The 112,413-nt window shown below is 42.3% G+C and carries 112 protein-coding genes, 1 tRNA gene, 2 pseudogenes and 1 other annotated feature (1 of these 116 running past the window's edge); of the genes and pseudogenes, 104 read left to right on the top strand and 11 right to left on the bottom strand.

Features of this window, described 5'->3' with window-relative positions:
- The first annotated feature begins 139 nt into the window (after window positions 1-139).
- Window positions 140-1,570 carry an APC family permease gene (locus G541_RS0100970; RefSeq protein ID WP_027826186.1) on the top strand — a complete coding sequence of 477 codons (1,431 nt, stop codon included), beginning with the start codon at window positions 140-142 and terminating at the stop codon, window positions 1,568-1,570.
- A 544-nt stretch (window positions 1,571-2,114) separates the two neighbouring features.
- Window positions 2,115-3,425, top strand: a complete 1,311-nt coding sequence (gene lysA / locus G541_RS0100960) for a diaminopimelate decarboxylase (RefSeq protein WP_009554917.1) — start codon at window positions 2,115-2,117, stop codon at window positions 3,423-3,425.
- 180 nt (window positions 3,426-3,605) lie between these two features.
- On the opposite strand, the gene G541_RS09075 is transcribed toward lysA, so the two are convergent.
- Entirely contained in the window at window positions 3,606-4,160 is a 555-nt protein-coding gene (locus G541_RS09075; RefSeq protein ID WP_035162575.1) for a nucleotidyltransferase family protein, read from the bottom strand.
- A 165-nt stretch (window positions 4,161-4,325) separates the two neighbouring features.
- On the opposite strand from G541_RS09075, the gene G541_RS0100950 reads away from it, so the two are divergent.
- Together G541_RS0100950 and G541_RS0100945 are read left to right on the top strand one after the other, a co-directional pair.
- Window positions 4,326-5,516, top strand: coding sequence for an acetate/propionate family kinase (locus G541_RS0100950; protein ID WP_027826185.1), 1,191 nt, complete (start codon window positions 4,326-4,328; stop codon window positions 5,514-5,516).
- A 115-nt stretch (window positions 5,517-5,631) separates the two neighbouring features.
- Window positions 5,632-5,826 carry a hypothetical protein gene (locus tag G541_RS0100945; RefSeq protein WP_009554911.1) on the top strand — a complete coding sequence of 65 codons (195 nt, stop codon included), beginning with the start codon at window positions 5,632-5,634 and terminating at the stop codon, window positions 5,824-5,826.
- A gap of 69 nt (window positions 5,827-5,895) precedes the next feature.
- Here G541_RS0100945 and G541_RS0100940 read toward each other — a convergent pair whose 3' ends face one another.
- The gene (locus tag G541_RS0100940) at window positions 5,896-6,633 is read right to left on the bottom strand and encodes a deoxynucleoside kinase (protein WP_027826184.1); all 738 of its coding nucleotides are present in this window, start codon (window positions 6,631-6,633) and stop codon (window positions 5,896-5,898) included.
- A 169-nt stretch (window positions 6,634-6,802) separates the two neighbouring features.
- On the opposite strand from G541_RS0100940, the gene purB reads away from it, so the two are divergent.
- The 20 genes and pseudogenes from purB to G541_RS0100840 all read left to right on the top strand — a co-directional run bounded on the left by purB (window position 6,803) and on the right by G541_RS0100840 (window position 25,421).
- A complete protein-coding gene (purB, locus tag G541_RS0100935) occupies window positions 6,803-8,098 on the top strand; it encodes an adenylosuccinate lyase (RefSeq protein WP_027826183.1) in 1,296 nt (431 codons plus the stop codon).
- 153 nt (window positions 8,099-8,251) lie between these two features.
- Complete coding sequence (locus G541_RS0100930; RefSeq protein WP_009554905.1) at window positions 8,252-8,461, top strand: DUF2187 domain-containing protein; 210 nt, start codon at window positions 8,252-8,254, stop codon at window positions 8,459-8,461.
- A gap of 45 nt (window positions 8,462-8,506) precedes the next feature.
- A tRNA-Gly gene (locus G541_RS0100925) sits at window positions 8,507-8,577 on the top strand.
- Between the two features lie 223 nt (window positions 8,578-8,800).
- Window positions 8,801-10,492, top strand: coding sequence for an arginine--tRNA ligase (gene argS, locus G541_RS0100920; RefSeq protein WP_027826182.1), 1,692 nt, complete (start codon window positions 8,801-8,803; stop codon window positions 10,490-10,492).
- A gap of 232 nt (window positions 10,493-10,724) precedes the next feature.
- Complete coding sequence (locus G541_RS0100915; RefSeq protein ID WP_027826181.1) at window positions 10,725-12,050, top strand: MATE family efflux transporter; 1,326 nt, start codon at window positions 10,725-10,727, stop codon at window positions 12,048-12,050.
- 151 nt (window positions 12,051-12,201) lie between these two features.
- The gene (gene rimP, locus G541_RS0100910; protein WP_009554899.1) at window positions 12,202-12,681 is read left to right on the top strand and encodes a ribosome maturation factor RimP; all 480 of its coding nucleotides are present in this window, start codon (window positions 12,202-12,204) and stop codon (window positions 12,679-12,681) included.
- Window positions 12,682-12,701: 20 nt separating this feature from the next.
- Window positions 12,702-13,838: a transcription termination factor NusA gene (gene nusA, locus G541_RS09070; RefSeq protein WP_009554897.1), complete on the top strand. Its 1,137-nt coding sequence runs from the start codon at window positions 12,702-12,704 to the stop codon at window positions 13,836-13,838.
- Between the two features lie 21 nt (window positions 13,839-13,859).
- Entirely contained in the window at window positions 13,860-14,159 is a 300-nt protein-coding gene (rnpM, locus tag G541_RS0100900; RefSeq protein WP_027826180.1) for an RNase P modulator RnpM, read from the top strand.
- Window positions 14,149-14,457: a L7Ae/L30e/S12e/Gadd45 family ribosomal protein gene (locus tag G541_RS0100895; protein WP_009554893.1), complete on the top strand. Its 309-nt coding sequence runs from the start codon at window positions 14,149-14,151 to the stop codon at window positions 14,455-14,457. Before rnpM ends, G541_RS0100895 begins: the two co-directional genes overlap by 11 nt.
- 77 nt (window positions 14,458-14,534) lie before the next feature.
- The gene (gene infB, locus G541_RS0100890) at window positions 14,535-16,778 is read left to right on the top strand and encodes a translation initiation factor IF-2 (RefSeq protein ID WP_009554891.1); all 2,244 of its coding nucleotides are present in this window, start codon (window positions 14,535-14,537) and stop codon (window positions 16,776-16,778) included.
- A gap of 14 nt (window positions 16,779-16,792) precedes the next feature.
- Entirely contained in the window at window positions 16,793-17,152 is a 360-nt protein-coding gene (gene rbfA, locus G541_RS0100885; protein WP_009554889.1) for a 30S ribosome-binding factor RbfA, read from the top strand.
- Between the two features lie 121 nt (window positions 17,153-17,273).
- Entirely contained in the window at window positions 17,274-18,182 is a 909-nt protein-coding gene (gene truB, locus G541_RS0100880; RefSeq protein WP_027826179.1) for a tRNA pseudouridine(55) synthase TruB, read from the top strand.
- Window positions 18,183-18,194: 12 nt separating this feature from the next.
- On the top strand, window positions 18,195-19,142 hold the full coding sequence (ribF, locus tag G541_RS0100875; protein WP_027826178.1) for a riboflavin biosynthesis protein RibF: 948 nt from the start codon (window positions 18,195-18,197) through the stop codon (window positions 19,140-19,142).
- A 241-nt stretch (window positions 19,143-19,383) separates the two neighbouring features.
- Window positions 19,384-19,578, top strand: a pseudogene (locus tag G541_RS10775) (Wzz/FepE/Etk N-terminal domain-containing protein); the annotation flags it as partial.
- 14 nt (window positions 19,579-19,592) lie between these two features.
- Window positions 19,593-20,382 (top strand): annotated as a pseudogene (locus G541_RS09065) (UDP binding domain-containing protein); the annotation flags it as partial.
- A 186-nt stretch (window positions 20,383-20,568) separates the two neighbouring features.
- Window positions 20,569-21,237: a Crp/Fnr family transcriptional regulator gene (locus G541_RS0100860; protein ID WP_027826176.1), complete on the top strand. Its 669-nt coding sequence runs from the start codon at window positions 20,569-20,571 to the stop codon at window positions 21,235-21,237.
- A 52-nt stretch (window positions 21,238-21,289) separates the two neighbouring features.
- Entirely contained in the window at window positions 21,290-21,748 is a 459-nt protein-coding gene (locus G541_RS0100855; protein WP_027826175.1) for an arginine repressor, read from the top strand.
- 75 nt (window positions 21,749-21,823) lie between these two features.
- Complete coding sequence (locus tag G541_RS0100850; protein WP_027826174.1) at window positions 21,824-23,896, top strand: transglycosylase domain-containing protein; 2,073 nt, start codon at window positions 21,824-21,826, stop codon at window positions 23,894-23,896.
- Window positions 23,897-23,938: 42 nt separating this feature from the next.
- Complete coding sequence (locus G541_RS0100845) at window positions 23,939-24,286, top strand: YlbF family regulator (RefSeq protein ID WP_027826173.1); 348 nt, start codon at window positions 23,939-23,941, stop codon at window positions 24,284-24,286.
- Between the two features lie 157 nt (window positions 24,287-24,443).
- Window positions 24,444-25,421: a 3'-5' exoribonuclease YhaM family protein gene (locus tag G541_RS0100840; protein ID WP_009554871.1), complete on the top strand. Its 978-nt coding sequence runs from the start codon at window positions 24,444-24,446 to the stop codon at window positions 25,419-25,421.
- Window positions 25,422-25,529: 108 nt separating this feature from the next.
- Here G541_RS0100840 and G541_RS0100835 read toward each other — a convergent pair whose 3' ends face one another.
- The 3 genes from G541_RS0100835 to G541_RS0100825 form a co-directional block, all read right to left on the bottom strand.
- Window positions 25,530-26,420: a peptidylprolyl isomerase gene (locus tag G541_RS0100835; protein ID WP_027826172.1), complete on the bottom strand. Its 891-nt coding sequence runs from the start codon at window positions 26,418-26,420 to the stop codon at window positions 25,530-25,532.
- 145 nt (window positions 26,421-26,565) lie between these two features.
- Complete coding sequence (locus tag G541_RS0100830) at window positions 26,566-26,859, bottom strand: hypothetical protein (RefSeq protein WP_027826171.1); 294 nt, start codon at window positions 26,857-26,859, stop codon at window positions 26,566-26,568.
- 3 nt (window positions 26,860-26,862) lie between these two features.
- Window positions 26,863-27,291 (bottom strand): HIT family protein, encoded by a 429-nt coding sequence (locus G541_RS0100825; RefSeq protein WP_027826170.1) that lies wholly within the window; start codon window positions 27,289-27,291, stop codon window positions 26,863-26,865.
- A 96-nt stretch (window positions 27,292-27,387) separates the two neighbouring features.
- Here G541_RS0100825 and G541_RS0100820 point away from each other — a divergent pair, with 96 nt between their 5' ends.
- From G541_RS0100820 to G541_RS0100670, 31 genes are all read left to right on the top strand, one after another.
- Window positions 27,388-28,125, top strand: coding sequence for an ABC transporter ATP-binding protein (locus tag G541_RS0100820; RefSeq protein ID WP_027826169.1), 738 nt, complete (start codon window positions 27,388-27,390; stop codon window positions 28,123-28,125).
- Window positions 28,118-29,344 carry an ABC transporter permease gene (locus G541_RS0100815; protein WP_027826168.1) on the top strand — a complete coding sequence of 409 codons (1,227 nt, stop codon included), beginning with the start codon at window positions 28,118-28,120 and terminating at the stop codon, window positions 29,342-29,344. Before G541_RS0100820 ends, G541_RS0100815 begins: the two co-directional genes overlap by 8 nt.
- Window positions 29,345-29,394: 50 nt before the next feature.
- Window positions 29,395-30,186, top strand: coding sequence for a phosphotransferase family protein (locus G541_RS0100810; RefSeq protein WP_009554859.1), 792 nt, complete (start codon window positions 29,395-29,397; stop codon window positions 30,184-30,186).
- Between the two features lie 235 nt (window positions 30,187-30,421).
- Window positions 30,422-31,093, top strand: coding sequence for a tRNA (guanosine(46)-N7)-methyltransferase TrmB (trmB, locus tag G541_RS0100805; protein WP_027826167.1), 672 nt, complete (start codon window positions 30,422-30,424; stop codon window positions 31,091-31,093).
- Between the two features lie 45 nt (window positions 31,094-31,138).
- Window positions 31,139-31,459 (top strand): thioredoxin family protein, encoded by a 321-nt coding sequence (locus G541_RS0100800; RefSeq protein ID WP_027826166.1) that lies wholly within the window; start codon window positions 31,139-31,141, stop codon window positions 31,457-31,459.
- Window positions 31,460-31,616: 157 nt separating this feature from the next.
- Complete coding sequence (gene ytpR / locus G541_RS0100795; RefSeq protein WP_027826165.1) at window positions 31,617-32,261, top strand: YtpR family tRNA-binding protein; 645 nt, start codon at window positions 31,617-31,619, stop codon at window positions 32,259-32,261.
- A 175-nt stretch (window positions 32,262-32,436) separates the two neighbouring features.
- A complete protein-coding gene (locus G541_RS0100790) occupies window positions 32,437-34,749 on the top strand; it encodes a DNA translocase FtsK (protein ID WP_027826164.1) in 2,313 nt (770 codons plus the stop codon).
- A gap of 63 nt (window positions 34,750-34,812) precedes the next feature.
- The gene (gene murC / locus G541_RS0100785) at window positions 34,813-36,144 is read left to right on the top strand and encodes a UDP-N-acetylmuramate--L-alanine ligase (RefSeq protein ID WP_027826163.1); all 1,332 of its coding nucleotides are present in this window, start codon (window positions 34,813-34,815) and stop codon (window positions 36,142-36,144) included.
- Window positions 36,145-36,327: 183 nt separating this feature from the next.
- Window positions 36,328-37,026: a Bax inhibitor-1/YccA family protein gene (locus G541_RS0100780; RefSeq protein WP_035162568.1), complete on the top strand. Its 699-nt coding sequence runs from the start codon at window positions 36,328-36,330 to the stop codon at window positions 37,024-37,026.
- A 358-nt stretch (window positions 37,027-37,384) separates the two neighbouring features.
- Entirely contained in the window at window positions 37,385-40,048 is a 2,664-nt protein-coding gene (polA, locus tag G541_RS0100775) for a DNA polymerase I (protein WP_027826161.1), read from the top strand.
- 188 nt (window positions 40,049-40,236) lie between these two features.
- Window positions 40,237-41,064: a bifunctional DNA-formamidopyrimidine glycosylase/DNA-(apurinic or apyrimidinic site) lyase gene (gene mutM, locus G541_RS0100770; RefSeq protein ID WP_027826160.1), complete on the top strand. Its 828-nt coding sequence runs from the start codon at window positions 40,237-40,239 to the stop codon at window positions 41,062-41,064.
- The gene (gene coaE, locus G541_RS09060; protein ID WP_051174515.1) at window positions 41,064-41,681 is read left to right on the top strand and encodes a dephospho-CoA kinase; all 618 of its coding nucleotides are present in this window, start codon (window positions 41,064-41,066) and stop codon (window positions 41,679-41,681) included. The genes mutM and coaE overlap by 1 nt, the downstream gene beginning before the upstream one ends.
- A 9-nt stretch (window positions 41,682-41,690) precedes the next feature.
- The gene (gene nrdR / locus G541_RS0100760; protein ID WP_009554837.1) at window positions 41,691-42,161 is read left to right on the top strand and encodes a transcriptional regulator NrdR; all 471 of its coding nucleotides are present in this window, start codon (window positions 41,691-41,693) and stop codon (window positions 42,159-42,161) included.
- A gap of 14 nt (window positions 42,162-42,175) precedes the next feature.
- Complete coding sequence (locus tag G541_RS0100755) at window positions 42,176-43,525, top strand: DnaD domain protein (protein WP_027826159.1); 1,350 nt, start codon at window positions 42,176-42,178, stop codon at window positions 43,523-43,525.
- Between the two features lie 13 nt (window positions 43,526-43,538).
- Complete coding sequence (dnaI, locus tag G541_RS0100750) at window positions 43,539-44,459, top strand: primosomal protein DnaI (protein WP_027826158.1); 921 nt, start codon at window positions 43,539-43,541, stop codon at window positions 44,457-44,459.
- A 315-nt stretch (window positions 44,460-44,774) separates the two neighbouring features.
- Window positions 44,775-46,589 carry a threonine--tRNA ligase gene (thrS, locus tag G541_RS0100745; RefSeq protein WP_027826157.1) on the top strand — a complete coding sequence of 605 codons (1,815 nt, stop codon included), beginning with the start codon at window positions 44,775-44,777 and terminating at the stop codon, window positions 46,587-46,589.
- Window positions 46,590-46,637: 48 nt separating this feature from the next.
- Window positions 46,638-46,767: a sequence feature (ribosomal protein L20 leader region), on the top strand.
- Window positions 46,768-46,822: 55 nt separating this feature from the next.
- Entirely contained in the window at window positions 46,823-47,323 is a 501-nt protein-coding gene (gene infC, locus G541_RS0100740) for a translation initiation factor IF-3 (protein WP_009554828.1), read from the top strand.
- Between the two features lie 28 nt (window positions 47,324-47,351).
- Window positions 47,352-47,552: a 50S ribosomal protein L35 gene (gene rpmI / locus G541_RS0100735; protein WP_009554826.1), complete on the top strand. Its 201-nt coding sequence runs from the start codon at window positions 47,352-47,354 to the stop codon at window positions 47,550-47,552.
- Window positions 47,553-47,640: 88 nt separating this feature from the next.
- Complete coding sequence (rplT, locus tag G541_RS0100730) at window positions 47,641-48,000, top strand: 50S ribosomal protein L20 (RefSeq protein WP_009554824.1); 360 nt, start codon at window positions 47,641-47,643, stop codon at window positions 47,998-48,000.
- Between the two features lie 122 nt (window positions 48,001-48,122).
- Window positions 48,123-48,653 (top strand): YqeG family HAD IIIA-type phosphatase, encoded by a 531-nt coding sequence (locus tag G541_RS0100725; protein ID WP_027826156.1) that lies wholly within the window; start codon window positions 48,123-48,125, stop codon window positions 48,651-48,653.
- Window positions 48,646-49,755 carry a ribosome biogenesis GTPase YqeH gene (gene yqeH, locus G541_RS0100720; protein ID WP_027826155.1) on the top strand — a complete coding sequence of 370 codons (1,110 nt, stop codon included), beginning with the start codon at window positions 48,646-48,648 and terminating at the stop codon, window positions 49,753-49,755. Before G541_RS0100725 ends, yqeH begins: the two co-directional genes overlap by 8 nt.
- Window positions 49,756-49,779: 24 nt before the next feature.
- Entirely contained in the window at window positions 49,780-50,085 is a 306-nt protein-coding gene (gene yhbY / locus G541_RS0100715) for a ribosome assembly RNA-binding protein YhbY (RefSeq protein WP_027826154.1), read from the top strand.
- 21 nt (window positions 50,086-50,106) lie between these two features.
- Window positions 50,107-50,742, top strand: a complete 636-nt coding sequence (locus tag G541_RS0100710; protein ID WP_027826153.1) for a nicotinate-nucleotide adenylyltransferase — start codon at window positions 50,107-50,109, stop codon at window positions 50,740-50,742.
- The gene (yqeK, locus tag G541_RS0100705) at window positions 50,742-51,341 is read left to right on the top strand and encodes a bis(5'-nucleosyl)-tetraphosphatase (symmetrical) YqeK (RefSeq protein ID WP_027826152.1); all 600 of its coding nucleotides are present in this window, start codon (window positions 50,742-50,744) and stop codon (window positions 51,339-51,341) included. Before G541_RS0100710 ends, yqeK begins: the two co-directional genes overlap by 1 nt.
- An 8-nt stretch (window positions 51,342-51,349) precedes the next feature.
- Window positions 51,350-51,703 carry a ribosome silencing factor gene (gene rsfS / locus G541_RS0100700; protein WP_009554813.1) on the top strand — a complete coding sequence of 118 codons (354 nt, stop codon included), beginning with the start codon at window positions 51,350-51,352 and terminating at the stop codon, window positions 51,701-51,703.
- Window positions 51,704-52,438, top strand: coding sequence for a class I SAM-dependent DNA methyltransferase (locus tag G541_RS0100695; RefSeq protein WP_027826151.1), 735 nt, complete (start codon window positions 51,704-51,706; stop codon window positions 52,436-52,438). It abuts the gene before it with no gap.
- Window positions 52,439-52,446: 8 nt separating this feature from the next.
- Entirely contained in the window at window positions 52,447-53,592 is a 1,146-nt protein-coding gene (locus G541_RS0100690) for a nucleotidyltransferase (RefSeq protein ID WP_027826150.1), read from the top strand.
- A 76-nt stretch (window positions 53,593-53,668) separates the two neighbouring features.
- On the top strand, window positions 53,669-54,217 hold the full coding sequence (locus G541_RS0100685; protein WP_027826149.1) for a YceD family protein: 549 nt from the start codon (window positions 53,669-53,671) through the stop codon (window positions 54,215-54,217).
- Between the two features lie 68 nt (window positions 54,218-54,285).
- Window positions 54,286-54,462: a 50S ribosomal protein L32 gene (gene rpmF, locus G541_RS0100680; RefSeq protein WP_009554804.1), complete on the top strand. Its 177-nt coding sequence runs from the start codon at window positions 54,286-54,288 to the stop codon at window positions 54,460-54,462.
- Window positions 54,463-54,616: 154 nt separating this feature from the next.
- On the top strand, window positions 54,617-55,207 hold the full coding sequence (gene yihA / locus G541_RS0100675) for a ribosome biogenesis GTP-binding protein YihA/YsxC (protein ID WP_009554802.1): 591 nt from the start codon (window positions 54,617-54,619) through the stop codon (window positions 55,205-55,207).
- An 11-nt stretch (window positions 55,208-55,218) separates the two neighbouring features.
- A complete protein-coding gene (locus G541_RS0100670; RefSeq protein WP_009554800.1) occupies window positions 55,219-55,518 on the top strand; it encodes a nucleoside triphosphate pyrophosphohydrolase family protein in 300 nt (99 codons plus the stop codon).
- A gap of 72 nt (window positions 55,519-55,590) precedes the next feature.
- On the opposite strand, the gene G541_RS10510 is transcribed toward G541_RS0100670, so the two are convergent.
- Window positions 55,591-55,731, bottom strand: coding sequence for an SPJ_0845 family protein (locus tag G541_RS10510; RefSeq protein ID WP_169439831.1), 141 nt, complete (start codon window positions 55,729-55,731; stop codon window positions 55,591-55,593).
- 171 nt (window positions 55,732-55,902) lie between these two features.
- Here G541_RS10510 and G541_RS0100660 point away from each other — a divergent pair, with 171 nt between their 5' ends.
- From G541_RS0100660 to G541_RS0100640, 5 genes are all read left to right on the top strand, one after another.
- On the top strand, window positions 55,903-57,396 hold the full coding sequence (locus G541_RS0100660; RefSeq protein WP_027826148.1) for an ABC transporter substrate-binding protein/permease: 1,494 nt from the start codon (window positions 55,903-55,905) through the stop codon (window positions 57,394-57,396).
- Complete coding sequence (locus G541_RS0100655) at window positions 57,389-58,126, top strand: amino acid ABC transporter ATP-binding protein (RefSeq protein WP_027826147.1); 738 nt, start codon at window positions 57,389-57,391, stop codon at window positions 58,124-58,126. The genes G541_RS0100660 and G541_RS0100655 overlap by 8 nt, the downstream gene beginning before the upstream one ends.
- Window positions 58,127-58,338: 212 nt before the next feature.
- Window positions 58,339-60,126, top strand: coding sequence for an excinuclease ABC subunit UvrC (gene uvrC / locus G541_RS0100650; RefSeq protein WP_027826146.1), 1,788 nt, complete (start codon window positions 58,339-58,341; stop codon window positions 60,124-60,126).
- Window positions 60,127-60,288: 162 nt separating this feature from the next.
- On the top strand, window positions 60,289-61,599 hold the full coding sequence (gene obgE / locus G541_RS0100645) for a GTPase ObgE (protein WP_027826145.1): 1,311 nt from the start codon (window positions 60,289-60,291) through the stop codon (window positions 61,597-61,599).
- Between the two features lie 12 nt (window positions 61,600-61,611).
- Window positions 61,612-63,453 carry an acyltransferase family protein gene (locus tag G541_RS0100640; RefSeq protein ID WP_027826144.1) on the top strand — a complete coding sequence of 614 codons (1,842 nt, stop codon included), beginning with the start codon at window positions 61,612-61,614 and terminating at the stop codon, window positions 63,451-63,453.
- 180 nt (window positions 63,454-63,633) lie between these two features.
- Here G541_RS0100640 and G541_RS0100635 read toward each other — a convergent pair whose 3' ends face one another.
- Window positions 63,634-63,915 carry a hypothetical protein gene (locus tag G541_RS0100635; RefSeq protein ID WP_027826143.1) on the bottom strand — a complete coding sequence of 94 codons (282 nt, stop codon included), beginning with the start codon at window positions 63,913-63,915 and terminating at the stop codon, window positions 63,634-63,636.
- A 135-nt stretch (window positions 63,916-64,050) separates the two neighbouring features.
- Between G541_RS0100635 and rnz the strand changes: the two genes are divergently transcribed.
- The 10 genes from rnz (at window position 64,051) to dltD (ending at window position 73,613) form a co-directional block, all read left to right on the top strand.
- Window positions 64,051-64,983, top strand: coding sequence for a ribonuclease Z (gene rnz, locus G541_RS0100630; protein WP_027826142.1), 933 nt, complete (start codon window positions 64,051-64,053; stop codon window positions 64,981-64,983).
- A gap of 17 nt (window positions 64,984-65,000) precedes the next feature.
- Entirely contained in the window at window positions 65,001-65,810 is an 810-nt protein-coding gene (locus G541_RS0100625) for an SDR family NAD(P)-dependent oxidoreductase (RefSeq protein WP_027826141.1), read from the top strand.
- Window positions 65,811-65,819: 9 nt separating this feature from the next.
- On the top strand, window positions 65,820-66,116 hold the full coding sequence (locus tag G541_RS0100620) for a LapA family protein (RefSeq protein WP_027826140.1): 297 nt from the start codon (window positions 65,820-65,822) through the stop codon (window positions 66,114-66,116).
- A 3-nt stretch (window positions 66,117-66,119) separates the two neighbouring features.
- Window positions 66,120-68,453, top strand: a complete 2,334-nt coding sequence (gene recJ, locus G541_RS0100615; protein ID WP_027826139.1) for a single-stranded-DNA-specific exonuclease RecJ — start codon at window positions 66,120-66,122, stop codon at window positions 68,451-68,453.
- Between the two features lie 21 nt (window positions 68,454-68,474).
- Window positions 68,475-68,993 carry an adenine phosphoribosyltransferase gene (locus G541_RS0100610; RefSeq protein WP_009554776.1) on the top strand — a complete coding sequence of 173 codons (519 nt, stop codon included), beginning with the start codon at window positions 68,475-68,477 and terminating at the stop codon, window positions 68,991-68,993.
- 190 nt (window positions 68,994-69,183) lie between these two features.
- Window positions 69,184-69,333 (top strand): teichoic acid D-Ala incorporation-associated protein DltX, encoded by a 150-nt coding sequence (locus G541_RS0100605; RefSeq protein WP_009554774.1) that lies wholly within the window; start codon window positions 69,184-69,186, stop codon window positions 69,331-69,333.
- Window positions 69,334-69,348: 15 nt separating this feature from the next.
- Window positions 69,349-70,887, top strand: coding sequence for a D-alanine--poly(phosphoribitol) ligase subunit DltA (gene dltA, locus G541_RS0100600; RefSeq protein ID WP_027826138.1), 1,539 nt, complete (start codon window positions 69,349-69,351; stop codon window positions 70,885-70,887).
- The gene (gene dltB / locus G541_RS0100595) at window positions 70,884-72,083 is read left to right on the top strand and encodes a D-alanyl-lipoteichoic acid biosynthesis protein DltB (protein ID WP_027826137.1); all 1,200 of its coding nucleotides are present in this window, start codon (window positions 70,884-70,886) and stop codon (window positions 72,081-72,083) included. The genes dltA and dltB overlap by 4 nt, the downstream gene beginning before the upstream one ends.
- 19 nt (window positions 72,084-72,102) lie before the next feature.
- Window positions 72,103-72,333 (top strand): D-alanine--poly(phosphoribitol) ligase subunit 2, encoded by a 231-nt coding sequence (gene dltC / locus G541_RS0100590; protein WP_009554766.1) that lies wholly within the window; start codon window positions 72,103-72,105, stop codon window positions 72,331-72,333.
- Window positions 72,333-73,613, top strand: coding sequence for a D-alanyl-lipoteichoic acid biosynthesis protein DltD (dltD, locus tag G541_RS0100585; RefSeq protein WP_027826136.1), 1,281 nt, complete (start codon window positions 72,333-72,335; stop codon window positions 73,611-73,613). The genes dltC and dltD overlap by 1 nt, the downstream gene beginning before the upstream one ends.
- 347 nt (window positions 73,614-73,960) lie before the next feature.
- Here the strand turns inward: dltD and G541_RS0100580 are convergent, their stop codons facing one another.
- The gene (locus G541_RS0100580) at window positions 73,961-76,576 is read right to left on the bottom strand and encodes a YfhO family protein (RefSeq protein WP_051174514.1); all 2,616 of its coding nucleotides are present in this window, start codon (window positions 76,574-76,576) and stop codon (window positions 73,961-73,963) included.
- A gap of 271 nt (window positions 76,577-76,847) precedes the next feature.
- Between G541_RS0100580 and G541_RS0100575 the strand changes: the two genes are divergently transcribed.
- The 6 genes from G541_RS0100575 to G541_RS0100555 all read left to right on the top strand — a co-directional run bounded on the left by G541_RS0100575 (window position 76,848) and on the right by G541_RS0100555 (window position 81,707).
- Window positions 76,848-78,905, top strand: a complete 2,058-nt coding sequence (locus tag G541_RS0100575; RefSeq protein ID WP_027826134.1) for a peptidoglycan D,D-transpeptidase FtsI family protein — start codon at window positions 76,848-76,850, stop codon at window positions 78,903-78,905.
- Between the two features lie 249 nt (window positions 78,906-79,154).
- Window positions 79,155-79,304, top strand: coding sequence for a 50S ribosomal protein L33 (rpmG, locus tag G541_RS10100; protein WP_081581146.1), 150 nt, complete (start codon window positions 79,155-79,157; stop codon window positions 79,302-79,304).
- A gap of 77 nt (window positions 79,305-79,381) precedes the next feature.
- A complete protein-coding gene (locus G541_RS0100570; protein WP_027826133.1) occupies window positions 79,382-80,038 on the top strand; it encodes a rhomboid family intramembrane serine protease in 657 nt (218 codons plus the stop codon).
- Between the two features lie 42 nt (window positions 80,039-80,080).
- Window positions 80,081-80,314, top strand: coding sequence for a YqgQ family protein (locus G541_RS0100565; protein ID WP_027826132.1), 234 nt, complete (start codon window positions 80,081-80,083; stop codon window positions 80,312-80,314).
- Window positions 80,311-81,276, top strand: a complete 966-nt coding sequence (locus tag G541_RS0100560) for an ROK family glucokinase (protein WP_027826131.1) — start codon at window positions 80,311-80,313, stop codon at window positions 81,274-81,276. The genes G541_RS0100565 and G541_RS0100560 overlap by 4 nt, the downstream gene beginning before the upstream one ends.
- A 20-nt stretch (window positions 81,277-81,296) precedes the next feature.
- Window positions 81,297-81,707, top strand: coding sequence for a rhodanese-like domain-containing protein (locus tag G541_RS0100555; protein WP_027826130.1), 411 nt, complete (start codon window positions 81,297-81,299; stop codon window positions 81,705-81,707).
- A gap of 45 nt (window positions 81,708-81,752) precedes the next feature.
- On the opposite strand, the gene G541_RS10095 is transcribed toward G541_RS0100555, so the two are convergent.
- A complete protein-coding gene (locus G541_RS10095) occupies window positions 81,753-81,929 on the bottom strand; it encodes a DUF3042 family protein (RefSeq protein ID WP_009554752.1) in 177 nt (58 codons plus the stop codon).
- Window positions 81,930-82,056: 127 nt separating this feature from the next.
- Here G541_RS10095 and miaA point away from each other — a divergent pair, with 127 nt between their 5' ends.
- From miaA to glnA, 4 genes are all read left to right on the top strand, one after another.
- Entirely contained in the window at window positions 82,057-82,983 is a 927-nt protein-coding gene (miaA, locus tag G541_RS0100545; protein ID WP_027826129.1) for a tRNA (adenosine(37)-N6)-dimethylallyltransferase MiaA, read from the top strand.
- Between the two features lie 4 nt (window positions 82,984-82,987).
- Window positions 82,988-84,250, top strand: a complete 1,263-nt coding sequence (locus tag G541_RS0100540) for a methionine gamma-lyase family protein (RefSeq protein ID WP_009554748.1) — start codon at window positions 82,988-82,990, stop codon at window positions 84,248-84,250.
- 83 nt (window positions 84,251-84,333) lie between these two features.
- Window positions 84,334-84,702 carry a MerR family transcriptional regulator gene (locus G541_RS0100535; protein ID WP_009554747.1) on the top strand — a complete coding sequence of 123 codons (369 nt, stop codon included), beginning with the start codon at window positions 84,334-84,336 and terminating at the stop codon, window positions 84,700-84,702.
- Between the two features lie 17 nt (window positions 84,703-84,719).
- Entirely contained in the window at window positions 84,720-86,063 is a 1,344-nt protein-coding gene (gene glnA / locus G541_RS0100530; RefSeq protein ID WP_027826128.1) for a type I glutamate--ammonia ligase, read from the top strand.
- Window positions 86,064-86,171: 108 nt separating this feature from the next.
- On the opposite strand, the gene G541_RS0100525 is transcribed toward glnA, so the two are convergent.
- Entirely contained in the window at window positions 86,172-86,486 is a 315-nt protein-coding gene (locus G541_RS0100525) for a hypothetical protein (protein ID WP_027826127.1), read from the bottom strand.
- Between the two features lie 155 nt (window positions 86,487-86,641).
- Here G541_RS0100525 and gmk point away from each other — a divergent pair, with 155 nt between their 5' ends.
- The 11 genes from gmk to G541_RS0100470 all read left to right on the top strand — a co-directional run bounded on the left by gmk (window position 86,642) and on the right by G541_RS0100470 (window position 98,239).
- The gene (gene gmk / locus G541_RS0100520) at window positions 86,642-87,262 is read left to right on the top strand and encodes a guanylate kinase (RefSeq protein ID WP_009554742.1); all 621 of its coding nucleotides are present in this window, start codon (window positions 86,642-86,644) and stop codon (window positions 87,260-87,262) included.
- The gene (gene rpoZ / locus G541_RS0100515; RefSeq protein WP_009554740.1) at window positions 87,259-87,453 is read left to right on the top strand and encodes a DNA-directed RNA polymerase subunit omega; all 195 of its coding nucleotides are present in this window, start codon (window positions 87,259-87,261) and stop codon (window positions 87,451-87,453) included. Before gmk ends, rpoZ begins: the two co-directional genes overlap by 4 nt.
- An 85-nt stretch (window positions 87,454-87,538) precedes the next feature.
- A complete protein-coding gene (gene coaBC / locus G541_RS0100510; protein ID WP_027826126.1) occupies window positions 87,539-88,732 on the top strand; it encodes a bifunctional phosphopantothenoylcysteine decarboxylase/phosphopantothenate--cysteine ligase CoaBC in 1,194 nt (397 codons plus the stop codon).
- Window positions 88,707-91,133: a primosomal protein N' gene (gene priA, locus G541_RS0100505; protein WP_051174512.1), complete on the top strand. Its 2,427-nt coding sequence runs from the start codon at window positions 88,707-88,709 to the stop codon at window positions 91,131-91,133. The genes coaBC and priA overlap by 26 nt, the downstream gene beginning before the upstream one ends.
- A gap of 15 nt (window positions 91,134-91,148) precedes the next feature.
- Window positions 91,149-92,105, top strand: a complete 957-nt coding sequence (fmt, locus tag G541_RS0100500) for a methionyl-tRNA formyltransferase (protein WP_027826124.1) — start codon at window positions 91,149-91,151, stop codon at window positions 92,103-92,105.
- Window positions 92,095-93,453 (top strand): 16S rRNA (cytosine(967)-C(5))-methyltransferase RsmB, encoded by a 1,359-nt coding sequence (gene rsmB, locus G541_RS0100495; RefSeq protein ID WP_027826123.1) that lies wholly within the window; start codon window positions 92,095-92,097, stop codon window positions 93,451-93,453. Before fmt ends, rsmB begins: the two co-directional genes overlap by 11 nt.
- A gap of 7 nt (window positions 93,454-93,460) precedes the next feature.
- Entirely contained in the window at window positions 93,461-94,207 is a 747-nt protein-coding gene (locus G541_RS0100490; RefSeq protein ID WP_027826122.1) for a Stp1/IreP family PP2C-type Ser/Thr phosphatase, read from the top strand.
- Window positions 94,204-96,018, top strand: coding sequence for a Stk1 family PASTA domain-containing Ser/Thr kinase (gene pknB, locus G541_RS0100485; protein WP_027826121.1), 1,815 nt, complete (start codon window positions 94,204-94,206; stop codon window positions 96,016-96,018). The genes G541_RS0100490 and pknB overlap by 4 nt, the downstream gene beginning before the upstream one ends.
- A complete protein-coding gene (gene rsgA, locus G541_RS0100480; protein ID WP_027826120.1) occupies window positions 96,015-96,911 on the top strand; it encodes a ribosome small subunit-dependent GTPase A in 897 nt (298 codons plus the stop codon). Before pknB ends, rsgA begins: the two co-directional genes overlap by 4 nt.
- A gap of 17 nt (window positions 96,912-96,928) precedes the next feature.
- The gene (rpe, locus tag G541_RS0100475; protein WP_027826119.1) at window positions 96,929-97,588 is read left to right on the top strand and encodes a ribulose-phosphate 3-epimerase; all 660 of its coding nucleotides are present in this window, start codon (window positions 96,929-96,931) and stop codon (window positions 97,586-97,588) included.
- Window positions 97,589-98,239: a thiamine diphosphokinase gene (locus G541_RS0100470; RefSeq protein ID WP_027826118.1), complete on the top strand. Its 651-nt coding sequence runs from the start codon at window positions 97,589-97,591 to the stop codon at window positions 98,237-98,239.
- A gap of 115 nt (window positions 98,240-98,354) precedes the next feature.
- Here the strand turns inward: G541_RS0100470 and rpmB are convergent, their stop codons facing one another.
- Window positions 98,355-98,540, bottom strand: coding sequence for a 50S ribosomal protein L28 (rpmB, locus tag G541_RS0100465; RefSeq protein ID WP_009554714.1), 186 nt, complete (start codon window positions 98,538-98,540; stop codon window positions 98,355-98,357).
- Between the two features lie 250 nt (window positions 98,541-98,790).
- On the opposite strand from rpmB, the gene G541_RS0100460 reads away from it, so the two are divergent.
- The 13 genes from G541_RS0100460 to rimM form a co-directional block, all read left to right on the top strand.
- The gene (locus G541_RS0100460) at window positions 98,791-99,153 is read left to right on the top strand and encodes an Asp23/Gls24 family envelope stress response protein (RefSeq protein WP_009554712.1); all 363 of its coding nucleotides are present in this window, start codon (window positions 98,791-98,793) and stop codon (window positions 99,151-99,153) included.
- A gap of 31 nt (window positions 99,154-99,184) precedes the next feature.
- The gene (locus tag G541_RS0100455) at window positions 99,185-100,873 is read left to right on the top strand and encodes a DAK2 domain-containing protein (RefSeq protein WP_027826117.1); all 1,689 of its coding nucleotides are present in this window, start codon (window positions 99,185-99,187) and stop codon (window positions 100,871-100,873) included.
- A gap of 49 nt (window positions 100,874-100,922) precedes the next feature.
- Complete coding sequence (recG, locus tag G541_RS0100450; RefSeq protein ID WP_027826116.1) at window positions 100,923-102,971, top strand: ATP-dependent DNA helicase RecG; 2,049 nt, start codon at window positions 100,923-100,925, stop codon at window positions 102,969-102,971.
- A 20-nt stretch (window positions 102,972-102,991) separates the two neighbouring features.
- Window positions 102,992-104,005 carry a phosphate acyltransferase PlsX gene (gene plsX, locus G541_RS0100445; RefSeq protein WP_027826115.1) on the top strand — a complete coding sequence of 338 codons (1,014 nt, stop codon included), beginning with the start codon at window positions 102,992-102,994 and terminating at the stop codon, window positions 104,003-104,005.
- 61 nt (window positions 104,006-104,066) lie between these two features.
- Window positions 104,067-104,309 (top strand): acyl carrier protein, encoded by a 243-nt coding sequence (gene acpP, locus G541_RS0100440; protein WP_009554701.1) that lies wholly within the window; start codon window positions 104,067-104,069, stop codon window positions 104,307-104,309.
- 69 nt (window positions 104,310-104,378) lie between these two features.
- Window positions 104,379-105,071: a ribonuclease III gene (rnc, locus tag G541_RS0100435; RefSeq protein ID WP_009554699.1), complete on the top strand. Its 693-nt coding sequence runs from the start codon at window positions 104,379-104,381 to the stop codon at window positions 105,069-105,071.
- A 25-nt stretch (window positions 105,072-105,096) separates the two neighbouring features.
- Window positions 105,097-108,651 (top strand): chromosome segregation protein SMC, encoded by a 3,555-nt coding sequence (smc, locus tag G541_RS0100430; RefSeq protein ID WP_027826114.1) that lies wholly within the window; start codon window positions 105,097-105,099, stop codon window positions 108,649-108,651.
- Between the two features lie 48 nt (window positions 108,652-108,699).
- Window positions 108,700-109,728 carry a signal recognition particle-docking protein FtsY gene (gene ftsY / locus G541_RS0100425; RefSeq protein ID WP_027826113.1) on the top strand — a complete coding sequence of 343 codons (1,029 nt, stop codon included), beginning with the start codon at window positions 108,700-108,702 and terminating at the stop codon, window positions 109,726-109,728.
- Between the two features lie 9 nt (window positions 109,729-109,737).
- The gene (locus tag G541_RS10330; protein ID WP_009554692.1) at window positions 109,738-110,076 is read left to right on the top strand and encodes a putative DNA-binding protein; all 339 of its coding nucleotides are present in this window, start codon (window positions 109,738-109,740) and stop codon (window positions 110,074-110,076) included.
- Window positions 110,077-110,091: 15 nt separating this feature from the next.
- Window positions 110,092-111,531 carry a signal recognition particle protein gene (ffh, locus tag G541_RS0100415; protein WP_027826112.1) on the top strand — a complete coding sequence of 480 codons (1,440 nt, stop codon included), beginning with the start codon at window positions 110,092-110,094 and terminating at the stop codon, window positions 111,529-111,531.
- 93 nt (window positions 111,532-111,624) lie between these two features.
- Complete coding sequence (gene rpsP / locus G541_RS0100410) at window positions 111,625-111,900, top strand: 30S ribosomal protein S16 (RefSeq protein ID WP_009554686.1); 276 nt, start codon at window positions 111,625-111,627, stop codon at window positions 111,898-111,900.
- 11 nt (window positions 111,901-111,911) lie between these two features.
- Complete coding sequence (locus tag G541_RS0100405) at window positions 111,912-112,160, top strand: KH domain-containing protein (RefSeq protein WP_009554683.1); 249 nt, start codon at window positions 111,912-111,914, stop codon at window positions 112,158-112,160.
- Window positions 112,161-112,232: 72 nt separating this feature from the next.
- Window positions 112,233-112,413, top strand: the 5' portion of a protein-coding gene (rimM, locus tag G541_RS0100400; protein WP_027826111.1) for a ribosome maturation factor RimM. The gene runs 338 nt beyond the window's last position; the window shows 181 of its 519 coding nt (coding positions 1-181); the start codon lies at window positions 112,233-112,235; the stop codon falls past the right edge of the window.

Raw genomic sequence — 112,413 nt, 5'->3', positions numbered from 1 at the left:
ACTCAAATGTTTGAACTGGCGAACTCCAATTGAGATCTTTTTGCTTAATCTGCGTCATTAAATTTGTTCAAGTTATTTATTGCAATCTACCTTATAGAAATGTACGATAAAAAACGAAGATAACTATTAGGAGGAATATATGCATAAGATATGGAAGAGGTTTACCCTCAAAGAAGATCCGAGTGTATATCAAGACAAAGACTCCCACTTGATGCAAGTTCTTACGGTCAAAGATTTCTTGGCCTTAGGGGTAGGAACGATTGTTTCGACATCAATTTTTACTTTGCCAGGGGTGGTAGCAGCTCGCTATGCGGGACCAGCCGTAGCAATTTCAGAAATTTTGGCGGCGGTTGTTGCTGGTTTTGTTGCTCTAGCCTATGCTGAAATGGCGTCAGCGATGCCATTTGCCGGTTCAGCATATTCGTGGATCAGTGTGATTTTTGGCGAAGGTTTCGGGTGGATTGCTGGTTGGTCACTGTTGGCTGAGTATTTTATTGCGGTAGCCTTTGTGGCATCCGGCTTATCAGCCAACTTTCGGGGGTTGATTCAGCCGCTCTTTAGTCTTCCACCGCAACTATCCAATGCCTTTGGTGTTAAAGGCGGGATGTTTGACTTGGTGGCTGCATTGGTAATCATTATGATTGCTTATCTGTTATCACGGGGTGTTTCTGAAGCAGCCCGAATCCAAAATATCTTAGTGGTTTTAAAAGTAATTGCTATTTTTATTTTTATTCTCGTAGGGATCACAGCCTTACACCCAGAAAACTACTTACCGTTTATTCCTGCTGCCAAAGCTAACCCTGATGGGACAGTCTTTGGGGGATGGCGTGGTATTTATGCCGGGGTTTCATCTATTTTCCTGTCATATATTGGGTTTGACTCGATTGCAGCCAATTCAGCAGAAGCCAAAGACCCGGCTAAGACAATGCCCCGGGGGATCATCGGGTCACTGATTATCGCAGTTGCTTTGTTCGTATCGGTTTCCCTGGTTTTAGTGGGAATGTTCAAATATACCAACTATGCGAATAATGCTGAACCAGTAGGCTGGGCCCTACGGACTGCTGGTCACCCAATTGTTGCGACAGTTGTACAAACTATCGCTATTGTGGGGATGTTCACGGCGCTAATTGGGATGATGATGGCTGGTTCTCGTTTGTTATATTCATTTGGCCGTGACGGGATGTTGCCCCAGTGGTTAGGTAAATTGAGTAAAAATAAGCAACCCTTGAACGCTTTAACAGTCCTGACGATCATCGGCGTTGTCTTGGGGGCTGTTTCACCATTTGAATTCCTGTCACAGTTAGTTTCAGCAGGGACCTTGGTGGCCTTTATGTTTGTTTCAATTGGGATCTATGCTTTGCGGCCCCGTGAAGGTAAGGATATTCCAGAACCAGGCTTTAAGGTTCCGTTCTATCCGGTATTACCATTTGTAGGCTTTTTAGGAGCGTTGATCGTGTTCTTAGGTTTAGACATTGATGCAAAGATTTACATTGGTGTATGGTTTATTATCGGATTGGTCATGTATTTCACGTATGGGGCTAAGCACTCAGCGCTAAATGATAGAAAATAATTTAACTTAAATTGAGGCTAGGAGAAAATTCTGTTTTCTCGTTAGTCTCATTTTTTTAATTTGCAAAGAGCCCACAAATAGCATGGGAAATATCGCAAATTTGAGAGCAAAGGACGAACGACTTGCTGCGAATATGAATTCTTATTCACGTTTTTTATTGTAAGTAGTAAAGGCTAAAAAAGCTTGATATAGTAAGGGTTTGTACCCAAGAAATAAAACCAGGGCAATATTTTCTTGATATTTTATGAGATTTTGGGTTGATTTCTCATTTTATTTTAGTTATAGTATAAACATCTTAACGAGGAGGTTAGAACGATGCAAACAAGATTAGCTATGACAAACACACAAGCTAAACGTTTCGTAGGTAAATCAGCTAAACCAATGCAGCTGGATATATCTACGCTTTTTGTGTTGCATCGCCTAAACTTAAGTTAGGAACTGCTCAAAGATAAAATACAAAAATCATTAAAAGATATATTTAGCTGTATTCTTAGAATTTTCTTAGGATACAGCTTTTTTTATGCAAAAAGAGAGGGTGAAGATAATGACGAATAGACTTGATTTGGTAGACACAAACGCAGCTGGACATATTGCCATTGGTGGGGTGGATGCACTCAAATTGACACAACAGTATGGTACGCCACTGATCGCATATGATACTGGTGCTATCCGGCGGCAGATTCGAAGCTTCCAACGGGTCTTTGAAGATTTAAATATTGCTCACCGGGTTGTTTATGCCAGCAAGGCTTTTTCGTCATTGGCAATGTATCAACTTGCAGCTGAGAGCAATATTGGCTGTGATGTTGTATCAGGTGGTGAACTGTATGCTGCCCTAAAGGGTGGAATGCGTCCTGAGATGATTGAGTTCCACGGGAACAATAAGCTTCCTCATGAATTGGAATATGCAGTGGATGCACAAATTGGTTGTATTGTAGTTGATAACTTCCAGGAGTTACATACTCTACAAGCTATTTTGGCTGACCGCCAACAAACAATGCGGGTTATGTTACGGGTTGCCCCAGGAATCTTAGCTGAAACCCACGAATACATCTCAACTGGGCAAGAAAAGTCCAAGTTTGGTTTTGATATTCGCAGTGGGCAAGCTGCCCGCGCTCTCCAAGAGATGTTGGCTGATGACCATTTAGATGTAATCGGGGTTCATTGTCACATTGGTTCTCAAATTTTTGATGTACAAGGTTTTATTGGAGCAGCCAAGAAGATGGCCCTGTTATTACGTGATTGGAACCAGGAATTTGGCTTTGACGCCCAAGTGTTGAATTTGGGTGGCGGCTTTGGGATCAAGTACACTGGTGAAGATGATCCACTACCAGCCGAAGAGTTTGTAAAGACAATCATCGAAGTGGTGGAATACAAGGTTAACAAGTATCATCTGCAAATGCCGGCAATTTGGGTTGAACCAGGCCGAGCCCTAGTAGGGGATGCAGCTACTACCCTGTATACAATTGGTTCTAGCAAGCATGTAGCCGGGGTCTGCGACTATATTTCTGTTGATGGTGGGATGGGGGATAATATCCGTCCAGCCCTCTACCATGCAAAGTATGAAGCTTTACTGGCCGACCGGCCTCATGCAGAAAATACGCAGGTCGCAACCGTTGTGGGTAAGTACTGTGAATCAGGGGACATCCTAGTTGAAGATTGTCCTTTGCCTCCAACGCATCCAGGAGATGTGTTGGCAGTGCCAGCTACTGGTGCATATGGATATACGATGGCAAGCAACTATAACCGCAATCCTCGTCCAGCAGTCGTCTTTTGTGAAAATGGTGAGTCACGTTTGGTGATTAGACGGGAAACGTACGCGGATATGTTACGGTGCGAAGTAGGGATCGCTCAATAATTATATGGAAATATCTAGCTCGGAGTAACCATTGTTAGTGCCATTATGTAGTGTGACATACGGTAAATAGCGGACAAGTGTGGGCATCTTTCCTTATTTTTAGGCAAAGAAATTGTTCGTCAAAAAAGAGGCGGGAAAATTTCCCCGCCTCTTTTAAATTTACATATTTAAATAGTTATTTTATCCAATAGTCAAGTCAGGCCACCGTTCTTGCCAGTGGTTGAAATGTAACCGACGTTGGTATTTAGGATGTTGCTCCGTTCCCACAGCAAAAGCCGGGGTCGGGGCCACCCGTAAAGCAAAAGCATCGTCCAACCCGTAAGGAGCAATCACGGTGAGCTCACCGCCAGATAAAAGCTGAATTCCCACTGCACTGCATTTTTCTGGTTGGGCCGCTACTGCTTCAGAGATACTTAGTTGGCTGGGTGCTAGAGCGGCACGTTCCGGCAAACCGAGGTTAGTCAATTCCCAGAAATACTGGGAATGATTTTGGCTTAACTGGGCTTGGGTAGTCAGGAAATCTTCATAAGATTCACTGATGTTACGATAATAAACCGTGATTTTATCCCATAGCACAGATGATGGCTGCTTGGTTATGGCATTCCAGATTAAGTTCCGAATCGGATCGCCAACGATAGTTGCTTCCCGTAGGTGTTGCTGTCGGAGAATGGTAATGACATTCAGCAAGTGGTGGTCGTTTTTGACCAACGTGAGTAGGCGTTCTTCGAGATTCATGATCTTCTTCCTCTCCAAAATTACTGCTATTAATTGTAACTTTTTTATAGGAGAAATACCAGAATAGACAATAATCTAACTATGCTATTGATAATAGATGAAAATCACAGGGCAATTTGGTATAGTTGAAGGGTATCAATTTTAGGTTCAATGGAGGTTAGTGAATTGAGTAAAATTCTAGCTATTAATTCGGGTAGTTCAAGTTTAAAGTTCAAACTTTTTGAAATGCCAGCTGAACGAATTGTGGCATCAGGATTGATTGAAAGAATAGGTATCAGCGCGCCCCAGGTTACGATTAAGAATGCTGATGGTCAGGTGATGTTTCAACAGACTGAAGATATCCCAGATCACAAACGGGCAGTTGAGTTGCTCCTGGACCTACTCTTGCGGTTAAAAATCGTTACTAGTTATGATGAAATTGCTGGTGTTGGTCACCGGGTTGTAGCCGGCGGCGAATATTTCGATCATTCCGTAATTGTTACTGATGATGTAAAAAAGAAGATTGCAGAGTTAAAAGAATTTGCCCCGTTGCACAATCCTGCTAACTTGATGGGAATTGAGGCATTTGAGCGGGCATTGCCCCATGCAGTTGCGGTGGCATGTTTTGACACAGCTTTCCACCGGACGCTACCAGAAACTAACTATGTATATAGTGTCCCTTACGAATGGTATGAAAAGTATGGAGTGCGCCGGTTTGGGGCCCATGGTTTAAGCCACAAGTATGTTGTGGGAGAAGCTGCTAAGTTGATGAAGAAGCCATTGGCTGATCTTAAGTTGATTAGCTGTCACCTGGGGTCAGGCGCTTCGATCTGTGCTGTGAAAAATGGTAAGTCCTATGATACTTCAATGGGCTTTTCACCTCTGAGTGGGATTACGATGCAAACCCGGTCTGGGGACGTAGATGTGTCCTTGGTTGCCTATATGCGCGAAAAACTTGGGGTTAGCATGGATGAAATGATCTACCTGCTCAATAACAAGTCCGGCTTGCTAGGAATCTCTGGTTTCTCGCCAGATATGCGTGACTTGTTAGCCCAAATGGACACCAACCACCGGGCTAAATTGGCAGTGGATATCTTCGTCAAAAATGTTGTCAAGTTCATCGGACAGTATGTAGCTGAAGTTGGTGGGATCGACGGTCTGATTTTCACGGCGGGGATCGGCGAAGCATCTGGTCCAATCAAGCGGAGAATCATGAAGCGGTTAGCTTTTATGGGGATCACGATTGCTGAGGATAAACTGGATGTTACCGGTCAGGACGTGATTATTTCTGGACCTGATTCTAAGGTAACAGTTATGACTATTCCAACTAATGAAGAATTAGTCATTGCCCGCGATGTGATGGACTACTTAGCATAAAATTAAGGCAGGGACTAGGAAGTTTGCACTGATGTGAGCTACAATAGTTGCCTGCTTTTTTAGTGGAGAAATGCTATAATTATAATGTCAGGAATGCATAAAATGAGGTGTACCGATGAGTAATACAAAAGAGATCCAAGCCGATTATCAGGCGTATCGGAAGGAACTTGATAAGTACACTGAATTATGTGCCCAAACACCGGCCAATTCAACTGCTTATCAAGTTTACAAGCATAAGAAAGAAGAAGCATGGAAAAATTGTGACCGTCTGGAGGTTGTCCTGCAGGCGATCGCTGTGGCCGAGGATTGATTAAAGATAATGCTAAAACAAGAGTCCCCAACCAGGAGCTTAATGCTAGGTTGGGGACTCTTTTAATTATTACTTGGTGGTTAGGGATCGTTGCTGCTTTAATTGGGCGAAGCGGTCAGGTTTGAGCTTACCCAAGTTGACTAACTCTTGTTCAATCAGATTCAAAACGGTATTACGATCGTTAGGATTCTCCACAAAATCGTACCGGTCACCATCAATAATCAGTAGGGGCGAGAGGTCGTAGGCTTTTTCCCAAGCGTCATAGTAACGGAGAAGACGCTTGTAGTAAGCAACCAAGCCAGGATCAGTCGATAATTGTTCGTAGGTTCGGCCTCTTTTTTGAATTCGTTTAATCATTGTAGTATAGGAAACTTTGATCAGGATCATCAAGTCCGGTGACTTGTCTTGCTTGATATGCTTTAATTCATTGAGCATTTCTGCAAGCAATTCCTGGTAGATCTGATATTCCAATGCGGTGGCATTGCCAAGGTCGGTATTCATCTTCATAAACATTGCATCCTCGTAGATGGAACGATCGAGGATATTGTTTTCTCCTTGTGCAGCCTGTTTCATCATCTGAAAGCGCCGGTTCAAGAAGAATGTCTGCAACAGGTAAGTATAAGGGTTTGTGGCGTCTTTATCGCCAGCAGCCCGTTTTTTATTGGCAATCTCATTTCCTTTGTAAAAAAGCGGTAAGACTGGGTTATCAGCCACCGGTTCAAAGAATGGCTTTGTCCCTAGTTCAGTAGCAAGTAGGTTAGTGAGGGTCGACTTGCCTGACCCAATCACACCAGCAATGGTTATCAAACTTAACAACTCCTTTTTATAGCACTTGCTATTGTACCCGTTTCACGGTGGACATTCAACGGAGAAGACGGTAACCTGCGAGATGAGATAAACCTAACCAACTTTAGTATGATTTCATGATACAATAAAAATATTGAAAAATAATTCTTATTTAAAGAGGAGATTTGGAATGCTTTCAAGATATACTCGGCCAGAAATGGCGGCTATTTGGAGTGAACATAAGAAGTATGAATGTTGGTTAGCAGTAGAGTTGGCAGCCGATGAAGCATGGGCTGAACTCGGCCACATTCCTGCAGCTGATGTTGCCAAGCTCAAGCAAAATGCCAAGTTTGATGTCGACCGTATTGCTGAGATCGAAGCAGTTACGCACCATGATGTGATTGCTTTTACCCGGAACCTGTCTGAATCATTAGGACCAGAAAAAAAGTGGGTTCATTACGGTTTAACGAGTACAGACGTAGTGGATACGGCGCAGGGCTATCGCTTAAAGCAGGCAAATGATATCTTACGTCAAGACCTGCAACAATTGGCTGATGTGATCGGCCAACGTGCACAAGAATTTAAGTATACGGTTTGCATGGGGCGGACCCATGGTGTCCATGCCGAACCAACAACTTTTGGGTTGAAATTAGCCCGCTGGTATTCTGAAATGAAACGGAATATCGAACGCTTTGACCATGCAGCACGGGGAGTTGAAGCAGGTAAGATCTCTGGCGCAGTTGGTACGTTTGCTGAAGTGCCACCGTTTGTTGAAGAATATGTCTGCAACAAATTAGGGATCCGCCCCCAAGAAATTTCAACCCAAGTATTGCCACGGGACTTACATGCCGAATATATCGCTGCACTGGCTTTGATTGCAACGAGTTTGGAAGAATTTGCAACCGAGATTCGGAGCTTGCAACGGACAGAAATTCATGAAGTTGAAGAGCACTTTGCCAAAGGGCAAAAGGGTTCTTCAGCAATGCCACATAAGCGGAACCCGATTGGTTCGGAAAACATTTCAGGTTTGGCTCGCGTGTGCCGGGGACATATTGTTACTGCCTATGAAAATATTACTTTATGGCATGAACGTGACATCTCCCATTCATCGGCAGAGCGGATTATCTTGCCGGATACTACATCCTTACTAGATTATATGCTGCACCGGTTTACCCGCATTATCAAAAACCTTGACGTTTTCCCAGAAACAATGAAGAAAAATATGGATAAGACGCTGGGCTTGATTTATAGTGGCCGGGTGCTTTTGAAGCTAGTCGAATCTGGTTTGAGTCGTGAAGAGGCTTACGATTTGATCCAGCCGTATACGGCACAATGTTGGGCTGAACAAGTGCCGTTTAGACCACTTTTAGAAGCCGATCCAACGGTGCAAAAGCAATTATCAAAAGCAGACTTAGATGATGCCTTTGATTATCACTGGCATTTACGCCACGTCGATGATATTTTCCGGCGGGTTGGTTTAGATTAAATAGGACAATTTGATAATTTTGTATAAAGGAGGTTGGTTTTGCCAGCCTCCTTTGCTATTTTTATTGGAGTTGGTTGCTGAAGTGAAAATATTACTTGCAAGTTGTTTTTCAATCTGTTAGTATTCAATCACGGAATTAAAAGGAGCATAGACATGGAAAAGAAGTTTGCAATTGGTGATACAGTAAAGTGTCAGAAATTTGCCTCTTTAAATCATGACTTCGAGGGAAAGATTCAAAAGATTTACGAAAACTCTGCTATGGTGGAGATTACCAACTATCATCAAGAAGATACGATTGCAGTTGGTGACTTTCATAACCGAGCTGTAGTTAGCTTGAAGAAAATGAAAAAAATTAGTGCATAAAGTGCTGACATTTAAAAAACTGTGTGGTATACTAAACCACGTTATGCGGGTATAGTTTAGTGGTAAAACGATAGCTTCCCAAGCTACTGTCGCGAGTTCGATTCTCGTTACCCGCTTATAAGCCGTCAGGTATTGATTCGATGATAGAAACTAGTAGGATATGAAACTCTTTAGCGAGTCTGGGTTGATGGGAGCCAGGTGAGGGCAGTATCTGAATCGCACTTCTTATGAATCACATCATAAATAGTTGAGTGGACTTTTTATCAATTAGAGTGGTACCGCGGGAAATCTCGTCTCTTACATTTCAGATGTAAGAGATTTTTTATTTAGGAGGAAAAAATGGACTACAAACAAAAAATTGCTGATTTAATTGCTGTAGCTGTTGACAATCAATTAACTGCTGACCAAATTAGTGCCAAGATTGAAGTACCCAAGACTTTAGACTTAGGGGACTATGCCTTTCCAGCTTTCATGCTGGCTAAGATTTTGCGTAAGGCACCCCAAGCTATCGCCCAAGACTTAGTGGCTAAGTTACCGCAAGATGGTTTTGAAAAGATCGAAGCAGTGGGCCCATATATCAACTTCTTCTTAGATAAGCAAGCATACAGTCAAGAAATTTTACAGAACGTGTTGACTGCGGGCGCTCACTATGGGGATCAAAATCTCGGTGACCAGGGCAATGTTCCAATTGATATGTCATCACCTAACATTGCTAAACCAATGTCAATGGGACACTTGCGGTCAACTGTGATTGGAAATTCAATTGCTGAATTATTGAAAAAGACCAACTATAAGCCAATCAAGATTGACTACTTAGGTGACTGGGGAACTCAGTTTGGGAAACTGATCCAAGCCTACAAGATGTGGGGTAATGAGGCGGATGTCAAAAACGACCCAATCAATACGCTACTCAAGTATTATGTTCACTTCCACGAAGAAGCTGACAAGGATCCTGAACTAAATGATAAGGCACGGGCATGGTTCAAAAAACTACAAGATGGTGACCAAGAAGCAACTGAACTTTGGCAATGGTTCCGGTCTGAATCCTTAAATTACTTTATGAAGATTTACAAGGAGTTAGGGGTAGAGTTTGACTCCTTTAATGGGGAATCCTTCTTTAACGACAAGATGGATGAAATTATTGAAGTCTTACGAGAAAAGAACCTCTTAAAAGAAAGTCAAGGGGCACAAATTGTCGATTTAGATAAGTATGACCTCAACCCAGCTTTAATTTTACGGTCTGATGGGGGTACTTTGTACATCACGCGGGACCTAGCTGCTGCCTTGTACCGGTATCGGACATACAACTTCAAGCAATCATTATACGTAGTGGGGTCTGAACAAACGGGACACTTCCAACAGTTGAAAGCTGTTCTCAAGGAAATGGGCTACGACTGGAGCGATGACATCAAGCATATTCCATTCGGCTTGATCACTTCTGGTGGTAAGAAGTTATCCACCCGGAAGGGACGGGTAATCCTCCTTGAAAACGTCTTGAATGATGCGGTGGACTTGGCTTACAAGCAAATCGAAGCTAAGAACCCAGACTTGGCTAACAAGCAAGAAGTAGCGCATGACGTTGGGGTCGGAGCAGTAATCTTCCATGATTTGAAGAATGACCGGATGAACAACTTTGACTTTGACCTAGAAGAGGTTGTCCGTTTTGAAGGGGAAACAGGCCCATACGTTCAATACTCACACGCACGGGCAATGAGTATCCTGCGGAAAGCTAATATGGACATCCCAACGGATCAAGCATACGCCCTGGACGATCCAGAAGCATGGGAAACGCTACGGTTATTGGGTGACTTCCCAGCAACGGTTAAGCGGGCAGTTGAAGAATACGAACCATCTGTGATTGCGAAGTATGCTATTCACTTAGCCAAGGCTTTCAACAAGTACTATGCACATTCCCGGATCCTAACTGATGATGAACAAAAGGCATCCCGGTTGGCAATGGTTAAGAGTTTAACGATCGTTTTGAAGGAATCCTTGCGGCTATTAGGCGTCCAAGCACCAGACGAAATGTAATATTAGAAAATAAGAAAGAAACTGGAAAAACGCTGTGTTTTCCAGTTTTATTTTTTAGGGGAAGGAAGTTTTTCAAGTTGGCATATTATAAGATAAGTATGTGAAAATTACTTACGCACACAACTGAAATATGCTAGCGTAATAAGTGTTATACAAGAAACGATTAAAATACTTACCTCATGGACTACGGGTGGTAGGTTATTTTAATTCGTTTTTATTTTGGAGATGGAAAATGGAAGAATTATTTGGCAAAGCACCAGTCAAGAAAGTTTACTTTCAGTTAGCTCTCCCAGTGGTCTTGGGGATGTTGACAACGATGATTTATAGTTTGGCAGATACGATGTTTGTTGCTAAAACAGGTGATCCGAATCTAGTGGCAGGAATTACCATTGGGGCCCCGCTGTTTACCTTTTTATTAGCGGTTGCAGATATCTTTGGATTAGGTGGTAGTTCAGTTATCTCGCGCTTGTTTGGTGAGAAAAACTATACCTTAAGTCGGCGGGTAAGCAGTTTTAGCATTTATTGGGGAATACTCACTAGCATCGTGTTGACGGTGCTCCTTTTATGGTTTGAAAAACCAATCTTGTTGATCTTAGGGGCCAAAGCAACAACCTATCAGGATGCAGCCGCTTTTTATCGTGTTTTAGCTGTTGGAGCGTTTGCAGTTGTTTTTTCAGTCATTCCCCAAAATCTTATCCGAACTGAGGGGCTGGCTTTTCAAGCAATGCTAGCCAGCATGATAGGGACAATTTTGGCAATTATTTTAGATCCAATATTTCTCTTTGGTTTGAAGATGGGCGCTCTAGGAGTGGGGATTGCCAATGTTACCGGCTACCTGGTAACGGATCTTATCTTGGTCTATTTCATTTGGCAGCGGGCACAATATGTTAGCTTGGACCCCCGCTTAGCCTGCCTTGATGGACGAACGGTCAAAGAGGTTATTGCGATTGGGATTCCTAGTTCTATTACTAACTTTGCGCAGACCTTTGGGATGGCGCTTTTGAATTCATCGTTAGCTGTTTATGGAGCCCAGCAAGTGGCAGCAATGGGGATTACGCAAAAAATTTACGGAGTAGTTATCTTGGTGATTGTTGGCTTCACTTTTGGGGCGCAACCGCTGATTGGCTACAACTACGGGGCTAAGAATTGGTCACGTTTAAAAGAAATTTTACACTTTGATATGCTGGTTCAGATAGTTTATGCCATCCTTGTTGGTGGAGTCTTGATTATTGCTGCACGTCCGGTAACAGGACTGTTCATGAACCAACCAGAAATCGTAACAGCTGGGGCATACATGTTGCGGGCAACTCTGCTGACTACTCCTCTGGTAGGGTTGATCCTGGTTTATACAACAGTCTTTCAATCAATAGGGAATGCTTGGGCGGCTTTTGCAATGGCAGTTAGTCGACAAGGAATTATCTATTTCATTGCATTGGAAATATTGAAGATGACCAATGGATATCACGGAATTGTTTGGGCTCAGGCTGTGGCAGACTTGATTACTTGTCTTTGTGGATATCTTATCTACCGGTATGTATTTCAGAATAAGGAACAATGATAGGGATGACATTGGAGCTCGTCCTTGAACACTAGACGTAAATATGCTATACTTTGTCTGTTAATTGTATAGCTCGTAAAAGAGTGAGCAGTATGCTCACTTTTTTTATTGGGTTTTTCTTTAAAAGGATGTAAAGGAGGTCTGTTAGCAAGTGAGTAACGTAGTTGAAGTAGTCACTGAAATGGTCAACCCAATTTTAGCGGAACACCATTTTGACTTGTTTGACATTGAGTTTGTTAAGGAAGGCAAGAGTTGGTACTTACGGGTTTACATTGATAAGCCGGGAGGAATCAACATTGAAGAATGTGCCCTAGTCAGTGATCAACTGAGCGAAAAACTTGATAATTGTGACCCTGATCCGATCCCCCAGGCATACTACCTTGAGGTGTCATCACCCGGGGCAGAACGCCCATTAAAGCGGGAACAGGATTATCAACAGGCACTAGCAAATCAAGAATATATCAATGTTTCCTTGTACCAGCAGATTGCTGGTAAGAAGGTTTATGAAGGTAACCTCATCGCATTAGATGATGAACACTTAGTGCTGGAATATATGGATAAGACACGCAAGAAAACAGTCGATATTCCCCGCAAACAGGTTGCCAAGGCGCGTTTAGCAATTAAGTTTTAAGAATAAGGAGTCAAAGAAGCATGAGTAAGGAATTACTAAATGCATTAGATACGCTGGAAAAAGAAAAAGGCGTTAAGAAAGAGATCGTCATTGAAGCAATGGAAGCAGCGTTAGTTTCTGCTTACAAGCGCAACTATGACCAGGCCCAAAACGTGGAAGTTGAGTTTGACCAAAACAAAGGTGACATGCACGTTTATGCGGTTAAGACAGTGGTTGAAGAAGCACTGGATCCATTGTTGGAAGTTAGTTTGAAGGATGCTTTGCAAAAAAACAAAGCTTACGAAATTGGCGATACGATCAAGTTTGAAGTCACCCCTAAGAATTTCGGGCGGATTGCTGCGCAAACTGCTAAGCAAGTAATCTTGCAACGGATGCGGGAAGCAGAACGAAGTGTTATCTACGATAAGTACATTCGCTACGAAGATGAAATCGTTACGGGTGAAGTTGAACGGAGTGACAGTCGGGGCAATATCTACGTAAATATTGGGACGATCGAAGCTTTGATGTCTAAGCGGGACCAAATTCCAACGGAAGAATATGAGGCCCACCAACGGATCAAAGTGTATGTTTACAAAGTTGAAAACGTAACACGGGGACCACAGGTCTTCGTAAGTCGGTCACATCCAGACCTGTTGAAGCGATTATTTGAAAATGAAGTTCCAGAACTGTACGATGGAACTGTCGAAATCGTTTCGATTGCCCGGGAAGCTGGCGATCGGGCCAAGATCGCAGTTCGTTCTAATGATGACAATATCGATCCAGTTGGTACTTGTGTAGGACCACGAGGCCAACGGGTGCAAACGATTGTCAATGAACTCCATGGGGAAAACATGGACATTGTTGAATGGAAAGAAGATCCAGCTGAGTTCATCTCCAATGCACTGAATCCAGCTGATGTCTTAGAAGTACGGTTCAATCCAGAAAACGACCGTGAATGTACAGTGGCTGTTCCTGATGACCAATTATCATTGGCTATCGGTAAGAAGGGACAAAACGTCCGCTTAGCTGCCCGGTTGACTGGCTTCAAGATTGATATTAAGTCTGAAAGTGAGATGCCTTCATACGAAGATTATCTTGCAGAAATTGCTGCAGCCAAGGAAGCTGCACTGGAACCAATTATTTTTTATCCGCAAAACGATGCTACGGACCAAGAATAATTACTAGAGGAGAAGTCTATTATGGTACAACGTAAAATTCCAATGCGTAAAGACATTGTGACCGGCGAGATGAAACCGAAAAAAGAATTAGTGCGAGTTGTCAAAAATAAGCAAAATGAAGTTAGCATCGACCCTACGGGGAAGAAAGCCGGACGCGGTGCTTACATCTTTTTAGATGTTGCTATCGCAAAGTTAGCCAAGAAAAAGAGAATTTTTGATAAGGCTTTTGGACTGAAAATTGCTGATGAATTCTATGATGAGTTAATTGCATATGTTGACCACCAGGTAGAACGTGCAAAGTTATTTGGCAATGAAAAATAAGCAACAAGTTTTGAATATGCTTGGACTTGCCCGGCGTGCACAAAAGCTGACAACGGGTGAGGACCGGGTTTTAGCAGCTATTCGTGGGCGTCAAACCGGACTGGTCTTTTTTGCTAGTGATGGTGGGGCGAGTTCGCGTAAGAAATTTACGGATAAGTGTCAATCGTACAATGTCTATTTGTGCACAGAGTTTACGCGTGCAGAGCTGAGTTACGCGATTGGCAGTTCACGGTCATTACTGGCTGTTATGGATCAAGGCTTTAGTACCAAAATGAAACAATTATTAACAACCTCCTAGGTTCAGACAGGATTTTCCTGTCGACCGACTGGAGGACAGGCGAATCCGCGTAAGGTTACGATTAGGAGTGTGATCAGATGACTAAAAAACGCATCTATGAATTAGCCAAAGAGCTCAAGATGAGCAGTAAACAGGTAATTAAAATTGCTAAAGAGCAGGGGTTGACGGTGGGTAACCACATGTCAACTGTGAATGCTGGAGAGGAGCAAGTTATCAAGAAAGCAATGAAGGGTAATACTACTTCCCCAAAACAACAACCAAAATCAGAAAAGAAAGCACCGGCTAACAAGCACACTGAGCACAAGAAGCCAGTGCAATCTGCACCAAAATCACGGGATTTCCGCAAGAAGCATGAACAACCTGCAGGCCGCGACGAGCGCCGGGCTATGCGGGATGAAGATAGCAACCAACGGAACAACCGTGGTGGTAACGGCAAGTTCAACCGGAATAACAACTTCCAAAATGGGGGACGCAAGCGGTTCAACAAGAAAAATAAAAAGAACCGCCACAACAACCGGCAACAAAACAAGAAGCCAGTCCCACAAAGAAAGAACAAGCCATTACCAGAAACATTGGTTTACACAGTCGGCATGAATGTTGCTGAAATTGCCAAGAAAATCCACCGGGAACCAGCCGAAATTATCAAGAAGCTGTTCATGATGGGGGTTATGGTTAACCAAAACCAATCCTTAGACAAAGACACAATTGAATTATTGGCTGCTGATTATGGCATCAATGCCGAAGAGAAAGTTGAAGTCGATGTGGCTGATATTGATAAGTTCTTCCAAGATGAAGAAAAGAATACTGAACATTTAGCTCCACGCCCACCAGTAGTAACAATCATGGGTCACGTTGACCACGGTAAAACTACTTTGCTGGACAAGTTCCGTCATTCCCACATTACTGATAGTGAAGCTGGAGGAATCACGCAACACATCGGGGCTTATCAGATCAAGCATGATGATAAGACAATTACTTTCTTGGATACACCAGGGCACGCAGCCTTCACTAACATGCGGGCTCGGGGGGCGTTCATCACTGACATTACTGTTTTAGTGGTGGCTGCTGATGATGGGGTAATGCCACAGACAATCGAAGCGATCAACCACGCTAAAGCAGCTAACGTGCCAATTATTGTGGCGGTTAACAAGATTGACAAGCCTGGGGCTAATCCAAACCACGTAATGGAACAATTGATGGAATATGAATTAATTCCAGAAGACTGGGGTGGCGATACAATCTTCGTCCAAATTTCAGCTAAGTTCGGCAAGAACCTGGATGAATTATTAGATATGATTCTTTTACAAGCTGAAATTCTTGAACTCAAAGCTAACCCAGACCAAAATGGGGCTGGTTCTGTAATCGAAGCCCGGTTAGATAAAGGGAAAGGTTCCGTAGCTTCCCTCTTAGTTCAACAAGGAACACTCCGGGTAGGGGACCCAATCGTTGTCGGCAATACCTTCGGCCGTGTGCGGACGATGACCGATGCGTATGGACACAGTATCAAAGAAGCTACCCCATCAATGCCAGTGGAAATTACTGGTTTGAACGATGTGCCTGACTCAGGGGAACGGTTTGTTGTCTTTGATGATGAAAAGACAGCCCGGGCTGCTGGTGAAGAAAGAGCTAAACGGGCATTGATGAAGGAACGGTCTGAAACCCAACGGGTAACATTGGACAACCTCTTTGACACGATGAAACAAGAAGATATGAAACAGGTAAATGTGATCATCAAGGCTGACGTACAAGGCTCGGTTGAAGCTTTAGCTGGGTCCTTGAAGAAGATCGATGTTGAAGGTGTCCGCGTTAATATCATTCACCAGGCTGTTGGTGCAATCAATGAAAGTGACGTTACCTTGGCCGAAGCTTCAGGAGCAATCATCGTCGGCTTTAACGTGCGGCCAACTGTTGATGCCAAGAAGCAAGCAGAAATGGATAAGGTAGATATTCGTTTACACCGGGTGATCTACCAAGCTATTGATGAAATCGAAAGTGCCATGAAAGGGAAGCTGGAACCAGAGTTCAAAGAAAAGATCACTGGTCAGGTGGAAATTCGGCAGACTTACAAAGTTTCTCGGCTTGGAACGATCGGTGGGGGCTACGTAACTGACGGTTATATTCGTCGGGATAGTGGTGTCCGGATTATCAGAAACGGGATTGTTATCTATGAAGGCGAATTAGCTAGTTTGAAGCGTTTCAAAGATGACGTGAAGGAAGTCAAGCAAGGGTATGAATGTGGTTTAATGATTGAAAACTACAACGATATCAAGGTTGGCGACCAAATCGAAGCATATGTTATGGAAGAAGTTCCAGTAGAATAGTCTGAGGTGACAGTATGGTTAAAGAACATCGCGTTGGACGGTTAGCCAAGGAAATCGAACGTGAAGTGAGCGATATCTTGCTGAAACGGGTGCGTGATCCGCGGGTTCAAGACATTACCATCACAGGGGTAGATGTTTCCGGGGACTTGCAACATGCAACTATCTATTACAGTATTTTATCCGACAAGGCTTCTGATGCGCAAAAAGCGCAACAAGGTTTGGACAAGGCAACAGGTTTGATTCGTGGAGAACTGGGACGCCGGTTAACAATTTATGTGACGCCGGAAATCAAGTTTGAACGGGATGAATCTGTCCGCTATGGCGACCGAATCGACCAATTATTAAATGATTTAAAAAAGAACAACTCATTTTAAAGTTACTTTAAGATGAGGTTACTGAGGAGTGTTGGATCCTTGTGCAGATCCAGCACTCCTTTTCAGTATCGAGAATGGTATAATAACAAAGATTTACCACGTGATTGAGGAGTGATGGAGAGTGGACGGAATCGTACCTTTGTTTAAAGAGCGCGGAATGACTAGTGCAGCCTGTGTTGCTCGGTGTCGGGGAATTTTTCAAACTCGACGTGTCGGCCATAGTGGGACATTAGATCCTAATGTTGATGGAGTTTTACCGGTATGTATCGGCAAAGCAACTAAGCTAGTAAATTATTTGATGGCGTCAGGTAAAATCTATCAGGGAGAAATCACCCTGGGTTTTGCTACTGAAACCGAAGACCTGGATGGAGCTGAAATCGCGCGGCAACCATTGACACGTCCGTTTACCACTACTGAAATCGTGGCTGCGATGGAACAGTTGGTGGGTGATATTGTACAGATTCCCCCAATGTATTCGGCTGTTAAGGTCAAGGGGAAACGCCTCTACGAGTATGCTCGGGCTGGCGAAAAAGTGGATCGTCCCAAACGGTTAATCCATGTTGATTATTTCAAGCAGCGACAAGTAGCGACTTTTGATTCACAGACTGGCTTACAGAAAATTTATTTTGAAGTTGGTTGTGGTAAGGGGACATATGTCCGGACTCTAGCGGTTGACTTGGGAAAGATTCTCGGTGTTCCAGCAGTAATGTCAGATTTAACGCGGCTGAAAAGCGGGGGGATCACTGTTGGTCAAACTCTGACTTTAGACCAACTCCAGCAAGCTAAAGACCAAGACAAACTAGATCAAGTGCTCCTACCGGTGGCAACAGCTCTGCGGGACCTACCAGCAGTAGCTGTGACTTCAGATCAGTGGCGGATAGTTAAAAATGGGGGCTTTTTAGCTTTACCTGAATATCAAGATAAAACCAAAGTGACGCTGACTTACCATGGCAAAGTACGGTGTGTCTACCAATACGATACGCAACGCCAAGTCTTTCGACCAGAAACAATGATTGATTTGAGCGAATAAGAAGGTGATAGAGTGCGAATAATTCGATTAACTGAACCATATGACCAGACGCAGATTCCTAATTCAGATGTTGTCTTAGCAATGGGCTTCTTTGATGGCGTTCACCGGGGCCACCAACGGGTAATCAATGTAGCCCGCAAGAAAGCTCACAATACACACCTGCCCCTAGCTGTATTGACATTTGATATCTATCCCAAGATTTTCTTTACAGATGTTACCAAGGATACCATGCGCTATTTAACGCTTAATCAGGAAAAAATTGAGCGGATGGAAGCGTTAGGAGTAGATATTTTATACATTGTTACTTTTGATGAAAATTTAGTATATATGCCACCGCAGGAATTTATTGATAAATATGCCGTTGCTCTCCGGGCACGTTACTTAGTCGCAGGGGCGGACTTTACTTATGGCCCCCCAGCTATTGCTACTATGCCTCTTCTGCCTGAGTATGCCCAGGGACGGTTTAACATTATGTGTGTCAACCACCTTTGTGATGGCGGCCAAAAAGTTAGTTCAACCCGGATCAGACAGGCCCTAGCCACTGGACAGATGACGGAGGCCAACCGCCTATTGGGCTACCACTATCAGGTCCATGGCAAAGTTGTTCATGGTTTCCAGCGCGGTAGAGAGCTAGGTTTTCCTACCCTTAACGTTTTACCGTGGGCCCAGGAACGAATCCCTGGAGATGGGGTCTATGCTGTTCGCGTGCGTTTGGACGGTGAAAGTACTTGGTACCAGGGGATGGCGTCAATCGGCAATAACGAAACTTTCGGGAATGATCTTGCCCGAACTGTTGAGATCAATTTGTTCAATTTTAACCGTCAAGTTTATGGACGGCAGGTAACGGTTGAATGGATGTATTATTTGCGGCCAATGATTAAATTTGATGGCATTGATGAGTTGATCAGTCAATTGCAAGCAGACCGTGCCCAAAGTCGTAAGCTCTTAGCTAGTTTCTAGGTTATAGATATATTAACTGGTAAGCGGTATCAAAAACTGTATAATTATTTGTGAATATGATTAACAGTTGAGTAGGTGAGCAAGATGGCATGTTTAAGTTGGCACAGAGATTACACAACGAATAGTTTATTTGGCGTGCATTGCACCAAAATAGTTCACTATTGTTTATTTTAATAAGGGATAGTGAACTTTTTTATTAGTGCACCTAGATAAGAGGGAACGCAATGGTGGTGGAATAGGAATGAACACAAATGAATATAACGAAGTTGACTTATTAAATCTAATTAAAGCGTTACTCCACCGGTGGTGGGTCATCATGGCGGGGACAATAGTGTGTGCTGCAATTGGCTATGTTTGGAGCGCCTGGGTCGTAATTCCAACTTATGTTTTAACAACTAAGATCTATATTACTGGAAAGCAAACAACGCGGAATGGAAACTATAACGAGTCGACCACCCAAATGCTAACCGGATCATTGTTACAACAAAAAATGATCAACCAGCAACAATCACTAGGGCTAAAACCTTTGCAGACCTTTTACAGGCAGGAGCCTTGCGTAAGAATATCCCGGTTTTGTTCATGGGTTTAGCAGAAGCAGAGGCTACCAAACTTTTTGCTAGTACTTATCTAGCTTTACGCGTAGCTTATTTTAATGAACTGGATACATATGCGGAGGTTCATGACTTAAACACGCAGGAGATTATTAAAGCTGTTTGCTTGGATCCACGGATCGGTGATTACTACAATAATCCATCTTTTGGCTATGGTGGCTACTGTTTACCTAAAGATACAAAACAGTTATTGGCCAATTATCAGGATGTTCCAGAAGAATTAATTGAAGCAATTGTCACCGCTAATAGTACGCGGAAGGATTTTATTGCTGACCAGATCCTCAAACGGACCGGTTATTATGACTATACTAATGATTTAGTGTACAGTCCTCAAAAGGAACGAGCAGTGGTGATCGGTGTTTATCGGCTCACTATGAAAACAAACTCGGATAATTTCCGTGAGTCTGCGATTCAGGGTGTGATCAAGCGGGTTCGTGCTAAAGGAGCCAAAGTAATCATTTATGAACCATTGTTGGCACAGCCGGATACCTTTTTTTGGCAATCCAGTTATTAACAATTTGCAGCAGTTCAAAGAAATGAGTGAACTGATTATTACTAACCGGTATAGTGACGAATTGAGTGATGTGCAAGATAAACTTTATACACGGGATCTTTTTCATCAAAATTAGAAAAGTAACCAGCGGCTGGGAGAAACTTTTCACAGCCGCTTAGTTTATTTAGCACTAACTTTTTGCTCCCGATAAAAAGGATACGGGATGACGATGATATTTTCATAAAAAAAGAATGATATTTAAAGTATTTTATGTAAGCGCTATTTTTAATGTGATATAGTTACGCAAAAAGGAGGTGAAAACATGGATATTGCGGCTTCACTGCATGAAACTGGTCTCAGTCAAGCTGAGTGTGAATACTTGGTAGCCAACTGTCCTTTAACAGCATACAAGCAAGGAACAACGATTGCTGACGAAGAGCTGGAAGGAACCCTTTTTTATGTTCTGAAAGGGTTAGTTAAAGTTGACTTATTGGAACAAGATGGCAAACCATTTTCCCGCTTTATTGCTACCAAACACTTTTTTCCTTTTGGGCGTTGTTGTCAAAAGAAAAGTTTCATTAAGAATCAGTATTACTTTATGGCTTGGACAGATGTGGTAGCATTGAAGATCAATCCCCATGCGTTGCGTGCGTTAGAAGCAATGAACCTGAGATGGAAACATGTATTATTTGAGGACTGCTTTTATCAGGGAACGATTAGCGAGGACATGACCTTAGCGGTTTCGCAGCCTGCTGCTCCTGATCGCATATGGATGACGATTTTGGCACTAGCTCATTATTTTGGGGATACCAGGCAAGGTTTTGTCTATTTGCCTCGAACTTTTACTCGGGATATGATTGCTAATATTGCTAATTCCACTTTACCAACAATTAGTAAAACGCTACGGTCCCACGTTTGTGCCCAAGAGGCGTTGACCCGTCGAGGGGTGATTGCTGTTCATCAGACTGTTCTGAAAAAGAAGTATGGTTAATGATATAATGGATTTTGGATATTTATAAAGAATAATGAATAGGAGAAAAATGATGAAGAAAGAAGAGCGGCAAGCCATAATTGAACGTGTAATTGTCCAAAATCGCATTGGAACGCAAGAAGAACTAATCAAAATACTTAAAGACCGGGGAATTAAGGCAACTCAAGCCACGATTTCACGAGATATTAGAGAATTACATATTACCAAAAAGGCTGACAATACCGGACAGGTACGCTATGTGGTCTATAAGCACCAACCAGCGGACCAGAGCGAACGCCTCTATAAAAGTATTAGAGATAATGTCAGTCAAGTTGATCAGGTACAATTTATGTTGATCGTTCATACGATTGCGCGCAATGCCAACGGCCTGGGAGCAGTCATTGATGATTACCAGATCCCGCATGTCTTAGGGACATTGGCAGGGTACGACACACTAGTCTTGATCTGCGATAGTGCGGAAAGTGCCAATCAGGTGGGAACTATGATTAAGCAACATATGAAAAATGCTTAAGAATTTTCCTAAAATGCCCCTATCATTGAGAATGTGATAAAATAGGCAAAAACGAATAAAGGAATATTAAGGTTAATGAAGAATGTACCATGGTTAACAAATTTGTGGGAATTTATTAAGCGAAAATGGCATCGGTACCAGGTGACGCGGTGGTTGATAGTAGTTGGTCTAACGATCATCTTCCTCAGCTCGACTTACCTGGTTTTTGTTGCTAAAACAGCTGATGTTAAAAGTTTAAATTCTAAGCTTAAACAGACAACAACAATTTATGACCACAATAATAACAAAGCGGGGTATCTTTATTCCCAAAAGGGAACATGGGTCGATTTGGACCAGATTTCACCGCATGTTGAAGCAGCGGTGTTATCAACGGAAGACCGCAATTTTTATAAAGAATACGGTTTTTCAGTTAAAGGTATTGCCCGGGCTGGTTTGTTATATGTCAAAAACAAACTTCTCCACCGAGACTATATCAGTGGTGGGGGGAGCACCATTACCCAACAGCTGGCGAAAAATGCTTTCTTAACCCAACAACAGACTTTTTCGCGGAAAGCCAAAGAGATTTTTATTGCCATGCAGATTGAGAATACGTATTCCAAAAAGCAGATTTTGGCAATGTATCTAAACAATGCTTATTTTGGCAATGGGGTCTGGGGTGTCCAAGATGCCGCCCGCAAGTATTTCGGAGTTAATGCTAGTCAACTAAGTGTTCCCCAAGCGGCCACCTTGGCAGGGATGCTGACTAGCCCTAATGGTTTTAATCCCAAAGATCATCCGCAGGCTGCGACGCAGCGTCGGAATGTGGTTTTAAGCTTGATGCATGAAAATAACAAACTCAGTCAAGATGAAATGGTTCAATACCAGAAAACTGCGATGACTACAAATGATCGCTACCAGTACAAATCAGGTTACCGGTACCCATATTTCTTCGATGCAGTGATCAACGAAGCAATTAATGAGTATGACCTATCTGAAAAAGATGTGATGAACGGAGCATACAAGATTTATACTACTTTGGATCAAACATACCAACAAAAGATGCAAAATGCTTTTGCAAATGATGCTCTTTTTCCTTACAACGCAACTGATGGCGCCCAAGCACAGGGAGCTTCGATCGCAGTTGATCCTAAGACTGGTGGGGTAATGGCGGTTGTAGGTGGTCGCTCAGGAAGTCATGTTTTCCGTGGCTACAACCGGGCAACGCAGCTAGTACGGTCTCCAGGTTCAACGATCAAACCATTAGCGGTATACACACCTGCTTTGCAGGATGGCTATCATTACGATTCAATGATCAAAGATGAATATCGTGCTTATGGGACTAATCATTATCAACCGCATAATTGGGATAATCAATATAGTGGTGAATTGCCGATGTACAAAGCATTAGCACTGAGCAAGAATACCTCAGCTGTATGGCTCCTCAATAAAATTGGGGTTAATGCTGGTTACAATTCGGTCAAAAAGTTTGGCTTGCCGGTAAATAAAGATGATAAGAATCTAAGTTTGGCCCTCGGTGGTTTGGATAAAGGGGTCTCACCGCAACAAATGGCAGGGGCATATACGGCATTTGCTGATGATGGCACGCGCCAGACGCCACATTACATTACCAAGATTGTGGACGCAACGGGAAAGACTATTGTCGATGCAGAACCAAAGTCCAAGCGAGTCATGTCTACTAAGGTGGCCAACCAAATGACTAGCATGATGCTAGATGTTTATGCAGCTGGCGGGACTGGATATACAGCCAAGCCTGATGGATATACTATTGCTGGTAAAACAGGGACAACCGAAAATACTGGTAAAGGTAACCAAGCTGATAAGGACCACTGGTATGTTGGCTATACCAAGGATATAGTGGTTGCCACCTGGGTTGGCTTTGATTCAAGTAATCATTCATTGCAAGATGAGGGAGTACGGGGTGGATCACTACTCTTTAAGACCGAAATGGAGGGTATTCTGCCGAATACCGCGCAAACTCAATTTGATGTTCAGTCAGCTTCAACTATGGCCAAAGCTAAACAAGCCAATAGCTCAGAGGGTGAAGATGTTTGGAATGAAATTAAGAACACTGGCGATAACTTGAAGAGTAAAGCTAAAGAATGGTTCTCAAACAGCAAACAAATAATTAGTAACTGGTTTGGTGGTTAATCAATGTTATAATAAACGTAGTTACATTGAGGAGGAATAATCGTGGTTAATATTTACGATACGGCTAATCAGTTACAAGCTGACTTACGCCAAATTAAAGAATATAAAGAATTGCAAGCTGCTTTTGCGGCCTTGAAGGAAGACGAAGAAGCATATGCGGTTTTCCAAGAATTACGCAAAGCACAAGATGAATTACAAAAGCGGCAACAAGATGGCTCATTAGCAGATATCAAGCCGGAAGAGGCCAAGAAGATGCACGAAATTGGACAAAAGGCAGCTTCATTCGATGCAGTTAAGCGCCTGATGGAAAAAGAACGGGCCTTGAGCGTGGTTGTTGATGACATTGAACAAGCCTTGTTCAAGCCAATCACTGAATTATACGAATCATAATAACAGTTACTCATATGGACGAATGGCCAAAGAGAGGGAGTGGAGAACAATTATGTCCACTCCCTCTCTTCAAATAGCAAGAGAAGTAGGTGCTGCTCTTGTCAGATGATGGTATGAGGCAAGAGGGGGAACTTTCTTGCATAGAGATGGAGGAAAAATGGCTGAAAAAAGATTATTTGACTACGCAGTGGGTGAACAAATTCACCTGCATGTCCTCCTTAAAGGAGTGGAACGGCGTGTTTCAAAAAATGGTAAACAATACTTGATTTTAACTTTTGCTGACAAATCAGGTGAAGTAATTGCGATGTATTGGGATCCAAGTTCTGAAGACTTAACCCAGTTGGTTCCAGGGGCAGTGGTCTTGCTAACTGGAAGTTTGATTAATTACCAAGATAACCGGCAAGTGCGGATTACGCGGCTGGAACCAGTAACGACGGGGGCTTATGCCGATCCGGGATTATACATGCCGACGGCTCCAGAAGCCCCCAAGGAAATGGCAAATGAGTTTAAAGAATATATTGAAGACATCACTGATCCTGATTGGCAAAAGATTATTTATGCGTTACTGCACAAGTACCAAAAAGACTTTTTTACCTATCCAGCTGCCAAGAAGAATCACCATGCGTTTGTAGCTGGCTTGGCTTACCATACTTTATCGATTTTACGGTTGGCTAAAGCAGTTACCCAACAATATCAACACGTCAATGCCTCATTGTTGTATGCGGGTGCAATCCTTCATGATTTAGGTAAGACGCTCGAGTTGAGTGGACCCGTTGGCACAGAGTATACTTTAGCAGGCAATCTTTTAGGACATATTGTTTTGGTAGACGAAGAAATCATCAAGGTTTGTGATGAGACAGGAATTGACACCAAGAAAGAAAACATCGTGTTACTGCGCCATATGATCTTAGCTCACCACGGGTTGTTAGAGTATGGTTCACCAGTCCGACCTCACCTCTTAGAAGCCGATGTATTGCACCAATTGGATGAACTGGATGCTTCAATTCAGATGGTACGGTCGGCATTGGAAAAGACTGAACCAGGAGAATTTTCTGGACGGATTTTCGCTAAAGATAATTTGAAATTTTACCGGCCCCAAAACTGGTCCGACCAGTCTGAGCAACAAGATGAATAAATGTTAAAACAAAAACCAGACAACAGCTCCGCAGCGGAGATTGTTGTCTGGTTTTTGTTTGGTCATGAGAGTATCCCTCATGCTTATTTGTGGCTAAGAGTAACGAATTTAATTACTGCTTGATGAACTTGAAGTATAGTCTGATAAGACATTCTTCAGGTCGTTATCTTTAATGGAGACGTTCCCCTTCTTCAGGACCTTGGAAATAACTGATTGCAAAGTAGTCGTATCGTTCATTTCACTAGCGATAATTTGCTTCTTCAGTTCAGCAGTGTGATCAGACATCTTACCCTTGCCTGGATTCTTGATGGAGTAGATGATGTGATAACCATAACTAGTCTTGACAGGAGTTGTGGTGAAGGTTCCTTGCTTGAGGGCAAAAGCGGCCTTCTTGAAGTCATCATCTAAGTTGGTATCCGTATTGTCGAAAGAATCGAGCTTACCACCATTCTTCTTGCTAGATGAATCAGTGGATTTTTCTTTAGCTAATTTACTGAAGTTTTTGTAACTACCATCTTTTTGTAGTTCTTTAATGATATCTTCAGCTGTACTCTTCTTAGAAACTAGAATATGTGCCACTGTAATCTTAGGTTCATAAGACTTCCATTGACTCTTGAGCATTGAAGGAGTGATCTTAACGTTATCCTTAACCGCTTCTTGTAAGAGAAGGTTGGACCGTAATTGCTTCTTGAAAGCTGATTTGGTCAAGTCATTTTGTTGCAAGACACTGTTAAAGCTAGAACCATACTGGTCCTTGTAATTGGCATATTCTTTGTCAACGTCCTTGTCAGTGACTTTTTTACCGTATTCCTTTTCCAAGACTTTATTTAAGATCATCTGTTGCAATACTTGCTTACCAGATGAAGTCTTTTTCAAACTACTGTAATATTCACTTTCGGTAATCTTACCACCGGAAGTTGTAGCAACCGTTTTGGAGCAGGCTGCCAGGCTGACTGAAGCCAGGATAGTAGCACAAGCAACTAACCATTTTTTCTGCATAAGCATAAACACATCCGTTTCTATCTAAATTGTGAAAAGTAAATTTAATAACATGTCCTACTATACCACAGGACCAGAAACAGGAAGGGGGTAAGTAGTAATTAATTTAAACATTTTTTAGAAAGTGTCCTGACCTACAAGCGTATTAATGGAGCTTTGTTTCCAATGCTGTATTCCATTTTTCTATGGCAGCGGTATAGGCTGCAATTTTATCTTTTAATGGAAGCAAATCTGCTTGGGCAGTCACGACAGTTGCTAATAGACGATTAGTCTTGCCGCTGATTTGTTCCCAAACAAAAGCCGCATGCTGGAGGTCATTTTTAACTTGGTCGAACCCCAAATCTGTTGATCGCTGCTGTTTGAAGTGCCGCCATTCTAAGTATCCCCAGGTACTAACACCACCGATAAACGTAAGGGCGATTTTGGTTCTTGTCCGCATGTGCTATTTTTCCAAGTGAGCTACAATCTTGGCAGCTAGTGCTTGGAGTTGTTCAGCGCTGTAATCAGCACTATTATCGCTGAAACGAATGGCAAAAGTATCTGCGCTAGAGTACCGGGGAATAATATGAATGTGGGAGTGGAAGACAGATTGGTAAGCCACTTCACCGTTATTATTAACGATGTTTAAACCTTTGATGGCTGGATCAGAATTTTTAACTGCTCGTGCGATCATAGGGAGCTTACTGAAAACTTTGCTTGCCAAATCAGCATCATATGCGAGAATATCAGCCACGTGCTGCTTAGGTACTAACAGGGTATGACCAGGGGTAGTTTGAGAAATATCCATGAAGGCATACACATCATCATCTTCATAGATTTTGACACTAGGGATTTCGCCAGCAATAATTTTACAAAAAATACAATCGTTCATAAATGCTTCCTCCATTAGTGAAAAGTGTTTATTCATGTTTAAAATAATTATACACTAAGAATAAAGAACCGAGTAGATAAAGAGATGAGGGATCCTATGTTAACCGTTACCCATTTAACTGGGGGATATTCACGCCTACCAGTGATCAAAGATTTAAACTTTACTGTCAAAGCCGGTGAAATTGTGGGGTTGATCGGCTTGAACGGAGCAGGCAAATCGACCACAATCAATCATTTGATCGGCTTGCTAACGCCCCATACTGGAGAAATTGAGTTAAATGGCATTTCTTTGCAGGCCAATCCGCAAAAATATAAAGAGCAATTAGCGTATATTCCTGAGATGCCGGTTCTATATGAAGAACTTACCTTACGGGAACATATTGAAATGGTAATCATGGCTTATCATTTAGATCATGATCAGGCCTGGCAAGATGCCCAGCACTTGTTGCATTTATTCCGGTTGACCAATAAATTAGACTGGTTACCTGCTAACTTTTCCAAAGGGATGAAGCAAAAGGTAATGATCACTTGTGCGTTTATTACCCAGGCCCAACTGTTTATTATTGATGAACCGTTTTTAGGCTTGGACCCACTAGCAGTCAAAAACCTGTTAACAAGTATTAGAACAAAAGCAGATGCCGGTGCGGGTGTTTTGATGTCAACGCATGTTTTATCAACAGCGCAAACTTACTGTGACCGTTTTATTATGCTGGACCATGGACAAATTATTGCTCATGGAACATTAACCGATTTACAGACCCAAGCACACATGGCGGACGCTAATTTGACAGATATTTACTTAGCTTTAACACAGGAGGGTGGAAGTGATGAATGATTTATGGCGCCAGCGTCAACGGGCATATCGGCGTTTATTACTGAAATATAGTCGTTATGTGCTCAATGATCACTTTGTTATTGCACTATTATTTATCTTGGGGGGATTTAGTTTAGGCTACGCCCAGCTAGTGCAAAACCTAACTCCCGAGAACGCGGCTTGGTGGGTCTGGCCGGTAAGTGGAATCTGGCTGTGGGGGTGGCTGTATGTTGGTTCAATCACCACTTTGCTCAAACCACCCGACCCCATTTTTTGGTTACCGCAAGAAAAAGCTAGTGGTCAATATATACAACGGGCGTTTTGGTGGAGTTTATGGCGTAACTGCGGATTACAAATAATTGGACTGGGAATAATAAGCCCTTTAGTATTACGGGGACTAGGCATGAACAGTTGGGACTTACTGGCACTAGGGCTGACTCAATTATTATTAAAGGGTACGTTAACACTGCTAGAATACCGAATTTTGACTAAAAAACGTAACGTACAATTAGCAACTAAGCAAGAGTACCTGGTGTTATTTGGTACACAAATTAGTTGCTTGATCCTGGCCTTGAGGGTGACTTGCTGGGGTGGTTTGGCCCTGGCAGCGCTTTGTTTGGGAGTGGTCGGGATAACTACTTACCGGTTGGAAGATTATGGTATTGATTGGCAGCTTGCTTTAGCCAAAGAAAACAGTCGGATGGCGCGCTTGTACCGCTTTTTTAACCTATTTACTGATGTGCCGGCAGTTCAAGGGAGTATCAAGCGGCGTAAACTATGGGATAAACTTCTGCCCCAAGCTAAGGGCAATCCATATTTGTATTGTTACTACCGGACTTTAGTGCGCAATCCCAACTTGAGTGGAACCTACTTCCGGTTAGTTGGTGTAGGTGTGATGGTCGTGCTCCTCATTCCGGGGGTCTGGGTGCGTGGAGCAGTGGCAGTGCTATGGCTTTACCTGGTAATGAATCAAATGTTAGGACTAGCTAGTGTCCACCGCAATAATTTGTTTCAATATGTATGGCCACTACAACCACTTCAACAAAGAAAGGCACTCCAAAAAGTGATGCGCTATCTGCTTGGAGGAGTGACAATTTTGCTAGTAGTCGGGGTTGAAATTGTAACTAAGAATTGGCTCTTAAGTGGGGGGATGCTGGTAATTCTAAGTTGTGAAAACGCCGTCTTAACGGGCTTTTACCTCCCTCAGAAGATGGATAAATTGCTTGACACTCAGAAGTGAAATTTGTAAACTTTAAGAGGTTATCGAATTGAGTAGAGGAGCGAGCCAAGATGGATTTCAATTTGGAAACAAATAGCTGGCAAGTTCTCCCAGTCGGTGGCGACACAGGTATGGCTTATATGGGGGTTAGCAAGAACAAGAAGTTATTCTTGAAGCGAAATACATCTCCATTTTTAGCTGCCTTATCTCTTGAGGGGGTTACCCCACGGTTGATGTGGACGAAACGGATGTCATCTGGTGACACTTTGACGGCCCAAGAATGGTTAAACGGACGAAGCTTACATAAAAGTGAGATGGCTTCAAAGCAGGTTTCTGACCTCTTGTACAAAGTACATCATTCTAAGCTGTTAAAGAAAATGCTAAGACAGGTTGGCGGAACTGTTGTGACCCCAACAAGCCTATTAGACAGTTATTTTGATGGGCTGAGTTCAGACCTGCGGAAGCATCCGTTGTTAGCGCGTGTTGCTACCCAACTGAAGCGGACTATGCCTCAGTTAGACCCAGCAAATTTCGAAGTATGTCACGGCGATTTAAATCATAAAAATTGGTTGTTATCAGATGCTAAACGTTTATATTTAGTAGATTGGGAATCAGCAGTAGTTGGCGACCCAGCATTGGATTTAAGCATGTTAATGTGCCTATATGTCCCACGTGATCAATGGCATGAGTGGCTTGAACGCTATTATGGAAGAGAGATTGATTCCGCTTTTCAAGCGCGAGTTGATTGGTATACAATGATGAACTTATTGTTTTTTATCAAGCATAGTCATGGGCGTGGTCGTTTCCATGAAATGAACCAAGACATATGTAAATTAGCCGATTTTGTCGATACGAAAAACTAAGTAAAATTAATTTAAAAATACTTTTATTGAGAGGCTGGGAGAAAATTCTGTTTTCGCACCAGCCTCGTTGTTTATTCACTAATAGCACATAAATTACGTGGCAAATAGCCCCAAGTCTAGAACCTAAGTATGAACGAAGGTCATCACACTTTATATCACCCTCGTCTTAGCTTAGCCCAACGACTTGGCATGAAGGCTATTTTCCGCGCACTTTTTCTAAAGGAGCGATGCACGAGTGCGTTTAAGAAATAAGAAGTGGGCGCGCCCACTAATTGAAAGTAATCCCCAATACATTGTGACAGAACCTGAAAAATACCGAGGAAAATGGCAAGAGCGCTTCGCCCAAAAGGCACCTCTATACATTGAGGTCGGGATGGGGAAGGGGCGGTTTATCACTGACATGGCCGCAGCGCACCCCGATAAGAATTTCATTGGGATTGAAATTCAAACTGCAGCTGCAGGAATTGCTCTTAAGAAACAGGTGGCCCAAAAGCTGCCAAACTTGCAATTGATTCTGGCAAACGGGGCAGGATTGACGACATTTTTTGCTGATAATGAAGTGGCGGGAATTTACCTGAATTTTTCTGATCCTTGGCCGAAGAAAAAGCAGGCTAAACGGCGATTAACCTACAAGAGTTTCCTGGCGCAGTATGAGCAGGTAATGGCACCGACCGGGCATTTAGAATTCAAGACGGATAATATGGGGCTATTTGAGTTTTCGTTACAGAGCCTCAACAATTACGGAATGAAATTCGATGGTATCTGGCTTGACCTGCATAACAGTCCTGAAGCAGAAGGTAACATAATGACAGAATATGAAGAAAAGTTTAGCCAGTTAGGTCAACCGATTTACAAGTTGACTGCTCATTTTCCCAAAGCAGATCAGTTGTCAGCCCAAGTGGATTAATGTATAATTACTTACAATTAATAAGTCAACTGGAGTGTGATTGACATGGAAATGTTAGAAAAAATGAATCAAGCAACCCTAGAAGAAAAATTAGCAACAGGAAAGTATGTCCTCTTCTTTACTGCTGATTGGTGCCCAGATTGCACATTCATCAAGCCATACATGCCAGAAATTGAAGCACAATTTGCAGATTACAAGTTCTTACAAGTTGACCGGGACGAAAACATTGACCTCTGCCAAGAATTGATGGTTATGGGGATTCCAAGTTTCATCGTTTACGAAGATGGCAAGGAAGTTGATCGGTTTGTAAACGGCGATCGTAAGACCAAGGCTGAAGTTGTTGACTTCTTAGCACAAGTGAATTAATTAGAGTTGGAGCTGGGAGAAAATGCTATTTTCTTACCAGCTTTGTTATTTTCCAATCACTTTTAAATAATTGCCGACTGATTATGTTAGAATAGAGCATGATTATTAACGTTGAGTTAATTTTATAATTACTAATTGAATAAGGGAGTTTAAAAAGATGCTAATTGCTAGCTATAATAAAGCCCACTTGGGAGATGTTTTGCTGACGATGGTTCGCCCAGATGAACCAACTCAAGCAAGTGAACGTAAACAAAATATTGTTCGGATTTTTTCACCGGCCACTAACGAAACGTTGGGGTATAACTTCTTTGCTGTTAGCGAGATTGTGCCTGATTTAGCTGGTTCTGGACAGGTGGTTTTACGTCCTGAACAAGTGGATCAATTAAACCAAGCATTGACGGCAGCCGGTTTTCCTGCGGAATTAGTTTATGATAATGATCCTAAATTTGTTGTCGGCCATGTGGAAACAGTAGCAGCTCATCCAGATTCTGACCACCTGCACATCGTACAAGTTACTATTAATGATGGGCAACAATTAACGCTTGTTTGTGGGGCACCTAATATTGCTGTTGACCAACGGGTAGTTGTAGCTAAAGTTGGGGCAATGATGCCAAACGGGTTGATGATTTGGCCAGGCAAACTTCGGGGAGTGGACAGCCCAGGAATGGTTTGTTCAGCGCGTGAATTAGAATTGCCAAATGCACCACAAAAACGCGGAATTTTGGTACTGCCTGAAGACGACAGTCGCTTTGCAGTTGGCGCTGCTTTTGATTTTGCGGCTGGGGCTGAACTGTTCGCATAAAAATATTTCCTAGCAGGACAAAATGCTTTGTTAGGAAACATAACCAGATATTATCCTTACGGGGAGGACAACGAACTAACAGGCTGTCCTCCTCTCTTTTTTGGTAATAAAATTATGCTAGAATAGTTGTGCAACGAATATGAATGAATTAAGTGATAGATAAGGGTGGAAGTGAATGCAACATTATGATGGACCAGCCTTTTTTAGGCAACAAGGAAAAAATGTCCTGCGGGTTAGCCCGCGGCAAAACACCCGTGAGAATTATCATTCTTTGACTGGGGATGATTATCGCGGACCGGTTTATCAGGGACGAAATACTAAAAAAGCACAATCAGGTACATTACACCGCGAATATACAACGAGGACATTTAAGCCTAAATATGTCCCGCCTTCCACAGCACAGTTTACGCCCAATGAAAGTCGCAAGAAATATACGCAGTTAGTCAAAGAACTGGCTAAGACGGCAGATTCATACTTATTGTGGGATGAAAAACCTAGTGATGAATTGATTATTGATTTGACTGTTCCCGCTGATCAGGGACCAGTTCGGCCGGTTGTCACGACTGAAACAGCATCGGATGAAAAAGCGCAACCAGAAGCGGAGGATACCAAGGTTGGTATGATCGATGGTGCGAAGACAGTGGCTGAGAACCAAGCTGCGGGACATGCTGTACTAGATGTAGAAGCTGGTACAACGCGTCCAACTCCAACCCCAGTGTCACCTACTGTAGATGCAACAGGTGAACCACGGGCGTTAGACCGGTCATTGACTGATATCATGAATGCTGAACAAAATGACCAGCGACATCTGGCTTTGTTTGATGAGCATCGACGCCAAGAGCAGATTAATCAAGGAAAGACGGCACAAACTAGCCAGCCAAAGTCAAGTCAGAATGCCATGGTCAAGGATATGGTAGATACGCCAACTCCAAGTGGGCAACCGCTAGTGGCCCCACCAGTATCTGAGCAAGTAAGCAAGAAAGTAGCAATTGCAGATCCTAAAGACATTACGAACGTCCAACCAGCTGCGTCAGAACCGACGGGGGATAAACAGCAGTTTGTTTACCAATTTCCACCATTGAGTTTGCTGCCAGAGCCAGTAGCGGTTGAAAGTAGCACCATGGATGAATGGGTATTGAACCAGATTGATGTTCTCAACGAAACGCTGCAATCGTTCCATGTTGATGCCACGGTTAAAGACTGGACGGTTGGCCCGACAGTCACTCAGTTTGAAGTTAAATTAGGGCGTGGGGTCAAGGTTAGCAAGATCACTAACCTAACTGATGATCTCAAACTTGCATTAGCAGCCAAAGACATCAGAATTGAGGCCCCAATTCCAGGCAAAAGCAGTGTGGGGATTGAAATTCCTAACCTTAAATCACGCCCGGTTATGTTGGCGGAAGTTCTCGAAGCACCGCAATTTAAACAAGCCCAATCACCACTGACAGTCGCATTGGGAGTCGACTTGTTTGGCCGTCCTCAAGTGACCGACCTGCAGAAGATGCCACACGGATTGATTGCTGGAGCGACGGGATCAGGAAAGTCAGTTTTCATCAATAGTTTGTTAGTTTCGCTCCTGTATAAGGCCCAACCGGAAGAAGTCAAACTACTGCTAATTGACCCGAAGGCGGTAGAAATGGCGCCTTACCACGATATTCCTCACTTGTTGGCACCAGTTATTTCTGATCCGCAGGCAGCCGCCGCTGCTCTTAAATGGGTAGTTAACGAAATGGAAGAACGCTACCAACGATTGGCTGCTGCTGGGGCTCGTAATATTGAGGGATTCAATGAGAAAGCACAAGCGCAAGGGGAATATGGTTTGAAGATGCCATATATTGTGATTGTGATCGATGAGTTGGCTGATTTGATGATGGTTGCATCCTCAGAGGTTCAAGATTATATTGCCCGAATTACCCAGAAGGCACGGGCAGCGGGAATTCACCTTTTGATTGCTACGCAACGACCAAGTGTTGACGTTATTACCGGGACAATTAAGAACAACATTCCAACGCGGATTGCTTTTATGGTTGCCAGTCAAGTTGACTCTCGGACGATTATTGATACTGCTGGTGCTGAAAGGTTGCTTGGACGTGGCGATATGCTTTATTTGGGGAACGGAGCTAGCCAACCAGTCCGGTTACAAGGAACATATATTAATGATGAGGTTGACGCTGTAACCGATTATGTTCGGCGCCAAGCCCGGCCCCACTATGCTTTTGATCCGACCGATTTGAAAAAAGAAATTTCTCGGACTAATAGTGAAGACGACCTCTTGCCAGAAGTGTTAGACTATATTGTTAACGAAGACAATATATCAACTTCTAAATTACAGCGGGTGTTTTCGATCGGTTACAACCGGGCAGCCAATATCATTGATGACTTGGAACAACAAGGCCTGGTTTCAGCCGCTAAGGGATCTAAACCTCGGGATGTTTTCTTAACACCAGAAAAGTTGGCACAATTTGAAGACAATTCAGATTTAATCTGAATCTGGTAAGCTTTATATGGTAAACTTATTTTTGATTGTGAAGAAGAAAAGAGGATAACGACTATGGATATGAATACCACATATTTTTTTGTGGGGATTAAAGGAACTGGAATGAGTTCACTAGCCCTGATTTTGCATGATAAGGGGTGCAAAGTTATCGGGTCAGATATCGATAAGTACACTTTTACACAACGGGGACTAGAACAAGCAGGCATTGAGATTTTGTCATTTGATGCCGCTAATATCAAAGCTGGCATGACGATCATTGCTGGTAATGCTTTTGGTGATGACCAAGTTGAAATTCAACGGGCGCACGAACTAGGTTTGCCAGTTTTGACTTATCCTGAAACAGTTGAAATGATTATTGAAGAAACAACAAGTATTGGTGTGGCTGGTGCCCACGGTAAAACCAGTACAACCGGGCTATTGGCTCACGTGCTGGGGGGCGTTTCTCCAACTAGTTACTTGGTAGGGGATGGCTCTGGTAAAGGTCTGCCAGATGCTCGGTTCTTTGTGTTTGAAGCTGATGAATATCGGCGTCATTTTGGGGCATATCATCCTGATTACGCAATCATGACAAATATTGACTTCGATCACCCAGACTACTTCAAGAGCATTGATGATGTGCGCGATGCCTTTGAAACCTTTGCTAAGCAAACTAAGAAGGGCATTTTTGTGTGGGGCGAAGACAAAAACCTACGTAAGCTCCAGGCTCACGCCCCAATTTACTTCTATGGAACTAGTGAAGATGATGATTTCCGGGCTACTAACATTAAGCGGACTACTAAAGGGTCTAGTTTTGATGTGTACCATCATGATGATTTCCTTGGTTCATACGAAATTCCGATGTTTGGTCAACATAATGTTCTCAACAGCCTGGCTGTTATTGCAGTTTCACACATGGAAAAGATCGACCAAGATGAAATTCGGCGGGAACTGTTAACTTTTAAGGGGGTTAAGCGGCGCTTTAGTGAAAAGAAAGTTGCTGATATGGTAATCATCGATGACTATGCGCACCACCCAGCTGAAATTCGGGCAACGTTGGATGCAGCCCGCCAACAGTACCCAGATAAGCAATTAATTGCAGTTTTCCAACCTCATACATTTAGTCGGACAATTGCACTGATGGATGAATTTGCTGCTAGCTTGAGTTTGGCTGATAAAGTTTATCTGACGCCAATCTTTAGTTCGATCCGGGAACATGATGGGAAGGTATCCTCTGATGATTTAGGACGCAAGATTGCCAAGGGTGGCAGTGTCTTGAGTCTGGACAACATGTCACCATTGTTGGAATACCATGATGCAGTAGCAATCTTCATGGGTGCCGGCGACATTCAAAAGTATGAATTTGAGTATGAAAAGTTGTTGAGTAATTTGAGCTTGCGCAACAACTGAAAATGACTATTAAACCAGTTTGTGTATCTTTGAACGAAGTGCCAGACTGGTTTATTTGTATACTACGAATTTAACGATTATTTAATATTAGCAAATACAAGTTTAAAGGCAGGATGTGGTATCCTATAAATAGAATAAGTAGGTAGTTTACACACAAACTGTAAACCATAAGGAAGGAGAATTATCGTGAACGAAGAAAGAAGACTTAGTCAAGCAGGTTTAAATACATTTTTAGCCAAAATGTATGCTTTCATGGGAGCAGCTGTTGGGGTTTCCGCAGTTGTCGCCTTCATTTTGAACAATTATTACCAGTATGAAATGCTGACTTTCTTTGCTACTCATCGCTGGGTTATGTGGGCTTTGTTTATCGCCCAACTTGCTATTGCTTGGACAACATCCCTGCGAATTGACCGAACACCAGCAATGACAGCGGTGGGGTTGTTTGGCTTTGCGGCTATTGAAGGGATCTTTTTTGCAAGTATCCTTACGTTATATACTGGCCAAGATATAACTATGGCCTTTGTTGCAGCAGCTGCTGATTTTATCGTTTTAGCTCTGTTTGGGTTAAACACTAAAAAGAGCTTAGCTGGAGTGGGCCGGCAAGCCATGGCAGCTTTAATTGCCTTGATCATTGTGTCAGTGATTAACCTGTTCTTGCAAAGTACAATGATTGTATTTGTCTTTTCAATCATTGGCGTGGTGATCTTCAGTTTGCTGACAGCTTGGGATTCACAACGGATGAAGGCTTTATATATGACTAATGCCGGCCAGGTTAATGTTACTAATTTAGCCTTGATCGGAGCCTTTCAGTTGTACCTGGATTTCATCAACTTGTTCTTACAGTTATTACAAATTTTTGGTATGGGCGGCGACCGGAAGTAATAAGATTAGCCGCATAGTACCGTGTGATCCTCATCCGAAAAGGGTGAGGATTTTTTTAGATTATGCCGTAGCAAACAGAGATTTTATTTTACCAAGCAACTGACAGAAAAACTTACTTGGGCGGGAGAACATACGGTATATAGTACAATATGTGCGGCTTTATTAGCATTAAACCGCGTTTTAAGGTAATTTTATTTGCGACACCTATTTTTTTATTGGTCGTGTCTGACCGAATTAATTTGTAAAATGAAATTGAACGAGAAAAAAGAACAAGAACTATTTGGTCCTACAACCGAGCTTGTTCTTAATGTATGATGAAATTAGGAAATTAAATTCAATTTAGATACGGGGCGAAATTATGACGGAAAAAAATACACGGTTGTTATTAGTAGATGGTAACAGCATTATCTTTCGAGCGTTCTATGCTATCCGAACACAATTAACTAACCATGATGGTTTGCATACCAATGCAATTTATGGCTTTAAATTGATGCTTGATAGCGTTTTGACAACTTATGATCCTTCGCATGTGTTGGTTGCATTTGATGCTGGCAAAAAGACCTTTCGGACAGAGAAATATGCGGCTTACAAAGGGCAACGGGACAAGACACCGAGTGAACTTACCGAACAGTTTGGTTTGGTTAAAGAACTGCTGCAGGCATACGGGATCACTAGTTATGATCTTCCCAATTATGAAGCCGATGATATTATTGGGACGATGGCGGCTCAGGCTGAAGCCGCTGGTTATGATGTCACTGTTGTGACTGGGGACCGTGACTTGACCCAGTTGGCGACGGACAAGGTGACAGTGGCGGTAACTAAGAGTGGGGTAACCCAGATGGAAAACTATACCCCAGCATACGTGCAGGAGAAGCTGGGGGTTACTCCGCGGCAAATTATCGACCTAAAGGCACTTCAAGGAGATTCATCAGATAATTATCCGGGAGTGACTGGGGTCGGTCCGAAGACAGCGGTAAAATTAATCAAGCAATACGAAAGTGTTGAAGCTTTATATGAAAACTTAGCCACAATGAAGAAATCTAAGCTGAAAGAACACCTGGAACAAGACCAGGCCAATGCTTTCTTGGCTAAGGACTTAGCGCGCATTCGGCAAGATGCCCCGGTAGCAGTAACACTCGCTGATACCCAACGGCAACCTGTCGATATTGATCAACTAGTGGACTTATACCAGCGCTTAGATTTCAAGCGCTTTTTGGCGGAAATTCATGCTGACCAGGCCGGACGAGCTGATAAAAAGTCACAATTAGCAGTTGATATTTTGACTAATGTGCAGGACTTAACAACAGTTGAGTATCATGATGGCGATAATTTGGCGTTTGTGATCGAAGTGGATGGTGATAATTATCACCGCGCTCCGTTAGCTGGTTTTGCCTTTAAGATCAACGATCATTATTATGCTAGTCGTGATGTTACTTTATTGCAGGAAAAACCGTTGCGCAACTTATTGGAAAATGCCACTATCCCAGTTGATGTTTTTGATAGCAAGCAGACCTATGTTGCTTTAAATAGGCTAGGAATCACATTGCGGCAAGTTAATTTTGACCTCTTACTGGTGTCATACCTCCTCAATAATGCTGATAATAGCAAGGATATGGGGAAATTAACGCAAGAGCATAATTATTTTGAATTAACAAGCGACGAAAAATTATACGGGAAAGGCGCTAAGCGGGCTTTGCCAGCAGATGATGCAGTCTTTTGTGGGCATCTGGCCCAGAAAACCAAGGCAATTCATGATCTAGAGCAACAGTTGTTAACTGAGCTCCAGCAAAATGAACAGGTACCACTCTACGTAGATATTGAGCGTCCGCTAGCAATAGTCTTAGCGCAAATGGAGATTACTGGGGTCCGGGTTGACACAGATAAACTGATGGAAATGCAGAGTAAGTTTGGGGAGCGCCTGGCTGAGATTCAAACAGCAATTTATGCCGAAGCGGGCGAAGAGTTCAACCTGAATTCGCCAAAGCAACTGGGAGTAATTTTGTTTGAAAAGCTTAAACTACCAGTAATCAAAAAGACGAAGCGGGGCTATTCAACAGCAGTCAGTGTTCTGGAAAAACTACGGGGGATGGCACCGATTATTGATAATATCCTGGCATACCGGCAATTGTCCAAGCTACAATCCACTTATATCGAAGGATTGCTCAAAGTAGTTGCTCCTGAAGATGGGAAGGTTCATACCCGGTATACCCAGACTTTGACGGCCACAGGACGGCTATCGTCGGTAGATCCAAATTTACAAAATATTCCGGTACGGTTAGAAGAAGGCCGCCAGATTCGCCAGGCTTTCATTCCTAGTCAACCTGGTTGGGAGATCTTTTCTTCTGATTATTCCCAAATTGAATTGCGGGTTTTAGCTCATGTTTCAGGAGATCACAACATGCAACAAGCTTTCCGGGATGATTTTGATATTCATACCAATACTGCAATGCGGATTTTCGGGATCGATGATCCTGAACAAGTGACAGCCAACCAACGGCGTCAGGCAAAAGCAGTTAACTTTGGGATTGTTTATGGGATTAGCGATTTTGGCTTGGCCCAAAATCTTGGGATTAGTCGCCAGCAGGCTAAACGTTTTATTACGACGTATTTAGAAAACTTCCCCGGAGTGGAGCGTTATATGCGTGAGATTGTTGAGTATGCACGCGAAAAAGGTTATGTTGAAACGATTCTGCACCGGCGACGCTACCTGCCAGATATTAAGAGTAAGAACTTTAATTTACGGTCATTTGCGGAACGAACAGCTCTCAATACACCGATCCAAGGAAGTGCAGCCGATATTATCAAGACCGCGATGATCCAGATGCAGGATGCTTTGCAAAGTCGGGGCTTACAAGCACGAATGCTGATGCAAGTTCACGATGAATTAATTTTTGAAGCTCCCCAAGAAGAAATTCCTCTGTTAGAAAAAGTGGTACCAGAGGTTATGGATTCAGCCGTGCAGCTGGATATTCCATTGAAGGTGGAAAGCAAACACGGGGCAACATGGTTTGCTGCTAAATAAGTAACGGTTAAGTGGGAAAGAGAAACGTTGAAGTATTCAATGTTTCTCTTTTTTAGTAATGAGAAACCCGCCCATATCAGAAGCTAGGAGCAACTGAATGTAAAGGATTGGCGGTGGTTTTGTTTTATTATTGTGATTTGTAAATTTGTGATAATATAAAAATTAATAAGGGACGAGGAGGAGCGAAGATGCCAGAATTACCTGAGGTAGAGACGGTACGACGTGGATTGATCAAGTTAGTGCAGGGCAGGACAGTAAAAAAGGTAACGGTCTTATATCCCAAAATGATCGAGAGTGACCTTACGGAGTTTGTGACGCAACTAACGGGTAAAAAGATCCTAACCGTTGACCGGCGGGGAAAATACTTATTATTACGGTTTTCGGGCGGTTTGACTGTTGTATCGCATTTACGGATGGAAGGAAAGTATTTTGTTCAACCCCAGACACAACCGTTGGAAAAGCATACCCATGTAGTGTTTGACCTCGATGACGGGCAACAGTTGCGCTACAACGATTCACGTAAATTTGGCAGAATGCGCTTAGTGCAGACAGGACAAGAAAATGACCTCAAGTCACTCCAAAAATTGGGACCAGAGCCATTCGCACCAGAATTTACCGTGGATTACTTTGCGCAAGCACTACACCGGCGCAAAAAAGCTATAAAAACCGCGCTACTTGACCAAACGATTGTGACCGGATTAGGAAACATTTATGTTGATGAGGTTTTATGGATGACCAAGATTCATCCGGAAACTCCCGCTAACCATGTGACACGGTCAGAGATTACTGCCCTGAGGCAAAATATCATTGCAGAGTTACAACGGGCGATTACCGCCGGAGGGACAACCATTCGTTCATATACCGATGCTTTCCGCAATATGGGGGAATTTCAATTTGCATTAAATGTTTATGGCAATGACGGTCATCCCTGTCCACGGTGTGGTACTATAATTGAAAAAATTAAAGTTGGGCAACGGGGGACACATTTTTGTCCGCAATGTCAAAAGGTAGAATGATGACATACGTTTTAGGAATTACTGGTGGAATAGCTAGTGGAAAATCAACTGTTAGTCAGTATTTAGCGCAAAAAGGGGCTAAAATTATTGATGCCGATGCAATCGCACGGATGATAGTTGCACCCGGAAGCCAGGGGTTGCAACAGGTGATAGCACATTTTGGTAAGGCATATCTTGCCCCAGACGGTAGCTTGTTGAGGTGTAAGTTGGGGCAGTTAGTCTTTTCTGATCCTAAACAATTAACAGAATTGAATGAGATTACGCACCCGTTAATTAGGGAAGAAATCCTGATGCAGTTGCAAAAGTACCGGCAAAAAGGTGTTGCAGTGGTCGTGTTAGATATCCCATTATTATTTGAAGGGCACTATGAACAATATTGTGATGCCGTATGGGTAACAGTAGTTGACGAAACTATCCAGTTAGCACGATTACAGCAGCGGAACCAGTTACCCAAAGTGGAAGCTCAAGCCCGGATTAAGGCCCAAAAAGACAATGCTTGGCGAATTGCCCAAGCAGATTGGACTCTTGATACTGGAAAGGGTCCTCTTGGGTGGAAACCACAAGTAGACCAGTGGTTTGAGCTCCGCCAGATTAGATTTTCTAAGAAAAAAGAGTAGGTGAACATAATGAAATGTCCAAAATGTCATGAAGAAGGATCACGGGTGGTTGATAGTCGTCCAGCAGATGAAGGGCATGCAATTCGGCGTCGCCGCGAATGTACAAATTGTGGTTTTCGCTTTACGACTTTTGAGCGGGTAGAAGCCACCCCATTACTGGTTATCAAAAAGAACGGGACGCGGGAAGAGTTTAACCGTGAGAAGATCCTGAAGGGGATCGTGCGGGCGACTGAAAAGCGTCCTGTTGGCATGGATCAAATCACCGCGATCGTCAATCAAGTTGAAAATAAGGTGCGGTCAGTGGGGGGGACCGAGGTTTCTAGCCAATTGATCGGTGAATATATCATGGGAATTTTGGCCGATGTTGATGAAGTGGCATATATTCGTTTTGCCAGTGTTTATCGCCAATTCAAGGACATGGCGGCTTTTCGGGATGAGCTAGAAGAATTAATGGCACGGGATAAAAAGGCTAGGAAGTAGAAAGGAAGATCGCGATGGAGCAACAGTGGCAACACTTGGCAGGAAACGATGGCTATGTTGTTATTGCTACCGATAATATTAGTGGGGCGGACTTAGCAACCATTACGCGCCTGTATCAGCCCATCGTTGGGCCAGGAGCCGTGGGCCTATATGCCACACTGCAAACCACGTTGACTCCCGAACCGCTAGTTAGTGAACGGCGTCCTCTAAAAGATCTTTTTGTACAGCTGAATTTTGGGATCGAGGATTTGGCAACTGCAGCCCAACAGTTAGTCCAGGTCAACTTGCTCCAGGTTGTCCGCCAGCACGATCAGCTGGGAAACTGGGTCTTGTTGGTGATGAATCCGCCGTTGTCACCAACTCGTTTTTTTGATGATCCACAATTAAGTGAACGATTGACAGCAAGTATTGGCACGGGGATGGCCGCTGCGTGGAAACGCGAATTATCTTTTAATACGCCTGCAATCCAGCAGCTACTGCGGCAAGCAGTGGGGGACCAAGTACGAGCTAAACAGTCACCTATTTGGGCTGATGTGGCAGTAACCCTGCCAGCCACCAACCCAATTGATTTTGAATTTGTTGACCAGCTTTTACATAAAAAAACTTATCTGGATACAAGTAATTTCAAGCAAAACATCCGGGTTGCTTATAGTGTAGGCGTTATGTACGGACTTAACGAGTTAGCGCTGGTAAATTTGATTGATTCAGTAGCGGATGAACAGGGTTACGTTGATTTTAACCAACTTAGCAACCAGGCAATGGCACGTTATAGTTCACAGGCTAAGGTAGGAAAAAAGAGAACAGCTGCGGACCAAACTTCAACTGAAGTAAAGCTAACAGCAGCTGAGCAAAATTTGGCAACTGCTGCCAAAGCATATCCACCAATGGCGTTTTTGCAGGCTATTTTTGAACAAAAAAATGCTGCGCGCAATACAGCTAGTTTTCCGACACGGGCGGATAAATATGTGGTGCAAAACTTGTTACAGCAAGGAATAGCTCCAGGAATTATTAATATTATGTTGCATTATTATCTGGTGGATCAAAATTTTGATAATTTACGGGCCAGTACGGTTGAACGTACCATTTCCAACTGGGGAGCTAATCGGGTGCGGACACCGGAACAAGCAATTGTTTATGTGCGCCAGTGGAAAGAAAAAAGAACCCAAGATCGCACTGCTCGTAGGCAGAAGCAACGTGTATTTAGTAAAGAAAAGTTACCCCAATGGGCCCAAACACAAGCACAGACACAAAAGCCAGAACAAGGGAAGCGGGCGAATGCGAAAGCTATGGGTCAGTCAGAATCACAGACAAAAAATGATATTGATCAAGGATTAGCTGATTTGGATCGTTTGCTGGGTAAATAAGGAGGAATATTAAATGGAAAACATGGGCAGAATTTTACGGAGTAAATTCCCCCGGGAAAACCTCCATGAATATCAAGAAATGCTACGCCAGTTGGCACAGGACAAGGAGATCCAACAGTTTATTATGCAGGCTGAAGTCCCAGACGCCCAGGCTTTTATTGCGACAAATGCAAGTAAATTATATGAGTACTATGATGTTAAGCAAAAAATTGCAGCGGGGCAAAAAACCTTCATGCCGGGCTATACGCCGGCCTTGAGCTTGGTGCGGGGTAAAGTCGAGGTAACTTATATTCCTACCGCTGAATTAGTGCGGAAACAGCAGGTACAGGCAGCTCAAAAGCGGTTTACTACGATCAATGTTCCGAAAAGTATGCGTAATGCAAACTTCAGGAACTATCAGCGGGAAGAAGGGCGCGATGCTGCCTTATTAGCAGCAGTTAATTTCGTTAAAGAGTATGTGTCAAACCCGGGTGAATTTCACCAGGGCTTATACCTAACCGGTCCATTTGGGGTGGGAAAAACGTACTTGATGGCTGCCATGGCTCATGAATTAGCCCGTAAAGATATTGCTTGTACTTTAGCCCATTTTCCATCATTAGCAGTTCGTTTCAAAGATAGTATTTCAGAAAATGTTGTCCTTAAAGAGATCAACGGTATCAAACAAGCGCCAATTTTAATTTTAGATGATATTGGAGCTGAAACGATGAGTGGCTGGTTGCGGGATGATGTTTTAGGGGTTATCTTGGAGTACCGGATGCAAGAAGAATTACCAACCTTCTTCACGTCCAACAAAACGCAAGCTGAACTGGAAGAACATTTAGCATACAGCACTAACTCCGTGGTGGAGCCCTTGAAGGCTAAGCGAATTATGGAGCGGGTACGGTATTTATCTAAAGAAATGGCAGTATCGGGCAAGAATTGGCGGCGCAATTAGTTACAAATTTTCCTTGCCTTCAATAATATGAAGTGGTTTAATAGATGTAAATCTAGTTAAGGACAAACGGTCAACCATAAACAGGGATGATTGAGGGACTGAGAACAATCAAAGGTTGACTTACCACCATAACCAATAGAGCTGGATGCAAAGTCGAGCCGGGTAGTTTCCGTTACCAACTATGAGAGGAGTAGACTAGGTCTACTTGAATGTGGGTGGAACCACGTTATTAAAGATGTTAATGACGTCCCTAGTGCCGTATTTAGACGGTGCTAGGGGCTTTTTTATTTAATTTATAAAAAGGAGATTGAGATTATGGCACAAGTTGCAGTAATGTTACCAGACGGTTCAGTTAACAAAATTGATCGTGATTCTCAGGAAGGCTTGCAAGCCCTGCGTGAATCAGTTGCTTTCTTCTTACGGGCAGCATTGACTGATAGTTTTGCTGGGATTCGCTTAGGGGAATATGTCGGCGCTAAAGACAGTGACGAAGGTTTTTACGTTGATTCAGACCGAGATGAGATGCAAGTTTCTGTCGATGAATTAGCAGCTTTAGAAGCAAAAATTAAGGAATTTGCGAAGGCAAACTTGAAGGTTGAACATGTTGTAGGTGATGTTGATGAATTAGCAGCCCAATATGCAGCAGATCCTTATACAGTTGAATTGCTCCAAGAAGCAGCTCAAGACGATAAGGTAAACCTCTACAAGGCAGGGGATTTTGTTGCTCCTGCCAATGCACCAATCCTGGTATACTCTAACTTAATCAAGAACTACAAGTTATTATCAGTAGCTGGGGCTTACTGGAAGGGAATGTCTTCCAACCCAATGCTGCAACGGATTTATGGGACGGCTTTCTATAAGAAAGATGACTTAGAAGCAGACCTGCAACGGCGTCAAGAAGCTAAGGAACGCGACCACCGGGTAATCGGGAGCCAATTGGACCTCTTCTTTGTTGATCCAAAAGTTGGTGCTGGTTTACCATACTGGATGCCAAAGGGGTCCACAATTCGGCGGACGATTGAACGTTACATCATCGACCGGGAAGTAGCCGATGGTTACCAACACGTTTATACTCCTGTCTTGATGAACCTTGATGCTTACAAGACATCAGGTCACTGGGAACACTACCGGGATGACATGTTCCCACCAATGGACATGGGTGATGGCGAAATGTTGGAATTGCGGCCAATGAACTGCCCAAGCCATATCCAAGTCTACAAGCACCACTTGCGGTCCTACCGTGACTTACCATTGCGGATTGCGGAATTAGGGATGATGCACCGTTATGAAAAGTCTGGGGCTTTATCAGGTTTACAACGGGTGCGTGAAATGACGCTCAACGATGGGCACACTTTTGTTACCTTGGATCAAATTCGGAGTGAATTTGCTAAGATCTTGAAGTTGATCATGAGTGTTTATGAAGACTTTGACATTACTGATTATACTTTCCGTCTTTCATATCGTGATCCTAAGAATACTGAGAAGTATTATGCTAATGACGAAATGTGGGAACAATCCCAATCCATGTTAAAGGCAGCCATGGATGACCTGAACTTAGATTATTATGAAGCTGAAGGGGAAGCCGCATTCTATGGTCCAAAGTTGGACATTCAAACTAAGACGGCTCTGGGAAATGAAGAAACAATGTCTACTATTCAGTTAGACTTCATGTTGCCAGAACGCTTCGGCCTCAAGTACACTGGTAAAGATGGTCAAGAACACCAACCAGTTATGATTCACCGTGGGGTTGTGGGAACAATGGAAAGATTCATTGCCTACTTAACGGAAATCTATAAGGGAGCTTTCCCAACATGGTTAGCACCAGAACAAGTGCACATCATTCCTGTTTCTGATGACAAGCATGGTGAGTACGCTGAAGACTTAGCAGCTAAGTTACGGGCAGCTAACGTGCGGGTTGTGGTTGACCACCGTAACGAAAAGATGGGTTACAAGATTCGGGAAACTCAAACCCAAAAAGTTCCATACACGTTGGTTGTCGGAAATGATGAAATGGCTAACCAATCTGTTTCTGTTCGGAAATACGGGGAAGACAAGGCTGCTACGCTTGCATTTGCTGACTTTGAAAGTGAACTGCTAGCAGATATTGCAAGTTACAGTCGGAAAAAATAATTGTAAGTCTTGACAGGAAGGATATTGCCTGCTAGACTACTAAGAGTTGAGAAAAAGCAGAAGCACCCGCTTCTCGCCTAAGGGACAGTGGTCCCGGGGCAGATATTAGTGAAATTAATTCCGCTAAAAACGGATTAGGGTGCTGGATATTATTGGATACCAGCACCTTTTTTACATCTGTCTGCACTTTCTCTGAATTTATTTGGAGGTGAAGCACCATAGCATTTGATAAGATGGTTAATGAAGGCATTCGGGCTCGCGAAGTTCGGTTGATTGCCAGCGATGGTTCACAGTTGGGCGTAAAGTCCAAGCAGGAAGCTTTAGCCATGGCTGAACAACAAAACTTAGACTTAGTTTTAGTTGCGCCAAAGGCTAAGCCACCGGTAGCACGAATCATGGATTATGGTAAATATCGCTTCGAGTTGCAAAAGAAGCAACGAGAAGCTCGGAAGCGTCAAAAGACTGCCAACGTTAAGGAAGTACGTTTAAGTCCAACAATTGACACTAATGACTTCAATACAAAAGTTAGAAATGCTCACAGATTTATTTCCAAGGGAGATAAGGTACGGGTTTCAATTAGATTTAAAGGCCGTGCAATTACTCACAAGGATATTGGTCGTGAAGTACTTCAAAGATTTGCTGAAGCAACTCAGGATGTTGCCTCCGTTGAATCTAGAGCTAAGATGGATGGGCGTAGCATGTTCTTAGTGTTAGCGCCTAAAACAGATAAGTAATTACTGTTATAACTAGGAGGATATTATTATGCCAAAACAAAAAACACACCGCGCATCAACAAAGCGTTTCAAGCGTACAGGAAATGGTGGTTTAAAGCGTCATCACGGTTTCACTTCACACCGTTTCCACGGCAAGACTAAGAAGCAACGTCGTCAGTTGCGGAAAGCTGCAATGGTATCTGGTTCAGATATGAAGCGGATCAAGCAAATGGTTTCTCAAATGAAGTAAACTTCATTTGCTACAATAGTTAATTTAACGAATTCTCATTATATGAGATGTCGGTTGAGGCCGGCAATTAACAAGGAGGAATTTTAATATGCCACGTGTTAAAGGTGGGGCTGTTACACGCCAACGTCGTAAGAAGATTTTAAAATTAGCAAAGGGTTACCGCGGTTCCAAGCATGCTTTATTCAAGACTGCTAAGGAACAAGTTCTGAAGTCATACTTATACGCTTTCCAAGATCGGCGTAAGACTAAGAACAACTTCCGTAAATTATGGATCGCTCGGATCAACGCAGCTGCTCGTCAAAACGGGATCAGCTACAGCAAGTTGATGCACGGTTTGAAGTTAGCTAATATCGAAGTTAACCGTAAGATGTTAGCTGACTTAGCTGTTAACGATGCAGAAGCATTTACTGCTGTTGTAGAACAAGCTAAGCAAGCTTTAGAAAAGTAATCTTCAATTAAAAAGGCTGAGGCGATATGTCTTAGCCTTTTTAATTTATTAACCAAATAATATGGTTTTGTCCTAAATGGTTGGTATAATTAACAAAGAAGAAAATTTTGAGGAGTAATTGGATGTTAGGCAAATTTAAACCAACATGGATGGTTGAATCAATTTATGATTTATCGCCAGCTGATTTGAAACGCCATGGAATTAAGGTAGTATTGACTGATCTGGATAATACCTTGATCGCTTGGAATAATCCAGATGGCACACCAGAACTAAAGCAGTGGCTTAAAGAAATGCAGCAAGCGCAAATTCCGGTAGTAGTCGTTTCGAATAATAGTCACAAGCGGATTGCGCGGGCCCTTGCCAAACTGGAGTTGCCGTTTATCGCCCGGGCCTTGAAGCCATTAACACGGGGGATTAATCTTGCTAAGAAGCGTTATCATTTGGCTGCTGAAGATGTGATCCTGGTCGGAGATCAGCTAATGACAGATATTTGGGCTGCTAATAACGCCCATATTCGCAGTGTTTTAGTGCGGCCTTTGGTAACCTCTGATGCATGGAATACTAAGTTTAACCGAATGCTTGAAGGGCAGGTTAAGCAGAAACTGACACAGCAAGGTTTTGAGTTTAAATGGAGGAAATCACTAGATGACTGAAGAACAATTACATTGTATAGGGTGTGGAGCTGCGATCCAATCTGAGGATCAAGCACAACCTGGTTATACTCCACAAGCAGCGATCAAAAAAGGCTTGGAGAGTGGTCAGTTGTATTGTCAACGTTGTTTTCGGTTACGTCACTACAATGAAGTAACAGATGTCAATATTACGGATAAGGATTTCTTGCGGTTATTGGATAATATCGGCAATACTGATTCACTGATCGTTAATGTGGTTGATATTTTTGATTTCAACGGGTCATTAATCCCAGGGTTACAGCGGTTTGTTGGGGACAACCCAATTATTCTGGTGGGGAATAAAGAAGACCTCTTGCCTAAGTCACTCAAACGCAGTAAGCTTCAAGATTGGATGCGTCAAGAAGCAAACAAGCAAGGCCTATATCCTGAAGCGGTTATTTTAACCAGTGCTAAAAAAGGTTTTGCGATCGAGCAATTGTTACGCTTGATTGATAAATATCGTCAGGGGCGCGATGTACAAGTAGTCGGGGTAACCAATGTCGGGAAGTCAACCTTGATTAACCGAATCATCAAACAACGAATTGGAATTCAAGATCTGATTACAACGTCTCGTTTTCCAGGAACAACCTTGGATCGGATCGAAATACCGTTTGGTGACGGCAAGAACATGATTGATACTCCCGGGATTATCCATAAAGGACAAATGGCGCACTATCTGACGGGGAAAGCGTTAAAACTGGCAACCCCGCAGAAAGAAATCAAGCCGAAAGTGTATCAGCTTAATGGGGAACAAACCCTATTTTTAGGGGCCCTAGCACGGTTTGACTTCATTAGTGGACCTAAAGGGGTCACTGTTTATGTAGACAACAATTTGATGATCCACCGGACCAAGATGGCAAATGCAGATAACTTCTATACTAAACATGCAGGGGAGTTACTCCAACCGCCTAACCAAGAAGATATGGCTGATTTCCCACCGCTCAAACGGTTTGAGTTTACAGTGAGTGAAAAAACAGATATTGTTTTCGCTGGTTTGGGGTGGATAACTGTCAAACCTGGGGCCAAAGTAGCAGCTTGGGCACCGGAAAACGTTGACGTGGTGGTCCGCAGAGCAATGATCTAATAGATAATATTCATGGAGGGAATTATGCGCGGAAAGCAAAAGAGATATTTACGTAGTCAAGCCCACAATATGCGGCCGGTTTTTCAAATTGGTAAAGACGGGTTGAGTACTGAGTGGCTCAAACAAGTTGAAGAAGCGGTTGAGAAACGGGAATTAATCAAAGTTAATATTTTACAAAATTCAATCATTGAACCTGAAGAAGTGGTAGCATTTCTGGCAGAACACAGTAAGATTGAAGTGGTTCAGGTTATTGGACATGTGCTCGTTTTGTACAAAAAGTCTAGTAAGCCCCAAAACCGCCATTACTCCTTAGAAGTTGAAGCACTGTAGGAAGCAGAGGGGAGTTGATTGGTGGTGGCTACCAAAACGATAACAGATACTGCGGTTGAAACCGTTGTAACCCCTGAATTGACTGGAAAAAAGAAACGAGTAGGAATTTTGGGTGGAACATTTAACCCACCACATATGGGACACTTAATGATTGCAGAGCAAGTGGGAACCCAGCTGGGGTTGGATAAGGTATTATTTATGCCCGACAATATTCCACCCCATGTGGATCATAAAGCTGCAATCAATGGTTACCGGCGGTTAAAAATGCTTCAATTAGCTATTGCTGATAATAGTTTATTTGCTACTGAAGATATTGAGTTACGCCGGGGTGGTATTAGTTATACGGTAGATACGATTAAAGAGTTACGCCGGCTTCATCCTGATACGGATTATTACTTTATCATTGGTGGCGATATGGTGGAGTACCTTCCAAAATGGCGGGAGCCTGAGCAACTAATGCGGATGGTGCAGCTGGTTGGGGTAAAGCGCCCTGGTTATGAGGTGACAACTCCTTACCCTGTGTTGTGGGTCGACACTCCGATGTTGGACATTAGTTCCTCAATAATTCGGGCTAAAGTCAAGCAAGGTCAGTCTATTCGTTACTTGGTTCCAAATGCAGTTGAAGAATATATTCGTGAGAAAGGTCTGTATCAATAATGAAAGAGATTGTTTATCAGGAAAATATTTATCCCGGAACACGGGCAGAGTTGGTTGCACGGTTGCGCGAAGTTCTTTCAGACCACCGTTTTCAGCATGTGCTGGGAGTTGAACAAGCAGCAATCAAATTAGCAGAACAGAATGGATGTTCAGTAGAAAAAGCTAGTGTGGCAGCCCTTCTGCATGACTATACTAAAGAACGATCAGCAGAGGACTTTATTGCAGCTATTAAAGCATACCATCTGGATCCGGATTTATTACGGTGGGGGAATTTCATCTGGCACGGTGTAGTTGGTGCTGAAATGGTGAAAACTGAATTACATGTTACCGATGAGGAAATTTTAAATGCTATTAGACGTCATACTGTTGGTGCTGTCACGATGACTACTTTGGACAAGATTGTCTATGTAGCTGATTATATCGAAGCAGGACGTTCTTTCCCTGGTGTTGAACAGGCGCGGAAGTTAGCAGCAACCGATTTGGACCAAGCAGTGAGTTTTGAAACTAAGCATACAATTCAATTTTTGATGGAACAGAATAAGCCAGTCTATCCGCAAGCTATTCTGACATATAATCGCTGGGTAGCAGGGAAAAAATAGGAGGATATATGAACAGTAAAGAGTTATTAGAAACAGTCGTTAAAGCAGCCGACAGTAAGCGAGCAGAGGATACAGTTGCTTTGGATGTTCAAAAAATTAGTATTTTAGCTGATTATTTTGTAATTACTCAGGCAACATCTGACCGACAGGTTAAGGCTATTGCTGAAGCTATTGATGAAGAAGTTAGTGCCCAAGGTGGAACAGTTCGTGATATCGAAGGTAAGAATGAAGCTAACTGGGTGCTGTTGGACTTGGGAGATGTGATTGTTCACGTCTTCAAAGAAGAAACGCGGAAATTCTATAATTTAGAAAAATTCTGGGCGGACGCTGATCGGGTAGATATCAGCGCATGGTTGAAATAATTGATATATACAACTTTTGCACAATTATACGATAACTTAATGGATCCAACTATGTATGAACACTGGTTGGATTTTGTTAAACGTTCTCAGATCCCAACCACAGCCAACTTACTGGACTTAGCCTGTGGGTCTGGACGACAAGCGGTTAAACTTAAACAAGCAGGGTACCAACACGTAACGGGGTTGGACTTATCGGAAGAAATGTTGGCATTAGCAGCGATGCATGCTCAAGAAGCCCAACTTGATTTGCCATTGATTGCTGGTAATATGCTGAATTTACAGGACCTACCGCTTTATGACTGTGTGGTCTGTTTTGCTGATTCACTTTGTTATTTGGCAGATGAAGCTGAGGTTCAACAAGCCATGTTAGAGGTTTGTCAGCATTTAAATGCTGGTGGTAAGTTTTTATTTGACGTAATCACCCCTTATCAAACTGATGTCGGTTACGCCGACTATATGTATAACTATCAAGATGAGAAGACAGCATTTATGTGGGAAAGTTACCATGGTGACGTGCCTGCGAGTGTTATTCACGAGTTGACTTTTTTTGTCAGAGATAACGATGGACGGTATGAAAAGTTAACTGAGACACATTATCAACGGACATATTCATTAGACAAGTACCGGGCGATGCTCAAACATGCGGGCTTTAAGCATGTGCATGTGAGCGCTGACTTCGGTAGGGCAGAGCCACAGGCTGATACTAACCGGTGGTTTTTTGTCTGTGAAAAATAGGAGGGGCAATGCACGCAACGGGAATAATTGCAGAATACAATCCATTTCATAATGGACACCAATATCAAATCAATTGGGTTAAGGAACATTTTCCCGCCACAACCCTGGTTATTGCTATGAGTGGCAACTATTTACAGCGGGGGGAACCAGCTTGCTTTGACAAGTGGGTACGGGCTCGCGAAGCCTTGCAGGCAGGTGCCGATTTAGTAGTCGAGATTCCCTTTGGTTTGTGTATGCAGCCAGCTGATCGGTTTGCCCAGAGTGGAGTGGCAGTATTGCAGCAATTGGGAGTTGAGAATCTGGTTTTTGGAGCGGAGCATAGTAACTATGATTTCAAAGATCTAGCTCAAAAGAGTCAAGATCTTACTTGGGATTATCAACGATATAATATCTCGTATGCTGCATTGTATCAGCAGGCAGTCAAGGAAGCCGTGGGTTTTGAAATCACCCAGCCCAATGACTTATTGGGGTTGGCGTATGCGCGGGCTGCTTTAGCACTTGCGCCTACTTTAAACCTGGTACCCATTCAGCGCCAAGCAGCTGGCTATCATGATCAAAAGCTTCCTACTGGGGGCCATATCGCCAGTGCGACGGCCATTCGCCAAAATATCCACGAACCTGATATGGTCAAAAAATTTGTGGGTGCACAAACATGGATGGATATTAAGCAGGAAACTAGTGTTACTTGGGCAAATCTGTGGCCCTTGCTTCGATACCGTTTGTTGACAGCGACGCCTAAGCAATTAGCCACGATTTATGGAATGGCTGAAGGTATTCAATACCGGATGCAAGAGCAGTTGCAACTAGCTCCGGTATCGCTTGATTTTGATGCCTGGCTTAAAAAAGTAAAAACTAAACGCTTCACTTATACGCGGTTATCACGGTTAGCACTGGCTACTGTTTTGAATATCAGTACGGCTGAAGTAGAACAAGCCTGGGCCCATCCCTTTGTGCGGATCCTAGGCTTTAACCGGACGGGACAAAATTACCTATCAATCCAGAAGAAAAAAATAGCGTGGCCCGTAGTGACTAATGTCAACAAGGAGCTGAAAAAGACCTTGTTATCCCTGGATTACCGTGTGGGCAAAGTTTATCAAATGTTCAACTATCAAGAACAAGATATGCGGCGAGCGCCCATCAGAATAGGCGTTTGAGGTGTCAAGGAAAAAGCATTGACAAAGGTTGCGTCGACAGGTATAATCAATCATGTTGCATTAGGAGGAAATAAGCATGAAGTGGTCGTTAAATGAGTTACGGCGAACGGGTGCTGAACCCTTATCTTTCAAAGAAACAATTGATTTAACTGAACAATTAAAGGCTAAGCGAGCAGATATTCAAGATGTCTCTGCCGTCACGGTAGATGGTTTCTTTACCAATGATCGTTTTGGGATTGTTGTTTATGCTAAAGTTGAAGTTTCTTTGGTTGTTCCATCAACTCGTTCCCTAACTCCTGTTACTCTCAACTTATCTTTTGATTTTACCGAACATTACTTGAGTAAGTTTGAAAAACAAAAGGTAGACGAGTTTGAAGGCGATGACGTAGTTATCGTATTAGATGATGATTATGTTGATCTCCAACCAGTTATTTGCGACAATATTTTATTGCAAATTCCGATGCAGGTTTTAACGGTTGCCGAGGCGGAAGGTGTTGCCCAGCTTGAACAAGGTGAGGGGTGGCAGGTTGAAGTTGAGGACCAAACCGACACACAAAAAAAGAAGGATCAAATTGATCCCCGTTTAGCAAAACTGAAAGATTTTTTTGCCACAACGGATGATTAGTTGCAAAATTGATTAAAGATCAGTAAAATTCTTCTTGTTGAAGATTTTAATTAAGGGAGGGAAACTCAATGGCTGTACCAGCACGTAGAACATCAAAGACACGTAAGAGATTACGTCGGACACACTACAAGTTGCAAGTTCCTGGCATGTCTGCATGCCCAAACTGTGGTGAATTACGTAAGTCACACCACGTTTGCGCAAACTGCGGTTACTATGGTGACAAGCAAGTTGTTGATGCAAAGTAATTTCTAAAGTTCACTAGGGACCATGGCCCTTGCGAGTTTTAGCATAGCATCCTGGACGGAAGGTTCAGGGTGCTATTTTATTTTTCTTACTTTAAGGCAAAATAAGTGTTTTTCCATGGTAAAATGATAAGGCGAATAAAAGGAGTGGAGTTATATGCAAGTCAATAATGTAAACCTCCGGATCAGTGCAGTGCGCCCGGATCAATACCCTAAAGATGGCTTTCCAGAAGTTGCGTTTGCAGGGCGTTCTAATGTTGGTAAATCATCACTTACCAACGTGCTCATCAACCGGCGTAATTATGCGCGGACATCAAGCCAACCGGGAAAGACGCAAACGTTGAATTTCTATGATATCGAGTCAAAATTATTCTTCGTTGATGTTCCAGGCTATGGTTATGCCAAAGTTTCTCAAAAAGAACGGGAAAAATGGGCGCGTATGATTGAAACATACTTTTCTGAACGGCAGCCGTTACGTGGGGTAGTAACACTTGTTGATGCACGCCATGAACCGACTAAGTTAGACAAGCAGATGGTAGATTTTTTGCATTACTATGATTTGCCGTTGCTGGTCGTTGGAACTAAGGTGGATAAAGTCCCTAAGAGTCGGCGTAATCGTTGTGTTAGCCAGATTAGAAAAGGCTTAGCTCTCCGTCAAGCTGATCAAGTTGTTTTGTTCTCAGCAGTTGACAAGACGGGAAAAGACGATGTATGGGCTTGGATTGAAAAACAAACAGGCGTTAAGTAGGAGGCAGCATGATGGAATTTAATGAGTATCAAAAGGCAGCAAACCGCACACTTTACGGGACAGAACAAGTGCTAACTAATTGTGCAATGGGATTATCAGCCGAAAGTGGCCAGTTGATCAATTTGATCAAGGATTACACTTTTAAAGGGAAGAAACTAGACCGAGCACAGATGGTTCACGAAATGGGCGATGTACTCTGGTACTTATCACAGATTGCAGAGTGGGCTGATATTCCTTTCGATGAAGTTGCGCAAAATAATATCGATACTTTAAACAAGCGTTATCCAAATGGTTTTGCGCCCGATAAATAATATTTAGCTAAAAAGGCAGCTACCACGAACTACTAGTGACCTAGTGTTTCGTGATAGCTGCCTTTCGCGTAGTTATTTTTTATCAGCTTTTTGTGCTGGTTGCTTTTTCTTATCCGAATCCTTTTCAGGAAGGTCGATCTTTTTGTCAGGATCGATAGCGAATTTATCAAAAAGCTTTTCTAAATTATTTTGCCGATTAATCTTGAGTCCCATAAGTTCACTTCCTTGCCCAATGTTGTTGTGCCTAGAATAACAGCTTTACTTAGGAAAAGCAACGTCCTTATTTGTATAAAAAGTGATAAAATGCAAATAAACGTTGCATAATTATTCGTTTGGTGTATAATTCATATCATAAATTATTTGTACAAGGAATGGGAGAATGCCATGAAAAGATTCGTAAAACTAATATTAGCATTGTTTATTACTCTGAGTTGTATTGTGGCGCCATTGGCTAGCACAGCCAAGGCAGCAACGAATGATCAGAGCTCAACTAAGGAAGCAACGGAGTCATTGGCTGCCGTTAAAAAGCGGGGGAAATTAGTCGTTGGTGTGAGTGCCGATTATCCACCGTATGAGTTTACTGCCAAGGTTGGGGGTAAAACTGAATACGTTGGGATGGATATTGAGATTGCTAAGCAAGTAGCCAAGGACATGGGGGTTAAATTAGAAATTAAAAATATGGACTTTGACTCCCTACTGGTGGCTTTAGAAACCCATAAAATCGACGCAACTATTTCGGGGATCAATCCTACTCCTGAAAGAAGAAAGAATGTTGACTTCACCGATTTGTATTACTCAGGTAAGCAAGTGATTCTAATCAACAAACGGACCGCAAGTGAATACAAGAATGCAGCTTCATTTGATGGTAAGAAAGTTGGAGCCCAAACGGGGTCATTACTTTATGACTTGGTGAAAAAACAAATGCCTAAAGCCCAAGTTAAAGGATTGGCTAAGTTAAATAATCTTGTTATCGCTCTTAAATCAAATAAGGTTGATGGCGTGGCAATGGACTACCCAACAGCCAAGGCATATGCAGAAAACAATCCTGATTTGACCACTATGGATCCACATTTCATCGTTGACAAGGATCAAACCGGGTATGCTATGGCTTTTGACAAGGGTGCAGATAGTTTGGTTGCTTCAGCGAACAAGACGATCGCTAAGATTAAGCAAAAAGATTTGATTACGAGTGAATACATTCCCCAGGCAAGTAAGTACATGACACAATCGACTAAAGAAAATAAGATGGTTGACTATTGGACTTATTTTGCCAAAGGGGTGGAATATACCTTAATCATTACAATCGTTTCAGTATTCTTTGGTGTGATTTTAGGGACATTATTAGCGATCATGCGGTTAGCCCACAACAAGGTTATTCATTATTTGGCAGTAGCATATATTGAGTTTGTCAGAGGAACACCGTTGATGGTGCAAGTGATGTTTGTTTACTTCGGAATCGGGGCGGTAATCCAAAGTATGCCAGCACTGGTAGCCGGGATCATTGCTACCTCGTTGAATTCTGCGGCCTATGTTGCCGAGATCATTCGTTCCGGGATCGATTCCATTCCTGTGGGACAAACTGAAGCGGCAAGAAGTTTAGGGATGTCACAAGCAAAGGCTTACCGGTATGTGATCTTGCCTCAAGCGTTGAAAAATATCTGGCCTGCCTTAGGGAATGAATTTATTACTTTAATCAAGGAAAGTTCGATTGTTTCAGTTATTGGGGTTGCTGACTTGATGTATCAAACACAACTAGTCCAATCAGCTACGTACAAGGGGGTTGCACCACTGTTCGTAACAATGTTGATTTACTTCGTCTTAACCTTCACTCTTTCCAAGATCTTAAATCACGTAGAAAGGAAAATGAACCATGCCTAACTTGATTGAAATTAAAAATTTAAAAAAAGTATATGGACAGACAGCTGTCCTCGATGGAATTAACCAAGAAGTCAAGCAGGGGGAAGTGGTTTGTATCATTGGTCCTTCTGGTGCGGGAAAGAGTACGCTGTTGCGGTGTTTTAACCAGTTAGAACAAGCAACTGCGGGGCAAATCCTCTTTGAAGGCCAAGATATTACGCAGGCTAAGGACCAAGACCTCAATCAATTACGGGAAAAAATGGGAATGGTGTTCCAAAGTTTTAATTTGTTTCCTAATATGAGTGTGCTTGATAATGTGAAAATTGCACAGATTAAAGTTAAAGGGACCACTGATGCAGCTGCTACAAAGAAAGCAGAAAAACTCTTGGCTAAGGTTGGTCTGTTAGATAAAAAAGATCAGTTCCCTCAAAGTTTATCCGGGGGACAACAACAACGGGTGGCGATTGCGCGGACTTTGGCTATGGATCCGGATGTGATTTTATTTGATGAGCCAACTAGTGCGCTGGATCCCGAAATGGTAGGTGAAGTTCTGAAAGTAATGAAGGACTTAGCCAATAGTGGGATGACGATGGTGATTGTTACCCATGAAATGGGATTTGCTAAAGAAGTGGCGGATAAAATTTGGTTTTTAGCAGACGGGAACATTCAAGAAGATGTTACGCCAGAAGAATTTTTTGCCGCTCCTAAGACAGCACGGGCCCAAGAATTTTTGAAGAAGGTTCTGTATTAGGGACAAAGCGTAGTACAGATAGTCGGCATCAATTAAGGTAAATGAAATAAGATGGAAAATCGTGGTGGACCATTATTTTCCATCTTTTTTGTTGTCTAAAATATTAGTTAACGGGTTACGCAATATGGAGCGGGATTAGCGTTTTAGGCGGTGTTTACGGGGGAATAAGTTATAATATCAATTGTAGAAAATAACAGAGAGGAGGAGTAGGTGTGGCTACTCGCCATATTGAAAATAAATTAAAATTATTACCGGACTTACCGGGATGCTACATTATGAAAGACATTAATGCGCATGTGATTTATGTCGGTAAAGCTAAAAATTTAAAAAACCGAGTCCGCTCTTATTTTAAGAGTTCCCATGAAGGTAAGTGGGCAGCCCTCGTTGCAGAAATACGTGACTTTGAAACTATTGTGACTTCGACCAATAAAGAAGCATTTTTACTTGAAATCACACTTATTCAGAAGTACAAACCGTATTACAACATCCGGTTGAAGGATGGAACAGGTTATCCCTATATTAAAATTACTAACGAAAAAGATCCGCAGCTCAAAATTGTGAGTCAAATTAGAAAAGATGGTGGCTATTATTTTGGTCCCTATCCCAATGTGTACGCAGCTACGGAGACAATGCACTTGTTGGAAAAAGTATATCCATTGCGTCGGTGCAATGGATATCAGAAACGTCCCTGTCTGTATTACCACATGGGTCAGTGTTTAGGTGCTTGTTTTCGGGAAGTGCCCGCAGCAGAGTATGAACGTCAAATTGCCAAGATAAAATCCTTTTTAAATGGTAACGTTGGGCGAATTAAACATGATTTGGAAAAGAAAATGACCCAGGCAGCAGCTAACCTTGAATACGAACGAGCAGCCGAACTGCGTGACCAAATCAACTATATTGAGCAAACTGTTGAAAAGCAAAAGATTATTTCACGAGATAATACCCCGCGGGATATTTTTGGCTACTACATGGATAAGGGATGGATCTCAATTCAGATTTTCTTTATTCGTCAGGCACGCTTGATGAAAAGAGAAAAACGCCTGTTTCCATGTATCGATGATCCTGAGTCAGAACTAGCAACGTTCATTTTGCAGTTTTATCAGCAAAAGAATCACGTATTGCCAAAGGAAATTTTGGTGGCTAAAGAGGTAGAGCGGCAGATCTTGACGGATATCCTTGCGGTGCCAGTCCGGACCCCCCAGCGGGGACAGAAGCGTTCGTTGCTTGAAATGGCAGAAAAGAATGCCCGGTTAACTTTAGAAGATAAGTTCCGTCTCATGGAGCTTGATGACCGTAAAACTGTGGGGGCAATGAACGAAGTAATGACAGCACTCGGGTTGCCGCATGGACATAGGATTGAAGCATTTGACCATTCGCATATTCAAGGTGTTGATCCGGTCTCAGCCATGGTGTGCTTTGTTGATGGGCGTCCGGAAAAAACAGAGTATCGTAAATATAAGTTACAAACTGTCCAAAACCATGCGGATGAAGCGCAAAGTACGCGGGAAGTGATTTACCGCCGGTACAGTCGCTTATTAAAAGAGAAGAAAAATCTCCCCGACCTGATTTTAATGGATGGAGGAATCGTCCAGGTCGAGGCAGCGGTGGATGTTTTGCATAACCAATTAGGAGTAGCAATTCCGGTTGCAGGGATGGTAAAAAATGACAAGCACAAAACAGCTGATTTAATGGATGCTACTGGCAAAAAGTTGGCTTTAGACCGTCAAAGCGAGGGTTTTTATCTTTTGCAACGAATTCAGGATGAAGTACACCGTTTTGCCATCACTTTCCACCGGCAAACCCATAGCAAGAATTCGTTGGCTTCACGTCTAGAGTTGATCCCAGGTGTTGGCCCCAAAACAAGGATTAAACTCTTGAAAGAATACGGGTCTCTCAATAAAATAGCCGAAGCACCACTAGCGGAGATTGAAGCTTTAGGGATATCACAAAAGGTAGCCCAAGTGATTAAAGCGAGCTTGATAAAGGAACGCAAAAAGTAATAAAGGTCAGGATAGGATAAAGCATAAACTGGCAACGGTGCGAAAGCGGAAACAGCGCGGTTTAAATGCCGAGATCATGTTCACATCGCTGATTTTTTATATTATAATTTAAAATATTGCAAAGAACTAGGACCTTTTAATTAAGGTAGAAAGGAGTCGACTATGTTTGTCGATCAGGTCAAAATTACAGTTAAAGCAGGGAAGGGTGGCGACGGCGCGGTTGCCTTTCGCCGAGAAAAATTTGTTCCTAATGGCGGTCCTGCTGGTGGTGATGGCGGTCGTGGTGGTAGCGTGATCCTTAGGGTCAACGAAGGTTTACGCACATTAATGGATTTTCGCTATCACCGCATTTTTAAGGCTCAGGCCGGTGAAAAGGGCATGAATAAAGGCATGTATGGGCGGAAAGCACCTGATCTGGTAATTGACGTTCCGGAAGGGACAACGGTAACTGATGTTGATACTGGGGAAGTCCTAGGTGACTTGGTTACTGCTGGTCAGGAACTAGTTGTTGCTCCTGGTGGTCGTGGTGGCCGTGGGAACATTCACTTTGCTAGTGCTAAAAATCCGGCTCCCGAAATTGCTGAAAATGGTGAACCGGGGGTTGAACGTAATATTCGCTTAGAACTGCAAGTATTAGCTGATGTGGGATTAGTTGGTTTCCCTTCGGTGGGGAAATCAACCCTGTTAGCGGCGGTAACCAGTGCTAAGCCGAAGATTGCTGATTATCACTTTACCACGTTAGTACCTAATTTAGGGATGGTTCAGCTAGATGATGGGCGTGATTTTGCCATGGCTGACTTGCCAGGATTGATCGAAGGTGCTTCACAAGGTGTCGGCTTGGGAATTCAGTTCTTGCGCCATGTTGAGCGTACGCGGGTGATTTTGCATCTGATCGATATGTCTGGACTTGAAGGCCGGGATCCGTATGCGGATTTTACTGCTATCAACCAGGAATTAGCCCAGTACGATCCAGAATTATTGCGACGCCCACAGATTGTAGTTGGTTCTAAGATGGACATGCCTGATGCAGCTGAAAACTTGCGCCAATTTCAAGCTCAGCTCCAGGCAGAGGATAGTTCAGTCAATGTTGTTAAAGTGATGGGGATCTCATCATTGACGCACCAGGGCTTACAAGACCTTATGCGGGAGACGGCTACATTATTAGCTGAAACACCACAGTTTGAAACACGTTCAGAGCGGAAACTTAGAGAACAAATGGAACAACAAACTTACCAGTTCGAAGAAGAGAAGCCACCATTTGAAATTCACCGCGATTCTGCTGGTGTTTGGATTTTATCTGGTGATGAACTAGAAAAACTCTTCAAGATGACGAATATTGACCATGATGAAAGCTTGATGCGGTTTGCTCGTCAATTGCGCCATATGGGGGTCGATGAAGCCCTACGGCAAAAGGGTGCCAAATCAGGAGACACGGTTCAAATTGGTAGTTTTATGTTTGACTTTGTTGAGTAAAGAGGATTAGTGATGAAAAAAAGGTATATTACAGGTTTTGATGGATTGAGAACCTTGGCAGTTGTCGGGGTAATTCTCTATCATATTATGCCATTTAAGTTCCAAGGGGGCTTTTTGGGAGTGCCGATTTTCTTAGTCTTGTCGGGGTATCTAATTACTGACCACCTCGTATTAGAGTATGAACAAACCGGTACGATCGACCTCAAAAATTTCTATATTAAGCGGGTCAAACGCCTTTATCCGGGTCTAATCACAATGCTGATGGCGACAACAGCGTACATCACTTTGTTCCAACGGCAATTGTTGGTAAATATTCGGGGTGTGATTGTTACCAACTTGCTTTATGTATATAACTGGTTCGAAATAGCGCATGGAGAATCCTATTTTGATAAGTTTGGTAACCAATCACCGTTCACTCATTTATGGACATTAGCAATCGAAGGGCAATTTTATCTTTTTTGGCCATTGATTATGTTGGCTTTACTAGTGTTCGTACGCAAAAAGCAACCGATTTTTGACGTTTTATTTATTGGTAGTTTTGTTTCCGCTCTGTTGATGGCTGTTATGTTTCATCCTAACCAAGACCCATCCCGGGTTTATTACGGGACTGATACGCGTTTGTTCTCAATTTTCTTGGGAGCATCTTTAGCCATTATCTGGCCAAGTGGACGTTTGCGCCAACGTCTGGATGGGCGCCTACGACTGATGCTAGATGGGATTGGAATTGTCTCTTTACTATTGATGCTGTGGATGTTTATGACTACATCGGGGCAAAGTGATTTAGTTTATCGGGGGGGTATGTATTTCTTCTCCTTGTTGGCAACGTTGCTGATCGCAGCCGTTGCTCATCCGGGGGCGGATCTGAACCGGATGCTTTCCAATCCCGTTTTCACATGGGTTGGCCGGCGAAGCTACGGAATTTATATTTACCAATATCCGGTTTTGATTTTCTATGAAAGTGCAGTTAAGAACATTGCTGCCCACCCATGGTTACATGCAATCATTGAAATCATTATCATTTGTTCGATTAGTGAGTTTTCATATCGGTGCATTGAAAAGAAATTGAGTAAGTTTGACTACTCACAAACATGGCAGGTCTTGCGGGATAGTTTCCGCAAAAACTCTCCTTTCAAATGGCGGCAAGTAGGAATTGTAACCGCAACGGCGGTGACAGTGATTGCATTATTTGGGATCATTAATCAGCCGGACGCCAGTGCTGTTCAAAAGGATAACCAATTGCAGCAAGTTATCCAAAAAAATGAACAGGCTACAGCTAAGCGCAAGAAGGGTAAGAAGCTAACTGCTAAGGAAAAGCAAGAACAAAAGGCAGCCCAGGCTTCAGCCCAAAAGGGATTGACCGCGGCTCAGAAGAAACGGGCTCAGACGTTGCAAGTCACAGCAGTAGGGGACTCGGTGATGGCCGACGGGATGGAAACTTTACAGAACATCTTCCCGCAAATGTATGTCGACGCTAAGGTTGGCCGGCAAGTAGCAGAAATTGTTCCCATTTTACAAGCGCTCAAGAATCAAGGTAAACTTGCTGATACTGTTCTGATCGGTGAAGGGACTAACGGTCCATTTACGCAGCAAACATTGGATCAAATTATGATGATTACCAAGGGGCATAAAGTTTATTGGATTAACGTTCATGTTCCGACTAAGAACTGGCAAAACCAAGTTAATAGTGACCTTGAGGCAGCGGCTAAGAAATACCATAATCTAACAATAATTGACTGGTATAGTAAGAGTAACAACCATCCAGACTGGTTCTACTCAGACGACGTTCACCCGAACTCGAATGGTTTGAAGTATTATGGTGATGTCGTTGCACGGGCAATTTTAAAAAAGAAATAAACGTTAATACAGATTTGCTGGGTACAGTGAGTTTGATTATTAAGAGACTAGTTTTTTGACTGGTCTCTTTTTTATTTGCCTAATGAAACAGAGCCAAAGATAGCCGTGATTTTCATCTGGCATTGGTCCAGTGCCTGCTAAAAGGCTATTTCTCATTTGCGTTATTTATAGGATAACAGCTCAACGGAGAAGTATTTTTTGGTCAGCGATTCGGAACCCAAATAGTGGTCTTTGCTCACCAAAGATAGCCAGATTAATTGGCCAGGAAGGAGGAAGTGGTTGGAGTGAGAAGAGAAATTCTCCCAGAGTGATGGTGGGATTGCCAGGAGTAGCTGCCGTCAGAACTACACTTTGCGAAGTTTTTGTAAATGAAAGTGGCAGGTGATTTTTATGTCCTTGATAATAAATAAAATGTGTTGGGGTAATATCAGTGGCTAAAATTTGAAATTCGTTGATTGTCATAAATAGTCCTCGCAGAATAGATATAATGAGTTATTGCTGAATTAATGCTACAATAGAATGTAAAAACTTTTTTTGTGTTTATTATAAACCAGTAGGTAAATACCGAAAAGATTATGAACAGTAAGGATTTTGATAATGGAAATTGAATTTTTAGGAACGGGGGCGGGTTCGCCTTCAAAAAGTCGCAATGTTACAGCTACGGCATTGAAATTACTCGATGAGTGCAATTCAATTTGGTTGTTTGATGCCGGTGAAGGAACACAGCATCAGATCTTAAGGACTAATATTCGTCCGCGGAAAATCAATAAAATTTTTATTACGCACTTACATGGTGATCATATTTTTGGGTTACCAGGCTTTTTAAGTAGTCGTTCTTTTCAAAGTGGGGACCATATCGAACCATTAACCATTTATGGACCCAAAGGGATTGAACAATTTGTCAAAACAAGTTTACAAGTATCCCAGTCTAAATTATCTTATCCCTTGAATTTTGTTGAGATTAAAAATGAGGGTTTACTTTTGGACGATGAACAATTCCAAGTGTACGGGCGCTTTTTAGACCATCGGATTCAATGCATTGGGTATCGTATTGTTGAAAAAGATCGTCCAGGTGAGCTCCTAGTAGATAAGTTGCAAGCCTTAGGTGTGCCTTCAGGACCTGTTTATGGCCAATTAAAGGCAGGGGCGACGGTAACTTTAGCAGATGGTCGAACCATCAACGGGCAGGACTTCATCGGCAAACCTAAACCAGGGCGGATCGTAACTATTTTAGGTGATACCCGCCAAGTACCGGCTATTTTTGACTTAGCAAAAGATGCCAATGTTTTGGTCCACGAAAGCACCTTTGGTAAAGGGGAAGCGCGTTTGGCGCACAACTATTACCACTCTACGTGCCAACAAGCAGCAACAATTGCAGCCAAGGCTGGGGTCCACCATTTATATTTGACCCATATTTCAGCTCGTTATGTAGGTAAAGCAGCTAGAAAGTTGGAAAATGATGCACGCAAGATTTTTCCAGCCACTAAAGTAGTCCATGATTTTGATTCCTATCCCATTGAATTAGATTAAGAAAGGATGCGTTTTAAATGCGTGGTTATCGGCAACTGAAAAATTTAAAGGGACGTGTTGTAGTTATTACTGGTGCTTCATCTGGTTTGGGTGAACAGTTTGCTTATCAAGCAGCTAGAGAAGGTGCAATTGTAGTGGGGTGTGCGCGTCGTCAAGATAAACTGGACCAAGTAGCACGCCAATGCCAACATTTGTCTGGACAACCAGCATATGGGCTAGCAGTAGATATGACTGATCCGGCTCAGATTCAAGCAGTTATTGCGCAGGTTGAACGTGAAATTGGACCGATTGCAGTTTTGATTAACAATGCTGGTTTCGGCTTGATGGAAGATTTCTTGAATTTTGATATGGCAACTGCTGAAAAGATGATGCGGGTCAATGTTTTAGGCTTGATGTATGCGACCCAGGAAGTAGCTTTAAAGATGGCAGAACGTCAATATGGCGCGATTATCAATGTTGCTTCTATGGCAGGCAAGATGGCGACGCCAAAATCAACGGTGTATTCAGCCACTAAATTTGCAGTTTTAGGCTTCTCCAACGCTCTACGACTGGAACTCAAGCCTCTGGGAATTTCTGTTTTGACGGTTAACCCAGGCCCAATTGCGACTAACTTCTTTAATATTGCCGATAAGTCGGGACAGTATTTAGCTAAACTCGGCAAGATTGTTTTGCAGCCAGAAGATGTTGCCGCTAAGGTTTTGGCTACCGTCGGCACAAGTCGGCGCGAAGTCAATCTGCCGGGGATAATGGAAGTTGGTGCGTGCTTGTATAGTCTTTTCCCAGGGCTAGGGGATGTCTTGGCAGGTGGATTGTTCAACAAGAAATAAGGTGAGAAGATGAAAAAGCAAATCAATCTAATTATTGGTGTTGTGTTGGTATTAATTATTGCTGTTTTTTCGTACTTGAATCGGCAACTAGTAACAATTAACTTTGGGTTGGTAGCGACCACGATGCCATTGATTGTGGTCCTAATTGCTTGTGTACTATTAGGGATCATCTTGGCAACGTTATTTACTGCTAATAGTATGCACAGAATGCGCAAAAAGATTGCTGACCAGGAAGAAAGATTACAGGCATTGCTCCGTGGCCGTCGCAGCTCGGAGCAACAAACCCCAAAAGAAACGGAGTCTTAGAATTTGTTTGAACGAAAGTATGATTGGGTGCAGTCAGAAGAACCAGCGGATGATCAGGTTGAGGCGTTACACCAAGCCACAGGGCTAAGCCCATTAGTGGTGCGGATCCTTATTGCGCGGGGTTATGATACTGCTGATAAGATCAAACGGTTTATGACAGTTGACGAGAAAAGCTTTTATGATCCTTTCTTGATGCATGATATGGAGCAGGCATGTCAACGGATTCAGGATGCCATAGTTGCAGATGAAAAGATTATGATCTATGGTGACTATGATGTTGATGGGATTACCAGTACAGCTATCATGTATGAAACGCTGACCAGCTACCTGGGTGCCCAAAACGTTGCATATTACATTCCGGACCGTTTTATTGATGGATATGGGCCGAACCGCCAAGTTTATGAACGGATGGTGGCGGATGGAGTGCAGTTACTCATTACGGTTGATAATGGGGTCAGTGGTAAGGATGAAGTGGCTTATGCCCAGGCCAATGGTGTAGATGTAATCATCACTGACCACCATGAACTTCCAAGTGAATTGCCAGAAGCAGTGGCTATTGTTCACCCCGCACACCCAGCAGGGAAATACCCATTTAAATCACTTTCTGGTGCTGGAGTGGCCTTGATGGTAGCAGCAGCTTTACTAGAGGAATTTCCCCAGGAAATGTTTGACCTGGCTACACTGGGCACAGTGGCAGATGTAATGCCATTAGTGGATGAAAACCGGGCTCTAGTTAAGGTGGGCTTACAAGTGTTACAAAATACTAGTCGACCTGGCTTGCAAGCACTATATAAAGAAGCTGAAGTTGATGCTGCTCATTTGAATGAAGAAACGATTCAATTTGCGCTAGCCCCCCGGCTTAATTCCCTGGGACGAATGGGCAGTGCAGCTATTGCAGTGCAACTGTTAACTAGTTTAGATGATGAACTTGTGGCTGATTTAGCGCAACAAGTAGAAGAAGTTAATGCTAAACGCAAGCAAACAGTTGATACTGAAAATGAACAGGCACAAGAGTTATTGGATCCAGAGCAGAAGGTAAACATCTTAGCACAAGTAGGTTGGCATGAAGGTGTTTCGGGGATTTTAGCGGGAAGAATATTAGAGCAGACCAATAAGCCGACGATCATTTTTAGTATCGATCAGACGACAGGCTTGGCCAAAGGTTCAGGGCGTTCGAATGACAATTTCGACTTATTTGCAGCGTTGAATCCCCACCGTGATTTGTTTGAAAATTTTGGTGGCCATAAAAAAGCCTGTGGATTAACGATCGAGAAAGAAAAATTACCTGAATTAACAACACTCTTGCAGACAGAAGCCCAAAAGCAAGGGATAAAAACTGTTTCTAAGCCCACTCAACACTTAGCAACAACGTTAAGAGTTGATGATATTACGGTTGACTTAATCAAAGAGCTATCTCAATTAGGACCGTTTGGTGAAGAAAATCCAGCTCCTGTGTTTGCTTTTAAAGACTACGAGCTGGTCCAGGCAAAAACCATCGGCAAAAATAATAATTATTTGCGCTTGTTGTTGAAACAAAAAGGTGGGACCATTGCTGCTTTGTCATTTGCACCCCTCTCGCAAGCCCAGTTAGCGGCGATTGTTGCTGATCCTAGTCCAGTGACTTTTATTGGAACTTTGACATTAAATTACTGGCGCAATACCGTTACACCGCAGATTATGATCACGGATTTAGAATATGCAGGAATAAGGATCCTTGATCAACGTACTACACGGTTAACAGCGCAACGGTTGACAACAACTGGGACTTATATTTGTTTTAATGAAAAACTTGCCCAAACTATCAAACCGCTCTTACCACAAGCAGCAACTTTACGTTTAGCAACAGAAGTCATGGAGCAGGCATCAGCTACCACCCCCCTACGAGTGGATGAACTAGTGTTAGTTGACATGCCCCAGAGCTTAACTGAGTTACAAGAATTATTGCAGGCGGTAGCACCCCAAACTATTCGGGCCATTCTGTACGTTAAAGATGAGGCGTACATGAACGGGATGCCAACCCGGGCTGACTTTGCTAATGTTTATCGGTTTGTTAGTCGACAACAGAATTTTGACATTCGGACTAATTTGCCTAAAATGGTAAAGTATTTTCATTTGCAAAGGGAGCAAATCATTTTCATTCTACAGGTGTTTTTTGAAGTAGGATTTGTTAAAATTAACGATGGTGTGTTATCTGGTCAACAGGTGACAGGTCATTTTAATCTCAAACAAACTAATACTTATCAAAGGCGTCTAGAAATGATGGCTATCCAAGAAAAACTCTTTTATAGTGATTTTGCGCAACTGAGAGAGTGGCTCCAAAAGCAGTTAAAGAGTTAGGAAAAAGGAGAAATAACAATAATGGCTTTAGATTTATACCAATACATTGCAAGCATTCCAGATTATCCTGAAAAAGGGATTATTTTTCGGGATATTTCCCCACTGATGGCAGATGGTGAAGCTTATCAGGAAGCTACTGACCGTATTGTTGCCTTTGCGCAAGACAAAGGTGTGGAAATGATCGTAGGACCAGAAGCACGGGGCTTTATCGTTGGTTGTCCAGTTGCATATAAACTGGGTGTCGGTTTTGCGCCTGCGCGGAAGAAAGGCAAGCTTCCTCGGGCAACAATTAAGGCAGAATATGATTTGGAATATGGAAAGTCAGCATTATATATGCACAAAGATGCTGTCAAGCCAGGACAAAAAGTATTGGTGTGTGATGATCTGCTGGCAACGGGGGGAACCATCCGGGCAACGATAGACCTGGTGGAACAACTCGGCGGTGAGGTTGTAGGCTGTGCCTTCCTAGTTGAATTAGCCGAACTTAATGGTCGCGAAAAACTGAAAGACTATGATACTTTGGCTTTAATGAAATATTAAACAATTCTTTAGAAATTGATTTGACACGAAAAACGTTGTCAAATCAACTTTTTTTGTCACTATAATAGTTAGTTATTCAACTAACTAGGATAAAATGCCAAAACTTCCTTGTAATTTTTTTGCAATAGTGTAACAATAGGGCAATGTTAGAAGTTGATACAAGATTTTAATACTTTATAGGGAGGTCAGAATGAAAGAATTATGGCTTAAATTACGTAATAACGAAGTAGCAATTTTTCTAGCTAAAACAGTTTTTTACTTCGTTGTAATTTTCTTCCTAGTTTACTTATATAGTTATAGTGGAATTAATCAACCTCATTTTATTTACAATGAGTTCTAGTTTGGAGATGAAGAAATGACAACTAATTTAATTACCCAGATTGATTCTTGGGCTGTTAATGATCCAGAACGGGTTGCCTACAATTTCCTTGGACAGAAAAATACTTATGGTGAGCTTAAGCAATATTCAGATGCTTTAGCTGCCCGAATTAAAAAATTAGGGCTTTCACGAGAACAACCGATTATTGTGTACGGCGGACAAACATTTGCCATGATTGCAACTTTTCTAGGGATTGTTAAGGCCGGACATGCTTATATTCCGGTTGATGCGCACTCGCCATTAAAGCGGCTGCAAGATATCAAGCAAATTGCTCAACCAGCAGCTTGTGTGGCTGTGAATGATCTACCCGTTAATGATTGGGACATTCCGGTAATCACAGCTGATGAATTAGACCACCTTTTTACTAATAGTGCAAACATTGTTGATCCGGTAACACCTGCTGATTATGTAGCAGGTGACGATACTTACTATATTATCTTTACTTCCGGGACAACAGGGATGCCAAAGGGGGTACAAATCAGTCACGATAACTTGCAGAGCTTTACAGACTGGATGGCAGAAGATTTTGGAATTAACCACCCAATGGTTACATTATCCCAGCCACCATATTCATTTGATTTGTCGGTAATGGATTTGTATCCAACATTACTTCATGGTGGGATGTTAGATGTTTTGCCTCAAGAAACAACTGCAAACTTCAAAGAATTATTTGCTGCTTTGCCCAAATATCAAATTGAAAACTGGGTTTCAACCCCTTCATTTATCGAAATGTGCTTGCTCTCACCGGATTTCAATGAACAGAGCAATCCAACTATCAAGAATATTTTGTTCTGTGGTGAGGAACTAACGCATGCCACTGCAGCTGCAGTTAAGCAACGGTTCCCTAAGGCACACGTTTATAATACCTATGGACCAACAGAAACAACAGTAGCGGTGACAGCAGTTGAGATTACTAATGAAGTTTTGGATAGTTATCAACGGTTACCAATTGGCTGGCCTAAAAATGGAACCCCAGTAGTGCTGCTAAATGAAGATAACCAGTTAGTGGACCAAGGCGAAGATGGCGAAATTGTTATCATGGGGCCGAGTGTTTCCAAGGGTTATCTCAATAACCCTGAAAAAACCAACCAAGCCTTCATCGAAGTCGATGGAAAGCGGGCATATAAGACTGGTGATTTAGGTCAATATGATGAGAATGGGCAGCTCTTATACAAAGGTCGGGTCGACTTCCAAGTCAAACTTCATGGCTTCAGAATTGAACTAGAAGAGGTTGATCAACACTTAACACATGTAGCTGAAGTAGCTCAGGCTATCACAGTTCCACGGTATGGAGCTAACCACAAAGTGCAGCAACTAGTGGCCTATATTGTGCCCCAAGACAAAGATTTTGCTGGTAAGGAACGTGAGTTGACCCAAAGTATCAAGGCACAACTACAAAAAAATATGATGTCGTATATGATGCCAGGGCGGTTTGTATTCGTTGATGCGATTCCATTAACCCCGAATGGCAAGTTAGATCGAAAACTATTGATGAGTGAGGTCAATGGCAAATGATTAGTATGCAACCTTACCAAAATCCAACCTACTTTCTCTATTTGACGGTTGCCTTGCTTCCAATCATGATTGGTTTGTTGCGGGGAAAACGGTATCGTTTATATGAAACAGTAATTTCGCTAGCTTTTCTAGTTTTGACCTTTGGGGGTAATGTTTGGATCCAAGGTGTTTCATTGATTGGCTATATCATTTATGAAGTTGCTTTGATCTTTGGATATTTTCATTATCGGCAGAAGAAAAACGCCAGTTGGGTCTTTTATTTGCTAGTGTTCTTGGCGATAGTTCCTCTGGCTATCGTCAAGTTGGAACCAGTGTTCCAGCTAGGGAAAATCTCACTCTTTAGTTTTTTGGGAATCTCATATTTAACATTTAAAGCAGTTCAGATGATTATGGAGATTCGGGACGGAGCAATTAAGGAAGTTAACCTAATGTTAACGTTACAATTCTTATTATTCTTTCCCACTATTTCTTCTGGACCAATCGATCGGTACCGGCGCTTTATCAAGGATTATACCCAGGTTCCTGATCAAGATAAGTATTTAACAATGTTAGGCAAGGCCGTGCATTACATTTTCCTAGGCTTCCTGTACAAGTTTGCGTTAGCATATTTCTTTGGAACAGTGATGTTACCTAAGATTCAAATGATTGCTTTAGCTCATCATGGTCTTTCCTGGTGGGTAGTGGCATATATGTATTGCTACTCAATGGACTTGTTCTTTGATTTTGCAGGCTATAGTTTGTTTGCCGTAGGGACAAGTTATATTATGGGGATCGAAACACCGGTTAACTTTAACAAACCGTTCATTTCCAAAAATATTAAAGAATTCTGGAATCGGTGGCATATGACTTTGTCACTTTGGTTCCGTGACTATATCTATATGCGACTAGTGTTCTTGATGATGAAGAAACGGTGGGTAAAAAGTCGGGTGGCAATGGCCAATATTGGCTATATCACACTTTTCCTCATCATGGGAATTTGGCATGGATTGACTTGGTACTATATTGTCTACGGGATTTTCCATGCTTGTGCAATCATCATCAACGATATGTGGTTACGCTTCAAGAAGAAACATCGGCAAGCAATCCCACATAATAAGTTCACGGAGATGTTTGCGATCTTCCTGACCTTTAACCTAGTGTGCTTTAGTTTCCTAATTTTCTCAGGCTTTTTTGATAAGTTATATTTCATGCATTAAGATAAAGGAGTAAATAACAATGAAAGATACAGTTTTAGATATTTTGGCTGATTTAACAGGTAGTGATGAAGTTAAGACTAACTTAGATACAGAATTATTTAACTCTGGTTTGCTTGACTCAATGGCAACAGTTCAATTATTGCTGGAACTCCAAACGCAATTAGGGGTTGATGTGCCAGTATCTGAATTTGAACGCTCTGAATGGGATACACCAAATAAGATCATTGCAAAGGTTGAAGAATTAGGATAATGAAAATTAGAAGAGCTTTATTCAAAATATTTGGCCCGGTAATTTTGGCTGCTCTTTTAGTTGTTGCTGTTTTGATTATTCCATTTGCATCTAGTGGTTTTAATCACCGGACGATTGAACGGGCTGCTGTCTCTCAATCTAAGAATGTATTCAAGGGTGTAGCGGTTAAGCAGCAAGCACTAACAGAAAATTATGTTCCATTTATGGGATCGTCAGAGTTATCCCGGATGGACAGTTTCCATCCGTCGGTGTTGGCCCAGCATTATCACCGCGACTATCGTCCATTTCTCTTGGGGGCAGCTGGTTCCCAATCGTTAGCCCATTATTGGGGAATGCAAGGAGTTAACCATGAGTTGCAAAACAAAAAAGCAGTGATGATTGTGTCACCTCAGTGGTTTGTTAAGCAAGGGCAGAATCCGATTGCATTTATGCAATATCATTCCAATTTGCAGACCGTTACATGGTTGTTACAGGCCACTAACAATAGGGATGACCGGTATGCAGCCCAACGTTTACTGGACATGCAAGTTGACAAGGCGGACTCACAGTTGGACTTGATGGTAAAAAAGATTGCCGATGGTAAACAACTATCTAAAGCAGACCGCACATACTTGCAGCTTGAGAAGAATTCCTTAGCTAATCAGGATCGGTGGTTCTCAACGTTATCGATGAAAAACCGGACAGATCGGATTAATAAGGCGGCCGGTCAGTTGCCATCGTCACCATATAACGTTAAGCGGTTGGATGCAATTGCTTATGAAATGGGAGATAAAGCAACTACCGGCAACCAGTTCCGGGTAAGCAATAAATTCTGGAATAAGCGCCTTAAGGGGAATTATCGTAAGTTGAAGGGTGAACAAAAGAACTTTAACTACGTTCAATCACCTGAGTTTGCCGATTTCCAATTGGTTTTGAACCAGTTCCATAAGGATAATATGGACGTTATGTTTGTCATTCCACCAGTTAATAAACGCTGGTCACAATATACCGGCTTGTCGATGGCGATGTTACGCCAGTTTGACCGTAAGATTAATTATCAATTGCGGTCCCAAGGGTTTACTAATATTGTCGACTTATCCAACGATGGTGGAGAAGACTTCTTCATGCAAGACACTATCCACTTGGGGTGGCGGGGATGGTTAAAGGTTGACCAACACGTGGCTCCATTCCTGGAAGGAAAATACCAACAGCCTCACTACCAAATGAATGACTATTTTTATAGTAAGCAATGGCAGGATATGGCTAATAGCCAACTGAACCATTACCTAGCTAAAAATTAAATAGATAGTTCGACGAAGATTCTCATCCCTAACGGGTGGGAATTTTTTAGTTGTAAAATTTCTTCACAAAAACGATCACAGGACTACACTTGCTTTTAGCAAACACAATATGACATGTAGAAAAAGCGATGCGAGGAAAATGTTGATTTTGCTTTGGTAGTTAGAAAAGAGACGCCTATTATTCGCTATGCCGTATCAGGTAGAAAAGGGGAGCCACAGAAAAAACATTCCCGAGGAAAAATTCTACGCTGAGCTTCAATGCCAAAAGTTAAAATTAAAAAATAATAACTAGACAGAAAAACCACCTAGGGAAAAAACACCCAGGTGGTTTTAGAGAATATTATGAGTTAATGTGTACGTCGCCAATATAGGTAGCTAGTGATCACTAGTGAAGTGATGGTTACTAATAAGCCAACTCCAAGCAAAGGCGGCCAGTAAGTCATGGTAATTTTATGCTTGCCAGGGGCAATATTGAAGGCTAAAAATGTATTTTGTACTTGGTATGGAGTAACTTTTTTACCATCAACCTTAATGTGCCACCCCTTGTCATAAGGGATAGTAGTAGTCAAAATTTTTCCGTTTGGCATTGTAATGGTTCCCGTAATTTGGTGGGCATTATACCGCTGGATATGGAGTGTGTGCTTTTGGACTTGCTGGATTTTTTGTTTAACTAAGCTGTCGTTCATTTGATATAAGACAAAGTCATTGAGCCAGAGGCTATTTTTCTTAAAGTGTGCGCTCAAGGTAAAGGTCTGACCCTTAGCATGACTTGCCAAAGGAACAATAACAGTATGGCGGAATGTACTGTAATACCGTAAAGGATGACCGTTAAGATATAAGTCGACATTATCCTTATCCAACCCACTGCCTAAAGTGATGTAGTAAGTATTATTTGTCTTGGCCTTGAAACGAAAGTTAACTTGCGCTGCCTTATCAGCGGTGATTTTAGTGAGATTAGCACCGGTGAGAGTAGTTTGTTCCTTGACGTTAGTAAAGGAAACTAAATCAAAGTTGGCAGCTGTGAAGTAAGTCGTTGAAGGCATTGAAGCGGACACAGCATTTAACCAGTTAGTCTGATAGGCCACGGGGTTGTTATACAGAGTTTGTATTTTCTTGATAAGGGGCGAGGCCGCATAGGCAATGCTTGTCGTCAAAGAATTTTTATAAATTAAAGTAGCCTTTGTTCCGTATAAAGGAAGCATGCTCTGAACACGGACGTTTTCGCCGGTGACATTAGCCACTGCTTTGCTAGTCACGTCCTGGGGGGTAAGGTAGTACTTGTAGTCCATCAAAGCATCAGTAATAGCTGTTCCCCCAGTGTAAGTGACATAGTTGTCACCATCAGGTTGACCAATTTGTCCGTAGAAATCAGGAATGCTTTTTTCTAACGCTGAGCTGAAATATGAACCAGTATTGAGATTATGGGCCAGACCGTCATTTTTGGTACGTTCATACGTTTGCGCTACACGGTACCACGAGGAATCGTGGTGGTGTAAGTAAGTGCTATCAGCTTTCAATGCGGTACTTGGGAGAGTGTAGTCTTGAACGGATAAGTATGAAATATTTTTCAATGAATTAGTGGCGTTAACAAATATTTCTACTACCATGACTAAAAACAATAAACCACACTTAATTTTGTCCAGTGGTTGGGAATGGCTGTCGAGCCAAAGGATCATCAAAGTGACCACACCCAACAGCCCCGTGATGATAATATTGCTAGCAGTCAAGTAATCAAATTTGGCTTTGTGCAACCAAGTATAGGCGATCATCCCACCATAGAGGATAATAATCAGGGCAGAAGCACTCCAGGTAAGATTGAGTTGCGTTTGTGAAAAAGCCCGGCAAGCAATGAAGATAATCCAGAAGCTAACAATATAAGAGAAGCGATAAGGGTACCAAACAGGAAACTGCATCCCATGCCAGAGCAGATCAAGGGGTTCAAAGCACAATGATAATATTAAAAATGTCGATACTAGACCAGTAGCCAATTTTTCGCGCCAACTGATATGCCGAAGGCAAAAATACAGAATAAAGCCAAATAGGGCGCAGCTTCCAACAAAAAGATTAGGTAAGCCCTTGGGCATCTGGTTGAAATTAAACGCACCAATGATGAACTTGGTAATCATTTTGAGGGGCTGATATTCCAGCGTCCAGTGGATAGTGGTTTCAGTATAAGTCCCTTTACTTGTTGTGAGGGAATAGAGGGTAGGCAGTAAGATCACTCCGGCAAGGCCAGCGCCTAAGAGAGAGCGGGATGTAAATAGCCAGAGATCACGAGCCAATTTTTGCCAGTGGTGAGTGTAGGTTAATTCGTACCAAGCAAAAAATAGGACTAAGAAGATGCATACCATATATCCCATGTAGTAATTGCTAATAATTAACAGCGCTAACCAAAGACTATAAGCTAGGTGCTGCTTTTCTTGCAAGAGGAGTATGAGGTAGGTAACCACTAAGGGAAGAAAGACCAAGACATCAAGCCATAAAAGGTTAAGTTGGTTGGCAATTCCCCACCCCATTAGGGCATAACAAGTTGCAAAAGCAGGGATCAGGGGGCGTTTTCCAAGCCGTAACTGGGTAAGAAGGTAGGCAAATGAAAGACCAGCACAGCCGTATTTAAGCAGAGTGACGAGCATGACCCCAGTTAGGAGCTGTTTGTCAGGGAAAAATAAGAAGATAAGGTTGAAGGGGCTTAAAAGATAGTATGCCCATTCGCCCAGCATGTTGCCCCCGATAGCTTTAGAAAAAGAGTAGAAAAAGCTAGTGGGTGAATGTAATAAAGCGTGCCGATAAAAAGCAAAGAAATCAATATATTGTTGACCCAGGTCTACGGTTAATAGACTGGAAGATCCAAATGGATACATCGAACGTGAAATGAAGTATGCAAGCATCAGCCCGACTGGTAAAAGAAAACTCAACCAGTAAGGATACGTATTGTGTAATTTTTTCTTGATGTCTGCAATCATAAAATGTCACCTCAAATGTAATGTCATCCTTAATGATAGTGGATTGTTCCCATCTTGGCTAGGTTAAGGACGAGACGATTGGTCCGAGAATAGAATATATTTTAAAGATAAATAGTATAGTAACAAAAGTAATAAACTTAGGTTAAACTTAACGAAAAATTGATATTTGTCGCCGGGTTGTGCCTGTTTTTGCTAGGGGGTTTATGGTATTATTATGTAGTTATTAAAGAGGATTATTGATACTTTCAAGTAACCGTAAGGAGTTATGAAATTGAAATTTATCAAAAGAAATAAACGCAATACAGCAGGGAGCAATTCAGACATCCCATTTCGTCTGAATTTTTTGTTTTTTATTGTCTTCTTGCTGTTCGCTGCTTTAATTGGTCGCTTAGCCCAGCTCCAAATTATCAACGGGGATAAGTATGAAGCTGAGGCCAACAGTGGCAATACCCGGACAGAGTTGCGGGATGTTGAAAGAGGGATGATTTACGACTCGACGGGCAAGCTGGTGGCTGCTAATAATACTTCACGGGCCATCACTTATACCAAGCCATTAACAGTAACCAACGGAGAGATGTATCATCTAGCTAATAAATTAGTTGGCTATATTAAAGTAAGCACATCCCAGTTAACCGCTACCAACGAAGCTGATTATTATTTAGCTGTTAACAAGCACCAGGTTGCTGTTGACAAGCACATTTCGGGGGCGACTAAGTTAGATAAATCAACTTTATATAAGGAAGAAATTGCTTATATTAAACGCCATAAGTTGACAGCTAATTACACTTCCCGTCAGAAGCAGGCAGCAGTGCTCTATTCCAAAATGAGTGGGGCTTACTCACTGTCAACGGTGTATTTGAAATCATCGGGCGTATCAGACCAAGAAATGGCTGATGTTGGATCGCATTTGTCATCGCTCCCTGGAATCAAGATTGGGACAGCATGGTCACGGAGTTATCCAGATGGGAGTTCAATCAAGTCTGTAATTGGGACGGTAACAACCGAAAAGCAAGGGTTACCTTCTGATAAGATTAACCAATTGCTGGCAGCAGGTTACTCACGCAACGACCGAGTTGGTTCAAGTTATATCGAATCCGAATATGAAAATGTCTTAAAGGGTTCGAAATCAATCGTTAAGGTTGAAACCCAGAATGGGAAAATCACTAAGGAAATTAAAGAGTACGGTGGTAAGCAAGGTGACAGTGTCGTTCTGACGATCAACGCTGCTTTCCAAAAGAAGGTTCAGGATATTGTTTACAGTGCTGCTAGATCCGCTGGTGCTGGCAATGCATATTCACCTGGTGCTTACGCAGTGGTCATGAACCCTAATACAGGGGCGATCTTGGCTATGGGTGGTGCTTCACGTAACCTTTCCACTGGAAAAGTTACCGAAAATGCCTTAGGTGCGATTAACCAGTCATTTGTTATGGGGTCCGTTGTTAAAGGGGCAACTGTTATGGGGGCCTTGCAACAAGGAGTTATTACTCCATCTAACAGTACTTTGGTCGATGAGCCAATTAAAATTGCAGGCACGCCAACCAAGTCATCGTGGTTCAACCGGTCTGGTGGAACTAACATGGCTTTGACGGCTTCAGATGCGCTGATGGTATCTTCTAACGCTTATATGATGAAATTGGCGATGTTAGAAGGACATTTCAACTACGCACCGGGCAAGAGTTTGACTATGTCACCGACGGTCTTCAATACCTTACGGGCTCATTTCCGGCAATTCGGTTTAGGGGTCAAGACAGGGGTCGATATTCCTGGTGAATCAGCTGGGTACGAAGGGCCATCAACCAAGTCAGATATTGGTAAGGCACTTGACTTGTCATTTGGACAGTATGATTCATATACAACAATTCAATTAGCCCAGTATATGTCAACGGTGGCCAATGGCGGTTATCGGTTACAACCGCATATTTTGCAGTCTATTCGCCAAACCAATCCAGATGGGACACTAGGGGCAATCGAATATGAGGCACAACCGAAAGTGTTAAACGTAGTTCCGGCAACATCAGCCCAATGGAATGTTGTAAAGACTGGTTTCTATAAAGTGGTTCACGGAACAAGTAATTACCGGACGGGGAGAAAATTGCAAGACTTGAAACCGGAAGTAGCTGCTAAAAGTGGTACTGCCGATACATTTCATGGCACAACGCCAACTACTACGTTAAGTGCAATTTCTTATGCACCTTATAATGATCCACAGGTGGTTGTTGCCGTAGCCTTCCCAGGTTTAAGTAGTGAATCTGCTATTAACATGAATGTAGTACACCAGATTTATGAAGAATACTGGAAGATGGTCCAATCAAGCGATGGTTACAAATAAGTGATGATCAGCAAAAAGTAAGTCAAATAATGAATATGGCTAACTTAGTGGCCATATGAAAAGGGGACTGCGAACTAGGAATAGGCGCAGTCCTATTTTTAATTGCTGGGTTATAATACCTGTCAAGGTGTTTTACTTAACATTTAAGTAAAAAAGACTGGAAATACAGTTTAAAACATGATATGATACTATTCGTTGATAATGCATATGCATTATATCGAAATTGAAACATGTTTGGAGGTTAAGAGCATGCGTGAAAATATTACATTAGAATGCACAGAATGCCATGAACAGACATATCTGACTAGCAAGAATAAGCGTAATAACCCTGATCGCCTTGAGTTAAAGAAATATTGCCCACGTGATCACAAAGTTACTTTACATCGCGAAACAAAATAACAACAGGGGTAAAAAAACACCTGTTGTTTTTTTATGCGTAGATTGCAAAGCGCTCACATATGAAGTTAGGTGACAAAGTGAACAGAACAAAAATGACTGTTAGCAATCTGGTTCAGCGTCCGTTGGTAACATATATCTTAATTGGAATTAACCTTGTGGTATTTATGGGGACGGTATTCGCTGGTGGTAGCACGGATATCCGTGTTTTATATATGTTTGGTGCCAAGTTTACCCCGGCACTCCTTCAAGGAGAGTGGTGGCGGTTAATTGCAGCAATGTTTTTACATGATGGGATCGGGCATTTATTTATTAACATGATAACGTTATACTTTATCGGACCCGAAATCGAGGATTATTATGGACATGCCCGTATGCTAGTAATTTATTTACTTAGCGGGCTATACGGAAACTTATTGAGTGCCTTTTGGGCGCCAACAACTTTAGCCGTGGGTGCTAGTGGAGCCTTGTTTGGTCTTTTTGGTGCTTACTTAATTTTAGGACACCAATCGACTGACGCTCAAATTCAAGCCCAGGCGCGGCAATTTCTTCTTTTTGTTATACTAAATGTAGTTTTAGGTTTTAGTGGTAACACTGACCTGGCAGGGCACGTAGGTGGTCTGATTGCCGGCTGTTTGGTAACGATTAGCCTGGATACTACTTTTGCCACTCGCAAGCAGCTACTAGCGGGTTTATTAACGGTGGGTAGTGCATGTTGGCTGATTTTTAATTTGTAAGTGCCAAGTAAAGGAGTAGTTGTGATGAAATTTGGACCAGAAATGCAAACGTTATATGATGTACAACAATTATTGAAACGTTTTGGAATCTTTGTTTATGTTGGTAAACGCAAGTGGGATATTGAATTGATGGCAATTGAGCTGGATAATTTATTCCGAGCGAATTTGATTACCAAAAAAGAGTTTACGAATGCTAAAATAGTCTTAACGCGTGAGCATCGTATCGAAGAAAAGAGAGATGGGAAAGCGGAGAAGTTTGGAGGAATAAGAATATGACAGACAAGAAACTTATTGGGGTTGACTTAGGTGGAACAACTATCAAATTTGCAATTTTGACCCCAGAAGGTGAAATCCAACAAAAATGGAGTGTTGAAACCAATGTTCTTGATGAAGGATCACACATTGTACCTGACATTATTGAGTCAATCAACCACCATTTAGACATCTACAACATGAAGCCAGAACAGTTTATCGGTATCGGAATGGGAACACCGGGGACAATCGACCGGGACAAAGGAACCGTTGTTGGTGCCTACAACTTGAACTGGAAGACAACCCAAAAGATCAAAGAACAGATCGAACAAGGAACTGGGATGAAGTTTGCCTTAGATAATGATGCCAATGTGGCGGCATTGGGTGAACAATGGAAGGGCGCTGGAAATAGTGCCAAGGATGTTACTTTTGTCACCTTAGGGACTGGTGTTGGTGGCGGTGTCATCGTCGATGGCAAGTTAGTTCACGGATTAGGTGCCGGTGGTGAATTAGGCCATATCAACGTTGAACCAGGTGGCTTAGCATGTACTTGTGGAAATAATGGTTGCTTAGAATCATATGCTTCTGCTACTGGTGTGGTTCGAGTAGCCCGGAAAATGGCAGAACAGTTTGCTGGTGACTCACAGCTAAAGCAGATGCTTGATGATGGAGATGACATTTCTTCTAAGATTGTATTTGACTTAGCTAAAGAAAACGATGTCCTGGCCTTAATGGTAGTAGATCGGGTATGTTACTACTTAGGTTTGGCATTAGCTAATATTGGTAGTATGTTAAACCCAACTTACATTGTAATCGGTGGTGGTGTTTCTGCTGCCGGGGACTTCCTGTTGACGCGGGTTGATAAGTACTTCAAGAACTTTGCTTTCCCAACCGTTAAGACATCAACGAAATTGAAGTTGGCAGAATTAGGTAATGAGGCAGGGGTCATTGGCGCTGCTTCACTAGCTTTGCAGTTTGCTGACTAGGAATTAAGGGGCGAACAATTATGTTATTAAAAATCAGCGTTTTAGGTTGGATCAATATTGTTTTGATCATCTTCTTAGCCTATATCGGTGGCTCTACACTGTATACTTACTTTCGGGGGCGGTCGGTTGCCAAGCTGATGACGAATGATGAATTTAAGGCAGGAATGCGTAAGGCACAAATTATTGATGTGCGGGAAAAGAATAGTTTTGACGCTAGTCATATTTTGGGTGCACGCAACATTCCTTATGGCCAATTCAAGTTTTATATGCAATCCTTGAGTAAAGATTTACCAGTATACTTGTATGATGATGGTAAAGCATTGAGTACAAGAGCAGCAGTTCAACTGCATAAGGCTGGTTATAAGCAAATCGGGATTCTCAAGGGTGGCTTCACCAACTGGGATGGCAAGAAAAAGAAAGCTGAATTATAAATAAAAAAGCGGGTCGGAATTTCTTCCAACCCGCTTTTTTAATGCTTAACCTTGGTGAGCAGACATGCTCTTTCGAAGAGCCCGCCGCTTATGTTCTTCTAAAATTGCTTCACGTTCTTCAATTGGATCAACAACAGTCTTCTTGAAAGCATAAACACTACCAGCTACCGCACCGATAGTTGTTAAAACGCCGATGAAAAAGCCTTTACCAAAATTTTTCATGTTAATTCCTCCAATCATTAACTAACTATTTTCATTATGAATGATTTTAGGAAAAAATACCAGGGAATAAGTATATCAGTTTTATAGATTCATAGGTATAATGTACAACTGGGAGGTAGGTAAAGCAGTGACACAAAAAGTTTTAGCGATTGTTGGTCCAACTGCTGTTGGAAAGTCGGCGTTAGCAGTTGCCTTGGCTCAAGAATTTGCAGGGCAAGTGATTTCTGGCGATTCAATGCAAGTTTACCAGGGGTTAGACATTGGAACAGCCAAGGTGACGCCACAAGAGATGCAGGGGGTCCCCCATTACCTTATCGATACTAACCAAGTAGATGAACGCTTTTCAGTGGCTGATTTTGTGCAGCAAAGTCGTAAGTATATTGGACAAATTGCTGCCCAAGCACAATTACCTATTATTGCTGGCGGAACAGGTTTTTATCTTCAGGCACTGTTTGATAATTTCCAATTAGGAACTGATGATTATGATGCCAGTGAAAAAGAACGAAAACAGTGGCAGCAATTTTTGCATATTCATGGTCCTAAAGCCCTGTGGGATCGGCTTGCTCAAGTTGATCCGCAGGCGGCTGCTAAGATTCCCGTTGGTAATTCCCGCCGGGTGATTCGGGCGTTAGAAGTATATCAAAAAACCGGGAAACTATTTTCTGCGCAACAAGACCAAGTTAGTGGTGAATTCGACCCACTGATTATTGGGTTGAACGCAGAACGTAGTCTGGTCTACGATCGGATTAACCAACGAGTAGATCAGATGGTGGCTGTAGGGCTGGTGGATGAAGCACGCTGGTTATATGAACGGGGCGGTTTGAGCTTGCCTGCTGGTAGGGGGATTGGGTATAAGGAATTATACCCATATTTTGCAGGAGAAATTAGCTTAGATGAAGCAGTGATGACAATCAAAAAGAATTCGCGGCACTATGCTAAGCGTCAATTAACCTGGTTCCGTAATAAAATGGATGTTAAGTGGTTTAATATCGTTGAACATCCAGCTGAGTTGGCTGAAATTCGTCAGCTGATTAATAAATGGTTAAAGGAGTAAACTAATGACTCAATGGTTACAAAAATTTCCGCAGGAATTGCAGGATAAAGTAGCAAAGGTTGAAAAAAAGATTCAACCACAGTTGGATAAGATTGATCAACAAGTTCTCAACAATCAGGCGCGGGTGTTAGATGCCTTTCGCAAGTTTCATGTGGCAGAAGAAGACTTGGTCGGATCGACAGGTTATGGGTATGACGATGTTGGTCGTGACAAATTAGAAAACATTTACGCTGACTACTTTAAAACAGAAGCAGCATTGGTTCGTCCCCAACTAGCATCGGGGACTCATGCCATCACGACTTCACTAATGGGACAACTTCGTCCTGGTGACCAGTTATTGTATTTGACAGGGATGCCGTATGATACCATCCAACAAGTTATTGGGATCGCGGGTAATAATACCAACACCATGAAAGAATGGGGAATTGATTTTGACTATGTCCCACTGACTGACCACGGAAAAGTCGATTACGAAGAAGCCCAAGCAAAGTTAGCGGCCAACGATAATATTAAAATTGTGGCGATTCAGCGTTCACGGGGATATGCTAGCCGCAATAGTTTTACGGTTGCAGAAATTAAAGACATGATTACATTCGTACGGAGAATTCGACCGGAAGTGATCATTTTTATTGATAATTGCTATGGCGAATTTTCTGAAGCAGAAGAGGCAACTTTCTATGGGGCAGACATCATGGCGGGTTCCCTCTTTAAGAATGCAGGTGCTGGCTTTGCTAAGACTGGGGCATATATTGTTGGTAAAAAACAGTTGGTAGAGAATGCTGCTAACCGCTTATTGATGCCAGGGGGACGTGATGAAGGTGCTACATATTATCACATGCGTGATTTCTTTGAAGGGTTCTTTATGGCACCGCATACGACTGGACAGGCGATCAAAGGAATGATTTTTACCAGTGCCTTGCTCGAAGAAATGGGAATGAATGTTTCGCCAAAATGGAACGAACCGCGGACTGATGTGGTTCAGGCAGTAACCTTTGGCAAAAGGGATCCCATGATTAAGTTCTGTCAGACGATTCAGCACTATTCACCGCTTAATTCTTTTGTTGCGCCAATCCCAAGTACTATGGATAACTATGCTGACGAAGTAATCATGGCTTCGGGGGCGTTTACCGAAGGCTCAACGATTGAATTATCTTCAGATGGACCATTACGGGAACCGTATAGCCTTTATATCCAAGGTGGATTATCAACAGAACATGTTAAGATTGCAATAACCAACGCGGTAAATGAGATCTTCTATCAAAAATAATTTCCGTGTTACATTTTATGACATGGATTGTTGACATGTATTAAGGGGCTTGCTATTATTATGAGCATAAAAGGGAGGTCATTATGAAGGAGAAAGAATTTCGTCGCTCCCTGGCTGTTTTGCCTATCGGAACGGCCATGTCCCTAACAGGATTGTCGGCACGCCAGATTCGCTACTATGAAAAGAATGAACTGGTTGTGCCTAAGCGCAATGATACCAACCGGCGGATGTATTCGTTGGATGATATCGATAAGCTACTTGAAATCAAGGACTATCTTGCAGAGGGAATGACCATTGCTGAAATCAAAAAAATCGGCCAAAAGAAGCCGGAAAAGATCAGTGATGATGATTTGCGACGGTTACTACGTGAAGAATTTATCTCTGCGAGTGGGATGGATAGTAATCACTCGGGATTTTCTTTCAAAGACAATAAGCGGCATTTCCAATTTTAAAAGCAAGGAGCAAAAAAATGGCTAAAGTAAACTATACTAAAGATGACATTCGGCGCATTGCCAAAGAAGAAAACGTTCAGTTTTTACGGTTAATGTTTACTGATTTATATGGAACAATCAAAAATGTTGAAGTTCCTATTAGTCAATTAGATAAGGTACTGGATAACAAGATGATGTTTGATGGTTCCTCTATTGATGGTTTCGTCAGAATTGAAGAAAGTGATATGTGGTTATATCCTGATTTATCAACATGGATGATCTTCCCTTGGGGAAGTGAACATGGGAAGGTAGCCCGGTTGATCTGTGAAGTGTATAACGCTGATCGGACACCATTCTTGGGCGACCCACGGAATAACCTTATCCGGATTTTGGATGAAATGCGGGAATTAGGCTTTACTGATTTCAATATCGGACCAGAACCAGAATTCTTCCTCTTCAAGTTAGATCCTGAAAAAGGAACGCCAACAGTTAACTTGAATGATAAGGGAAGTTACTTTGACTTAGCTCCAGTTGATTTGGGTGAAAATTGTCGGCGTGATATTGTTTTGGAACTTGAAAATATGGGCTTCGACATTGAGGCATCACACCATGAAGTGGCCCCTGGGCAACATGAAATTGACTTCAAATATGCTGACGCTCTACATGCCTGTGATAATATTCAAACCTTCAAGTTGGTAGTTAAGACCGTTGCACGGAAGCATGGCTTACACGCAACTTTCATGCCTAAGCCATTAAACGGAATCAACGGATCAGGAATGCACTTGAATATGTCCTTATTCAACAAGGATGGTAATGTATTCTTTGATGAAAAAGCTCCGGAACAACTTTCTGAACAGGCAATGTACTTCTTGGGCGGTTTGCTTAAGCATGCACGGAATTACACAGCGATTATGAACCCGATCGTTAACTCATACAAACGGTTAGTACCAGGATATGAAGCACCGGTTTATGTTGCATGGTCTGGTCATAACCGTTCACCATTAGTTCGTGTGCCAATTGCCCGGGGAGTATCCACACGGTTGGAATTACGGAGTGTCGATCCAGCTGCTAACCCATATTTAGCCGTAACAGCTGTTTTAGCCGCCGGTTTAGATGGTTTGAAGAACAAGATCATGCCACCAAAGGCAGTTGATCGTAACATCTATTCAATGGGTGAAGATGAGCGCAAAGCTAACCAAATCGAAGACCTTCCATCAACACTGCATAATGCACTGAAGGAACTAAGAAACGACCAAGTGATGAAAGATGCATTGGGTACGCACCTGTACAAGAACTTTATGACTGCTAAGGGTATCGAATGGGATGCTTATCGGGAACAGGTTTTTGAATGGGAACGCGACCACTATATGGAAATGTATTGATTTAGCTCTCTAACAACTGCAAATAAACAAAGCTAAATAGTAACAACAAAAATAAAGCGTTGGATGCCGGATGTGCATGCAACGCTTTTTTATTAATAATGATAGATTTTATGGGTGCTCCATTTGAATGTTAGTCACCTGATGCTTAAAGAGGAGTGTTGGCTGCTGATCTAAGACCAAAAAAGCATCATAGTTGGTAGGAATAAATTCGACTTGACCATGGCTAGTAAAGAAATCATTTTTATGTTTGATAGTGACTCTAATAGGGGCATCGTTGACGTACGCGGTCCGTAGATATTTTTCAATTAGGACGGGATCGAGATGATACGTTTCTGTATTGGATAAATCAGGTTTATTAATAAAATTACTATAATATTGTTTGATATTTTGGTAAAGTGGAGTTTCTTTGAGATGTGCGAACATATTGGACCCACCTTTCGAACGTTTGTTTGCAATAAGTATTATACGAACCTTTGTTCGTTATGTCAAATTATAATTTTGTGATAGAACTTGAAAAAAGAGGGGAGATAGTGACATAATATTTAAATAAAGACATTAAAATGAGAGGATTTTTGAGCATGGCAAAAAGAGGAATGTTAATTGTACTTTCCGGTCCGTCTGGTGTAGGTAAAGGTACAGTACGGAAAGAGATTTTTTCTCAGGAAGGTAATAAATTTGACTACTCTATTTCTATGACGACCCGGGAAAAGCGACCTGGTGAAGTGGACGGAAAAGACTATTATTTTGTAACCAAGGAAGAGTTTGAAAACGAAATTGCTAACGGCGGAATGCTGGAATATGCGCAATATGTTGACAACTATTATGGGACGCCATTAAAATATGTTAACGAGATGTTAGATAGTGGGAAAGACGTTTTCCTTGAGATCGAAGTTAAAGGCGCCATGCAAGTTCGCAAGAAGTGTCCTGATGGTTTGTTCATTTTCTTGACTCCACCAGATTTGATGGAACTGCGGCAACGTTTGATCAATCGGGGGACAGATGATATTGCTAAAATCAACAAGCGCATGAAGACAGCTGTTGAAGAAATTGAAATGATGCAAAACTATGACTATGCGGTCGTTAATGATGAAGTTCCTCGGGCTGCTGAAAAGATCAAGACGATCATTCGTGCAGAACGGTGGCGAGTAAAACGCTTCTTACCTGATTATAAGAAACAGTTAGGAGATGCTTTGAAATGATTTTATATCCTTCAGTAGATAAATTATTAGAACATGTTAACTCCCGGTACTCACTGTGTGCTTTGGCTTCCAAGCGGGCCCATGAGTTAGAAGCTGGCGAATTACCAATGTTAAATGAATATCAATCCGAAAAGAGTGTCGGAAAAGCGTTAGAAGAAATTGCGGCTGGCGATTTGAAAATTAAAGACTAACGAGTGAGTTAAAAAGACTGTGACAGAATTGCTTGTCACAGTCTTTTTACTAGAAAGCTGTTGAAATATATGGGAGGCGAATAAAATGAAAGTGGTTGTCTATGTTACCGGAGGAATTGCTGCTTACAAAGCAGTTAATGTTGTGCGTCTTCTCCAGAAAAATGGGCATGAAGTACGGGTTGCCATGACGGATGCAGCCCAAAAATTCGTTAGCACCACAACTTTTGCAGCATTACTGAAAGAAAAAGTAGTAACTGACCTTTTTATTCAAGGAGAAATTCCACATATTGAGTTGGCGGACTGGGCTGATGTGTCATTAGTAGTGCCGGCTACAGCCAATATCTTAGCTAAAATGGCTCAAGGAATAGCTGATGATTTAGTTTCAACTGCTTTGCTAGCGACGGCTACCATGAAATTGGTGGTTCCAGCAATGAACACTAAGATGTGGACTAATCCTGCTACCCAACGTAATATTGCTCTACTAAAAAAAGATGGGGTTAGAGTTCTTACTCCCGTAAGTGGGCCACTAGCTGAAGGATATGCTGGTAAAGGAAGAATGCCTGAACCTGAAGCAATATGGAAATGGTTCTACGAACAAGTAAACAAAGTTGATGGTAACTTACCATTAGCAGGGCGGAAAGTGGTAATTAGTGCTGGTGCGACCAGCGAGCCGATCGATCCGGTCCGTTATATTACCAATCGTTCCAGTGGGAAAATGGGTGCTGCTTTGGCACAAGTTGCGACCATGTTAGGGGCTGAAACAGTGGTTGTAGCTGGACAGATGCAGGTGGCGTTGCCAACTACTGTGCGTCGTGTCGATGTAACAACGGTTACTGAGATGAATCAGGCTTTGAACCAGGAATATATCACAGCTGATATTGTAATCATGGCTGCTGCAGTAGCTGATTATCGAGTAGCCGAGGTAGCACCGCAAAAGATCAAGAAGCAAGCAGAAATGGTATTGAAACTTCAAAAAAATATTGATATCTTGGCCAATCTAGGTGCACGGAAACAGCACCAATTTTTAGTTGGTTTTGCAGCAGAAACTGAAAATTTGGTGGCTAATGCACAACAGAAAATGGAACGGAAGAATACCGATCTAATTGTAGCTAATGATGTTTCGCGGCGGGATATTGGATTTAATAGTGAACAAAATGAGGTCCAAATTCTCAGACGGCAAAAACCTCCCCGTGTGGTAGCTAAAGCTGATAAAATTGAAGTAGCAAAAGAGATATTTAAGGTGATTATCGAAGATGGAAACTTTAACACCACCGATTAACTTTGTGGATGTAATTGTGGACGTTCCCACCATGCAAACCAATCAGCCATACACATACCGTGTTCCTGCGTTCTTTAGCAAGCGAATTCAAGTGGGAATGCGGGTGGTGGTACCCTTTGGCAAGGGTGACCGGTTGGTGCAAGGATTTGTTGTGGGAACAAAACAGGAAGCCAAGACAACATATGCTTTAAAAGCAGTTCACGATCTAATGGATCTGACACCGGTTTTGAATAAAGAAGCTTTACACCTGGCCCAGTGGATGGCAGGGTATACATTTTCATTTACGATTAGTTGTCTTCAAACGATGCTCCCGCGTGTCTTACGAGCAAAATATGGCAAACAAATTGTAATAACAGGCGACAAGTGTACTTTACCCGCGGAAATTAGGGCACTTTTTCAAACACAAACAGCTTTGGATTACTATGATGAGCGCATCACACCCAGTATGCGGGCTCAGCTAGCAACTTTGCAAAGACAGGGTGAGTTAGCGATAACTTATTTGGTGCAAGATCAGGCAAAGGTGAAAACAGCAATCTGGATTGAACCTGCGGTAGGGAAAGACAAATTGACAGAGATTGCCCAAAGACTACGAAAAAATGCCGTTAATCAGCGCCGCTTAATAACTGCGATGTTGGAATCTATGGCTGGTTTTTGGCAAAAAGATGTGCCAATTCCAGCAGCAACTTTTATTCAAGCAGAAAAACATGGGTGGTTGACACGGGTAGCTAAAGAAGTTTACCGCGATCCGTATCGGGAAACGAATATTTCTGCAAGCCAACCGCCCCAACTCACCCCGGATCAGTTACGGGCTGTGCAGATGATTACTCCCACAATTACCGATAATCAAAACCAAGTCTTTTTGTTACAAGGAGTTACTGGAAGCGGGAAAACGGAAGTTTATTTACAATGTATTGCGCAGTCCCTAATGCAAGGTAAAACTGCTTTGATGTTGGTTCCAGAAATAGCATTGACACCACAAATGGTCCAGCGGGTGCGGGCCCGTTTTGGTAAGCAAGTAGCCGTTTTACATAGTGGTTTGTCAGATGGTGAAAAATATGATGAATGGCGCCGCATTGAGCGGCACGAAGCGCAAGTTGTAGTGGGGGTCCGCTCAGCTATTTTTGCTCCGTTAGATAATATTGGCATCATTATAATTGATGAAGAACATGAAGCTAGTTACAAACAGGAGGAAATGCCTCGTTATCATACCCGTGATGTTGCCAAATGGCGGGCGGCTTGGCATCATTGCCCGTTAATTTTGGGAAGTGCTACTCCATCTCTTGAAACCCGGGCCCGGGCTCAAAAGGGGGTTTATCAGGGAATTGCGATGCCACGGCGAATTAATGGTAAAGGGTTACCCCGAGTGCAGCTTGTGGATATGCGTAAAGAGTATAAGCAGTCACAGGAGGCAGATTTTTCGCGCCCAATGGTACAGGCGATTGAGCAGCGCTTGTTGAAACATGAACAAGTAGTGTTGATGTTAAATCGCAGGGGATATTCATCTTTTTTGATGTGCCGAGAATGTGGTTTTGTTTTGAAATGTCCAAATTGTGATATTTCACTGACGCTTCATATGGACACCAATAATATGAAATGTCATTATTGTGGGCACATTGAGGATATCCCGCATTTCTGTCCCAATTGTCGGAGTACGAAAATTCGTTATTACGGAACGGGGACTGAGAAAGTTCAAGAAGAATTAGCGCGGTTGTTTCCCCAAGCTCGAGTATTGCGGATGGATGTGGATACGACGCGTAAAAAGGGCGCTCATGAGCGCTTGTTGCAAAAATTTGGTGACCAACAAGCAGATATTTTGTTAGGAACGCAGATGATTGCTAAGGGATTGGACTTTCCCAATGTTACTTTGGTGGGGGTACTTAATGCTGATACGGCATTGAGTTTACCCAATTTCAGGTCAAGTGAGCGGACTTTCCAGTTGTTAACCCAGGTAAGCGGACGGGCTGGACGAGCTGACAAGGAAGGGCTAGTTATAATTCAAACATACAATCCTGAACACTACGCAATTCAAGATGCAAGTCACCAAAATTATGAACTGTTTTACAGAACAGAAATGCAGATTAGACGTCAAATGGGGTATTCACCGTATTATTATAGTATTAAGATTACAGTGAGTGCAGCGACCGAGGGAGCTGCAGCGAAACGCATCTACCAACTTAATGACGAAGTTAAACAAATTTTGTCTCCACAAGCACGGTTAGTTGGACCTAGTCCGCAATCAATTTTGCGAATCAAGAAACGGTATTATTTCCAACTGATAATTAAATATAAAAAAGAACCAGCATTGGATGCTTTTTTGCAAACATTGCTGCAACAAAGTCAAAATGACGAAAGAAACGGGGTTCGCATTATTATTGATCGCGATCCAATCAACAATATATAGAAAAGAGTGAGAAATATGGCAAAAATGGTATTTATGGGTACACCACAGTTTGCGGCAACTATTCTTGAAGACTTAGTGACTACTGATTATGAATTAGTAGCAGTGGTTACTCAACCAGACAAGGCGGTAGGCCGGAAAAGAAAGTTAACTCCTTCTCCAGTGAAAGAAGTAGCGTTGAAGCATGATATTCCAGTATTACAGCCAGCTAAGCTAAGTGGGAGTCCAGAATTAGAGCAGTTATGTGCTTTGAAACCTGATTTTATTGTAACAGCTGCTTACGGACAATTTTTACCAACAAAGTTACTAGATTCAGCGCAAATTGCCGCGATCAATGTGCATGGCTCTTTGCTACCTAAATATCGTGGTGGGGCGCCGGTGCAGTATGCCATCATGAATGGGGAGCAAGAAACCGGAGTTACAATCATGTACATGGTTAAGCAGATGGATGCAGGGGACATGCTTGCGAAACGTGTGATTCCCATCACAGCGACGGATGACACTGCTAGCATCTTTGCTAAGATGAGCCAAGTGGGAATTGAACTACTCCATGAAGTGTTACCCCAGTTAGTTCAGGGGACGATCAGTGGTCAGGCTCAAGACGAGGCACAAGCCACTTTTGCCCCGATCATTAAGGCCGATCAAGAACCGTTGACACTAGCACTTACTGCCCAAGAAGTTGATTGGAAAGTCAGAGCTTTACGTCCTAACCCAGGTACGTATTTTAAAGCATTTAATGGTAAGCGGACTAAGATTTGGGATGTAACACCATTATCAGAAAAGACCACTTTGGCACCCGGAGAAGTTGTTGCAGTGGGAAAACACCAATTGAAAATTGCTGCAGCAGCGGGAACAGTCTACCAGGTGAACCGCCTCCAACCAGCGGGGAAAGCCCAGATGGACATCACTGCTTATCTCAATGGAATGGGTCAAGGAATCAAGGAAGGACAAAAGTTAATTACCGATGAGCAATAAGTTACGTGAAACTCCCCGTTATTTAGCTGTTGAGTTGTTGACCAGAATCAATCAACAGGGAACATACTCAAATTTAGGAATCAATCAAGTTATTAAAAAACACCAGTTAGATGAAAAAGACGCCCATTTTTTTACTAATTTAGTATATGGGACATTGCAGCACCGGTTGACCTTGGAGTATTGGTTGCAACCCTTTATTAACCAACCACAAAAGGTGGCTCCTTGGGTCCATGAGTTATTATTGCTGTCTTTGTATCAAATGCAGTATCTCACTGCTGTTCCGGAATGGGCGATTTTTAATGAAGCAATTGATATTGCTAAGGTTAAGGGCCATGCAGGTACACGTCGGTTTGTAACGGCTGTTTTACGTTCAATTCAAAGACAGGGTGTGCGTGCAGTCAAAGAAATAAAAGACACAACTAAACGCTTGAGTATAGAAACAAGTACACCACTTTGGTTGGTAAAAGAACTAACGGCTGAACTGGGGTTGAAGAAGACAGCAGCTATTTTAGCTACAACCAACGAACCCTCTAAAAATAGTATTCGTTTTAATATAAGCCAACCAACAGAAGACAAGCTGACACAAACGATCAAAGACCTTCGGGCAGAAGGATTAGAAGTGGAACGAAGTCAAGTTACTTTCCGTGCCGGAATAGTGACTGCGGGTTTTGCGCCAACTAGCCCTGCTTATCAGCGCGGAGAGCTATCGGTTCAAGATGAAAGTGCGATGTTAGCGGTTGAGTCTATGCAAATCAAACCGGGCGACCAAGTTTTAGATGCCTGTGCTGCTCCAGGAGGGAAGACCACCCAGATCGCTATTGAATTAAATGAAAGTGGTCGTGTTACCGCTTTAGATATTCATGCCCATAAAGTTAAACTAATTGAAGCAAATGCAAAGCGAATTGGAGTGGCTGACTATGTTCAGGCCCAGCAGTTAGATGCGCGTGAAGTTGCTAAGAAATTTGCAGTGGCTAGCTTTGATAAGATATTAGTGGATGCACCTTGTTCAGGATTGGGATTGTTACGGCGCAAGCCAGAAATCAAATACGACAAACGGTTAGCGGACTCACAAAAGCTCCAACAAATTCAATTGGCAATCTTAAATGCAGTTGCGCCTACATTGAAAGAGGGCGGACAATTGACATACAGCACGTGCACCATTTTGCAAGGGGAAAATCAAGATGTGGTCGACCGTTTCTTAGCCCAACATTCAGAGTTTGAACAAATTAAAACCAAAACACATTATGGAATCAAAGATGAACGGGAAGAATTAAGTTTGACAATTTATCCGGATGACTTTAAATCGGACGGGTTCTTTATTGCAACGTTGATCAAGAAAAGTAGGTGAGAAGAAGATGAACTATGCATATGTGACTGACAAGGGGAAAGTACGCTTAAATAATGAGGACCAAGTGGGCTTTTTTACTAGTAAGTCAGGTCTGCATTTAGCAATTGTGGCTGATGGTATTGGTGGTCATCAAGGAGGCGAAGTGGCTTCAGAAATGGTTGTTTCACATTTGGGACACTATTTTTCTGAGAGTAGCTTTACTACTGTTACCGAAGGGCAAGCATGGTTAGAGACAACCGTGGCCGCTGAAAACAGTTTGATCAACAAGCGTGCCCAACAATTTTCAGACTTAAACGGAATGGGAACTACGTTAGTATGCATACTCTTCTTTAATGATCAATACCTGGTGGCTCACCTTGGTGATAGTCGTGCTTATGTATTTCATGTCGGAAGCCTGTGTCAACTAACTGAAGACCATTCATTGGTCAATGAAATGGTGAAGCAGGGTAAGATTAGTGCATCTGAGGCACAAAATCACCCCCAAAAGAATATTATTACGCGCACATTAGGCATCGAAAAGGAAGTGGTTTTGGATATTAGTCGCGCCACATATCGGAACGATGATTTATTCATGTTGTGTTCAGACGGATTAACTAATATGGTGTCGACTGCACAAATCGTGCATATTCTTAACGATGTAACTACCTCTTTGAAAGAAAAATGTCAGTTATTGGTTGCCCAAGCCAATGCAGCTGGGGGACCAGATAATATTACTGCCCTCTTAGTTCAACAGGACATGGAGGGAGTACGATGAAAACAGGTTTTATCTTAAACGGACGGTATAAAATTGTCCGTCCCCTGGGAGAAGGTGGGATGGCCAATGTTTATGAAGCCTATGACCTTATCTTAAAGCGTCCGGTAACGTTGAAAATGTTGCGATTGGATTGGCGGGATGATCCAGCTGCTATCAGACGCTTTAAACGGGAAGCAATTTCATTAACAGAACTGCATAGTCCCAATATTGTTCAAATCTATGATGTGGACCAAAGCGATGGGATGCAGTATTTAGTAATGGAATATGTTGAAGGGATGGATTTGAAAAAATATTTAAAGCAAAACTATCCTTTGAGCTTTGAGCACATAGTAGCAATTATGACCCAGGTGCTCCAAGCAGTAAAAGAAGCTCACCTGCATGGCATTATTCATCGGGATCTTAAACCGCAAAATATTTTGATTGATCAAAATGGGCGTGTGAAGATTACTGATTTTGGGATCTCCGTTATGACAGCTGAAACAACTATGACCCGAACCAACACCTTACTGGGATCAGTCCACTATATTTCGCCAGAACAGGCACGGGGGAGCGTAGTCACCAAACAATCAGATATTTATTCACTGGGGATTATTTTATTTGAATTATTAACTGGTGAAGTGCCCTACCAAGGCGAAACGGCGGTTGTGATTGCACTAAAGCACTACTCCGAACATATTCCAGCATTAGAAAACTATAAACGAGATATTCCGCAGGCGCTGGCCAATGTAGTCTATCATGCAACGGCCAAGGATCCACATATGCGTTATCGCAACATTGATGAGATGATTGCAGATTTGACGACAGCTTTATCATCAGAACGGATGCAAGAACCAAAATGGGAGCCAGAAGCGGAACAAGAAAAAGAAGTAACTAAGGTTTTACCAGATATCCGACCAATTTTGGCTGAAAAAAATGAGCTGGAAAAGACCAAAGAACTGCCCGATTTGCGCCAGTTAGATGAACGGGATGTTGATCAGCACCAGGCGGCTCAACCAGCACCTGCATTGGGATTACGGACTGCTCAACGTGGTAGTTTACGCCGAAAAGAAATTATTATTGGATCAATTGTTTTTGTAGTAGTGGTGATTTGTGTGGCAATTTTTGCCGTGTTGCACACACCACGGGTAATCACGGTTCCAGATGTTAGAGGGATGTCGAAGGCGGATGCGGTCAGTTTATTGAAGCAAAACCACCTAGAAATCGGACAGATCAACAAAGAGCATAGTGATAAATACACGGCTGGCCAAGTAACCAAGTCAACCCCGAATGGGGGTGCTAAAACGCAGACTAGATCAACGATTAACATAACAGTTTCGCAAGGATTACCTAAGAAACGTTTTGGCAATTATGTTGGTCAGGATTTTCAAACGGTCAAAAGAAAGCTAGAAGCCCAAGGGGTGACAGTCTACCAGAAAAAGGGAATGTCTACGGAATATGCTCCAGGACTGATCATTGATCAAAGTATCATGCAGGATAAAAAAGTGGCCTTCAAACAAACGTCAGTGATGTTCACGGTGAGTCAAGGTCAGAATACAGATCCGTCAGAGCAATTGATAGAATTCAGTGTTCCAGTGACAGTCCCATACGATAATAGTAAAGCTAGTAATAAGGTAGAAGTTTATTTGGGAGATTCTAAGCATAGTTATAGTGAAGTGTATAAAACTTTGCATATCAAGCATGATACGACAGTAACTTTACCTTTTGTGTTACATCCTGATGATATTGGAAAATTCAAATTTGTTAGAGATGGAAAACTGTTATTTAAGAATGATAATGTGCGCAAGTATGCTCCAGAAAAGGATGGTGAATGATGCGCGGACAGATTAGACAATCTTTGAGTGGCTATTATGATGTGATGACAAGTGATGGCCAAGAGTATCGGACACGGGCGCGGGGAAATTTTCGTAAGAAAAAGCAGACACCTTTAGTAGGGGATTTTGTTGATTTTAAAGCTGAAAAAGCAGATGAAGGCTATATTTTAGGCATTCAATCGCGAAAGAACCAGTTGGTGCGCCCACCAGTTGCCAACGTTGATAAGGCTGTAGTTGTGACAGCCTGTGTTGAACCAGATTTTTCGGCCAACTTGTTAGATCGCCAGTTGGTAATGTTGGCATCCAATGGTATTGAACCGTTAATTTATTTTTCTAAATATGATTTAGTCAGCACAGCGGATCAGTGCCAAGTATTGGCGGAGATCGCTACATACTATCGTCAATATTATCCGACTTTTATTCCTCAGACACCGGCAGAGCAAAAGCAAGTGCAAGCGGAGCTTCTCTCTGAGCTTCAAGGGCAGGTATGCGTTGTCATGGGGCAAACTGGTGCGGGAAAATCAACTTTATTGAACCAACTTGACCCAGCTCTCCAACTTGAAACTGGGGAAGTTTCCAAAGCGTTGAGCCGAGGGAAACATACTACCAGAAAGGTAAGTCTATTGGATATCCATGGAGCTTTAATTGCTGATACACCAGGCTTTTCATCATTTGAACTTAGCAACTTAACTAAAGAAGACTTACCACGTTTATACCCAGATTTTCAAGAGTATGCCACCGCATGCAAGTTCCGCGGATGTTCTCACATTAAAGAACCACAATGTGCGGTTCGGGATGCAGTGGCAAGTAAAAAAATATGGTCCAGTCGCTATGAAAACTACCTACAATTCTATAAAATGGTAGTTGATGATGAGAAAAAGAAGTATCGCTAATATTTGAGGTGGAAATTATGAAGATAGCACCATCGATTTTAAGTGCTGATTTTGCAAATTTACAAACAGACGTTGAAAAAGTTGAACAAGCTCAGGTGGATATGCTCCACATTGATGTGATGGATGGACACTTTGTTCCTAATTTGACTTTTGGACCCAATGTCGTGGCAGCATTGCGCCCACATTCACAACTTGTTTTTGATTGCCATTTAATGATTGAAAACCCAGAAAACTATGTAGAAGCATTCGCTGACGCAGGGGCTGATTTAATTGGAGTCCAGTATGAATCAACATCTAATATTCATCGGGCTTTGGACATGATCAAGAAAAAGGGCAAGTTGGCTGAAATCGTTATTAATCCTGGAACACCAGTGAGTGCAATTAGCTCATTATTGGCAATGGTTGACCAAGTGTTGGTTATGACTGTTGATCCCGGTTTTGGCGGACAAAAATTCATGCCTGAGATGTTGGATAAAGTAGCCGAATTAGCTCAAATTAAGCAGGAAAAAGGTTACCATTATGAAATTCAAGTCGACGGTGGTGTAAATGACCAAACAATTAAGCAGTGTGCACAAGCAGGGGCTACAGTGGCAGTAGCAGGTTCCTTTGTTTTTAAGGGTGACCCAGCTGTCCAAGTTGAAAAGTTACGCCAAGCAACAGTTGAGGAAGCGCTATAAATGCTAATCAATTTATTGGTTGGAGGACCCGAGGCCGTTTTGCCATCAGGTTTCTATGAATGGGCACAAACCCAACCCAATTGGGTCGGAGCTGACCAAGGAGCAGTGCGCTTGCTGGCTCATGGTATTACACCATGCCTTGCTGTGGGAGATTTTGATTCATCGACAGCGCAAGAAATAGCCATGGTCCAACAACAGATTAAACGGACTGTTATTGATCCCCAAAAGGATGACATTACGGATACGGAAATGGCCTTGCGTTATATTCGTCACTATTTTCCTGGGGTGACTCAAGTTAATATATTTGGGGCAACTGGAGCACGGATGGATCAACTATTAGCTAATCTTCTATTCGTTTTAAAGCCAGAGTTTGAGTATTTTTTAGATAAGGTAAAACTCTATGATCGGAATAATACAGTTTCTTTTTACCGTCCTGGTCAGTACACCTTGGTAAAAGAACAAGGGATGAAATATTTGGCATTTGTTCCTTTAACACCAGTGCAAGGTTTAGAGTTGCCGGATGAGAAATATCGGTTACCCAAAACGGATTTTTTATTACCAATATCACTATCTAGCAATGAGTTCATTGGGGATAAGGGGCATTTTACTTTTAGCCGTGGCGTTGTTGCGGTGATTCAAAGTTGTGATTGATATACTAAAAAGAGGGAGAGTAAACCCACTGAAAGTCAGTGAAGGTTACTCTCCCTCTTTAATTTTTGTATAAAAAAACTCGTACCGTAATGGAACGAGTTGGTTTTAATGGTTATTAGACCCGAGTAACTTTACCAGATTTCAATGCTCTAGCAGAAACCCAAACCTTCTTTGGCTTACCATCGACCAGGATGCGAACTTTTTGCAAGTTTGGCTTCCAGCTACGGTTAGATGAGTTCAAAGCGTGAGAACGCTTCTTACCGAAGGATGTCTTACGGCCTGTAATATAATCTTTTGCCATCTCAATAAACCCTCCTTTAACAAAAAACTTCAAGCACTTACGCTAATTCACTATATTAAATTAGCATAGTTATTTAGAGAATGCAAGAATAATCTGTAAAGTAATTTTCCTTCACAGCTTAAATTGAACGAATTAAGCCAAACTAAATGGAACAGTAGAGAAAGAAATTGACAAGCGTATTTTGTTTTGCTAGCATTGTTTGCTATAATTACAATAAGATTGTCGTAATTACTCAAGGAGGCTGTATTAAATGGCTGTAAAAATGCAAAGCAAGTTCGGTAACATCGATATTAGTAATGAAGTTATTGCAACTGTTGTTGGTGGTGCCGCAACTGAAATTTTCGGAATCGTTGGTATGGCTAGCAAAAATCAAATTAAAGACAATTTAAATGAAATTTTAAAGCGTGACAATTATTCTAAGGGTGTTGTCGTACGTCAAGAAGATGAAGGCGTAGCGATTGATCTTTACATAATTGTTAGTTATGGGACAAAGATTTCTGAAGTTTGCCATAATGTACAGGATAAAGTTAAATATAATTTGAAATCCATGTTAGGAGTAACCGCACATTCCGTGAACGTTTATGTTCAAGGCGTTCGAGTGACAGCTGACTAAGCTGACTGCGGTCTAAGGAGGAAGTTTCAAGGTGAAAGTTACAACGATTACTGGAGCGGAATTTCAAAAGATGGTCCGCGTCAGTTCTCAACGCTTAAATGATAATGCGGATTTTATTAACAGACTGAATGTTTTCCCCGTGCCTGATGGTGATACGGGAACAAATATGAGTTTATCCTTCGCTAGTGGATATAAATATCTGAGTGATGTTAATTCGGAAAGCACTGGTGAATTAGCTTCAGCATTAGCCAAGGGGTTGTTAATGGGAGCACGGGGGAATTCTGGTGTTATTCTCTCACAGATTTTCCGTGGTTTTCATAAGTCAGTTGGGGATAAGCAACAGCTATCAGCTCAAGACCTGACTGATGCGATTTCTTCTGGGGTAAAAATGGCTTATAAGGCCGTGATGAAGCCACAAGAAGGGACAATCTTGACGGTTGCTCGGAAAGCAGCTGAAGCAGTGCGAAAAGAAGTCAAAAAAACGGACGATTGTGTAGCAATTATGAAGGTCGCTTATGAGGCGGCTGAAGAAGCCCTCAAAATGACACCGGAATTGCTGCCTGTTTTGAAAGAAGTAGGCGTTGTTGATTCGGGTGGTCAAGGGCTAGTCTTTGTTTACCAAGGATTCTATGATGCTCTTTCTGGTAATGTTCGGCCAGAAGATGAACAAAAACACACCCCATCACTAGGTGAGATGCCAGAAATGGTAGGGGCCGAACATGCACAATCTAAGTTGAACGTTGAAGATATTAAAAATGGTTACTGTACACAAATCATGGTGCGTATCGGACGCGGAAAGCAAGTAACCCAGAAATTTGACTATGATACTTTCTACAATTATTTGGCTGACCTAGGTGACAGCCTTTTGGTAATCAACGATGATGAAGTAGTTAAAGTTCACGTTCACACCGAATACCCAGGTAAAGTGTTGTCATGGGGGCAACAATTTGGTGACCTCCAAACTGTTAAAGTTGACAATATGCGTTGGCAACAAGAAGAAATTATCATCAATGATAAGAAGGAAGAAGCAGAAGCTGCGCAGCCGGTTACTAATGATATTGCTGGCGACTATGGCATCGTTGCGGTTGCTTCAGGTGCAGGGATCACTGATATTCTCAAGAGTCTTGGAGCGACTTACATTCTTAGTGGTGGGCAAACTATGAACCCATCTACTAAGGATATTGTTGATGCTATCAATAGTACTCAAGCTGAAAAAGTAATTGTCTTACCAAATAACAAGAACATCTTGTTAGCGGCTGACCAAGCAGCAACGGTTGTTGATGCTGAAGTAGCTGTGGTACCAACAGCTTCCATTTCAGAAGCAATGACAGCACTGTTAGCCTTTGAAAAGACCAAAACTCTGGCTGAGAACCGCCAGGATATGACCGATAGCTTGCAAGATGTTACTTTCGGTAAAGTAACAAATGCCGTGCGTGATACCACTATTGAAGGTCAAGAGATCAAAAATGGTCAGTTTATGGGCATAATTGGCAAGAAAATCGAGATTGTGGCTGAAAATGTCCAACAAGCAACTGTCAAAATGATTGAAAAGATGGTTGATGAAGATAGTGAAATAGTTACTATTCTCTTTGGTGCTGACGGCGGTCAACAAGAGGCTGAAGCAATCAAGGATGCAGTTTTAGCTATTGATGAAGATTTAGAAGTAGAAATATACGAAGGAGACCAACCGGTATACCAATACATGGTTTCTGTTGAATAATATTAAAGGCTGGTTATGAACCAGTCTTTTTTGTTAGGGAGGTAGCACAGTGGTAGACATTTTAACAACACCAGTGACAGAACTTAAGGGTGTGGGTCCAAGAAAAGCTAGTGCGCTCAATAAATTAGGGATTAATACGATTAATGATCTCCTAACATATTTCCCTTTTCGTTATGAGGATGTTGGCGTTAAGGATTTGACGGCAGTTCAGGATCATCAAAAAGTGGCTTTGAAAGGTATAGTGGCGACTGATCCAACGGTGATCAGATTTGGTCGCTACAAGAGCCGGCTCAATTTTAATTTATTGATTGATCATAATGTAGTACGGGTAACTTTTTTCAACCAACCGTATTTAAGTAAAAAATTACAACGGGGAGAAGAAGTGATTTTGTACGGCACGTATGATGTTGCTCGGCAAAGTCTCTCAGGGATCAAGATCATTGCTGAAGATACAAGCCAGCGGAATGATTTCACTGGTGTATATAATTCATCTAAAGAAATCAAGGCTGGGACAATTAAAAAATTGGTTCATCAAGCTTATGAAAATTACCACGGAAGCATTCGTGATATTATTCCGGGGTCTTTGCGCCGAAAATTCCGTTTACTTTCACGCGAGCAAATGATTAAAGGAATGCACTTTCCTGTGAATGCGGAAGAAGCAACTCAGGCACGGCGAACAGCTATTTTTGAGGAATTTTTCTTATTTCAAGCCGGACTACAAGAATTACGTAAACTGCGTCGCCAAGAGCAGCAAGGGGTAAAAATAGACTATGATAATAAAAAGCTGCGGGAATTTATCCAGCAAATCCCCTTTGAGCTAACAAAAGCTCAAAAGCGTGTAGTCAATGAAATCTGTTCCGATATGCATCGTCCAATACATATGAATCGGTTACTTCAGGGAGATGTTGGTTCCGGAAAAACCATTGTGGCTACAATTGCGATGTATGCAGCGGTAACAGCAGGGTGGCAAAGTGTCTTGATGGCGCCAACGGAAATTTTAGCAGAGCAGCATGCTGATAAGCTGGCTACATTGTTGAGTCCTATGGGAGTTAACGTTGCTTTGGTGACTGGAAACACCGTTCGTAATCCCCGGCTACGGCGCGAATTATTGACCCACATTGAACACGGAGATGTGGACATCATTATTGGAACTCAGGCATTGATCCAAGAACGGGTGCACTTTGCACAGCTGGGCTTGGTAATTATCGATGAGCAACACCGTTTTGGGGTAGAGCAGCGGCAAACGTTATTGGCGAAAGGGGGTAACCCAGATGTCTTAACAATGACTGCTACACCAATCCCACGGACATTAGCAATTACAACATATGGAGAAATGGACTTATCGGTAATTGATGAGTTGCCTGCCGGGCGAAAACAGGTCCAAACTGTATGGTATAACAAAAAACAAGTAGGACAAGTGCGGTCATTGCTGCGAGAGCAACTGGACCAAGGTGCTCAAGCTTACGTTATATCGCCATTAATTGAAAAATCCGCCGTTATTGATCTCAAAAATGCCGAAGAAGTTTATCAAAATCTCAAAGATCATTTTGAACCACGTTACTCAGTAGGATTGTTGCATGGTAACATGACAAATGACGAGAAGAATCAAGTGATGCAAGCTTTTAAAGCAGGTGAACTAGCAATTCTGGCTTCGACCACAGTGATCGAAGTGGGGGTGGATGTTCCTAATGCAACTGTGATGGTAATTTTAGATGCTGATCGATTTGGCTTAGCACAACTGCATCAGTTACGGGGGCGCGTTGGTCGAGGCGATCAACAATCATATTGTGTGTTGGTAGCAGATCCTAAAAATGATTTTGGTAAAAAACGCATGGAAACAATGGTGGCAACTACCAATGGCTTTGTCATTGCACAAAAGGACCTGGAATTGCGGGGACAAGGTGATCTGTTAGGAAAAAAGCAGTCAGGATTACCAAGTTTTAAAGTTGGTGATCCAGTAACTAATCTCAATATATTACAAGTAGCACAACAAGCCGCACATGATATAATAAATGCTGATGATTATACGACTAACAACGAAAATCGAGTCTTAATTGAATACTTGCACCAGCAGATTGATAATGGATCTCGAGCCTAGTTAAGAAAGAAGGATTGATGATGAAGATTGCAGTCGATGCAATGGGTGGCGATTATGCGCCACAAAGTGTTGTAGCAGGGGTTGAGCGGGCCCGTGACGAATTTAAGGATGTTGAGTTTTTACTCTTTGGAAATCAGGCTCAGCTTACTGAATTGATCAAAGACAAAGAACGGCTTACGATTATTCCAACTACTGAGTTAATTACAATGAACGATGAACCAGTTAAGGCTATTCGCAAGAAGAAAGATTCCTCATTGGTGCGGGCAGCCCAAGCGGTTAAAGATGGGGCAGCAGATGCGCTATTTTCATGTGGCAATACAGGAGCTTTATTGGCTGTCGGATTGTTTATTATTGGACGAATTCGAGGTGTTGCTCGCCCAGGCTTACTGTCAACTTTGCCGATCATTTCTGGACAAGAAGGAGTTTTTAATCTCTTAGATAGTGGAGCTAATGCGGACGGAAAACCTGAGCACCTCTACCAATATGCTCTACTTGGAAAATATTATGCTGAGAGTGTTCGGGGAATTGATAACCCCCGGATTGGATTGCTTAACAATGGGACTGAACCGCATAAGGGGAGCAAGTTAACGGTAGCAGCACACCAGTTGATCAGTGCGGATCCAAGTTTGAATTTTGTAGGGAATGTTGAAGCACGTGATATGGCTAATGGAAGCTGTGATGTAATTGTTGCTGACGGCTTTACCGGAAATGCGGCCCTTAAGTCCATGGAAGGAACTGCCAAGGGAATTATGACTATGCTTAAAGATGCCATTATGACAAGCGGAGTTAAAGGAAAGTTGGGTGCCTTGCTCCTTAAACCTAGTCTCATGAAATTAAAACAACGAATGGATCAATCAACCTACGGTGGAGCAGTCCTTTTGGGAGCCAAAGCACCGGTTGTTAAAGCACATGGTGCTAGTGATGCCCGAACAGTATATTATACTGTAAAGCAGATCCGGGCAATGGTAGCAGGGCAGATGATTCCTAAATTTACAGCTTATTTAGCTACTCAGCAAAGCCGGGAAGATAGCTAGACTTTTATATGAAATACGGTTACAATGGGAATGTTAACTGTAAGTTGTGGAGGAAAGAAACATGACTGAACAAGAAGTATTTACGAAGATCGCGGCATTGATTGAAAAGCACTTCAATATTGCCACAGATAAAATTACCAATGAGCTTAATTTTCAAACTGATTTAGATGCGGATTCAATCGATAAAGTTGAATTTGTGTTAGAGTTAGAAGATGAGTTTGGGGCGGAAATTTCTGACGAGGATGCAGAAAAGCTTGCCACAGTTGGCGATGCGGTTCAATATATTTTAGCGCACCAAAACTAATGATTAGGGCTGGCAGAGATGCCGGCTTTTTTTGACGAAAGTAAATTGATAGTGAAGAGGGGTTAGACAGTGATTATAGGATTAACACAGATGTTGCATGATGATTTTGGAATTGATTTTCACAATCCAGATTTGTTAGATGAGGCCTTTACCCACGCTTCATATGCTAACGAACATAAACGTGAACACTTGAAATATTATGAAAGAATTGAATTTTTGGGTGATGCGGTTATGCAACTGTGCGTTTCAGAGTATTTATTCAAACGGTATCCACTGATGCCAGAAGGAAAACTCTCCCGTTTGCGGGCAGCAATGGTTCGGGAAGAAAGTTTTAGTAAATTTGCTGTGGAATGTCATTTTGATGAATATATTCGTTTAGGTAAAGGTGAAGAAAAGTCAAATGCACGGCAACGGCCAGCTTTATTATGTGATATTTTTGAAGCGTTTATAGGAGCATTGTATCTGGATCAGGGTAAAGATGAAGTAGTACGGTTTATTCAACGGGTAGTTTTCCCTAAATTGGATATGGGATGGTATGATCAACTTTTGGATCATAAGACTGAACTACAAGAATTTCTGCAGCAATCCGGGGAACGTACTATTGTTTATAAGGAAATCGGTGAAACTGGTCCAGATAATGACAAACACTATGCTATGGAAGTTAGTGTCGATGGCAAAGTGATTGGCAAAGGTGAGGGACATTCTAAGAAAGCTGCGGAACAAGCAGCTGCCTTCCAGGCACTAAAAGAGCTAAGAGGATAATGATGAGAGGAATTGTGCGTAGCCAATGAAATTAAAATCGTTGACCATAAGCGGCTTTAAATCATTTGCCGACAAAACCAAGATTGATTTTTTTGAAGGGATCACTGGAATTGTTGGCCCCAATGGGAGTGGCAAGAGTAATATCATTGAAGCCCTGCAATGGGTGTTAGGAGAACAATCTGCCAAGAACCTGCGGGGAGGCAAGATGAATGATGTGATTTTTGCTGGTTCGCAGACAAGGTCCCCATTGAACCGTGCAGAAGTTGAGCTGGTGCTGGATAATAGTGACCGTTTTTTGGCAATTGCTACTGATGAGGTGGCTATTACTAGGCGTATTTACCGGAATGGCGATAGCGAATATCTCATTAATCATAACCGGGTAAGGTTGCGTGATATCAGTGATTTATTTATTGATACTGGTCTAGGAAAAGAATCTTTTTCTATTATTTCGCAAGGCAAAGTAGAAGCAATTTTCAATAGTAAGCCGCTTGACCGGCGAATGTACATTGAAGAAGTTGCAGGTGTCCTAAAGTACAAGAAAGAGAAACAGCAAGCTGAAAATAAATTGGTCGATACTACTGCTCACTTAGAGCGGTTAAATGACATTGTTATTGAGTTACGTCGACGCCGTGATCCGCTAGAAGAACAAGCAAGTATTGCACGTGACTATTTGGAGCAGAAACGCAAATTTGACTATTACAAAAAGAGTCATTTGGTATTACAAATACAAGCGGGAATGCAGCGTAGTCAGAATATTGATCACGAACTAACCCTCTGTGAACAGGCTGTGATCAAATATGCGGGACAAGTAGAAAAATTAAGTAATTTGCTAGCTACAACCAAGGAAAAACAAGAGCAGCTTGATGAGCAGATTGATCAAGTGCAACATCAAGTCCAGGTCTATGCAACTCAAAGGGAATATTTTGCGGGGCAAACACAAGTTATTGATCAGCAAGCACACTATACTGCTGTGCGCCAAGATGAATTAGCCCAACAAATTTCAGCTAATCGAGCAACTTTGGTTGAAACTAAGGAACATGCACAAGAGTTAGACCAGCAGATTATCCAGTGGCAAAAGCAATTGATAGCTGCTGAAAATAGTAAGCAAGAAATAGCTAATGGAGTGGCTGAACAAGATAATGTAGTGGCAGAATTGAAGCAACAACAAGCTCAACAAGTAAAATTGTTGCAACAACAAGCCCAACTCCAAAGTGAAAAAAAGTATCTTACCCAAGAGCAAACTGATAGTGTGCAGCAACATACTAAGGATCGTGATGAGCAGGTAGCTGTCATAGGACAACTTGAATCATTACAACATGAAGCTCAATTAGCCACGCATAAAATAGAAGAGCTAGAAACTGCGATTACGGCCGGCCGTGAGCAATTAGAACAATTAGAGACTGTATATCAAAAGCAAAAGTTACGAGTACAAAACACTACTGACCAGTGGCAAAAGGGAAATCAAGTGTTGCAGCGGGCACAGACTCACTATGATACCTTAGTAAATATTAATGCTAAATACAGTGGGTATTATCAAGGAGCTCGCGAAGTATTACGCAACAAAAATCAGTTAGCAGGAATTATTGGCTCTGTGGCAGAAACAATTGAGGTATCACAGCAATACCTCACTGCGATTTCAACTGCTTTGGGGAGTCAGGCTCAAAATATAATTGTGACCGATGAACAAGCCGCTCAAAGAGGCATCAACTATTTACGGTCTAAGCGGTTAGGGCGAGCAACTTTTCTTCCCCGAACAACAGTACAGCCCTATCAACTCTCCATTAGTCAAAAGCAGCAAATTGCTCAAATGTCAGGTTTAGTAGGGATTGCTAGTGAATTGGTTGGTTATCCTAAGCAAGATGCTAATATTATTCAACGCCTGTTAGGGACAACAATTATTGCAACTACGATGGAAGCAGCAACAGCAATCGCACAGAGGTTACATTATAGTAGAAAAATAGTCACCCTAGCTGGCGATGTCATTAGCACTGGTGGATCTTTCACTGGGGGAGCATATCGTAAGGAGAACAATGGGGTCTTAGGGCAGAGTCAAGAAATCACTGCTTTAAGCCAACAAATCAAGGATATGCAAGCCAAATTAGCTGTAATTGTTCAGCAAAAAACGGAGGCACAAAAACAGTGCCAAGATGTTGCCACCCAGGTAACTAAAGTCCAAACAGACCTACAAGAGCTGCAGCAAGATGAACAAGAAAAACGAGGACAGTATGCAATCCTTGCGGCAAAAATTGTCCAGATTCAAGAAGAAGTAGCACGGGTTCGCGCACGTAATGCAACAGCTGATGATAAAGAAAGGAAAATTGCCACCCAATTAGGAACAATCGTAAAGAAGTTGCGTCAGGTTGAGCAAGCACTTGTCGTCAATGAACAAGCTCAAAAGCGGTTAGAGAAACAAATTACTGCGCACCAAGTAAGCAGACAAGCAACGCAAGTCCAAAAGCAACAATTAAATGAAAAAATTGTTGCGCTAACGGAACGGATCCAAGCGTTAAAAGTTCAACAAAAAGAAGTTGTTAACCAGCAGGAAAGATTACAAACTGTAGTTGCAAGCGATCAAGCTGCGCTGAAGAAGATTCGAGCACAGAAAAATGTCAGCTCACAACAAGCCCAGGAGCTAAAACAAAAACAAATTGCAACTGAGGAAAATTATCAGCAATTACAGCAGAAACTAAAGAAATTACAAGCACAACGACAAAACTGGCGTCAAAAGCGCGATGAAAATGAGCGTGATTATCAACAAGCTAGTGAGCGCTTAAATGGAGCTAAACTGAACCGTAAGGATATTGATAGTCAAAAACAGCGGACGGAAGAAAAACTAGATACTGCCTTGCAAGAACTACAAGCAAAGTTCAGCATTAGCTATGAGCAAGCAGCTCGCGACAACCAGGAGGATAACCTGGAAGAAGTTGAACGTCAATTGCGGATGCTTCACCGTGGCTTAGCTGAACTAGGGACTGTTAATGTTCACGCAATTGAAGAGTTTAAAGAAGTCGATAAACGGTATCAATTTTTACTGGAACAGCAAGATGACCTATTAGCGGCTAAAGCCCAGTTAGAAAACACTATGGCCGAGATGGATGATGAAGTGACTACGCGGTTTGCGGATGCATTTGCAGCAGTGCAGGCCAAGTTTACAGCCATTTTCCCACAAATTTTTGGTGGTGGTAGGGCAGAACTGATCCTGACTGATCCTGAGGATATGCTTCATACTGGCATTGATATCATGGCACAACCACCTGGTAAAAAGTTTCGCCAGTTGAGTTTATTATCGGGTGGTGAACGGGCACTGGTTGCAATTACACTATTATTTGCCATCTTACAGGTAAAACCAGTACCGTTTACAATCTTAGATGAAGCGGAAGCGGCTCTTGATGATGCAAATATTGAACGCTACTCGCGTTATTTGCAGAAGTTAGATAAAGATACGCAATTTATTGTGATCACGCACCGTAAAGGAACAATGCTGCAGGCTAATGTTTTGTATGGAGTTACGATGCAGGAATCAGGTGTATCCCAAGTGGTTTCGCTTGCTTTGGGGAGTTTAATACCAAAAGCAGATTAAGTTTGTTAAAATAATAAGTAAATGTAACGAAGCGGGAGTGAATTGAGGATGGGCTTATTTGACAAAATTAAACGAGCCTTCACAGGTGAACAACAAGCGCCTAGTAAAGAAGAAACTCACTATGAGAATGGCTTGAAGAAGAGTCGGCAGGGATTTGGGGCTAAACTGAATGCCTTGTTTGCTAATTTTCGAACTGTGGATGAAGATTTCTTCGATGATTTAGAGGAAACTTTAATTGAAGCTGATGTTGGCTATGATATTGCGCTAAAAATCAGTGATGCTTTGCGTGATGAAGTTAAGTTGGAAAATGCTAAATCTAAAGAAGAAGTTTCTAACGTTATCATCAATAAGTTAGTAGAGATTTATGAAGAAGAAGGAAAAGATGAAGATCGGCGGTTGCAGACTGCAGCTGCTGGCCCAACTGTCTATTTCTTTGTTGGGGTTAATGGAGTCGGCAAAACGACAACGATCGGTAAGTTAGCACATCGTTATCAAGAACAAGGACAAAAAGTTTTACTAGCAGCAGCTGACACATTTCGTGCAGGTGCGATTCAGCAACTTGAAAAATGGGGCGAAAGAGTTGGTGTTCCAGTTGTCAGCAAGGGGCCTAATAGTGATCCGGCAGCAGTAGTATATGATGCAGTTCAAAAGGCTAAGCAAGAAGATTATGACATTTTACTTGTAGATACGGCTGGACGTCTACAAAACAAAGTTAATTTAATGAAGGAATTAGAAAAAATGGCGCGGGTTATCGCGCGGGAGATTCCTGAGGCCCCACATGAAGTTCTATTAGCTTTGGATGCTACTACTGGTCAAAATGCATTGACACAGGCCAAACAATTTAAAGAAGTAACCAATGTGACGGGAATTGTGTTGACTAAGTTAGATGGTACGGCTCGGGGCGGCATTGTACTGGCTATTCGAAATGAGTTGCATATTCCAGTTAAATTAGTTGGCTTGGGTGAACAAATGGATGATCTGCGTGACTTTAATCCTGAAGAATTTGTTTATGGCTTGTTTAAAGGTCTAGTAGTAGACAGTAAAACAGAAGCAAATGATGATAGTGATTCTGAATAGGTGAAACTTATGGAGATTGCGAAAACAAATCGGATTAATGCGCTGTTTGAATTTTATGAGCCGTTATTGACCAAAAAACAAACAGATTATGTTGCGCTTTACTATCGTGATGACTATTCACTGGGAGAAATAGCGGAAAATTATGCTGTTTCCCGCCAAGCTGTGTATGATAATATTCGGCGAACAGAGAAAATCTTAGAAGAATATGAAGCTAAGCTTCATTTATATAGTAATTTTATTAAGATTAGTACCAACGTCGATAAGCTCAATCAGTACGTACAGACGCGTTATCCTGCAGACCAGGAATTACAAACTTTGGTGCAAAATTTAGAAAAACTAGAAGAATAGGTTGGTGAAGACCATATGGCATTTGAAGGCTTGACCGAAAGACTACAAAATGCAATCGCAAAATTACGGCGGAAAGGAAAAATTAGCGAGAATGATGTTAAAGAAGTTATGCGGGAAATCCGCCTCGCGCTACTTGAAGCCGACGTTAACTTTAAAGTTGTTAAAGATTTTGTAAAACAAGTTCGAACACGAGCAGTTGGTTCGGAAGTGTTGGAATCATTAACGCCTGCACAGCAAATCGTTAAAATTGTTAACGAAGAGTTGATCAAGGTGATGGGGGATGAAGCTGTCCCGCTTAATCACTCTAAGAAGATTCCTACTATTATTATGATGGTGGGTTTACAAGGGGCAGGTAAAACGACCACTGCTAGCAAGTTGGCTGCCAAACTGAAACGTGAGAATAAAGCGCGGCCACTGATGATTGCAGCCGATGTGTACCGGCCAGCCGCAATTGAACAATTAAAAATTTTGGGCAAAGAAAATGATATTCCAGTTTTTGAAATGGGAACGGATGTATCACCGGTTGAAATTGTTCGGCATGGTTTAGCCCAAGCAACTGCAAATAAAAATGACTATGTTTTTATTGATACGGCCGGTCGACTGCAAATTGATGAGAAATTGATGGCAGAGTTAGCTCAGATAGAAGAGCTAGCGCAACCGGATGAAATTCTACTCACAGTTGATGCTATGACAGGGCAAAATGCTGTGGAAGTGGCACAAGGCTTTAATGATCAGTTGAATATCACTGGGGTTGTTTTGACCAAGTTGGATGGTGACACTCGTGGTGGGGCTGCTTTATCCATTCGCGCGGTTACTGGTAAGCCAATTAAGTTCATTGGACAAGGCGAAAAGATGGATGATCTTGACGTCTTCTATCCTGACCGGATGGCTTCACGGATTCTCGGGATGGGTGATATGCTGACTTTGATTGAAAAAGCTCAGCGTGATTATGACGCCGAAAAAGCTAAGAAATTAGAAGAAAAGATGCGGGAAAACACCTTTGACTTTAACGATTTCTTAGACCAAATGAATCAGATTCAAAACATGGGATCTCTGCAAGATATTATTAAAATGATCCCGGGGTTAGCTAATAATCCAGCCTTGAAGAATGCTAATATCGATCCTAAGGATATGGAGCGGACAAAAGCAATTGTTTACTCCATGACAAAAGCAGAACGGGAAAATCCTGATTTGTTGAACCCAAGTCGGCGGCGGCGGATTGCTGCTGGTTCAGGACGTCCTATTCAAGAAGTAAACAGAATGATTAAGCAATTCAAACAGATGCGTGATATGATGAGTAAAGTTTCCAAGGGTAACTTTGGGGGCATGGAGCAGATGTTTGGCAACGGAATGGGTGGCCGCTTAGCTAAGATGTCAATGAATAGAATGGTAAGAAAACAAAAAAAGCTAAAGCAAAAGCGGATGAAACAACTACGGCGTAAGGGACGGCGATAAAAAAATCACCCTGTCAAGAATTTATCCTTTACACCGAATAAATTTCCTGGTATATTATTTATCGTTGAGAAGAATAATAGGAGGTGGAAACACATGTCAGTTAAGATTCGTTTAAAGCGTATGGGTTCTAAGAAGCGTCCATTTTACCGTATTGTTGTTGCTGATTCACGTTCACCACGTGATGGCCGTTTCATCGAATCTGTAGGTACTTATAATCCATTAACAGAACCAGAAACAGTAACTCTTGAAGAAGAAAGCATTTTGGGCTGGTTGAACAACGGTGCTCAACCATCAGATACAGTTCGTAACATTCTTTCTCGTCAAGGCGTTATGAAGAAGTTCCACGAAGCTAAGTTTTCTAAGAAATAAGGTAAGTTAAGATGACTCAAGCAGACGTCAAGCAATTGCTACAAACCATTGTAGAGCCGTTAGTCACTGCACCTGAGCAGGTTAAGGTTACTATTGATCAGGACGAGTTTTATCTGAAATTAAACTTATTTGTCGCCCCGGAAGATATTGGTCGGGTGATTGGAAAGCATGGGCGGGTGGCTTCGGCTATTCGGACCATCATTTATAGTGTACGTTTGGACGAACCAAAAGAGATTCGTTTAAATATTGTGGACGATTAAAAAGACTCTTGTGTAAACTTTATGTTTGCCAAGAGCCTTTTTTGTAAGTTTAATAAAAGAAGGGAGAATTCGATGGAATTTTATAATGTTGGTACTATTGTAAATACTCACGGCATTAGAGGCGAAGTTAGGGTAATGGTGACATCGGACTTTGCTGATGAACGTTTCCAACCGGGGAACACAGTGTATTTATTTCCGCAGGGGGCAACAAGCCCGGTTGCAGTTGAGATTGCCCGCCACCGCAGGCACAAAA

The sequence above is a fragment of the Ligilactobacillus saerimneri DSM 16049 genome (assembly GCF_000423265.1).
In the GTDB taxonomy this organism is placed as follows: domain Bacteria; phylum Bacillota; class Bacilli; order Lactobacillales; family Lactobacillaceae; genus Ligilactobacillus; species Ligilactobacillus saerimneri.
This window is presented reverse-complemented; position numbering and strand designations above follow the sequence as displayed.

Bases quoted from the DNA above. Each gene is read 5' to 3' on its own strand.
- G541_RS0100970 (WP_027826186.1), top strand. From the start codon at position 140: ATGCATAAGATATGGAAGAGGTTTACCCTCAAAGAAGATCCGAGTGTA.
- lysA (WP_009554917.1), top strand. From the start codon at position 2,115: ATGACGAATAGACTTGATTTGGTAGACACAAACGCAGCTGGACATATT.
- G541_RS09075 (WP_035162575.1), bottom strand. From the start codon at position 4,160: ATGAATCTCGAAGAACGCCTACTCACGTTGGTCAAAAACGACCACCAC.
- G541_RS0100945 (WP_009554911.1), top strand. From the start codon at position 5,632: ATGAGTAATACAAAAGAGATCCAAGCCGATTATCAGGCGTATCGGAAG.
- purB (WP_027826183.1), top strand. From the start codon at position 6,803: ATGCTTTCAAGATATACTCGGCCAGAAATGGCGGCTATTTGGAGTGAA.
- G541_RS0100930 (WP_009554905.1), top strand. From the start codon at position 8,252: ATGGAAAAGAAGTTTGCAATTGGTGATACAGTAAAGTGTCAGAAATTT.
- argS (WP_027826182.1), top strand. From the start codon at position 8,801: ATGGACTACAAACAAAAAATTGCTGATTTAATTGCTGTAGCTGTTGAC.
- G541_RS0100915 (WP_027826181.1), top strand. From the start codon at position 10,725: ATGGAAGAATTATTTGGCAAAGCACCAGTCAAGAAAGTTTACTTTCAG.
- nusA (WP_009554897.1), top strand. From the start codon at position 12,702: ATGAGTAAGGAATTACTAAATGCATTAGATACGCTGGAAAAAGAAAAA.
- rnpM (WP_027826180.1), top strand. From the start codon at position 13,860: ATGGTACAACGTAAAATTCCAATGCGTAAAGACATTGTGACCGGCGAG.
- G541_RS0100895 (WP_009554893.1), top strand. From the start codon at position 14,149: ATGAAAAATAAGCAACAAGTTTTGAATATGCTTGGACTTGCCCGGCGT.
- infB (WP_009554891.1), top strand. From the start codon at position 14,535: ATGACTAAAAAACGCATCTATGAATTAGCCAAAGAGCTCAAGATGAGC.
- rbfA (WP_009554889.1), top strand. From the start codon at position 16,793: ATGGTTAAAGAACATCGCGTTGGACGGTTAGCCAAGGAAATCGAACGT.
- G541_RS0100860 (WP_027826176.1), top strand. From the start codon at position 20,569: ATGGATATTGCGGCTTCACTGCATGAAACTGGTCTCAGTCAAGCTGAG.
- G541_RS0100855 (WP_027826175.1), top strand. From the start codon at position 21,290: ATGAAGAAAGAAGAGCGGCAAGCCATAATTGAACGTGTAATTGTCCAA.
- G541_RS0100850 (WP_027826174.1), top strand. From the start codon at position 21,824: ATGAAGAATGTACCATGGTTAACAAATTTGTGGGAATTTATTAAGCGA.
- G541_RS0100840 (WP_009554871.1), top strand. From the start codon at position 24,444: ATGGCTGAAAAAAGATTATTTGACTACGCAGTGGGTGAACAAATTCAC.
- G541_RS0100835 (WP_027826172.1), bottom strand. From the start codon at position 26,420: ATGCAGAAAAAATGGTTAGTTGCTTGTGCTACTATCCTGGCTTCAGTC.
- G541_RS0100830 (WP_027826171.1), bottom strand. From the start codon at position 26,859: ATGCGGACAAGAACCAAAATCGCCCTTACGTTTATCGGTGGTGTTAGT.
- G541_RS0100825 (WP_027826170.1), bottom strand. From the start codon at position 27,291: ATGAACGATTGTATTTTTTGTAAAATTATTGCTGGCGAAATCCCTAGT.
- G541_RS0100820 (WP_027826169.1), top strand. From the start codon at position 27,388: ATGTTAACCGTTACCCATTTAACTGGGGGATATTCACGCCTACCAGTG.
- G541_RS0100815 (WP_027826168.1), top strand. From the start codon at position 28,118: ATGAATGATTTATGGCGCCAGCGTCAACGGGCATATCGGCGTTTATTA.
- G541_RS0100810 (WP_009554859.1), top strand. From the start codon at position 29,395: ATGGATTTCAATTTGGAAACAAATAGCTGGCAAGTTCTCCCAGTCGGT.
- G541_RS0100800 (WP_027826166.1), top strand. From the start codon at position 31,139: ATGGAAATGTTAGAAAAAATGAATCAAGCAACCCTAGAAGAAAAATTA.
- ytpR (WP_027826165.1), top strand. From the start codon at position 31,617: ATGCTAATTGCTAGCTATAATAAAGCCCACTTGGGAGATGTTTTGCTG.
- G541_RS0100790 (WP_027826164.1), top strand. From the start codon at position 32,437: ATGCAACATTATGATGGACCAGCCTTTTTTAGGCAACAAGGAAAAAAT.
- murC (WP_027826163.1), top strand. From the start codon at position 34,813: ATGGATATGAATACCACATATTTTTTTGTGGGGATTAAAGGAACTGGA.
- polA (WP_027826161.1), top strand. From the start codon at position 37,385: ATGACGGAAAAAAATACACGGTTGTTATTAGTAGATGGTAACAGCATT.
- mutM (WP_027826160.1), top strand. From the start codon at position 40,237: ATGCCAGAATTACCTGAGGTAGAGACGGTACGACGTGGATTGATCAAG.
- coaE (WP_051174515.1), top strand. From the start codon at position 41,064: ATGACATACGTTTTAGGAATTACTGGTGGAATAGCTAGTGGAAAATCA.
- nrdR (WP_009554837.1), top strand. From the start codon at position 41,691: ATGAAATGTCCAAAATGTCATGAAGAAGGATCACGGGTGGTTGATAGT.
- G541_RS0100755 (WP_027826159.1), top strand. From the start codon at position 42,176: ATGGAGCAACAGTGGCAACACTTGGCAGGAAACGATGGCTATGTTGTT.
- dnaI (WP_027826158.1), top strand. From the start codon at position 43,539: ATGGAAAACATGGGCAGAATTTTACGGAGTAAATTCCCCCGGGAAAAC.
- thrS (WP_027826157.1), top strand. From the start codon at position 44,775: ATGGCACAAGTTGCAGTAATGTTACCAGACGGTTCAGTTAACAAAATT.
- infC (WP_009554828.1), top strand. From the start codon at position 46,823: ATGGTTAATGAAGGCATTCGGGCTCGCGAAGTTCGGTTGATTGCCAGC.
- rpmI (WP_009554826.1), top strand. From the start codon at position 47,352: ATGCCAAAACAAAAAACACACCGCGCATCAACAAAGCGTTTCAAGCGT.
- rplT (WP_009554824.1), top strand. From the start codon at position 47,641: ATGCCACGTGTTAAAGGTGGGGCTGTTACACGCCAACGTCGTAAGAAG.
- G541_RS0100725 (WP_027826156.1), top strand. From the start codon at position 48,123: ATGTTAGGCAAATTTAAACCAACATGGATGGTTGAATCAATTTATGAT.
- yqeH (WP_027826155.1), top strand. From the start codon at position 48,646: ATGACTGAAGAACAATTACATTGTATAGGGTGTGGAGCTGCGATCCAA.
- yhbY (WP_027826154.1), top strand. From the start codon at position 49,780: ATGCGCGGAAAGCAAAAGAGATATTTACGTAGTCAAGCCCACAATATG.
- yqeK (WP_027826152.1), top strand. From the start codon at position 50,742: ATGAAAGAGATTGTTTATCAGGAAAATATTTATCCCGGAACACGGGCA.
- rsfS (WP_009554813.1), top strand. From the start codon at position 51,350: ATGAACAGTAAAGAGTTATTAGAAACAGTCGTTAAAGCAGCCGACAGT.
- G541_RS0100690 (WP_027826150.1), top strand. From the start codon at position 52,447: ATGCACGCAACGGGAATAATTGCAGAATACAATCCATTTCATAATGGA.
- G541_RS0100685 (WP_027826149.1), top strand. From the start codon at position 53,669: ATGAAGTGGTCGTTAAATGAGTTACGGCGAACGGGTGCTGAACCCTTA.
- rpmF (WP_009554804.1), top strand. From the start codon at position 54,286: ATGGCTGTACCAGCACGTAGAACATCAAAGACACGTAAGAGATTACGT.
- yihA (WP_009554802.1), top strand. From the start codon at position 54,617: ATGCAAGTCAATAATGTAAACCTCCGGATCAGTGCAGTGCGCCCGGAT.
- G541_RS0100670 (WP_009554800.1), top strand. From the start codon at position 55,219: ATGGAATTTAATGAGTATCAAAAGGCAGCAAACCGCACACTTTACGGG.
- G541_RS10510 (WP_169439831.1), bottom strand. From the start codon at position 55,731: ATGGGACTCAAGATTAATCGGCAAAATAATTTAGAAAAGCTTTTTGAT.
- G541_RS0100660 (WP_027826148.1), top strand. From the start codon at position 55,903: ATGAAAAGATTCGTAAAACTAATATTAGCATTGTTTATTACTCTGAGT.
- G541_RS0100655 (WP_027826147.1), top strand. From the start codon at position 57,389: ATGCCTAACTTGATTGAAATTAAAAATTTAAAAAAAGTATATGGACAG.
- obgE (WP_027826145.1), top strand. From the start codon at position 60,289: ATGTTTGTCGATCAGGTCAAAATTACAGTTAAAGCAGGGAAGGGTGGC.
- G541_RS0100640 (WP_027826144.1), top strand. From the start codon at position 61,612: ATGAAAAAAAGGTATATTACAGGTTTTGATGGATTGAGAACCTTGGCA.
- G541_RS0100635 (WP_027826143.1), bottom strand. From the start codon at position 63,915: ATGACAATCAACGAATTTCAAATTTTAGCCACTGATATTACCCCAACA.
- rnz (WP_027826142.1), top strand. From the start codon at position 64,051: ATGGAAATTGAATTTTTAGGAACGGGGGCGGGTTCGCCTTCAAAAAGT.
- G541_RS0100625 (WP_027826141.1), top strand. From the start codon at position 65,001: ATGCGTGGTTATCGGCAACTGAAAAATTTAAAGGGACGTGTTGTAGTT.
- G541_RS0100620 (WP_027826140.1), top strand. From the start codon at position 65,820: ATGAAAAAGCAAATCAATCTAATTATTGGTGTTGTGTTGGTATTAATT.
- G541_RS0100610 (WP_009554776.1), top strand. From the start codon at position 68,475: ATGGCTTTAGATTTATACCAATACATTGCAAGCATTCCAGATTATCCT.
- G541_RS0100605 (WP_009554774.1), top strand. From the start codon at position 69,184: ATGAAAGAATTATGGCTTAAATTACGTAATAACGAAGTAGCAATTTTT.
- dltA (WP_027826138.1), top strand. From the start codon at position 69,349: ATGACAACTAATTTAATTACCCAGATTGATTCTTGGGCTGTTAATGAT.
- dltB (WP_027826137.1), top strand. From the start codon at position 70,884: ATGATTAGTATGCAACCTTACCAAAATCCAACCTACTTTCTCTATTTG.
- dltC (WP_009554766.1), top strand. From the start codon at position 72,103: ATGAAAGATACAGTTTTAGATATTTTGGCTGATTTAACAGGTAGTGAT.
- dltD (WP_027826136.1), top strand. From the start codon at position 72,333: ATGAAAATTAGAAGAGCTTTATTCAAAATATTTGGCCCGGTAATTTTG.
- G541_RS0100580 (WP_051174514.1), bottom strand. From the start codon at position 76,576: ATGATTGCAGACATCAAGAAAAAATTACACAATACGTATCCTTACTGG.
- rpmG (WP_081581146.1), top strand. From the start codon at position 79,155: ATGCGTGAAAATATTACATTAGAATGCACAGAATGCCATGAACAGACA.
- G541_RS0100565 (WP_027826132.1), top strand. From the start codon at position 80,081: ATGCAAACGTTATATGATGTACAACAATTATTGAAACGTTTTGGAATC.
- G541_RS0100560 (WP_027826131.1), top strand. From the start codon at position 80,311: ATGACAGACAAGAAACTTATTGGGGTTGACTTAGGTGGAACAACTATC.
- G541_RS0100555 (WP_027826130.1), top strand. From the start codon at position 81,297: ATGTTATTAAAAATCAGCGTTTTAGGTTGGATCAATATTGTTTTGATC.
- G541_RS10095 (WP_009554752.1), bottom strand. From the start codon at position 81,929: ATGAAAAATTTTGGTAAAGGCTTTTTCATCGGCGTTTTAACAACTATC.
- G541_RS0100540 (WP_009554748.1), top strand. From the start codon at position 82,988: ATGACTCAATGGTTACAAAAATTTCCGCAGGAATTGCAGGATAAAGTA.
- G541_RS0100535 (WP_009554747.1), top strand. From the start codon at position 84,334: ATGAAGGAGAAAGAATTTCGTCGCTCCCTGGCTGTTTTGCCTATCGGA.
- glnA (WP_027826128.1), top strand. From the start codon at position 84,720: ATGGCTAAAGTAAACTATACTAAAGATGACATTCGGCGCATTGCCAAA.
- G541_RS0100525 (WP_027826127.1), bottom strand. From the start codon at position 86,486: ATGTTCGCACATCTCAAAGAAACTCCACTTTACCAAAATATCAAACAA.
- gmk (WP_009554742.1), top strand. From the start codon at position 86,642: ATGGCAAAAAGAGGAATGTTAATTGTACTTTCCGGTCCGTCTGGTGTA.
- rpoZ (WP_009554740.1), top strand. From the start codon at position 87,259: ATGATTTTATATCCTTCAGTAGATAAATTATTAGAACATGTTAACTCC.
- coaBC (WP_027826126.1), top strand. From the start codon at position 87,539: ATGAAAGTGGTTGTCTATGTTACCGGAGGAATTGCTGCTTACAAAGCA.
- priA (WP_051174512.1), top strand. From the start codon at position 88,707: ATGGAAACTTTAACACCACCGATTAACTTTGTGGATGTAATTGTGGAC.
- fmt (WP_027826124.1), top strand. From the start codon at position 91,149: ATGGCAAAAATGGTATTTATGGGTACACCACAGTTTGCGGCAACTATT.
- rsmB (WP_027826123.1), top strand. From the start codon at position 92,095: ATGAGCAATAAGTTACGTGAAACTCCCCGTTATTTAGCTGTTGAGTTG.
- G541_RS0100490 (WP_027826122.1), top strand. From the start codon at position 93,461: ATGAACTATGCATATGTGACTGACAAGGGGAAAGTACGCTTAAATAAT.
- pknB (WP_027826121.1), top strand. From the start codon at position 94,204: ATGAAAACAGGTTTTATCTTAAACGGACGGTATAAAATTGTCCGTCCC.
- rsgA (WP_027826120.1), top strand. From the start codon at position 96,015: ATGATGCGCGGACAGATTAGACAATCTTTGAGTGGCTATTATGATGTG.
- rpe (WP_027826119.1), top strand. From the start codon at position 96,929: ATGAAGATAGCACCATCGATTTTAAGTGCTGATTTTGCAAATTTACAA.
- G541_RS0100470 (WP_027826118.1), top strand. From the start codon at position 97,589: ATGCTAATCAATTTATTGGTTGGAGGACCCGAGGCCGTTTTGCCATCA.
- rpmB (WP_009554714.1), bottom strand. From the start codon at position 98,540: ATGGCAAAAGATTATATTACAGGCCGTAAGACATCCTTCGGTAAGAAG.
- G541_RS0100460 (WP_009554712.1), top strand. From the start codon at position 98,791: ATGGCTGTAAAAATGCAAAGCAAGTTCGGTAACATCGATATTAGTAAT.
- plsX (WP_027826115.1), top strand. From the start codon at position 102,992: ATGAAGATTGCAGTCGATGCAATGGGTGGCGATTATGCGCCACAAAGT.
- acpP (WP_009554701.1), top strand. From the start codon at position 104,067: ATGACTGAACAAGAAGTATTTACGAAGATCGCGGCATTGATTGAAAAG.
- smc (WP_027826114.1), top strand. From the start codon at position 105,097: ATGAAATTAAAATCGTTGACCATAAGCGGCTTTAAATCATTTGCCGAC.
- ftsY (WP_027826113.1), top strand. From the start codon at position 108,700: ATGGGCTTATTTGACAAAATTAAACGAGCCTTCACAGGTGAACAACAA.
- G541_RS10330 (WP_009554692.1), top strand. From the start codon at position 109,738: ATGGAGATTGCGAAAACAAATCGGATTAATGCGCTGTTTGAATTTTAT.
- ffh (WP_027826112.1), top strand. From the start codon at position 110,092: ATGGCATTTGAAGGCTTGACCGAAAGACTACAAAATGCAATCGCAAAA.
- rpsP (WP_009554686.1), top strand. From the start codon at position 111,625: ATGTCAGTTAAGATTCGTTTAAAGCGTATGGGTTCTAAGAAGCGTCCA.
- G541_RS0100405 (WP_009554683.1), top strand. From the start codon at position 111,912: ATGACTCAAGCAGACGTCAAGCAATTGCTACAAACCATTGTAGAGCCG.